Origin of the sequence: Halomonas sp. GT (assembly GCF_002082565.1) — a bacterium.
Lineage (GTDB): Bacteria > Pseudomonadota > Gammaproteobacteria > Pseudomonadales > Halomonadaceae > Vreelandella.
Window position 1 is genome coordinate 340,830 of record NZ_CP020562.1, and the last position, 115,343, is coordinate 456,172.

Here is a 115,343-nt window from a genome sequence, read left to right on the forward strand (position 1 = left end):
CCCGCAGGTGATGGCATAGCGCAATGAGGCTGGAATGGCCTCGATGATGGCTTCGCGAACGTTAAACAGCGCCAAAATAGCGAACAGTACTCCTGACCAGAATACGCAGCCTAGGGCAACTTCCCACGACAACCCTGCGCCAAGCACCAGGGTGTAGGTGAAAAGCGCATTCATGCCCATTCCAGGAGCAACTAAAATTGGGTTGCGGGCATACAAGCCCATGGCCAAGCTACTAAAGAAGCTGATGACCACGGTGGCGGAGAGTGCCGCAGAAAAGGGAATGCCAGCATCGGATAAGATGGCTGGGTTGACCACGATGATATACATCCCGGCTAGAAACGTCGCGATGCCTGCAAGCACTTCGGTCTTCACCGAGGAGCCGCGGCGGCTGACATTGAAGTAATTATCCAGGGTGCTCGTTGCTTGTACGGGAGGAGAGCCGGAATACGGCGTAGGGCTTTGTGGCATGACGATATTCTCTTTGTATTTGTTGGGTGAGCTATCGAAAAAAACGTATTTGACCATTCGGTCAACTCGGACAAGCGTAGACAAAAAGACATCAAGAAGGCAACCAAATATATTAATTGCGTATACAAAAAAATTTTGATCGACTGTCACTATCCTCATTTATCGACGGTATAAATGCCGTGACATACTGATTGCACAAGAAAACGTCGCGTATAATGTCATCGGTAGCTTTAGGACTAGCCTAAGGTCGATAAATCCTGTAACATTCCAAAAATTTTGGCCCAGTGGCTGCAAAAAGCAGCAAAATGTCTACAGTGAACGCAGGTTCTTATGCGTTGAATATGTGGATATAAAGAAAGCACCGCGCTTGTTGCACTGGCCTCAGGTTAGAGAAAATAGTCAGCTAGATGCTGCGCCATGGCCATTTGCCACGGAAGAGAACAACAAGCGGGATGAAACCGATTTTTTACTATCGGCTTCGTCCCGCTTTTTTACGACCCGACGTTTGCACGCAAACGCCGACAAACCGGATCGCCGAGCCTGCGCCCACAGGCTCCCACCAGCATGGGAGAACTTGTCTTGAATAACCCCGCATTGAGCAAACCCGCGATATTGGCCCTGGAAGATGGCAGTGTGTTTCATGGAATTGCCATTGGCGCGGATGGCGTCACAAGCGGTGAGGTGGTGTTCAATACAGCCATGACCGGCTACCAGGAAATCCTCACTGACCCTTCTTACACCCGCCAAATCGTCACGCTGACCTATCCTCATATCGGCAATACCGGCATTAATTCTGAAGATGTGGAATCTGCATCGATTGCCGCAGCGGGCTTGGTGATTCGTGATTTGCCCCTGCTAGCCAGCAGTTTCCGTTCAGAGCAAAGCCTTTCTGATTATCTGAAAAGCCAAAATGTGCTGGGCATTGCGGATATCGATACCCGCCGTTTAACGCGCATTCTGCGCAACAAAGGCGCGCAAAATGGCGCGATACTGGCGGGTGCAGAAGCAGAGGGCGATGATGCGGTAGAGCGGGCACTGGCGGCAGCAAAGGCATTTCCCGGGTTGAAGGGCATGGATCTGGCCAAAGAAGTCTCTTGCAAAGAGGCTTACGAATGGACACAAGGCGAGTGGACCCTGGGCGAGGGTTACGCTGATACGGTGAAAGATGAGCGTCCTTACCACGTGGTGGCGTATGACTTCGGTGTGAAATTTAACATCCTACGCATGCTGGCCGCGCGCGGCTGCCGGTTGACGATTGTGCCGGCACAAACGCCAGCTGCTGACGTGCTGGCAATGAGCCCGGATGGTGTCTTTTTGGCTAACGGCCCGGGTGACCCTGAGCCTTGTGATTACGCCATCAAAGCGATTCAGGACATATTGGAAACCAATACGCCTGTATTTGGTATTTGCCTTGGCCACCAGTTGCTGGCGCTGGCCTCGGGTGCCAAAACCATCAAAATGGGCCACGGCCATCACGGCGCCAACCATCCGGTGCAAGATTTAGACACTGGCATGGTAATGATTACCAGCCAAAACCACGGCTTTGCTGCCGATGAAGCGACCCTTCCAGCCAACGTACGTGCCACGCACCGTTCACTGTTCGATGGCACGCTTCAAGGAATCGAGCGAACTGACCGTCCGGCGTTTAGCTTCCAAGGTCACCCTGAAGCAAGCCCCGGCCCGCGTGATGTGGCACCGCTGTTTGATCGCTTTATTGCCATGATGCAGGCGCGTCGCTAACGCTGCCCTTGATCGCCGCCATGTAACGCCGTTTTTTTGTCGCTCATCGTCACCTATTTTGCGGGAACCGTTATGCCTAAGCGTACCGATATCAACAGCATTCTTATCATTGGCGCTGGCCCGATTGTCATCGGCCAGGCCTGCGAATTTGACTACTCTGGCGCCCAGGCGTGTAAAGCGCTGCGTGAAGAGGGGTTCCGGGTTATTTTGGTTAACTCCAACCCGGCAACCATCATGACTGACCCGGCCATGGCCGATGCAACCTACATCGAGCCGATTACTTGGCAAGCGGTTGAAAAAATTATTGAGGCCGAGCGCCCGGACGCGATCCTACCCACCATGGGTGGTCAAACAGCGCTCAACTGTGCACTTGACCTGGAAAAGCATGGCGTACTAGAAAAGTACAGCGTCGAGATGATTGGTGCCAACGCCGATGCGATTAACATGGCTGAAGACCGCGATCTGTTCGATCAAGCCATGAAGCGTATTGGTTTGGAGTGCCCGAAAGCGAAAGTGGCGCACACCATGGACGAGGCCTGGGAAATTCAGGCGGAGCTCGGTTTCCCGACCATTATTCGTCCTTCTTACACTATGGGCGGCTCCGGCGGCGGCGTGGCGTATAACAAAGAAGAGTTCGAAGAAATCTGTACTCGCGGTTTCGAGCTTTCCAACAACCACGAGCTATTGATTGATGAGTCGCTGCTGGGTTGGAAAGAGTACGAGATGGAAGTGGTGCGGGATAAGAATGATAACTGCATCATTGTCTGTGCGATTGAGAACTTCGATCCTATGGGCGTCCACACAGGTGACTCGATTACCGTCGCGCCAGCGCAAACGCTGACCGATAAAGAGTACCAGATCATGCGTGACGCCAGCCTCGCGGTACTGCGCGAGATCGGTGTGGAAACCGGCGGCTCCAACGTTCAGTTTGGTATGGACCCAAAAACAGGCCGCTTGGTGGTTATCGAGATGAACCCGCGGGTATCGCGCTCGTCGGCGTTGGCATCTAAGGCCACTGGTTTCCCGATTGCCAAAATCGCAGCGAAACTGGCGGTGGGTTACACCTTGGATGAGCTGCAAAACGATATTACCGGTGGTCGCACGCCTGCGTCGTTTGAGCCATCAATCGACTATGTCGTCACTAAGATTCCGCGCTTTACCTTCGAGAAATTTCCTCAGGCAAACGATCGCCTGACCACTCAGATGAAGTCGGTGGGCGAGGTGATGGCGATTGGCCGTACCTTCCAGGAGTCCTTGCAGAAAGCGCTGCGCGGCCTGGAAACCGGTAACGATGGCCTTGATCCGATCATCACCGATTTCACGCCAGACAACATGGCAATCATTCAGGGCGAGCTACAGGCCGCTGGTGCCGAGCGTATTTTTTACGTGGCTGACGCCATGCGCTCAGGAATGAGTGTTGATGAGGTATTTGCGCTCACCAATATCGATCCTTGGTTCCTGGTGCAGTTGGAAGATTTGGTGTTGACTGAAAATGCCGTCGCCAAGCGCGCCCTGGCCGATTTCTCTGCTCGCGAGCTGTACCAGCTTAAGCGCAAAGGCTTTGGTGACGCGCGTTTGGCCAAGCTGCTGGGCGTGTCTGAAAAAGAGTTCCGCAAAACGCGTCAGGCAGCGGGCATTCGCCCCGTTTATAAACGTGTCGACACCTGTGCTGCGGAATTTGCCTCTGACACCGCTTACATGTATTCCACCTATGAAGAGGAATGCGAAGCGGATGTCTCAGATCGCCAGAAAATTATGGTACTGGGTGGTGGCCCGAACCGTATCGGTCAAGGCATCGAGTTTGATTACTGCTGTGTTCATGCCGCCTTCGCCATGCGCGATGATGGTTATGAAACCATCATGGTCAACTGCAATCCGGAAACCGTTTCTACCGACTACGACACCTCTGACCGCCTCTATTTCGAGCCGGTGACGCTGGAAGATGTATTGGAAATTGCCGACAAAGAGAAGCCGGTAGGCGTGATTGTTCAGTTCGGTGGTCAAACGCCGTTGAAGCTTGCCCGTGAGCTAGAGGCGGCAGGCGTGCCGATTATCGGCACCACGCCGGATGCCATTGACCGCGCTGAAGACCGCGAGCGCTTCCAGGTGATGATCGACAAGCTAGGCTTGAAGCAGCCACCCAACGCCACCGCCCGCAGCTTTGAAGAGGCGTTTTCCAAGGCAGAAACTATTGGCTACCCGCTGGTGGTGCGTCCTAGCTATGTGCTGGGTGGTCGTGCGATGGAAATCGTTTATGACGCCTCCGAGCTTGAAAACTACATGACCAATGCGGTGAAGGTATCTAACGATTCCCCCGTCCTGCTTGATCACTTCTTGAGTGCAGCAATCGAGATTGATATCGACGCTGTATCGGACGGTCAGCAGGTGGTGATTGGCGGTATTATGCAGCACGTTGAGCAAGCAGGGGTTCACTCTGGTGATTCCGCTTGTGCCCTGCCGCCATACTCGTTGCCTGCCGATGTGCAGGATGAAATGCGCGAGCAGGTCAAGAAAATGGCCGTCGAGCTGGGTGTTAAAGGCCTGATGAACGTGCAGCTGGCGTGGCAGGATGGCGAGATCTATGTCATCGAGGTTAATCCCCGTGCGTCGCGTACTGTGCCGTTTGTATCTAAGTGCATCGGCACCTCGCTGGCGCAGATTGCGGCGCGCTGCATGGCGGGTAAAACACTGGCCGAGCAGGGCTTTGAGCGTGAAATTATCCCGCACTTCTATAGCGTGAAAGAGGCGGTCTTCCCGTTCAACAAGTTCCAGGGCGTTGACCCGATTCTGTCGCCCGAAATGAAGTCGACGGGTGAAGTGATGGGCTCTGGCGAGACCTTTGCTGAGGCGTTCTTTAAAGCGCAGTTGGGTGCTGGCGAAGCCATTCCAGCGTTGAGTGGCGACCGCAAAGCGTTCCTTTCGGTGCGTGAGCCTGACAAGCAGGGGATTATCGAAGTGGCACGTTCTCTGCTAACATTGGGCTTCACACTATGTGCAACACGCGGTACGGCGACGGCACTTGAAGCCGCTGGACTGGAAGTGGAGCACGTCAATAAAGTCTACGAAGGCCGTCCCCATATCGTCGATCTGCTGAAGAACGACGAAATCGCCTACATCGTGAACACGACTGAAGGTCGTCAGGCTATTAACGACTCTTCAATTATTCGCCGTACTGCTCTCGCGCGCAAGGTGCCCTATGCGACCACCTTGGCGGGCGCTAATGCTGTTTGCATGGCGCTTGAGTACGGCAGGGAGATTACGGTGCGGCGCCTTCAGGATCTGCATGCAGGAGCAAGTCAATGAACAAGGTCCCGATGACGGTAGCGGGAGAAAAAAGTCTTCGCGAAGAGCTTAATCACTTGAAGGGCGAAGCCCGCCCTCAAGTTATTGCTGCTATTGCTGAAGCGCGTGAACATGGCGATCTCAAAGAGAACGCGGAGTACCACGCCGCTCGTGAGCAGCAAGGATTTATTGAAGGCCGTATCCAGGAAATTGAAAGCAAGCTTTCAGGTGCGCAGGTAATTGACGTTACTAAGCTACCAAAAACCGGCAAGGTGATCTTTGGGGTTACCGTGTCTTTGCTGAACCTGGATAGCGACGCCAGCGTTACCTACCGCATTGTTGGTGAAGATGAGGCCAATATAAAAGAGGGGCGCATTTCTGTGACCTCGCCTATCGCCCGAGCGATGATTGGCAAAGAAGAAGGCGATGTGGTGGTGGTAAAAACACCTGGTGGCGATGTTGAGTACGAAATTGAGAGTGTTGAGCATCTCTGATTTATCGCTGTGATGCGGGGGCAGGCGTCTGTATAGCGCCTGCGGTCCAGGCACACTAAAAGGCCCGTGACGGTGACGTCGCGGGCCTTTTAGAGTCATGCATTCTTTAACAAGCCACGTACAGGTTAATGCCGTCCGTGGTGGTTTTCAAAACGCGTGATGTTGGAAAGCTTGGGGTTTACCTTTGGGTTGCGGCGATAAAGCAGCGCCATTTTGCCAATGGTTTGTACTAGCTCAGCGTTACTGTCGGCGACTAGCTCATTGAGCATTGCGACGCGGTCGTCCCGCTCTGTAATAGCGAGCTTCACTTTGATGAGCTCGTGATCGTTGAGCGCGCGGCTGAGTTCTGCGAGCAGATTTTCGGAGACGCCGTTCTCAGAAACGGTGACCACTGGATTAAGATGGTGGCCAATGCTACGAAATGCTTTCTTTTGTGCCTGTGACAAGCTCATGGTATCTTGCGGTATCCCGGTTAGCGCTTAACGCTCCATCTTACGGTGAAATGCCGTTAAGTGAAAGCAATCGCTTGAATGCGCCCATCTCTTATTCCAGTGTTAGATTCCCACATGCAGCAAAAGCCCCCAAGCCGTAAACACTCAGTAAGCAAGACCAGCAATAACTGGAAGAAAGAACATTTCGACGATCAGTATGTAAAGCAGCGCTGGCAAGATGGCTATCGCTCTCGTGCGAGCTATAAGCTGCTTGAGCTTGACGAAAAGGATAAACTGTTTCGTCCAGGCATGACGGTAATTGATCTTGGCGCTGCCCCAGGGGGGTGGAGTCAAATTGCCGCAGAAAAGGTGGGGCCTGATGGTGTCGTGATAGCGTCAGACATACTAGAGATGGATGCCCTAGCCGGTGTCGACTTTATCCAGGGCGATTTTACTGAAGAGAGCGTGCTTAACGCGATTCTTGAACGTTTAGGAAATCGCCAGGTAGACCTTGTGATGTCCGATATGGCCCCCAATATGAGTGGTATGGCGGCTATTGATCAGCCACAGGCAATGTACCTTGTCGAACTCGCTTTGGAACTTGCGCGAGAAACGCTACCGCCTGGTGGACGTTTTCTGGCTAAGGTATTTCAAGGCGAAGGATTTGATACCTATTTGAAAGAGCTCCGAAGTAGCTTTGATCGTGTTGTGACTCGCAAGCCGGATGCTTCGAGGGCGCGCTCGCGGGAAGTCTATTTTTTGGCGGAAGGATTTCGAGGCTAACGAGACGTGGCCCTTTACTAGCCAGTAAGTGCGAGCGTGTAGATACTGGCGCGTAATAGCAAAGATTTATCACCACGATTGCCAGACAGGCAGGCGTAAATTGTGTCACATTATGCACATTGGACGAGCGTGACACAGATGGCCCAAAGCGAAATGTGCTTTGGCAATGGTTGAACGTTAAGCTCTAGTGTAAGGTCTGAGTATTAGCGGTTAACTGACGGATTCTTGTAATGAGGGTAGCCCCTTGAACGATATGGCGAAGAACCTGATTCTGTGGTTGGTCATCGCGGCCGTTCTACTGACAGTGTTCAACAATTTCAGTACGGAAAGCGCACCGCAAACCACCAACTACTCTCAGTTTGTGCAGCAGGTGCAAAATCAGCAGGTACGTAGTGTCACGATTGATGGCTATACCATCACTGGTGAGCGTACGGACGGTTCTCAGTTCCAGACCATTCGCCCATCGGCGGAAGACCCTAAACTGATGGATGATCTGCTAAGTAACAATGTGACCGTTGTCGGTAAAGAGCCTGAGCAGCAAAGCATCTGGACGCGTTTGCTGATTGCGAGCTTCCCGATTTTGCTTATCCTGGCCATTTTTATGTTCTTCATGCGCCAGATGCAGGGTGGTGCTGGTGGCGGCAAAGGCGGCCCGATGAGCTTCGGCAAGTCGAAAGCTAAGCTGCTTTCCCAAGACCAGATTAAGACAACATTTGCCGATGTTGCAGGTTGCGATGAGGCGAAAGAAGAAGTTGAAGAGCTTGTAGACTTCTTACGTGACCCTACCAAATTCCAGCGTTTGGGTGGCACAATCCCTCGCGGTGTATTGATGGTAGGTCCGCCTGGAACGGGTAAAACGCTGCTGGCCAAGTCCATCGCGGGCGAAGCCAAAGTACCGTTTTTCTCTATTTCGGGTTCAGACTTTGTTGAAATGTTTGTGGGCGTTGGTGCTTCGCGCGTACGTGACATGTTTGAGCAAGCCAAGAAACAAGCGCCTTGTATCATTTTTATCGATGAAATCGATGCGGTTGGCCGTTCGCGCGGTGCTGGCATGGGCGGCGGCAATGATGAGCGTGAGCAGACGCTCAACCAGTTGTTGGTAGAGATGGATGGCTTCGAAGCTAATGAAGGTGTCATCGTCATCGCGGCCACTAACCGCCCTGATGTTCTTGATCCTGCGCTGCTGCGTCCAGGTCGTTTTGACCGTCAAGTAACGGTTGGGCTGCCGGATATTCGTGGTCGTGAACACATTCTGGGTGTCCATCTACGTAAAGTGCCGCTGGCTGATGATGTTAAGCCGCAGCTGATTGCACGCGGTACGCCGGGCTTTTCTGGTGCGGACCTTGCGAACTTGGTGAATGAGGCAGCGCTCTTTGCGGCCCGTCGTAACAAGCGCTTGGTTGCCATGGAAGAGTTGGAGCTTGCTAAAGATAAGATCATGATGGGCGCTGAGCGCAAGTCGATGGTCATGACCGATAAAGAGAAGCTCAACACGGCGTATCACGAATCTGGTCATGCCATTATTGGCTTGGTTGCGCCTGAGCATGATCCCGTTTACAAAGTGACGATCATCCCACGTGGCCGTGCGCTAGGTGTCACGATGTTCTTGCCAGAAGAAGATCGTTACAGCCTGTCTCGCCAGCAAATTCTCAGTCAGATTTGTTCGCTGTTTGGTGGGCGCATTGCCGAAGAGATGACGCTGGGCGCTAATGGTGTGACGACAGGTGCTTCAAACGATATCAAGCGTGCCACCGAGCTCGCCCATAACATGGTCGCTAAGTGGGGGCTTTCGAATGAAATGGGCCCGATCATGTACGACGAGGATGAGTCTCACCAGTTCCTTGGCGGCCCTGGTCAGGGTGGCGGTAAGTTAAAATCTGGCGAAACAACGTCTCGTCTCGATAAAGAAGTGCGCAAGATTATCGACGAGTGTTACGAGCAGGCTCGTCAGATTTTGGAAGATAATCGCGACAAGCTAGACGCGATGGCTGAAGCACTGATGAAGTACGAAACCATCGATGCGGATCAGCTAAAAGATATTATGGAGGGTCGCGATCCGCGTCCGCCGGAAGGCTGGAACGACGGTGATTCATCTGGCGGCGGTACACGTGTTAGCGACGACAAGCCCGAAGAAAAGGCTGGAGAAAAGGCTGACGGTTCATCTTCTGATGCGTCTGGCGATGATGGCGAAGAAGATGATGGCGAGCCACGCCGTCGTCCTTCTGACCCGCTAGGTGGGCCCGCAGGTCCTTAACGTTTGTGAGTGTTAGTGATGTTAGTAAAGGCGTCCCATAACGGGGCGCCTTTTTGTTATGCTGTGGAGTAATTGCAAACACGTTTTTTCTTTTAGCAGGCCGCAGCATGAAACCGATAGTTGACTCTTCATCGCCTTCACGGGCAGCGGATAGCGCATATCACCTGCGCTGTGGGCGCCATTCGCTAGATCTTTCGTTTCCACGGGTAATGGGTATTCTGAATGTTACGCCGGACTCCTTCTCTGATGGCGGTCAGCACGTTGGCCTAGATGGTGCGCTGCACCATGCTGAACAAATGTTGGCGGAAGGTGCCGCGATGATTGACGTGGGTGGGGAGTCGACAAGGCCGGGAGCTAGCCCTGTATCAGAGCAGGAAGAGCTAGACCGTGTTGCGCCTGTGGTTGAAGCGCTAGTGCACGAGCTAGATGCGCTGGTGTCAGTGGACACCAGTAGCCCTGCCGTTATGCGAGAAGTTAGCGCGCTTGGCGCTGGAATGATTAACGATGTGCGGGCGCTGGAGCGCGAGGGTGCGCTGGGCGCTGCAGCAAGCACTAGTCTGCCTGTGTGTTTAATGCATCGCCAGGGTGAGCCACAGGATATGCAGCAGTCGCCGTATTACGGTCAGCCAGTTGAGCGAGTAGTTGCCGACTATCTTGCTGAGCGGATAGCGGCGTGTGAAGCCGCTGGAATTCGTCGTAGCCGTCTATTGGTAGATCCTGGCTTTGGTTTTGGCAAAACCATTGAACATAACCTGCGCTTGCTGAAGTATATGGATGAGCTTCAGGCGCTGGAGTTGCCGTTGTTAGTGGGGATGTCGCGGAAAAGCATGATTGGTAAAGTGTTGGGGCGCCCGGTGGAAGAGCGCTTGGCCGGAGGTCTTGCGCTAGCAGCCATGGCGGTTGAGCGGGGCGCCAATATTTTACGCGTGCATGATGTAGGGCCCACGGTAGATGCCGTAAATATGGCGTGGGCGGTGCTTCAAGAAGGCTGCGAGTCGCCGCCAAATAAGGAGATGACTTCATGACGCGACGTTATTTTGGTACCGATGGCATTCGCGGCACGGTTGGGCAAGCGCCCATTACCGCCGATTTTATGCTCAAGCTGGGGTGGGCGGTGGGTCAAGTGCTGCGCCGTGAAAAAGGCCGTACTCGCGTATTAATTGGTAAAGATACGCGCATCTCTGGCTATATGTTTGAGTCAGCCTTGGAGGCGGGGCTATCTGCCGCAGGTGTCGATGTTTCGTTGCTGGGGCCAATGCCTACGCCGGGGATTGCTTATCTAACGCGTACCTTTCGCGCCGACGCTGGGATTGTGATTTCTGCTTCCCATAACCCATTTGATGATAACGGCATTAAGTTTTTCTCTGCCGAGGGCAAAAAGCTACCCGACGAGATTGAAGATCGTATTGAGACGATGCTTGAAGCACCTCTGACAACGGCGAGCGCGGCTCAGCTGGGTAAAGCGACGCGCATTGACGATGCTGCTGGGCGCTATATCGAGTTCTGCAAATCGACGTTACCTGATCGTCTCAGCTTGCATGGTTTAAAAGTTGTATTGGATTGTGCGCATGGGGCTACCTACCACATTGCGCCAAACGTATTTCGTGAGCTAGGTGCTGATGTTAGCGTGATCGGTTCTTCCCCTGATGGGTTGAATATTAATCATCAAGTGGGGTCTACCCATCCCGCAGCGCTGCGGGCAGCGGTGATACAGCAAGGGGCTGATCTAGGCATTGCCTTTGATGGAGATGGAGATCGAGTGCTGTTGGTAGATGCCGATGGCCGTGAGGTGGATGGCGACGATATTCTTTACCTGATCGCCCGAGATCGTCACGAGCGAGGGCTGCTTGAAGGCGGCGTGGTGGGAACTCTGATGAGCAACTTCGGGCTTGCTATGGCGCTGGAGCGGCTGGGAATTCCCTTTCAGCGCGCGAAAGTTGGCGATCGCTTTGTCATGGAAATGATGGCTGCCAACGGCTGGGAGTTGGGAGGCGAGTCATCAGGTCATATTGTATGTGGTCATGTTCAAACGACGGGCGATGGGGTGGTTTCAGCGTTGCAAGTACTGGCGTTGATGGTGCGAGAGCAAAAGCCGCTTCTGTCTCTCTTGAAGGGGTTAGAAAAGGTGCCTCAGTCGCTGGTTAACGTCAGGTTGCCTGCGGGTACCAACGCAAAAGATGTCATGACGGCAAAGCCGCTACTCGAAGCGGTTGCTGCCCTTGAAGATGAGTTGGGTGACCAGGGTCGAGTGCTGCTGCGGCCGTCGGGCACTGAGCCACTAATCCGAGTGATGGTGGAAGGGCGGGCCCACCTGGATGTTGACCGTCTAGCGCATAAGCTTGCCGATCAGGTCCAAGCGTTACTCAGCTAGTTTGGTAAACGTATTTGATAGGCGGGCATGCTCCTACGCCTCTAACTAACCTGTATAACAGCGGTTGTCTTGACAAGGCCGCTCCTATACCATTTCGCTCCACCTTGAGTGAGGATAATCGATGCGTACGCCATTAATTGCCGGTAACTGGAAAATGAACGGCTCCACGGCGTTGATTCAAGCGTTTGGAGACGCCTTTACCGCGTCCAAGCTGCCTAATGAAATCGACGTTGTAGTTATTCCGCCGTTTCCTTATTTGGAAGCAGCACGAAGTGCTTTCCAAAATACGCCGTTACAGTTAGGGGCGCAGACGCTCAATCCTCAGCACTCGGGTGCGCACACGGGTGAGATCAGTGGGCGTATGCTTAAAGAGTTTGATGTTGCCTATGTGCTGGTTGGTCACTCTGAGCGTCGCCAGCTATACAAAGAAGGTGATGAGCAGGTGTTTGACCGCTTGGTAGCTGCACTTGATGTTGGTATCACGCCGATTCTTTGTGTGGGTGAAACCCTAGAAGAGCGCGATTCTGGTAGCACGATGGATGTTGTGTTGCGGCAAGTGGGCTATGCAATGGCGCGTTTAGAGCCAGCACAACGGCTTAAGCTTGTTATTGCCTATGAGCCTGTATGGGCTATTGGGACAGGTCGTACCGCAACCCCGGAGCAGGCTCAGGAAGTAATGGCCGGTATTCGTACCTACCAGGCTGGGTTTGATAAAACGCTAGCCGAGCAGCTTAAGTTGCTTTACGGCGGCAGCATGAATGCAAGCAATGCGGCTGAGTTGCTCGCTCAGCCGGATATCGACGGCGGTTTAGTGGGCGGTGCTTCGCTCAAAACCGATGATTTCTACGCCATTTGTCAGTCAGCAGGATAATCCCATGCAAGTTGCAATTCTTATGGTTCACGTGGTGATTGCGATCGCCTTGGTTGTGCTCATCCTGCTTCAGCAGGGTAAAGGTGCCGAAGCGGGTGCCGCCTTTGGTGGCGGGGCATCGCAAACTGTGTTTGGTTCGCGGGGTAGCGGTAACTTTTTGTCTCGCGCAACGGGGCTTTTAGCCGCCGGCTTTTTTGTTACCTCAATGGCGTTGGCTTATTTTGCGACCCAGGCAGGGCAAGCGCCCGAGGCTGGTATTCCCGATTCTCGTCTAATTGAGCAGCAGCGCAACATCCCAACGCTTGACGATGGTCCTGCAAGTATGGATAATACCGCGCCAGTGCTAGAGGAAAGCAGCGAGTAACATATTGATACTGCTTTTTTTAGCCTCCCCTGTTGCCGAAGTGGTGGAATTGGTAGACACGCTATCTTGAGGGGGTAGTGACCGTATGGTCGTGCGGGTTCAAGTCCCGCCTTCGGCACCATCTGTTTTGCTGGTTCGCCAGCTTCCCAGAGTTTTTTGTCAGAGAAGCTTTATTCAATAAGCTTTTGTCAGAAAGTAGGGATTGGTACCTAAGACGAAAAATGCACTTGAAAAGAAAGGTTGACGAAAGTGGTTCAAGTGTCTATTATCGTCGACCTAGATTGATGCGGGGTGGAGCAGTCTGGTAGCTCGTCGGGCTCATAACCCGAAGGTCATCGGTTCAAATCCGGTCCCCGCTACCATTTACTAATAGCATGTTGATTGCCTAGAAATCTTGATGTTAGTTAATCTTGATGTTTGTTGGGCAGAGGCGAAGGCCTAGTCATGTTATTAGGTGGTATTACAGGTTTCTTTCGAAAAGCCCCTTCCTGTGAAGGGGCTTTTTGTTAGTAGCTTTTCGAGAGCCAAGAGTGTCTCCAGAGCGGATGTCTTCCGAATTGCCAGAGACACATTTCCGGGTAACGCCAATCAGCCACCTAGCTTTTCATTCAACTCCTGGCCAGGTGCCTGATGCAACGGCTATAGGAGCTTTGTCTGTGGCCACAAAACACGCTGCGCTTCACGCGCTGATCGAACCTGTCGTAGCCGCCATGGGTTTTGAGCTATGGGGCATCGACCATCTTTCCCAGGGCAAGCATTCGCGGCTGGTGATTTATATCGAACGCGAAAGCGGCGTCAGCGTGGAAGACTGCGCTGATATTAGCCGCCAAGTCAGTGCCGTTATGGATGTGGAAGATCCTATTCCTGGCGAATACCGCTTGGAAGTCTCGTCGCCTGGTATGGCACGTCCCTTATATACCCTGGATCAATTTATTCGTTATCAAGGCCACCACGTTGCGCTCAAATTGCGCGTGGCTTTTGATGGACGGCGTAAATACCAAGGCCTTCTCGCTGGTGTCGAAGGCGATGAGGTACTGCTACAGCTGGATGGCGAAGAGTACTGTTTTCCAATCGAAAGCATCGATTCTGCGCACGTCGTCCCGCAATTCGACGAATAAACGGGTGGCGGCTTCCGGCAGGCTGCCGGGATGATGCACAAAAGGACAGGTTTTCTGGCGAGGCAAACGCATGAGTAAAGAAATTTTAATGGTCGTGGACGCGATCTCTAACGAAAAAGGCGTCCCCCGCGATGTTATTTTTGAAGCGGTTGAAGCCGCGCTAGCTAGCGCGTCACGCAAGCGTTTTGATCAAGAAGAAGCCAATGTGCGCGTCCATATCGATCGCCGCACGGGCGACTACGATACGTTCCGCTACTGGACCGTTGTCGAAGATGACGAATTTGAAACACCTGATTATGAAATTAAAGAAACCATCGCTGAGCAGCGTGATCCGCCGCTTAAACTAGGTGATGTGGTTGAGAAAAAAATTGAAAATGCCGTGTTTGGCCGTATCGCTGCGCAAACGGCAAAGCAGGTTATCGTTCAAAAGGTGCGTGAAGCTGAACGCGCTGAAGTTGTTCGTCAGTACGCTGACCGCGAAGGCGAGTTGGTGGCAGGTATTGTCAAGAAAACCACGCGTGACGGGTTGATTATTGACCTGGGTGAAAATGCTGAGGCGTTTTTGCCGCGTAACGAAATGATTCACGGTGAGCGCTACCGCATGAATGAGCGGGTACGCGCATTGCTAGTAAAAGTTGATCCTGACGCGCGTGGTGCCCAGCTACAGCTGTCACGCACCTGTCCTGAGTTCATTATTGAGCTGTTTAAAATTGAAGTCCCGGAAATTGCGGAACAGCTGATTGAAATCAAAGGTGCGGCGCGCGACCCTGGCTCACGGGCCAAAATCGCCGTTAAAACTAACGACCGCCGCATCGATCCTGTTGGGGCGTGTGTTGGTATGCGCGGCTCTCGCGTACAGGCAGTGTCGTCAGAGCTGCAAAATGAGCGTGTCGATATTGTGCTGTGGGACGACAATCCGGCGCAGTTGGTGATAAATGCCATGGCACCTGCGGATGTGGCGTCTATCCTGGTGGACGAAGATGCTCACGCCATGGACGTTGCCGTTGCTCAAGATAATCTGGCTCAGGCCATTGGTCGTAGTGGCCAGAATGTGCGCTTAGCCTCTGAGCTAACAGGCTGGCGCATTAACGTGATGACCGAAGATGAAGCTGAGTCAAAGCGTGAGCAGGAAATTGATAGCTTGGTGGACTCCTTTGTTCAGCATTTAGAAGTGGATGAAGACGTTGCCCGCTTATTAGTAGAAGAAGGGTTTACCACCCTGGAAGAAGTTGCCTACGTGCCGCTTGAAGAGATGCTCGAAATCGAAGAGTTCGATGAAGATTTGGTGGAAGAGCTGCGTGCACGAGCGAAAGACGAGCTGCTGACGATGGCCATTGCCTCGGAGGAAGCGCTAGACGGTGCCCAACCAGCAGACGATCTGCTGGATATGGACGGCATGGAGCGCCACCTGGCCTTCATTCTGGCTAGCCGAGGCATCGTCACCATGGAAGATCTCGCCGAGCAGTCTGTCGACGATCTGGTCGATATCGAGGAGTTGGACGAAGCGCGCGCAGCGGCACTGATCATGACTGCCCGTGCGCCCTGGTTTGAAGACGATGGCGTATCGGATTCGAACACACAGTAAAAGGTCACGGGCTGAGGAGGGTCACTATGTCAGATATGACAGTTAAAGATTTTGCAGTAAAGGTGGGCCGTGATGTGCCCCGCCTATTGGAACAAATGAAAGAAGCTGGTTTAAAGCATGCGTCAGAAAGCGACGCTGTGTCGGAAGATGACAAGCAAACGCTGCTAAGCTTTTTGAAAAAAAGTCATGGCGGTGGTGACAGCGATGCTAGCAAAAACCGCATTACGCTGACGCGCAAGACACGTAGCCGTATTAAAACAGGCGAGCGCGGAAAAACGATTGAAGTGCAGGTGCGTAAGAAGAAGACGTACGTTAAGAGCGCTGAAGACGATAAGCCGAAGGCACCTGAGCCTAAGCACTCTGGCCCGCGTCAGCTGGTAGGTGATATGGCAGAAGCGGAAGCCGAGCGTAAAGCTCGCGATGTTCGCGAAGCTGAAGAGAAGGCGGCAGCGGCTAAAGCGAAAGCAGCAGAAGATGTCGCACGTAAAGCCGAGGAAGAAAAAGCCAAGGCAAAAGCGGCTGAAGTGCCCGAAATCGCTGTGCCTGAGCTTCAAATCGACGATACCCCAGCACCTGATGATTTGCCGCCTGCGCCGCCGAAAGAAGGTCGAACGGATCGTCGTACAGCGCCGCCCAAAAAGGCAGCGGCTAAGAAAAAAGGCCGTGATGATGAGGATGATCGTGGTGATCGCGAAGAGCGTAAGCGCGGTGGCGGCGGTAAGAAAGTAAAACGTGCCGAACGTCGCGGCGGTCGTCGTGGTGGTGCCAGCCAGAGTGGCAACGGCAAGCATGCTTTCCAAAAGCCGACTCAGCCGATCGTCCGTGAAGTCTCTATCCCTGAGTCAATCAGCGTTGCTGAGTTGGCCGACAAAATGTCGATCAAAGCCAATGAAGTGATCAAGGCTATGTTCAACATGGGCGCGGCAGTGACCATCAACCAAACGATTGACCAGGATACAGCGGCTATCGTTGTGGAAGAGATGGGACACAAGGTCAAGCTGGTGAAGGACGATGCGCTGGAAACGGAAATGCTCGAAGGCATCTCCTATGAAGGCGAAGAGATCACCCGTTCACCTGTGGTCACCGTTATGGGTCACGTTGACCACGGTAAAACATCGTTGTTGGATTATATCCGTCGCGCGAAAGTCGCCACTGGCGAAGCGGGTGGTATTACCCAGCACATCGGTGCTTACCACGTGGAAGACAACCACGGCGGCGTTACCTTCCTGGATACCCCTGGCCACGCGGCGTTTACCGCAATGCGTGCCCGTGGTGCTAAAGCGACCGACGTCGTTATCCTGGTTGTTGCTGCTGATGACGGCGTAATGCCCCAGACGATTGAAGCGATCGAACACTCCAAAGCTGCTGAAGTTCCCATGGTGGTGGCGGTGAACAAGATCGACAAGCAGGGCATCGATCTGGATCGCATTAAGAACGAGCTTTCGCAGCATGGCGTGATCTCCGAAGAGTGGGGCGGCGATACCCAGTTTGTGCATGTGTCTGCACATACGGGTGAAGGTATCGAAGAGCTGCTGGAAGCTATTCAGTTAGTTTCTGAAGTGCTTGAGCTGACGGCTGTGCCTTCTGCGCCAGGTAAAGGTGTTGTTGTTGAATCGCGTCTTGATAAAGGCCGCGGTCCGGTAGCCACCGTTCTGGTGCAGAACGGAACGCTGAAGAAAGGCGATATCGTCCTTGCGGGTCTGCATTATGGCCGCGTTCGTGCGCTTACCAATGAGCTGGGCAAGCAAGTGGATACCGCTGGCCCTGCTATGCCGGTCGAAATCCAAGGTTTGGATGGCACGCCGGATGCAGGTGATGACTTCATGGTCGTTGCCGATGAGAAGAAAGCCCGTGAAGTGGCTAACTTCCGTCAAGGCAAATACCGCGAAGTGCGCCTGGCACGTCAGCAGAAGGCCAAGCTGGAGAACATGTTCAGCCAGATGGGCCAAGACGAAGTGGCCAAGGTCAACATCGTTCTGAAAGCCGACGTTCAAGGTTCGCTGGAAGCTATCAAAGGCGCCCTGGAAGAACTCTCCACCGGTGAAGTTGAAGTTGCCGTGGTCTCCTCGGGTGTTGGCGGTATCACCGGTACTGATGCCAACTTGGCGCTTGCTTCTGAGGCTATCGTCGTCGGCTTCAACGTCCGTGCTGATGCCGCTGCTCGTGAAATCATCGAACGTGAAGGTCTGGATCTACGCTACTACAGCGTTATTTACCAGCTGATCGATGAGGTTAAGCAGGCGATGAGCGGTATGCTTGCTCCCGAGTGGAAAGAAGAGATCGTGGGTGTGGCCGAAGTACGCGATGTGTTCCGCGCACCGAAAATTGGTGCAGTGGCTGGCTGTATGGTTGTCGAAGGCACCGTATCGCGCAGCAAGCGTATCCGTGTACTGCGTGACAACGTTGTGATTTACGAAGGCGAGCTCGAGTCGCTGCGCCGCTTCAAAGATGACGTTCAAGAAGTGCGTAATGGCATGGAATGCGGCATCGGCGTGAAGAACTACAACGATGTTCAGGTCAACGATAAGATCGAAGTCTTTGACCAAGTGAAGGTCGAGCGCAGCCTGTAAGGCCGCGAGGAGCAATCATGCGCGAATTTAAGCGTACCGACCGAGTTGCTGACCAGCTCCAAAAGGAGCTGGCAGTACTGATCCAGCGCGAAGTGAAAGACCCGCGTTTGGGCATGATAACGGTGAGCGGCGCGACCGTTAGCCGTGATCTTGGCTACGCCGATATCTATGTCACCTTATTGGGTGAGCAAGATCCCGCGCGTATCAAAGAAAACCTGCAGGTGCTAAAGCGCGCTGGAGGCTTTCTAAGAAGCCAAATTGCCAAACGTATTAAGCTGCGTCACGTACCTGAACTGCGCTTTCATTACGATGAAAGCGTGGTGCGTGGCCAGCACCTCTCATCACTGATCGACGAAGCGGTTTCAACTGACCGCGCACGTCAACAGGATGATGAAGAGGGTAGCGACGATGGCAATGGTGAGGAGACGCGCTAATGGCACGTCGCCGTCGCGGATTGCCGGTTAATGGCGTATTGCTGCTGGATAAGCCTAAGGGCATTTCCAGCAACCATGCGCTGCAGCGTGTGCGTCGTCTGTTTGAGGCGCAAAAAGCCGGTCATACCGGCACGCTGGACCCTATGGCAACAGGCTTGTTACCTATTTGCCTTGGGGAGGCCACTAAGTTTTCCGCGCACCTGTTAGAAGCCGATAAGATGTATCGCACCCGTGTAGAACTGGGTGTGATCACAGATACCGGTGATGCTGAAGGTACGGTCATTGAGCGGCGAGAGATTCCCAGTTTAACGACTGAGGATGTCGAGTCAGTCCTAGCTCGCTTTCACGGCGAGATTGACCAAGTGCCGCCGATGTATTCAGCATTGAAGCATCAAGGCAAAAAGCTTTATGAGCTTGCCCGTGAGGGTAAGCACGTTGAGCGTGCAGCGCGGCGAGTAAGCGTGTATGATGCGCGGCTGCTTGCTTTCGAGGGCACGGCCTTTGAGATGGAAGTCAGCTGCAGCAAAGGCACGTATATTCGCACCTTGGCTGAAGATATTGGCCATGCGCTGGGCTGTGGAGCCCACATTAGCCAGTTGAGAAGGCTCAAAACAGGGCCCTTTACCGGCGATGCAATGTGGACACTGGAAGGTCTTGAGGCACTGGCAGACCAAGTCACCCGGGAGGCTGAACTAATGCCTGCGGATGTGCTGGTCGATCATTTGCCGTCGCTGACGGTGGATGAAACGGCTTACGGGCGCCTGGCACACGGTCAAACGGCTAGCTTAGCCATTGGTGTGCTTGAGCCTGGTACGCTGGCAAGACTTTATTACGCTGAGACGTTTATCGGCCTTGGCGTTGTAAAAGGGGCGCAGGAAGTAGCTCCCAAGCGACTGTTAAGTACCGTTGCTATCTCGTAAAGCGTTGCAAGGACGTAGCGATTTGCGCGAAAATTGTACGTGAAGATAGTTGCATGAGACTGCAAATATGCGTGGTCTCACCCATTCAATTTTAGGCATATTGCTTACTGGAGAGACAGATGGCATTAACCGCTGAGAAGAAGGCCGAGATCGTCAACGAATACGGCCGCGGCGATAACGATACCGGTTCCCCTGAAGTTCAGGTTGCACTGCTGAGCGCCAATATTAACGGCCTGCAGGACCACTTCAAAACCAACAAGCAGGATCACCACTCTCGTCGTGGTCTGATCCGCATGGTAAACCAGCGTCGTAAGCTGCTGGATTACTTAAAGCGTAAAGATTTTGAACGCTATCAGTCTCTGATTCAGCGTTTAGGTCTGCGTCGTTAATCGTTAACGGCAACGATCAAAAACGGGCAGCCCCTTGTGGGCTGCCCGTTTTTTTGTTTCTGGTAGCCGTATGGCGCCACAGCGCCTAGAATGGTGGCGAGTCAAAACGACCCAAGCGAAAAGACAAGTAGATATTAATGTTAAAGGAAGTCGCCGTGAATCCGGTAAAAAAAACGTTTCAATACGGTCGTAGCACCGTCACTCTAGAAACTGGGCGTATTGCTCGCCAAGCCACTGGCGCCGTTATGGTGACCATGGATGAAACCGTCGTATTGTGTACGGTTGTGGCCAAAAAAGAAGCGAACCCCAATCAACCTTTCTTCCCACTCTCGGTACACTACCAAGAGAAAACTTACGCAGTTGGCAAAATCCCCGGCGGCTTCTTTAAGCGCGAAGGGCGCCCTACTGAGAAAGAAACCCTCACCTCGCGTCTGATTGATCGTCCGATCCGTCCGCTATTTCCTAAAGGGTTTATGAACGAAGTGCAGGTTATCTGTACTGTTCTGTCGACTGATCGTAATCATGACCCCGATATCGCAGCCCTACTGGGCACCTCAGCAGCGCTGGGTATTGCTGGTGTGCCGTTCAACGGCCCGATTGGCGCGGCACGTGTGGGCTTTAATGAAGAGCAGGGCTACTTCCTAAACCCAACCGTTGAAGAGCTGACTACATCAGAGCTGGACATGGTTGTTGCCGGTACCGAAAACGCCGTACTGATGGTGGAGTCGGAAGCCCAGGAACTGCTTGAAGACGAAATGCTGGGTGCCGTGCTGTTTGGTCACCAGGAAATGCAGGTAGCCGTTAGCGCGATTAAAGAGCTGGTCGCTGAAGCTGGCAAACCGCGTTGGGATTGGCAGCCCGCTCAGGAAAATGTAGCACTGAAAACGGCCATGGCCGATGCCTTTGAAGCCAAAGTAGGTGATGCTTATCGCATTACTGACAAAATGGCTCGTCAAGATGCGCTGTCAGCGCTGAAAGATGAAGCGGTTGCACAGTTGGCCGCTGCTGAAGGCGAAGAAGTAGAAGGTAAGTTCAGCAAAGATGACGTGAAAGGTGCGTTTGCTGGCCTTGAAAAGCGCGTTGTACGCTCTCGTGTCGTAAAAGGCGAGCCCCGTATCGATGGACGCGACAATGCCACTGTACGTCCTCTAGCGATTGAGGTGGGTGTACTGCCTAAGACACACGGTTCGGCAGTATTTACCCGTGGTGAAACCCAGGCCATCGCCATTGCGACCTTGGGCACCCTGCGCGATTCGCAGCTGATCGAGTCTTTGGAAGGTGAGCGTAAAGACCGCTTTATGCTGCACTACAATTTCCCTCCTTACTGTGTTGGTGAAGCAGGCTTTATGGGCGGTCCGAAGCGCCGCGAAATCGGCCATGGCCGTTTAGCTCGCCGTGGCGTTCAAGCGATGTTGCCATCAGAAGACGTCTTCCCCTATACCATCCGTGTGGTATCGGAAATCACTGAATCTAACGGTTCTAGCTCCATGGCGTCAGTGTGCGGTTCCTCACTCGCGCTGATGGATGCTGGTGTGCCGTTAAAAGCACCGGTGGCAGGTATTGCTATGGGCTTGGTAAAAGATGAAGACGGCTATGCGGTATTGACCGACATCCTGGGTGACGAAGACCACCTGGGCGATATGGACTTCAAAGTTGCCGGTTCTGAAGAGGGCGTTACTGCTCTGCAGATGGACATTAAGATTGAGGGCATCAATGAAGAGATCATGGAGAAAGCGCTGCAGCAGGCTCATGATGCTCGCCTCAGTATCCTTGCTCAGATGAACGACGTGATCAGTCAAAGTCGTACCGATGTGTCGGAGAATGCTCCGTCTATGGCGACAATCAAAATTGATCCGGACAAGATTCGTGATGTGATCGGTAAAGGCGGCGCGACGATTCGTAAGATTTGCGAAGATACCGGCGCCTCTATTGATCTAGATGATGATGGCACCGTTCGCATCTACGCCGAAGATAAAGCTGCTGCCAAAAAAGCGATCGATACCGTGCTCGCAATTACCGCAGAAGCTGAAATTGGTAAGCTTTACAACGGTAAAGTGGTTCGCATTGCGGACTTTGGTGCTTTCGTTAACATCATGCCGGGTACCGACGGCTTGGTTCACATATCGCAAATTGTTGCCGAGCGCGTTAACAACGTGCGCGACTTCTTAAATGAAGGCGATGATGTGATTGTGAAAGTACTGGATATCGACAACCGCAATCGTGTGAAACTCTCAATTAAAGAGATCACCGAGGAAGAGAAAGCAGCATTTGCCGCTGCCGAGGCGGATGTCGCTAACTAAAGCGATGCAGACGTAACGACCGCCCCCGCAGCTTTTAGTTGCGGGGGCGGTGTCGTTTTATAGGAAGTATAAGAAAAGAGAAGAGAGCCATGGAGAAGGAGCAAGCGCCGCGTTGGTGGGCGGTGGTGGCCGTGATGATCGGCATTTTTTTATTGGTGACAGCTGAGCAATTACCTATAGGGCTATTGTCCCAGGTAGCGTCATCAATGGGTGTCACGCCAGGTATGGCGGGTCTTATGGTTACTGTACCGGGGGTGGTTGCCGCTTTCTCTGCGCCGCTGTTGCCGGTAGCGGTAGGCCGATTAGATAGACGCATCATGCTCACGTTGATGATGATTGTGATGGTGATTGGCAGCGCACTTTCAGCCGTGGCCAGCAATTTTGGGTTACTACTGGCAGCTCGTGTGTTGGTGGGCATTAGTATCGGCGGGTTTTGGGCCATAGCGGGAAGTATTGCCCCAAGGCTAGTGCCCAGCGATCAGGTTGCCAAGGCCATGACGATTATTTTCGGTGGTGTGGCCGCCGCGTCAGTATTGGGGGTGCCACTAGGCACGCTACTTGGGGATCTTAGCAACTGGCGGGTGGCGTTTGGAGCGCTAGGAGGGCTGAGTCTTTTAACCGCCATTGCACTATGGTGTTGGCTACCACCACTACCGCCAAGAGAGCCAGTAAGATTGCGTATGTTAGCGCAGCAGTTTAGCAACCGTGGTGTGCGAGTCGCGGTGTTAACCACTGGTTTTGTTGTTGTTGGGCACTTTGCTGCTTATACCTTTATTAGCCCCATCCTGCAGGAAATTAGCGGCGTAGCTCAGCGCCATGTTGGCAGTTTGCTGCTGCTATACGGGGCGGCCGGTATCCTGGGTAATATCGCGGCAGGTATCTTTGCTGGGCGTCACCCTTATCGGGCGGTATTGGCCATTCCTAGTCTTTTATTGTTAGTTGTGGCTATTTTCCCGCTACTGGGAGTTCAACCTACCAGCGGCGTACTGCTGCTAATGGTGTGGGGTGCTGTTTTTGGCAGCGTATCAGTCAGTATTCAAACCTGGATTATACGTACGGCACCTAATACCGAGGCTGCTACCGCACTGATGGCCTTTACCTTTAATATGTCAATTGGTTTAGGGGCCATGTTTGGTGGTCGTATCGTCGATGGCACTAGCCTACCGATTGCTATGTGGGCGGCATCAGTGCTGTTTTTGCTTGGGGCTTTACTGGTATGGCGAACGCCTTCGAGCATTGTAGGGGAGAAGCGTCGCTAGTCCTTAAAAAAGCCGTAAAATTAAGCTAACAAAAATGCCCCCGCTAAGTAGCGGGGGCATGACGTTTGAGCGCACTAAACGAGGGGCTTAGGGACGTTCAATCGCTAGTGCAACACCTTGACCACCGCCAATACATAGGGTGGCTAGGCCTTTCTTAGCATCACGCGCAATCATTTCATGCAGTAGGCTGACCAAGATGCGGCAGCCAGAGGCACCGATCGGGTGGCCGAGGGCAATCGCGCCGCCATTAACATTCACTTTGCTGACATCCCAGCCCAACTCTTTGTTGACTGAAAGCGCTTGAGCAGCGAATGCTTCGTTAGCTTCTACTAGGTCAAGGTCGTCCAGGCTCCAGCCAGCTTTTTCGAGGCAGCGGCGGGTGGCCGGGGCTGGGCCAATGCCCATGATTGCGGGGTCAACGCCAGCGTTAGAGTAAGCGGCAATACGCGCCAGTGGCTCTAAGCCAAGTTCTTTGGCTTTTTCTGCTGAGCAAAGCATCACCACTGCAGCACCATCGTTTAAGGATGAGGCGTTACCGGCGGTAACGGTGCCGTCTTTCTTGAACGCCGGACGCATACCACCTAGCTTCTCAGCGGTAACTTCCCGTGGGTTCTCATCAGTATCAAACACCACTGGATCGCCTTTGCGCTGCGGAATTTCCACAGGAACGATCTGGCCTTTGAATTTACCATCTCTGATGGCTTGTGCGGCTTTTTGCTGAGAGGCCGCTGCGAATTCGTCCATCGCTTCACGAGTGATACTGTATTTTTCCGCTAGGTTTTCCGCGGTAATACCCATGTGATAGTTGTTGAATGCATCCCACAGGCCATCGTGAACCATGGAATCAATTGCTTTCCAGTCGCCCATGCGCTGACCGTTACGCGAGTTAGGCAGGATGTGGGGGGACGCAGACATGTTTTCCTGTCCACCTGCCAGAATAACGCTGGCGTCACCGCAACGGATTGCCTGGGTAGCCAAGTGTAGGGCCTTTAGGCCTGAACCACATACCTTGTTGATCGTCATGGCGGGAACGGCATCAGGCAGGCCAGCTTTGATAGCTGCCTGGCGTGCAGGGTTTTGACCTACGCCAGCAGTCAGTACTTGGCCTAGCAACACTTCATCAATTTGCTCTGGGGCAACGCCGGTAGAGGCGAGAATGTCTTTAATAACCAATGCACCTAAGTCGCTAGCAGGAATGCCAGCGAGTGATCCACCAAAGCTTCCTACGGCGGTGCGGCGAGCGGCGACAATAACCACGTCTTGCATATGATGACTCCTTGGGTAAGTAACGCAACGTTCCGAGTGAGGACAGGGGCTTCAGGGGAAGCTGACTATCCATTGTTGTTAGCATGTTGTGTCAAACTTATCTATCAGCATAGGGGAAGGTTGTGCGTTGCGGCAATACGCTTTTTTAGGCAAATAAAAACGGGCCGATCAACGGCCCGTTAAATAGGTGCTTACAATAGCTGGTTACTCAACTGCTTGGCTTAGGCTAACTGCACAGGAATCGCATTGCTGGTGTGGCTAACGTGATTGCCTTCTTGCAGATAGACAAGCGCTGGCTGATGGTTTTCAAGCTCTGCTTCGGAGTAGTGGGCGTAACTACAAATAATGATCCGATGTCCCGGTGAAGCTAAATGCGCGGCTGCGCCATTGATGGAAATTAGCCTAGAGCCTTCTTCTCCACGAATCGCGTAGGTGGTGAAACGCTCGCCGTTTTCGACGTTATAAATTTGGATTTGCTCGTTTTCGCGAATACCGGCCATATCCAGCAATTCCCCGTCGATAGCACAGGAACCTTCATAATTGAGTACCGCGTGGGTAACGCGAGCCATATGCAGCTTGGCTTTAAGCATAATCGTGTGCATAGACACTCCTAAATAGCGAAACTAGCTTACGCGCTAGTGTCAGTGGCAGCGTTTGGGAGCTGCACGCTGATGTTGTCAATAAGTCGAGCTGGGCCTAGCTTAGCCGCTGCTAGTAGCACGGCACTGCGTGTCGAGCTGCTCACAGGAGCAAGCGTTGCGTCACGTAGCTCAAGGTAATCAGGCGTAAAGCCAGCATCATACAGTGCCGTTTTACCCTGTTGTAGTACCTCTTTGACGGAGGTGCCTTGCTCTAACGCATCGCGTAGCTCGCATAAGGTGCGGTATAGCATGGGGGCTTTTGCGCGCTCAGACGCACTTAAATAACCATTACGAGAGGAGAGCGCTAGGCCGTCATCGGCGCGCACAATCGGTACGCCGATAATCTTGATGGGCATGTGTAGATCACTCACCAGCTTACGAATGACCGCAAGTTGCTGGTAATCTTTTTCACCGAAGCAAGCCACATCCGGCTGCACCAGATTAAATAGCATGCTGACCACAGTAGAAACGCCATCAAAGTGCCCAGGGCGCGAGCCTCCGCACAATCCTTCGCCTACGTCGGGGACATGCACAAGGGTCTGGGCAGCCAGGCCATTGGGGTAAAGCGCGCTGACGGTGGGGGCGAAGAGAATATCGCAGCCAGCATCGGTCAACTGCGCTTGGTCTACCTCGAACGTCCGTGGGTAGGCGTCCAGGTCTTCCCCGGGACCGAACTGCATTGGGTTCACGAACAGGCTTGAAATGACGACGTCAGCGTGCTGACGAGCATTGGCCACAAGCGCCAAGTGGCCTTGATGCAAGTTGCCCATGGTGGGCACTAAGGCAATGCGCTGACCACGCTGGCGGTCTTCGCGGAGCGTGCTGCGTAATTCGTTGATATCTCGTAAAGTGCGCATAAAGGGGTCGTAGTCGTTCCAGTTGGCGCTTAAAAGCAATGTTCAGCGGCTGGGAAAGTACGGGTTTTAACCGCTTCATGGTAGTGTGCAAACGCGCTTTGAATGCTTTCAGCGTCAGCCATGAAATTCTTGACGAAGCGCGGTGTGCGGCCATGAGTAACGCCTAGCACGTCGTGCATGACTAGAATTTGGCCATCGGTATCAGGGCCTGCGCCGATGCCAATCACAGGGACGTCTAAGGCTTCAGTTACCGCTTTACCAAGACTGGCTGGTACACATTCCAGCAATATCACGGAAGCACCTGCCTCAACGAGCACTTTAGCATCATTGATAATTTGTTCGGCCTGGGCGGCTTCGCGGCCTTGCACTTTATAACCACCTAACTGATAGACCGTTTGCGGTGTTAGCCCGAGGTGGGCGCATACCGGAACGCCGCGGCGGGTCATCTCACGTATACCGTCGGCCATCCATGCTTCGCCTTCGACTTTTACCAGTTCAGCGCCAGCACGCATCAATGCGGCAGAATCTTCTAGCATGCGTTCGGTGGTGGCGTTACTCATAAATGGCAAATCCACCATCAACAGGCTATGGCCTTTACCACGCGCCGTGCAGCGTGTGTGGTAGCAAATATCTTCAATAGTCACGGGAAGCGTACTAGTGTGCCCTTGTAAGACCATGCCTAGGGAATCGCCGACTAGCAGAACATCAACGCCTGCAGCGCTGGCGGCATGGGCAAAAGAGGCATCGTAAGCGGTCAGGCAACTGAACGTTTCGCCGGCGCGCTTATACGCCTGCAGAGTGCTCAGGGTGACGGTTTTCATGGCGTGCTCTCGTAGTGTCTAAGTGGGCCGATGCAACGTGGGCAGCCGACCATTATTAACGTTGCATCCTTGCAAGCGTGAAGTGGCGTAACTGGCAATTGTTACCTGAATGGGGGCTTGGTGTCGAGATTTGTGTCAGACGGTAGCAGTTACGGTGACATTTGGATTGTTTAACCGTTGTATCCCGCTTTGCTCAAGGTGCTTTAGCCACTCAGCAAGCGGCTGCTGGTAAAGCACTATTGGCTCTGATTGAGTAGCAGACACCAGTTCTTCAAGAGGCGCTAATACAAAGGCGCGCTCATGCATATGGGGATGAGGAACCTGAAGCCTAGGGCGCGCGATCGTGTCTTGATCGTAAAGTAGTAAATCTAAATCCAGCGTGCGCGGCCCCCAGTGACGTAATCGCTGGCGACGGTGGCGTTGTTCTAGCCCTTGAAGCTGGTCCAGTAGTGCCAGCGGAGAAAACGTAGTTTCAAGGGCGGCCACGGCGTTAATAAAGTCGGGCTGGTCTTGTGGCCCTATTGGCCGTGTAGCGTATAAGGACGACTGAGCCACAAGCTGGCAAAGAGGCAGTTTGTCCAGTTCTCGTAAGGCTTGGCGAATATGGTTGACGGGGTCATCCAGATTGCTACCTAGGCCAATATAAGCAAGTGACATTGTGTTCTTACTGCTCTGTTTTACGTGGTTTGCGTCGTTTTTTACGTCGACGGTCCCCCTGGCTTGCCGGATCACTTCCTACTTTTTGCAGAAGCCGAAGTTGCTCGTGCTCATCACCTTGCTGGAAGGCATTCCACCAATCGCCTAAGCCACGCGGTATTTCACCTGCTTGTTCGCGCAACAGCAGCAAATCGTAGGCGGCTCGGAAGCGTGGATGTTCGCGGGTTTGAAATGCCCGTTTGCCACGGCGTAGAGGAAGGCGCGCCTGTAGCTCCCAAATATCGCGCATGGGCATGCCAAAACGTTTGGGAATCGAAATATGCTGTAACTGACGAGTCACGACCTGTTGGGCGGCAGTTTGCAGCGCCGGAATTGCGGGCATGCCTTCTCTCTCAAGCTCAGCTTGACGGTGTGCCACTGGCGCCCACAAAAAAGCGGCTAGCAGAAAGGCTGGCGTAACTGGCCGACCTTCCGCAATACGTTTGTCGGTATTAGTGAGCGCTTGTTCAATCAGATCTTCGGCCCAAGCAGCATCCGCCATGGCTTCTTCCGCTTCGGGGAACAGCATGCCAAACAAGTTGTAATGGCTCAGTAAGCGAAAAGTAATTAAGCCATGCCCCGACATGAATAGCTTGAGTACTTCATCAAACAAACGGGCGGGAGGAATTTGCAGTAGCAGCGGTGCCAGATCGTACATCGGCTCTTCAGTGGCTGGCTCAATGGTGAAATCAAGCTTGGCCGCAAAGCGCACCGCACGCAGCATGCGTACTGGGTCTTCCCGATAGCGGGTAACGGGGTCGCCAATCAGTCGCAGCGTTCGCGACTCAATATCACGCGCGCCATTAGCAAAATCATGAATCGTGAAGTCAGCGATATTGTAGTAAAGCGCATTCACGGTGAAGTCGCGGCGTAGGGCGTCTTCTTCGATGTTACCCCACACATTGTCTCGCAATAGTAGGCCATCGTCAGACTGCTGAGCGATATGATCGCCGTGCTCATCCTGAGGCTTGCCGCGGAACGTGGTGACTTCAATGACTTCACGGCCGAAGCGCACATGCACAATACGAAAGCGCCGACCAATCAGCCGTGAATTGCGAAACAGATCGCGCACCTGTTCCGGCGTTGCATTTGTGGCAACGTCGAAATCTTTCGGCATTTTGCCCAGCAATGCATCACGAATGCAGCCGCCGACCAGGTAGGCATCAAATCCAGCGCCATTTAGACGATAGAGCACCTTTAACGCGGCCTCGCTGATTTGCTGACGAGAAACAGGGTGCTCGGAGCGCGGAATAATACGTGGACTGAGCGCATCAGCGGCGCTCTCTGGGGAATCGAGCAGGGATTTCAAGTGCTCTCCCGGGCTATGTAATAAACGGGTAAATCCTTTAAACATGCGGCGATATCGACTCGCAGGGTATCGAAAACGGTATCGAGAAACGTAGCGAAAAAATAACCGCAAGGTTAGCGGTAAGTTGCTGAGTGTAGCCGACCCCTTAAGGCTTGCAAAGCATTCGAGCAGGGTTTGTAAAAGACAACCGCTCTAAACGCGGAAAGGGGAGGCTACAAGAGCCTCCCCTATAAAGCAGACAATCAGCGTCCATGCTGCTGTTTTTCTTCATGATGGCACATCGCCCTGAATACGCACCGCAGTCGGTAGGCGTGAGAACCAGTCTGATTCCGACCGCCTCGTATTCAAAACAATAATCCAACCGCGAACTTTTTTCTCCCGGCTTGTTGTTATTGGCTCCGGGGTGTACACACATGCTGCTGTTATTTTTGTTAGCAAGCAGATTCTTTGTGTACGTCGCGTCCTTTTTGGGCACTTGCTGACTGTTGTTATTGTTCGCTGCGCTTATTCTGCTTAGCGCTAGCAAGTCGTGAGACTCAAGCCTGTTGTTCTTGTTAGTACTATGATCTCTGCCTGGCCCTGTTATTTTTGTTTTGGCTCAGGTTGGGGCGGTGTCATGTTGTTTTTGTTGGCGACGACCGCGCTGCCCATTTTGTTCTTCTTGCCCAGTAATATTGCACTTGCTGTGCCACCCATTCTTTATTCTTTTATTTTCATAGGCTTGGGGTTTGTTGACTATGCCAGGGAACTAATCGCAACCTATAGTGTTACCCGTTTTTAATGGATTTTGGGTGTGTGTTGTGTGGGAAGGTAACAGTGACTGGCGGGAAGATTTTGGATATTTCTTATGAAAATCAATCTATTGGACGTTAGTCGTAGAGAGCGGGGTGTGAGAGGCTAATCATACGCACTGCCGCCGCCTAATTGGGGCGGCGTGCGGTTTTTTTACGTGGAATGCCTAAGCGCTGGCGCCGTTCCCATAAATTTTTACGGCTAATCCCCAGTTTTTGGGCTAACTCGGTTTCGCTCATTTGATCTTGGTGTTCCAGCACAAAATGCTGAAAATAATCCTCAAGGGAAAGATCGTCGTCATCCCCATTAGGCGTTGAAGATTCATTTGCTAATGCGGAGCCGTTACCTGCAGAAGAGTGAGGTCGGTTGGTAACAGGGCCCAGGCCTAAGTCGTCAGGGTGAATCAAATGCCCTTCGGCGAGAATCACACCTCTCTCCAGCGCATTTTCAAGCTCTCGTACATTACCTGGCCAGGGGTAGTCGCGTAGATCCTGGCGGGAGGCTCGTGACAAACGAAGCCCTTGTCGGTCATGACGTTTGCACGCTTTATCTAGCAGGATATCGGCTATCTTCAATACATCCTCTTCACGGTCGCGCAGCGGTGGTAGTTCGATCTGCATAACGTTGAGGCGATAGTAAAGATCTAGTCGAAATTCCCCGCTTTTTGACAGAGCACGCAAGTCCCTATGGGTGGCGGCGATAAGGCGCACGTCCACATGACGTGTTTCGACGGAGCCTATTTTGCGGATTTCACCTTCCTGGAGTACGCGTAACAGTCGCGCCTGGGCATCCAGTGGCAATTCGCCAATTTCATCCAGAAATAGTGTGCCTCCGTCGGCGGCTTCGACCAACCCCGTTCGAGCAGCGCTAGCGCCGGTAAACGCCCCTTTCTCATGCCCAAAAAGTTCTGACTCAATCAGCGTCTCAGGTATTGCCGCGCAGTTCACACAAATCAGTGGTGCTTTAGCACGCTTGCTTTGCTGGTGAATGGCTCGAGCGACGAGCTCTTTACCTGTACCGGATTCTCCTTGAATCAGCACGGTAACGTCTGCCGGGGCTGTTTTGCGAATGCGCGTGTAAACCTGCTGCATCGCCGTGCAATTGCCGATCATCGTTTGACGCCCACCTCCTTCATCAGTGATATCCGGAGGCGTGCCTTGCTGCATCGACTGCTTATGCAGGATGCGCTCGACGGTTTCTAAAAGCTCGGTATGATCAAATGGTTTAGCAACATAGTCCACAGCCCCTTGCTTAAGTGCATCGACTGCCGAGCGCATGCTGGCATAGCTGGTCATAATTAGCACTGGCGAGGGTGCTGCGGCCTCAATTAAGGCGGTGCCAGGATCACCTGGCAGACGCAGATCACTAATCACTAGATCAAATTCGCTAGGCGCCAGCTCTCGTGCTTCTTCTACGCTGCCCGCTTCGCTGACGGTGTAGCTGTGACGTTCGAGTAAACGCTTTAAAGCGCTGCGAATAATCGCTTCATCTTCAACAATCAGTATCCTGGGCATGAGGTAGGTGATCATCCTGTTGGTAAAGCGGTAGCCAAAGCGTAATGGCAGTGCCGCGAGGCTTTCCTGGAGGTGGTGACGCAACCTCTATTTTGCCTTGGTGCTCATTGATAATTTGGTAGGCCAACGAGAGCCCAAGCCCTGTTCCTTGGCCCGCAGGCTTGGTCGTGGTGAACGGCTCGAAAAGGCGATGCTTCACACTTGGGTCAATGCCGTGGCCATCATCGATGACCCGCCACCAAGCATGGCTTGCCTGTTTGCCTGCTTCAATATGAACCGTGCCCTGAGCATCGCAGGCATCTTTGGCATTGCTCAGTAAGTTGACCATGACCTGGGTTAATCGCTGAGCATCGCCACGCACCACGATGTCATCCGGACAGCCATTGGTAAAGCTTACATCCTCCCCCGAGCGCGCTAAATGGATCAAGTGTAGCGCGTCTTCGCTAATGGTAGAGAGCGAGGCGGGGGATGCCGGCAGTGGCAAGGTCTGTCGGCCACCGTGGGCAAAACCGACCAGCGAGTTAACAATCTTGGTGACTCGTTGGGTTAACTGTTGTATTTGGTCTGCGGTTTCCAGTAGCGCGGGGTCATCGGTATCGTAGCGCAAGTTTTGAGCCAGTGACGAAATGCCCGTGATGGGATTGCCTATTTCGTGTGCCACGCCCGCCGCAAGTTGACCTATGGATGCCAAACGCGCTGCGTGGACAAGTTCCTCTTCTAGCCACTTCATTTCAGTATGGTCTTCTACCAAAATCACGCTGCCGCCACGGCTGTCGTGCCCGCTTAACACCGCTTTATGAAGGGTGAGGAAGTAATCCTTGTCATGTAATGATACTGCTTGTTTATACAACGGCGTATGGCTCGCGTTGAGTACGCTACCTAGTAAATTAGGCCAGGGTGGGGGCAGACTATCTCGGCGTGAGCCAATTACGCTATCGCCGCTAATCCCAGAGAGTAATGAAAGCGCCTCATTCCACATTAACAGCTCATCATCGTCGCCCAGCACGCATAAGCCGACGGGCAAGTAGGCTAGCGTTTGCCTATGATGACGGCGTAAGCCATCCAGCTCGCGAGCCAACCCAGTGAGCCTAGAGCGGTAAGCTTCAAGGCGGCTTTCAACAAAATGAATATCGTCAGTGACCGGTGCATCGTCGTGGCGGTAGGGCAGGTAACGATCAACAATATCTCGTGCGACGGAAGGTCCCATTAAACCAGATAAATTAGCCTGGATTCGGTCGCGCAGGCGGCGCAGTGCATAGGGACGGCGCTCCTGAGGTGTCAGGTTTAGCGCTGTTAGTGCGCGGTCAACTTCACGGCTGGCCGCTTCATCTCCCAATGCTTGGGCAAGGTAAGTGGGGAAGTCTCCCGCCGTAGCTGCTTCCAGTGGTAGGCGTTTTGAGCGAATGACTGCATCTACGGAGCACGCTTCAGCTGCAGAGCGTTCGCCTTCTGAAATGCGGGTAAATAGCGACACAATGATTAGCAGTAAAATATTAACGGCTAAAGAAACAAGGGTAACGTTATACCAGATGGGCGCATCCGCAGACATCAGAGGGGTGAGGGGCAGCGAGAGCATGGGTAGCTCGAACAAAAGTGGCAACCATAAACCCCACAGCCAAATGATGATGCCGCTCATAAGCCCGGCGACCATGCCTTTTCGGTTCGCGCCGGGCCAGTATAGTAATGCCAGCATGCCGGGTAGGCACTGCGCCATGCCTACAAATGCAGCGAGCCCCAGGTTTGTCAGCGAATGGTAGCGTCCGACACTTTCTGCAAATAGCCAACCGCCCGCAATCACAGCGACGACCAAGCCGCGACGAAGCCATAGCAGCCAGCCGTATAAATCGCTGCGTGCCTCCGGAGGGCGAGCCACTAGCACCACGTGGTTTAGCACCATGCCTGAAAGAGCCAGTGCAATCATCATCATGGTGCCACTGGCGGCGGCAAGGCCGCCGATGAAGGCTAGCGCACCCACCCACCAATGTTCTGACATCAAGAAGGCGGCGTAGGCTGCAACAGGAACCGTCTCATTTGCCGATTGTGCTGCCCACCAGATTAAAGGCACTGGAAGTGCCATTAGCAGTAAAAAAAGCGGCAACGTCCAGCTGGCTTGGAGCAGGGTGTGGCGAGAAAGACTTTCTGCAAACGTAATCTGAAACAGGTGCGGCATCATGAATGCAGCGGCAAAAAATAGCAGTAGCAGCGTGCGCCATTGGGGGGCTTCAAGTTGTGGCGTTGCTGCTTGGACTGCGGCTCCAGGCCCTTCTAACCACTGCTGCAATCCGTGAGGCCCATCAAATACCCACCACAGTGCAATGGCACCTAGCCCAAGCATCGCCAGTAGTTTAATGATCGACTCAAAAGCAATCACGCTGAGTAGTGTGTCGTGACGATGTCGGTGGCTATGGCGTGCGCCAAACAACACTGCACAGCCTGCGATCACACCGCAAAACAGTAGGGTAGCCGCTGCACTATAGCGACTGCCGGTGAGCAAGTAGACCGCATCGCTTAAGGTTTGCACCTGGATGCCAAGCAGTGGCATCACGGCTAGTAAACTGATCAACGTTACCAGGGTTCCTGCCCAGCGAGATCGGTAGCGAAACGCAAATAGATCTGCGAGTGAAGAGAGCTGGTAAGTACGCGTAATGCGTTGTATAGGCACAAGCAGAACGGGCGCCAGCAGAAAAGCCCCGGCTGCACCGAGGTAATATGCCAGGTAGCCAAAGCCTGCTTTCGACGCAAGTTCCACACTGCCATAGATTGCCCACGCGCTGGCGTATACGCCCAGCGCCAGGGTGTACACAATAGGGTGGCGCGTAATGCGCACGGGTACCCAGCCACGCTCAACGGCCATGCCGCAGGCAAACAGTAAGGCAAGATACCCTAGGCCCAGCAGTACTACTCCTAAAAGCTCAACGCTCATCTAACTTCCTTTTTTGCTCAAGCCATAGCGTAAGCGCGATCAGACCGCCCCAAATAGCAAACGGGCGGTACCAGGCAACGCTTGGATCTCCCCAGCCGTCCATCAGTAACGGCGAAAGCAAATAGCCGCCAAACACCAAGAACAGCAGTATGCGATAAACGTACATATTAAGACTCTGATTGATAGCGGCGGTGAGCGGTAGCGGCAAGCTTTTCAACAGACCAATGTGCTATTGCCCAGTTTAGTTGCGTTTCGGGTGGTTCTTGAACCAATGCGTCAGGTGGGGCCTGATCGAGTAGTTGCAGTGCTTGAAACAGCTGTTGGCGAATGCCGTCAGCGTCTTCGGCTAATGCAGGGGCCAAGTTTTGCTTAGAAAGTTTTTGACCCTCTTGAGTAACTACGAGCGGTAAATGTAGATAGCGGGGAGTTGATAAGCCAAGCGCTTGCTGCAACTGGCCTTGCCAGGGCGTGTTATCCAGCAGGTCATAACCGCGCACAATATCGGTAATGCCTTGATCGGCATCATCCACTACAACGGCGAGCTGGTAGGCCCAAAGCTGATCTTTGCGCTTAAGCACAATATCGCCCAAAACGGCAGGGTCGAACTGTTGGAAACCAAAAAGCCGATCCTGCCAAGTAATAGGGCGCTTTGCCAGGTCGCTGCGCAGCCGCCAGGCAACCGGCTTTGTGGCATCACGAACGCTCTCGCGGCACCAGCCGGGATAGATTGAAAATGCCTGCCACTGCTTTCTCGAACAGCTACACGGGTAAGCCAAACCTTGGGCAGCCAGTTGATCGAGCGCCTGCCGATAAGCCTCATCACGGTGGCCTTGCCAGCGGATTTCTTCATCCCAATGAAGCCCAAAAGCGTCAAGCTGACGCAGAATTGTATCAGCAGCGCCTTCAGGACAGCGGGGCGGGTCGATATCTTCAATGCGCACCAGCCACTGCCCGTCAACAGCGCGGGCGTCTAAATAGCTGCCTAGGGCGGCCACTAGCGAGCCAAGATGCAGTGGCCCTGACGGTGTGGGAGCGAAACGTCCTCGGTAGTGCGTGGTATGGGTCATGACAGCCCGAATCAAGTGTTCAAATAGCGCCAGCGATTAACTACGATGATAAGTACAGCGATAAATACAAGATGACAAACAAAAACGGGCACCTCAAGGGTGCCCGTTGGACGCTTTAGCTTGTAACAAACTAGCAGCTTGTAGCGTATTCGCGCCGATGGTTAGCCACCGAGCTGTTTCTCTTTAAGCTCTGCCAGCGTTTTACAGTCCACGCATAGCGTTGCCGTGGGGCGGGCTTCAAGGCGGCGAATGCCGATTTCAACGCCGCAGGCTTCACAAAAGCCGTAGTCGTCTTCATCGATTTTTTCGATGGTTTCGTTGATCTTTTTCAGCAACTTGCGTTCGCGATCCCGAGTACGCAGCTCCAGGCTGAAGCCCTCTTCTTGAGTAGCGCGGTCAGCAGGGTCAGCGTAGTTATTAGCGTCTTCCTGCAGGTGGCGTACGGTACGATCCACCTCTTCCATGAGATCTTGTTTCCAGTCTAGAAGGAGCTGGCGGAAGTGCGCGAGCTGCTTCTCGTTCATATACTCTTCGCCCGGTGCTGGCTCATACGGGGTGAAGGACTTGGACGCTTCCGGTTTCTTTTCCGCTACTGGCATGGGAGTGCCCCTTACGTATGTGACTGCTGATCGACCATGAGCGTGTGTCACGATCTCACGCCAAAGGGATGCTTGTTTAGCTGAAAAATGCGCGCTATGCAAGCATAATAGCGCATTTTCGACCATGGTCTTGCCTCTTCAACGACCTGCATCATGATTTCTCTACCATTTAGTGAAGGAGCCGTTATGGCCTGGAATTCACGTGTAAATCACGTTGCACCTTTTCGCGTGATGCATCTATTGGAAATGGCCCAGGCTCGAGAGGCCGAAGGCCACGATGTAATTCACCTGGAGGTTGGTGAGCCTGATTTTTCGACGCCAGCACCGATTGTCGAGGCGGGCCAACAAGCGTTGGCCTCTGGGAAAACCCGCTATACACCCGCGGCAGGCCTAGCGTCGCTGCGGGAGGCGATTTCAAGACATTACGCCGAGCATTTTAATGCCCATGTTGATCCCGCACGTATTCTGGTAACTCCAGGGGCCTCTGGGGCGCTGCTGCTGGCTAGTCAATTACTGGTCGAAACAGGTGACCGCGTGTTGATGGCTGACCCTAACTATCCGTGCAATCGTCACTTTATGGCCCTAGCCGGCGCAGATGTTGATGCCATTCCCGTGGGGCGCCAAAGCGGTTGGCAGTTAACGGCGCCGCTGATTGAACAGCATTGGCAAGCTAAAACGTGTTTAGCCATGCTGGCCTCTCCGTCTAATCCGACGGGACACACGTTAGGCGCTGAGGCCTTAACCGCGGTATTTAACACCGTTAATGCGAAAGGCGGCGAGGTGATTGTTGATGAGATTTATCAAGGCCTAAATTATGACGATGCGCCGCTATCGGCGACATCACTGTCTGACCAAGCCTTTGTGGTGAACAGCTTCTCTAAGTATTTTGGTATGACGGGCTGGCGCTTGGGGTGGTTGGTGGCGCCTGAGCATGCTGTCGAGCCGCTTACTAGGCTGGCGCAAAACGTCTTCCTTGCCGCGCCTACGCCTTCCCAGCATGCGGCGTTGGCCGCCTTCACTCCAGAGTGTCGAGACATTTTGGAAGCGCGTAGATCGACGCTCAAGCAGCGACGCCAAGTGTTGTTGGATGGGCTAGCGCAGTTGGGGCTTGCGCCGGATCTGCCACCTCAAGGGGCTTTTTATCTGTGGTTGGATATTTCCCATTACAGCCGAGATAGCCAGGCATTCTGTGAGCGGTTGCTGGTCGAGGAGAACGTGGCAATCACTCCGGGCATTGATTTCGCGCTGGAGGGCGGCGAACACCATGTGCGCATCGCCTTTACTAACAGCGTTGAACGGTTGCAGGAGGCCGTAGAGCGCATTGGTCGTTTCGTGAGCCGGCTATGACGACCTATCCTGAGTTGGTGTCTGGGGTGTTGCTGCGTCGTTATAAACGCTTTTTAGCCGATGTACGGTTGGAGAGTGGCGAGGAAGTCGTTGCCCATTGCCCCAATACGGGCTCAATGAAGGCGGTGAATGTGCCCGGTTGTCGAGTGTGGCTGTCACGGAGTGATAATCCCAAGCGAAAGCTGGCTTGGACCTGGGAATGGATTGAGTTGCCACAGCCAGAGGGTGCCTTGGCGCTGGCTTCTGTTCACACTGGCCGCGCCAACCGCATCGTGGAAGAGGCAATTTTAGCCGGCGATATCGCGCCATTGGTGGGCTATCAAACGCTCAAGCGGGAAGTGAAGATTAGTGACGCAAGGCTCGATTTTCGGCTGAGTGATCCTGATAAGGGCGAGGCTTATATTGAAGTTAAGCAGGTCACCCTTAAAGAAGCCGATGGTCATGGTTATTTTCCTGACTCGGTCAGCGTGAGGGGAACCAAGCATTTGCATACATTAGCCGCGCTTGCCGAGCATGGAGAAAGGGCCGTGCTGCTTTTTTGTGTCGCCCATGAAGGTATTCACGATGTAGCCCCTGCGGCCCACATTGATCCCCTCTATGCGGGAGCGCTTGCCGCAGCAGTAGATGCTGGGGTTGAAGTGTTGGCTTACGGCATTACGCTAGATTGGCAGGCGGGAGCACCGGTAGCGGTGCGATTAGCACGACCGCTACCGGTGCGAATTTAACGCTCGATATAAAAACGCTGAATGAAGCTGATCCGCTCAGGGCTGGCATTGCGGTCGTAGCGAACGTCCAAGTTAAAACGCGTAGGCTCATCGTGTCGCAGGGCAAAGGTGGCTAAGTGATAAGTGGCATCACCATCGTGCACGGTACGAAAACTTAGCGATTCCTGGACGTCGGTGAGGCCTGTTACATGACCTTGTACGCTGGCGTTAACGGCGCGGGTGCTGCCATCCTCTTGGCGTTCGCGTACGCTCACATTGACCAGTCCGTGACCTGCGCTGCGCTGAATGCCGTGCGCTTGGGCCACTTCTGGAGTGAGAAAACTGGTGGCTACAGCACTGTAATGGATCTCGTAGTCGCCTATCCGTGTCAGTTGCTCAGCTGCCGCGTGGGCGGCGAAGAGCAGCGAGCAAAGCATCGTAGTAAGCAGGGTCGTTCTGCGTAACGCTCGATAAACCATGGCAGGTCTCCTCTTATGGGCCGATATGGCTAGTCAACGTAGAATAAATTAGCGACGGCGCACTCTAAAAATAGCGATTTCACCGAACAGGTTGGGCCACCATTTTGATGTCCAGTGCCCTTTGTGATCACCAACCCCTACCGCGCGATCTACAATCACCAGCCCTTTTTCACGACACAGATGCTCGAAGTCGTTAAAGGTAGAAAGGTGGATGTTGGGTGTGTCATACCAGGCATGGGGCAGAGATTTAGAGACCGGCATATAGCCACGTAGACCAAGATGAATTCGGTGACGCCAATAAGCAAAATTAGGAAAGGTGATAATGCCTTCCTCGGCGACGCGTAGCATTTCATCAAGCATTTTATCTGGGCGACGTAGCGCCTGAAGCGCCTGGGTCATTATGACTTGATCATAGCTGTTGTCGCAGAAGCTACTGAGGCCATCATCTAGGTTATGCTCAATAACATTCACGCCCCTGGCGACACACTGGGTAATGCCGTCGGGGTCGATCTCTAAGCCGTAGCCGGTAACATTTTTCTCCTGTGCTAAGCGCTCAAGCAGAGCACCATCACCGCAGGCTAAATCCAGCACGTGAGCCCCTTGGGGCACCCAGTCGTAAATCAGTTCAAGATCCGCACGCATTACAGGGTCTCCTCCTTGGCTGTTTCTTCGATATTCAGCTCTCGGGCTATGCGAGTCATAAATGCGCTGAACAGAGCGTGGTAACGCGGCTCGGGCAGTAAGAAAGCATCATGCCCGTGAGGAGAGTCGATATTGGCATAGCTAACCGATTTGCCGGCGCGGGTGAGCGCGTCGACGAGTTCTCGAGAGCGAGAAGGCGGGAAACGCCAGTCAGTCGTAAAACTAACAACCAGAAAAGGGCACTTTGCGGGTGCTAGTGCGCTGGCTAGGTCGCCTGCTTGAGTGGCTGCGGGGTCGAAGTAGTCAAGGGCCTTGGTCATTAACAGGTAGGTGTTAGCGTCAAAGGCGGTGGAAAAGGTATCGCCCTGATAGCGCAGATAAGACTCAACCTGGAACTCGACATCAAACCCAAAGTTTAAATCGTTGCTGCGCAGGTCGCGGCCAAATTTACTGCCCATTGCATCTTCGGAGAGGTAAGTAATGTGGCCCACCATGCGTGCCAGTTTCAAGCCGCGCTTGGGGACTGTATCGTGCTCGGCATACCAACCGCCGAAGAACTCAGGGTCAGAGCGAATCGCCTGACGAGCCACTTCGTTAAAGGCAATATTCTGGGCGGAAAGTCGCGGGGTGGCGGCAATCACTACCGCATTGGCGACACGCTCTGGGTAAGTCATTGTCCACTGAAGCACCTGCATACCACCCAGGCTACCGCCCACTGCAGCAGCCCAACGCTCAATGCCCAGTTGATCGGCTAGGCGCGCTTGGCTGGCTACCCAGTCACTGACGGTGACCATAGGGAAATCAGGCCCCCACTGGCGGCCAGTTTCAGGGTTGTGGCTAACAGGGCCTGTACTGCCATGGCAGCCGCCCAGATTATTGAGTGATACCACAAAAAAGCGGTTGGTATCGATAGATTTTCCGGGGCCAATGTGAGCATCCCACCAGCCAGGTTTGCGGTCTTCGTCACCGTGGTAGCCCGCCGCATGGTGGTGTCCCGATAACGCATGGCAGATCAACACAGCGTTGCTACGCTCAGCGTTTAGCGTGCCGTAGGTTTCGTAGATAAGCTCGTACTCAGGCAGCACCTTGCCACAAGCAAGCGGGAGCGGCGTATCAAATTTCGCTACATGAGGGGTGACTAGGCCAACGGAGTCCGCCGGCCGGTCAACGAAAGCGAGAGTGTCTGAATCAGGCATCGAAAGCGCTAGTCCTGCAAAAAATAAATCCTGCTAAAAAGAGGCTCTGGGGAATATTGCGCGGTTACAGCCCAACCAGTGCGCCAGAGATACCCGCAGCGCGGATCAAAGCCCCTACTACTAAGCCATCCACCAAATTAATTGCGATAAATACCACGATGGGTGATAAATCGATCATGCCCAGTGGCGGAATGACTTTCCGTACAGGGGCCATAATGGGCTCGACTAGCTGCATTACCAGCAAAGCACCTGGGTGGCTAGCATTCGGGGCGACCCAGCTCAGAATAATCATCACAATCATGGCAAAGAAGTAAATCTTTAATATGGCGTTAGCCAGTGCCGCAATGCCCGCAATCAGTAGTCCTGGTATAGGTGGCATGCCAACACCAATCACCATGAAAATGGCCACCATGCTAACCACTTTCAGCACAAAACCCGCGGCTAACGTGGCAAGGTCAAAGCGCCCCGCCACGGGGCCTAAGAAGCCCTGAAATAGCCCTACAACAGGCTGGGTAATTTTAACCACTGATTGGCTAAGCGGGTTGTAATAATCCGCCCGCGATGCCTGCAACAAAAAACGCAGCATCAGTAAGAATAAATAAATATTGATTAACGAGTTAACGAGCATTAACCCGGCACTGCCCACTTGACTACCCATTGCTGCCTCTCCGTTGCAAAGTTGCGTATTTAGTTGGCGCTAAGTTCCTTGGACATTGCTTCTGCGCGCTGGGCGCAGGCCTGCATGGCGTCGGCGATGGTAGCGCGTAGTTGCGCATCTTCCATGTGCTGAATAGCACGCTCTGTTGTGCCGCCTGGCGACATAACATTTTGTTTAAGCGTGGCCGGATCTTTGTCACTACGCTGGGCCATAGTCGCGGCGCCTAGCGCTGTTTGAATGGCCAAGCGTCGTGCCGTAGCGGCAGGCAAGCCAAGTTTGACAGCGGCTTCTTCCATCGCCTCAAACATTAAAAAGAAATAAGCCGGCGCACTGCCTGATACTGCAGTCACCGCATCAAGAAGGCTCTCTTCTTCAACCCACTCCACAATACCAACGGCTTCCATGAGTTGTGTTGCTAGCGTACGTTGCTCTTCGCTCACCGCGCTGTTGGCATATAAGCCGCTGGCACCGATACCGACCAATGAAGGGGTGTTGGGCATGCAACGAACTAACGCATTACTACCACCTAGCCATTGATCAATGGTGGCTGCATCCAGACCCGCCGCGATAGAAATAATCAGCGGTGATTGATGTTGTACGTTATCCCGCATCGCTTCGCATACGCTGCGCATAATCTGTGGTTTGACCGCGAGTACGACTACGTTGGCGTCTGCGACGGCGGCGTTGTTATCGGTGTTTGTATTAATTCCTAAGCGTGCTTTTAAAGGCGCTAGCTCGCTGTCATTAGGGGCGGTGGCAGTGATGTCGCTAGGAGACACACCACTATCGATGAGGCCGCCGATAATGGCGCTGGCCATATTGCCTGCGCCAATGAAGGTAATCTTGCTCGCCATGTGGGTATCCTTTTGGGTAAAAAGCTGCATCGGGCAGCATGGGGTGTCAGTGGTCTTTACGCTCTTCAAAAAGAAGTGCTACTGAGCAGCGTGCTGAGTGGTACGTGCGCCAAAAATCGCCGTTCCTAAACGTACCAGCGTTGCGCCCTCTAAAACAGCGGCTTCTAGATCGTCGCTCATCCCCATTGATAGCGTATCCAGGGGGGCATCGGGTAGCGCTGTCTGAAGGGTTTCCAGCAGTTGGCGCAAGGCCGCAAGCGGAACCCGTTGTTCTGCAAAGCTGTTAGCCGGTGCCGGAATCGCCATGAGTCCACGTAAACGCAGACGAGGCAGGGCGGCTACTTCTTTCGCCAGTGCCATCACCTCATCAGGCATTACGCCCGACTTAGAGGCCTCACGGCTAATATTGACCTGCAAACAAATATTAAGAGGTGGTAGGTGTTCCGGGCGTTGTTCGCTAAGCCGTTTGGCTATTTTTAAGCGGTCCACGCTGTGCATCCAGGCAAAATTCTCTGCCACTGCGCGGGTTTTGTTGGACTGTAGTGGACCAATAAAATGCCACACAATATCGTCTAAGTCGGCAAGTTCGGCTTGTTTTTCTAATGCCTCTTGCAAATAGTTTTCGCCGAATTCACGCTGCCCATGCTGCCAGGCTTGGCGAATCATGGAAGCGGGCTTAGTTTTACTAACGGCTAGCAGCGTTGCGCTATCGAGTGGCCGTTCAGCCTTTTTTAATGCGTTGCTCAGGCGTTCGCTGGCCTGGACGAGTGACTCGGGAAGCGCGATGTCTGTCATACTCAAGCACCTTACCGCTGCTGGGAAAAGAGAGATGGATATTACCGAACTGCTGGCATTCTCGGCAAAGCAGAATGCATCTGATCTGCACCTTTCTGCCGGGCTTCCACCTATGATACGTGTTGATGGCGATATTCGTCGGCTTAATGTACCGGCAATGGACAATAGTGAAGTTCGTCGCCTGATTTTTGACATTATGAATGAGCAGCAGCGTCGAGACTATGAGGCGCACTTAGAAGCTGATTTTTCATTCGAAGTATCTGGGGTGGCTCGTTTTCGTGTTAATGCATTCCATCAAGCGCGGGGGGCTGGCGCGGTGTTTCGTACGATTCCTAACGACGTGCTTTCAATGAGCACCTTGGGGATGGGCGACGTATTCGAGCGATTAGCAATGCTGCCAAGGGGGTTGGTGTTGGTGACCGGGCCAACCGGTTCGGGCAAAAGCACCACGTTGGCTGCAATGATCGATTACATTAATGATCATCGTTTTGAACATATTTTAACGATCGAAGACCCTGTTGAGTTTGTACATACCAGTAAGCGCTGTTTAATAAATCAGCGTGAAGTGCATCGAGATACGCGCAGTTTTACTGCCGCATTGCGCAGCGCATTACGTGAAGACCCTGATGTCATTTTGGTCGGCGAACTTCGAGATCTAGAAACCATTCGGCTGGCGCTCACGGCTGCTGAAACTGGCCACCTAGTGTTTGGCACGCTGCATACAACGTCCGCAGCGAAAACGATTGATCGTATTATCGATGTGTTTCCTGGGGAAGAGAAATCGATGGTTCGCTCAATGCTATCAGAGTCGCTGCAAGCAGTGGTCTCTCAAACATTATTGAAGCGCCAGGGGGGTGGGCGTGTTGCTGCTCATGAAGTATTGATTGCCACTGCCGCGGTCCGGAATTTAATACGTGAAGATAAGGTAGCTCAAATTTATTCAGCCATTCAGACCGGAGGCAATCTTGGCATGCAAACGTTAAATGCCTCGCTTGCGAAGCTTGTTAAAGAGGGCGTAGTGAGTATGGAAGATGCACAGGCACAAGCCAAAGGCACACTCTCGTTAAGCGATGACTAACAAGTGTGTGCTTGTGGACATTCAGACTCGGGTTAAGAGGCGTAAATGCCTCCTAGAACTCTCGGGCCACTGGCACCCGTGACGGAGGGTAAGTTGCCGGGCAGGTTGTGTAAACGTTGATGGGCAAGCCAAGCAAAAGCGCCTGCTTCTATCCAGTCTTCGGGCCAGCCTAGGTCTGCGGGAGACTTAAATGTCGCATTGGGTAAGTGTGACGCGAGTCTCGCCATTAAGTAGGCGTTGTGTGCACCGCCGCCACAAGCAATTAATGTCATGCTGTCGTGGGTCGTTGGCAATTGCTGAGCGCCCTGGGCAACGCTTATCGCGGTCAGTTCCGCTAGCGTAGTTTGCACATCGCAAGCAGCTTCGTGGTCCGTTAGCTTGTTTTCTAACCATGCCAAGTGAAATAGTTCGCGCCCGGTACTGCGCGGCGGTGGTTGATGAAAAAAAGGCTCGTTTAACAGACGTTTTAGTAGCGCTTGATCGATCTGTCCGCGAGAGGCCCATGAGCCATTTGGGTCAAAGCGTCCGTCGTGATGCTTTGAGAACCAAGCATCTAACAGCACATTAGCGGGCCCTGTATCAAAGCCCATTGCGGGGATGCTGGTATCGCTAGGTAGCCATGTAAGATTCGCAAAGCCCCCTAGGTTTAAAACAAGCTGCTCGCTTGCCTGGCGTCCAAACAGGGCTTGATGAAATGCTGGTGCTAGCGGTGCGGCTTGACCGCCTGCGGCTAAATCCCGTCGACGAAAGTCGGCGACCACGGTGCAGCCGGTTAATTCGGCCAACAGGCTGGGATTGTCCAGCTGTAGTGTATAGGCAGGCCCACCATTATGGCCGCCAGGAGCGTGTTCTATGGTTTGCCCGTGGCTACCGATAGCATGAATTTGCTCGGCGGTGACACGCTCTTGTGTCAGCAGTGCTTTCACGGCGTTTGCTTGTAGCTGGCAAAATGCGCTTTCGGCTTCTGCAAGATCCGCAAAGCTTATTTGCTCGGCATGACACAGGTTTAGCAGCAGGTTATGAAGTGATTGGGGCATTGGCGACGCATGAGTAGCAATGAGCTCAGGTGGCGAGTCCGGCGTTATAGCGACCAATGCAGCATCGATGCCGTCCAGGCTGGTGCCCGACATTAAGCCAACATAATACGACGGTAAGGTAGGGTGGGGCGATTTCATAAAGCGGCTCATCCAAAACGTAGTGAAGGCTCAACCAAGGCGATAGGGCATGGTAACATCGCCCGTTATTCAATATCTGACGCCTACAACGGCATATATTACATGGAGAGAGAGGCAATGAGTGAGGTGGATCAGGCGTTAGCGCTACTGTCGCGAGGCACGCATGAAATCCTGGTAGAGGATGAGCTGAAGAAAAAGCTGGCGTCTGGCCGTAAGCTGCGCATTAAAGCAGGGTTTGACCCGACAGCACCTGATTTGCACCTTGGGCATAGTGTGCTGTTAACAAAAATGCGCCAGTTCCAGGATCTCGGCCACACCGTTATTTTTCTGATCGGAGATTTCACGGGTCGTATCGGCGATCCCACTGGCAAAAACGTCACTCGTAAACCGCTCACCGAAGCCGATGTAAAAGCCAATGCCGAAACTTATAAAGAGCAGGTATTTAAAATCCTCGATCCCGAAAAGACTGAGGTGCGCTTTAACGCCGAATGGTTTGGTGAATTAAGCGCCGCTAAAATGATTGAGTTGGCAGCGCAAAGTACGGTCGCGCGGATGCTTGAGCGTGATGATTTTGAAAAGCGTTATAAAGCAAACCAATCTATCGCGATTCACGAGTTTCTCTACCCGCTCGTCCAGGGCTACGATTCAGTAGCGCTCGAGGCAGATGTTGAACTAGGGGGAACTGATCAGAAATTTAATCTATTGATGGGCCGGGAAATTCAGAAGCACTTTGGCCAAGAGCCCCAGGTGGTGATTACCATGCCGTTGCTTGAGGGGTTGGACGGCGTGCAGAAGATGTCCAAATCGTTAGGTAACTATGTTGGTGTCGATGAAGCGCCAGGCTCAATGTTCAATAAGCTCGTATCTATGCCCGATAGCTTAATGTGGCGTTACTTTGAGCTGCTCTCTTTGAAATCTAACGAAGAGATCAATGCGCTTAAGCAAAGCGTTGAGCAGGGAGCGAACCCTCGTGACGTGAAAATGGAGTTAGCTCGCGAGCTTATTGCCCGCTACCACGGCGATGAAGCTGCTGCTAATGCGCACAAGTCAGCGGGTAATCAGCTAGCGGAAGGTGAGTTGCCGGAAGACCTTCCTGAAGTAGAGGTGGATTTCGAAGGTAATGAGCAGGCGCCTATCGCGGCAGTGCTCAACCGCTCGGGTCTCACTAAGAACAGTGCTCAAGCCAAAGATATGTTGAAAAACGGTAGTGTGAAAGTAGATGGGGATGTTGTTGCCCAAGACACGATGCTGGCGACGGGTAGCGCCTACGTTATCCAGGCAGGTAAGAAACGTTATGCTCGTGTGACGCTTACCTAACGTTTTCGATAACTTTCTCAAAAAACCACTTGCCAAGACGGCAGCGAATCCGTAAAGTACGCATCCGCTGCCGGGGACGCACAGCGTTACCAGCGGTGATTGAAGGTGAAAACCTTCGGTTTGTCAGAGAGTTAGGGTAGTTATAAAGAAAGCATCGTTATCTCGCTTTCTTAACCCACTCGCTTCACTCGCTAAAAACAGTGATTGACAAACACTAGGAAATGCGTAGAATACGCCTTCCTCGCTGAGGCAAGCCAGTTCATCGGTTAGCCAGTCACTTCTTCGGAAGTTCAGCAGCGAAAACAGCTCTTTAACAATTTGATCAGGTAATTCATGTGGGCGCTTGCCGATGAGGGTGATAAATCACCAAATATCAAGGCAAGCGGTCATGACAATGTAAATTGAAATGAATTCGTTTGAACCTTGAGCCAAGTTTGATGCGCTTTTGTTGCCTTCGGGTGACGAGTAAGTATCACAATGATTTTAAACTGAAGAGTTTGATCATGGCTCAGATTGAACGCTGGCGGCAGGCCTAACACATGCAAGTCGAGCGGTAACAGATCTAGCTTGCTAGATGCTGACGAGCGGCGGACGGGTGAGTAATGCATAGGAATCTGCCCGGTAGTGGGGGATAACCTGGGGAAACCCAGGCTAATACCGCATACGTCCTACGGGAGAAAGGGGGCTCCGGCTCCCGCTATTGGATGAGCCTATGTCGGATTAGCTAGTTGGTGAGGTAAAGGCTCACCAAGGCAACGATCCGTAGCTGGTCTGAGAGGATGATCAGCCACATCGGGACTGAGACACGGCCCGAACTCCTACGGGAGGCAGCAGTGGGGAATATTGGACAATGGGGGCAACCCTGATCCAGCCATGCCGCGTGTGTGAAGAAGGCCTTCGGGTTGTAAAGCACTTTCAGCGAGGAAGAACGCCTAGTGGTTAATACCCATTAGGAAAGACATCACTCGCAGAAGAAGCACCGGCTAACTCCGTGCCAGCAGCCGCGGTAATACGGAGGGTGCAAGCGTTAATCGGAATTACTGGGCGTAAAGCGCGCGTAGGTGGCTTGATAAGCCGGTTGTGAAAGCCCCGGGCTCAACCTGGGAACGGCATCCGGAACTGTCAAGCTAGAGTGCAGGAGAGGAAGGTAGAATTCCCGGTGTAGCGGTGAAATGCGTAGAGATCGGGAGGAATACCAGTGGCGAAGGCGGCCTTCTGGACTGACACTGACACTGAGGTGCGAAAGCGTGGGTAGCAAACAGGATTAGATACCCTGGTAGTCCACGCCGTAAACGATGTCGACCAGCCGTTGGGTGCCTAGCGCACTTTGTGGCGAAGTTAACGCGATAAGTCGACCGCCTGGGGAGTACGGCCGCAAGGTTAAAACTCAAATGAATTGACGGGGGCCCGCACAAGCGGTGGAGCATGTGGTTTAATTCGATGCAACGCGAAGAACCTTACCTACTCTTGACATCCTGCGAACTTGTGAGAGATCACTTGGTGCCTTCGGGAACGCAGAGACAGGTGCTGCATGGCTGTCGTCAGCTCGTGTTGTGAAATGTTGGGTTAAGTCCCGTAACGAGCGCAACCCTTGTCCTTATTTGCCAGCGGGTAATGCCGGGAACTCTAAGGAGACTGCCGGTGACAAACCGGAGGAAGGTGGGGACGACGTCAAGTCATCATGGCCCTTACGAGTAGGGCTACACACGTGCTACAATGGCCGGTACAAAGGGTTGCGAGCTCGCGAGAGTCAGCTAATCCCGAAAAGCCGGTCTCAGTCCGGATCGGAGTCTGCAACTCGACTCCGTGAAGTCGGAATCGCTAGTAATCGTGAATCAGAATGTCACGGTGAATACGTTCCCGGGCCTTGTACACACCGCCCGTCACACCATGGGAGTGGACTGCACCAGAAGTGGTTAGCCTAACGCAAGAGGGCGATCACCACGGTGTGGTTCATGACTGGGGTGAAGTCGTAACAAGGTAGCCGTAGGGGAACCTGCGGCTGGATCACCTCCTTAAACGATGCATCATCCTCGCGGTAAGCGCTCACAATGAATTACCTGATCAGATAATAGAGCAAACGGTTTACGCACGATCCCCTCTTGGGTCTGTAGCTCAGTTGGTTAGAGCGCACCCCTGATAAGGGTGAGGTCGGCAGTTCAAGTCTGCCCAGACCCACCAAATTCCTGTGATACTGCATTAAAATGCTCCTCGTATAGCAGGCTATACGTCGTTGCATTTTGCCTTGTCTCACAGAAATTAATGGCAAGAGGTTAGGTCGGCAAAAAAATGGGGCCATAGCTCAGCTGGGAGAGCGCCTGCCTTGCACGCAGGAGGTCAGCGGTTCGATCCCGCTTGGCTCCACCATTATGTTGTACGTTACCCACCGTTTGTTGATGTTTTGTGACCACTGATAAGTCAAGCGCAGCGATTGCGTTGTCTTATCACTGTTCATCGAACAGTCGCTCTTTAACAATGTATATCATGCTGACATAAACGCTTCTTTGAAGTGTTTATACGTAATTGTTTTGTGATACGTCTCAAGCGTATCCGGCAATCGTTATCATTGCGAGACACCAGACTCCTTCGGGTTATAGGGTCAAGCAATGAAGCGCACACGGTGGATGCCTAGGCAGCCAGAGGCGATGAAAGACGTGGAAGCCTGCGATAAGGCTCGGCGAGGTGGCAAACAACCTGTGACCCGGGCATTTCTGAATGGGGAAACCCACTCATCATAAGATGAGTATCTTGCGCTGAATATATAGGCGTAAGAGGCGAACCAGGGGAACTGAAACATCTAAGTACCCTGAGGAAAAGAAATCAACCGAGATTCCCCTAGTAGCGGCGAGCGAACGGGGACCAGCCCTTAAGCATGTGACTGATTAGGCGAATGCGCTGGGAAGCGCGGCCATAGTGGGTGATAGCCCCGTAGTCGAAAATCTGATCATGTGAAATCGAGTAGGTCGGGGCACGAGAAACCTTGACTGAAGACGGGGGGACCATCCTCCAAGGCTAAATACTCCTGGCTGACCGATAGTGAACCAGTACCGTGAGGGAAAGGCGAAAAGAACCCCGGAGAGGGGAGTGAAATAGATCCTGAAACCGTGTGCGTACAAGCAGTAGGAGCAGACTTGTTCTGTGACTGCGTACCTTTTGTATAATGGGTCAGCGACTTATATTCAGTGGCGAGGTTAACCGTTTAGGGGAGCCGTAGGGAAACCGAGTCTTAACTGGGCGACACAGTCGCTGGATATAGACCCGAAACCGAGCGATCTATCCATGAGCAGGGTGAAGGTTGAGTAACATCAACTGGAGGCCCGAACCAGGATCTGTTGAAAAAGATTTGGATGACTTGTGGATCGGAGTGAAAGGCTAATCAAGCTCGGAGATAGCTGGTTCTCCTCGAAAGCTATTTAGGTAGCGCCTCACGTATCACCGCCGGGGGTAGAGCACTGTTTCGGCTAGGGGGTCATCCCGACTTACCAACCCGAGGCAAACTCCGAATACCGGTGAGTGCGAGCGTGGGAGACACACGGCGGGTGCTAACGTCCGTCGTGAAAAGGGAAACAACCCAGACCGTCAGCTAAGGTCCCGAAATCCTGGTTAAGTGGGAAACGATGTGGGAAGGCTCAGACAGCTAGGAGGTTGGCTTAGAAGCAGCCATCCTTTAAAGAAAGCGTAATAGCTCACTAGTCGAGTCGGCCTGCGCGGAAGATGTAACGGGGCTAAACCAGGTACCGAAGCTACGGGTTCACACTTAGGTGTGAGCGGTAGAGGAGCGTCGTGTAAGCCAATGAAGGTGAATTGAGAAGTTCGCTGGAGGTATCACGAGTGCGAATGCTGACATGAGTAACGATAAAGGGAGTGAAAAACTCCCTCGCCGGAAGACCAAGGGTTTCTGTTCGACGCTAATCGGAGCAGAGTGAGTCGGCCCCTAAGGCGAGGCCGAAAGGCGTAGTCGATGGGAAACGGGTTAATATTCCCGTACCGGACATGATTGCGATGGGGGGACGGAGAAGGCTAGGTGAGCCAGGCGTTGGTTGTCCTGGTGAAAGTGAGTAGGCTGGCATCTTAGGTAAATCCGGGATGCTTTAAGGCCGAGACACGAAACGAACTGACCACGGTCAGGAAGTCATTGATGCCACGCTTCCAGGAAAAGCCTCTAAGCTTCAGATCATGTGCGACCGTACCCCAAACCGACACAGGTGGTCAGGGTGAGAATCCCAAGGCGCTTGAGAGAACTCGGGTGAAGGAACTAGGCAAAATGGTGCCGTAACTTCGGGAGAAGGCACGCCGGCGTAGGGTGACGAGACTTGCTCTCAGAGCCCGAACCGGTCGAAGATACCAGGTGGCTGCAACTGTTTAGTAAAAACACAGCACTCTGCTAACGCGCAAGCGGACGTATAGGGTGTGACGCCTGCCCGGTGCCGGAAGGTTAAATGATGGTGTTAGCCGCAAGGCGAAGCTCTTGATTGAAGCCCCGGTAAACGGCGGCCGTAACTATAACGGTCCTAAGGTAGCGAAATTCCTTGTCGGGTAAGTTCCGACCTGCACGAATGGCGTAATGATGGCCACGCTGTCTCCACCCGAGACTCAGTGAAATTGAAATCGCCGTGAAGATGCGGTGTACCCGCGGCTAGACGGAAAGACCCCGTGAACCTTTACTATAGCTTCACACTGGACGCTGATGTTGCCTGTGTAGGATAGCTGGGAGGCTTTGAATCTCGGACGCCAGTTCGAGGGGAGCCAACCTTGAAATACCAGCCTGGCATCATTGGCGTTCTCACTCAGGTCCGTTATCCGGATCGAGGACAGTGTGTGGTGGGTAGTTTGACTGGGGCGGTCTCCTCCCAAAGAGTAACGGAGGAGCACGAAGGTACCCTCAGCACGGTCGGACATCGTGCAGTGAGTGCAAGAGCATAAGGGTGCTTGACTGCGAGACAGACACGTCGAGCAGGTGCGAAAGCAGGTTCTAGTGATCCGGTGGTTCTGTATGGAAGGGCCATCGCTCAACGGATAAAAGGTACTCCGGGGATAACAGGCTGATACCGCCCAAGAGTTCACATCGACGGCGGTGTTTGGCACCTCGATGTCGGCTCATCACATCCTGGGGCTGAAGTCGGTCCCAAGGGTATGGCTGTTCGCCATTTAAAGTGGTACGCGAGCTGGGTTTAGAACGTCGTGAGACAGTTCGGTCCCTATCTGCCGTGGGCGTTGGATGTTTGAGAAGGGCTGCTCCTAGTACGAGAGGACCGGAGTGGACGCACCTCTGGTGTTCCGGTTGTCACGCCAGTGGCATTGCCGGGTAGCTATGTGCGGACGGGATAACCGCTGAAAGCATCTAAGCGGGAAGCCCCCTTCAAGATGAGACATCCCTGAGGCCTAGAGCCTCCTGAAGGGCCCAGCGAGACCAGCTGGTTGATAGGCACGGTGTGGAAGCGCTGCAAGGCGTTGAGCTAACGTGTACTAATGGCCCGTGAGGCTTGACCCTATAACACCCAAGGGGTCTGGTCGCAGTGATAACGAGACGAGTGTGAAGACACTCAGAGAACCGGATACGCGAATCAAGCCCAACGTGATACACGAAGGGCTTGAGACGAAAGAGACGCCACAAAACATCAGTAACATGTTCAGCATGATATACATTAAAAGTTACGCCTGACGACCATAGCACGCGTGAACCACCTGATCCCATGCCGAACTCAGAAGTGAAACCGCTTAGCGCCGATGGTAGTGTGGGGTCTCCCCATGCGAGAGTAGGTCATCGTCAGGCACTTATACCGCAAAAAACCCAGCCTATCGGCTGGGTTTTTTGTTTGTGCGGAAGAAAATCAATTAGGGACGTTCCCAAGTCACCGCACCGTCATTCCCGAGTGGGGTTATCGGGAATCCACCTTGACCTTGGCCTGCAGTAGCCCGAAACCCCTGTTCAATATGGATTCCCGCTGGGAATGACGAGGGCGGCTCGAAGGGCTGGGGGGAGTCAGCGTCAGGCGCTTATTCGAAAAAAATTCTCCAGGGCTGTGAACTGATGCCTTGGGGAATTTTTTGCGTAGTGATTTTCTGTCACTTGCATGTTTTTTCCTTTAAACAGCTGTTTTAATAAATTTAATAACAAGAGGTTACTGTGTCGCGCTAGCATGAGTTGCATCTAGCGCCTACTATATTGTGGAACGTATCATGAAGCACCATCTCAGGAGGAGAGGCGATATGAGTACGCAGCTTATGAAGAAACTGGCAATAGCACTATTAATGGCATTAATGATGGGCGGTTTGGCCGCATGTGATAATCAAGGCCCAGCTGAAGAAGCGGGTGAAAGCATTGATGAGAGCATGGAAGACGCTGGTGAAAGCCTTGAAGAGATGGGCGAGAATATCGAAGAGTCTGCAGAGAACTAAGCGGACCCCATGTGTTGTTGATACAAAAAACAGCCGCTTAGAAGCGGCTGTTTTGCGTTTAAATGCAATAGCGCTATGCCCCTGGATTTTGCTCAATACCTTGTAAGTACCATGGTGCTTGGTCACGCATGGTGCGGGTTAGATGCCAGGTTTCATTAAATTCGGTTTGCTCTCCGTTCTCTTCTAGTAGTCCGTGGAATATTACAGAGGCCTCAGCATAGCCATCGTACTCGCTTATATCACCTAATTCTGCAAACAGCCTAATAACGTCAGTACGATTATTAGCAGGCTGCTCGGCGCGCTCTTTGCGTAACAGATTATAAAATTCTGGCGTTACATACTCTTGTATTTGGCTCAGATCATTATTGTCCCAGGCACGCTGCAGCGTCATGAAGTGTTCTTTAGCTCCGCTGAGGAAGCGCTCCTTATCGAACCATGCAGGCGTGCTCTGCAAGCCGCTAGCGAAGCTCCCGGGAGCCGCTGCGATATTGCTAAGCGTATGCTGGGTCTCCTGACGTTCACGCTGATAGCCTGCAGCAGTTGCCGAAGCGGGGCGCCGTTGTCGCATAACGGCTCGGAAGGCGAAGATTGCCAAGGCAACAATTCCAGCCATTAGCAGTATGTCCATAAGGCGCAGTTCATCAAAGGCGCCACCAAAGAAAAGCGCTGCTAGTAATCCCCCTGCCAGCAGGCCTCCCACCATACCACCCATACCACCACGACGAGCGGCAGTAGCTTGGCCTTGTTGCTGAGTGCTCTGAACCTGCTGTTGTGCCGGAGTGCTGGCGGGCCGATCCGCCGAACGTGAAACACTACCCATGCTGCTACCGCCGCCTAAGCGTCGTGCTTCGGCATATTCAACGGCGGCACTTATGCCCATGACGCTGACTAGGAACATGACAAGGAATTGTCGTAACATGTTGATTCTCCATGAGAGATGCAGAAGTTAAGGTTACACGCCTTGGGAGAGGCGTATAGAAAATAATCAGTGACAAGTTTACCGTGTAAGTGGGGAAACGGGTTAAGGTGTTGTTGTGTATAAAGACAAAAAGAGGGTGAAAACGTGCGCTTACATCAAGCTCAAAGTTTGTTACTAATTGTCGACTTTCAGGCGGGACTTTTGCCCGTGATTGATGGGGGCGAATCAGCGATTGAAGAGGCTGCTTGGTTGGCTGGTGTAGCCAAGGCGGTAAAAGTACCTGTTTGGTTAACTGAGCAGTATCCGGAGAGGCTAGGTGGTACTGCCCCTGAGTTGTTAAATGCACTAGGCGACCATCGCGTTTGGCAAAAGCATCATTTCAGCGCAATGGAAGAGGCAGCGTTTGCTGAAGCGCTTGCAGAACATGGGGCCAAACAAGTAATCATTTGCGGCACAGAAGCCCATATCTGCGTTTTGCAAAGTGCGCTTGGTTTGCTAGAAGCGGGGTATCAAGTGTTTTGGCTGAGCGAAGCGACGGCGAGCCGTCGCAGTGATGAGGCCCGCCTTGCTCGGGAGCGCGCTTGTGCTAACGGAGCGGTGGCGGTGACAGCAGACATGGTTGCCTATGAATGGCTATATCGCTGTGATTCGGCACTGTTCAAAGATGTCCACCAACGCTTTCTAAAGCCGCGCTCGCCGCGCGCTGTGACTTTTTTTTAATGAGTGCGTTCATGGACGAGCATTTTCGTTACGGGTGAACACTAACGTGTCTCCTTGAGAGGCCGCAGGATCAAACCGATACCCAGCCACGTCAAAAGCAGTGAGTTGCTCGGGGTCGTTGATTTGTTGTTGGATAATCCATGCGCTCATCAAGCCGCGGGCTTTTTTTGCATAAAAACTAATGATTTTGAAAGAGCCGTTTTTCTCGTCTTTGAAAACGGGGGTGATGATCCGAGCGCCTAGCTTCTTTGTATCGATCGCCTTGAAGTATTCGTTAGATGCAAGGTTGATCAGCACGTTTGAGCCACTTTCTTCAATGGCGCTATTAAGTGCTTGCGTTAACGTTGGTTTCCAATAGGCGTAAAGGTCCTTGCCAGCGTCATTGGGTAGTTTGGTGCCCATCTCAAGCCGGTAGGCCTGGATCAGGTCTAGTGGACGCAGCAAGCCGTATAGCCCTGATAGAATACGTAGATGTTGCTGGGCAAACAGGTTGTCGTCATCGCTAAAGGTGTTGGCTTCTAACCCTGTATAGACATCTCCTTGAAAGGCCTGTACCGCCGGTTTGGCGTTATCCAAGGTGAACGGCGGCTGCCAGTCGGCGAAGCGCGCAGCGTTTAGGCCCGCCAATTTATCGCTAATGCCCATTAGATCGCTGAGTTGTTGTGGTGAATAATCGCGCAGAATCTCAATTAATGGTTTACTTCGGTCGAGAAAGTCGGGCTGGGTGACCTTATCGGTTGTTGAGGGTGTTTCAAAGTCTAGCGTTTTGGCGGGGGAAATAACGCTCAGCATGGCGTGCTCCTTATGCCGTGACAGAAAAGAGGGGGAAGTAATTGATGCGATTATACCAAGCCTCGGCGATGGCCGAGGCTATCGGTTTGATAGTGAAAACGTGATTAGGGGCAGGGATTAGGCATCCGACGATGGATGTCGTCGATCGCAGTGAGTACTTCTTCATCCAGCTTAAGGCTCTCGCTGTCGAGGTTGCTTTCAAGCTGATCCATCGTGGTGGCGCCAATAATATTGCTGGTCAGGAAACGACGAGAGTTCACAAATGCCAGTGCCATTTGGGCGGGATCCAAGTCATGCTCTCTGGCCAGTTGAACGTACGCCTGTGTTGCAGCTTCTGCTTCTGGCGAGGTATAGCGTTTAAACCGCTCATAGAGCGTCAAGCGCCCTTTCGGTGGCTGCGCACCATCAAGATACTTACCTGACAGCACACCAAAGCCCAGCGGCGAGTAAGCGAGCAAGCCCACATCTTCACGGTGGGCGATCTCGGCGAGACCGACTTCAAACGTACGGTTAAGCAAGTTATAGGGATTTTGAATAGACGCGACCCTAGGCAGCCCCAACTGCTCTGATAACTGCAGCATACGCATGACTCCCCACGGCGTTTCATTAGAAAGGCCTATGGCGCGTATTTTTCCGGCATCAACGAGTTCTTTTAGTGCTGAGAGTGTTTCTTCTAGCGGTGTTGCGTCTTCTTGCTCTTCATGGGTATAACCCAGTTGACCAAAAAAGTTGGTTTTTCGGTCTGGCCAGTGCAATTGATAGAGATCGATATAGTCAGTGTTGAGCCGTGCAAGGCTGGTATCAACAGCCTGGTGCAGATGGTCACGCGTCATTCTTGGGCCACCACGAATATGGTCTAAGCCAGGGCCTGCGGCTTTGGTAGCTATAATAACATCGTCTCTGGCACTACGGGCTTTCAGCCAGCTGCCAATATAAGTCTCTGTAAGTCCTTGCGTTTCAGCCTTTGGTGGAACCGGATACATTTCAGCGGTGTCGATAAAATTAATGCCAAAAGCGACTGCGCGGTCGAGCTGCTCGTGAGCTTCTGCTTCACTATTTTGTTCGCCGAAGGTCATGGTGCCTAAACAAAGTCGGCTGACCTCCATCCCGGTTCTACCCAGTGGGCGCGTTTGCATTATCGTCTCCTCAATGAAGCGAAATTGCCTCAGGATATTCGGTGATGAACGCCGCTAATAACGGCGCGTGAGAGGCATGTTAGCGAGGCGCTACAAAAGCAGCAAATCAATAGGGTTGAGTAAGCGCAAAGGCAGGCGTATGCTTGCCAGCCCATCGACCAGCCTAGGGCTGGTTAATCGTATGGTTAGCGGTCAAATCGCAGGAACGATGGCTAGCCGAAGATCTCAACAGATAGGCAGGGTGGTTTGCCATGCCGCAGGCATCAACTTTGTTTACCCGGTTAGAGTTTCGCCTAGCCGAGCAGCTGTTTCATACTCGCTGGTTATTGCCGCGTTCGCCGCGCACACAACGTTTGACGATGCGCTTGCTTAAACGCTGTGCAGAAGCGGGGCATCCGGATGCACAGTCGATCTATGGCCACATGCTGTTTCATCGCAGCTTATCACCGCAGGATAAGGCACGTGGCGCGCGTTATGTGTTAGAAGCGGCTCAGGCTGGCGATATAAAATCACAGTATCAAGCAGCGCAAATTCATGAGCATGGGTGTGTCCAGTATCCGCGTCGCGAGGATTACGCGGTGACGTGGTATGCCCGAGCTGCCCAATCAGGCCATTATTTGGCCGCAGAGCGACTAGCGCGCGCCTATCGGCTAGGTGAGCTAGGCTTGGCAGTAGACGGTGAGCAGGCAACCTATTGGCAACGCTTGGCTGATCGTCAGTCAACGACGGAAATGGCGGCAGCCTAGAAGATAAGTCAGTGGTTTGGCCGCTGAGATCAGTGAATGAGGAAATCAGTGTCCGAGACGCTACCAACAGTGCTAGATATTGAAGCGTCAGGATTTGGGCGCGGCAGCTATCCTATTGAAGTTGGCATTGCTCGTGCCGACGGTAGCTGCTGCGCATTTCTCATTCAGCCGTTGGAAGAGTGGACGCATTGGGACTCCAAAGCTGAACTTTTACACGGAATTTCCCGAGATCGCTTAAAACGAGAAGGTTATCCTGTGCGCCAAGTGGCGCAGTGGTTAAACGACGAACTTCGTGAGATAGGCAAAGCCTATAGTGATAGTTGGGGATACGATAACACCTGGTTGTCGCTGCTGTTTCACCATGCGGGAATGCTGCCGCGCTTTCGTTTAGAAGCGTTACGTATCTTGCTCAGCGAAGAGCAGCAAGCACTGTGGAGTAACACAAAGGAAGCTGTCATCGCTGAACGTGGTATACACCGTCATCGCGCGGGCGAAGATGCTCGTCTGTTACAGCTCACTTATCAGCGTACCTTTATGCTAACTGAAGGCACTAAGCGCTGATGCTGGGAGCGTTCTTAGACGGTTCTTAAGTACTGGTTTTAAACGCTGCCCTTTCCATTATCTCTCTTTAACACTACCGGTTTACGCTGAGCCAAGCTGTGTTTCTAATGCAGTCAGTAGTTGGTTGGGCGTGGGCGCGTCCATCAACATATCGCGTGTTGTTTGGGCCAAAAAACCGTGGCTGACGGTACTATCCAAAAAGGTAAGCAGTGGAGCATAAAAGCCATCGGTGTCGAGTAGACCCATGGGTTTTTCGTGAAGCCCTAAATAGCCCCAGGTCCAGATTTCAAACAGCTCTTCAAAGGTGCCTATGCCGCCAGGAAGGGCAATAAAAGCGTCAGCATTGGCAGCCATAGTAGCTTTGCGTTCATGCATATTTGGCACGCGTATAAGCTCGGTTAAGCCAAAATGTGCCTGCTCGCGCTCAACAAGGTGGTCTGGCATCACGCCAATAACCTTGCCGCCTGCCTCTAGCGTTGCGTTGGCCAGCGCACCCATCAAGCCAATACGTGCACCGCCATAAACAAGCGTGTGTCCGCGGTTAGCAATGGCGGTGCCAAGTGCGTTGGCGGCTTGGCGAAAAGCAGGTGTATTCCCTTCACGCGAGCCTAAATATACACAAATTCGTGCCATGGTAAGCGTCCTTATGACAGATCAGCTGCTTATAAATGAGCGGTGAGTTATGGTGAGTTATCAAGCCGTGAATTGGCCGTTAGCTTAGGCAGCGCTGAACATTGTAGTGTTCATCCATCCATTGCCCGATCACGTTATTACCGCATAAATGGTGGGCATACTGAGTGTGCAGGCAGCGTACCTGTTGCCAATTACTAATGCCGCCCACGCCACGTTCGGTGAGAACATCGCTATAGCCAAGCCTAGCGACTTCATCGCGTTGGGCATCACTCATATGCGCCCAACGTGCTTTAACGTAATCGTGATGGCTTTGTTGGTAAGCATCCAGAAACTCAGGCTCTTCCTGAAGGCGTTGCTCCAGTGCCTTAATAACACCCACGGCTTCAATCCGTGAAATCTCAATTTTGAGCAGATCGGAGCATAGCCAGTAAAGTGTAGGAAACGGTTTGCCATCGACAATCGGTGCCATACGCAGCACAAGTGGAGTACCGTGGGCATCGGTAGCAGCAACGGCTTCAATACCGCGGGGAGCGCGCCCGAGCTGTTGAGTGATAATAGCTAGCTGGCGCTCATTGGGCGCTTGGTCGGTACGGATTACCATTGCGTTGATGTCTCACTTTCGGTCATCTTGAACAAACTTATTTGAGCGGCCAACGGCGCGGAAAAAACAACGATTGAGCTGTTCGGGCGTGGCGACATAGCGCCACTTCTCTTCGCAATATTCTGCGGCTCGCGCCATTAATACATCGTAAAGTCGATTGAACGGGGCATCATAATCGTAGGGGTCTGCGCCGAACAAGCGGATATGTGGGTAGTCAGCAAAGCGCTCCATAAAATAGCGCTCAAGGTCGGCTTCAACGGCGCGATGCTGCGCCGTATTATCTGGATCGATCCAAAGATTATAACGGATTGCCATGGGGATCTCCCTGCGCCCCGCCGAACGGAGGGGAGTGAGTTAAGCAGGCGTTGGCGCGCTGTGTAAGTGTGCGGATAGTGCATCGCGCAAATCACCTTCAATAGGTACCGCACGTTTTTCTTGATGATCGTATTGCACCAGGACGGTATGACCCACATTAGTCAGCGTACCATGTTGGCGCGCTTCTTGAGTCACCGTAAATGAGCTGGTACCTAAACGTGTCAAATAGGTACGTAATTCGATGTCGTGACCATAGAACAGTTCAGCGCGGTAATCGACTTCCATCCGCGCCATAATCAAACGCCACTGCTTGGGATTGAGGTCTGGCGTAAATAGCCTGAATAAGTCGTTACGAGCCAGCTCAAACCAAGCTGGCAGTCGGGTATTGTTAATATGGCCTAGCGCATCGGTGTCGTAAAAAGCCGGCTCAATCATACGGGTGAACATCAGGATATCCTTATTGTTTATTAGCAATTCAGGTTAACCAGAATTACCCCTAGCGAGCGCTTGGTCAAGTGGCGCGACGTTGATACCATGCGGAGAACTGCATCCAGCCAAGTAGCCACAGTGTGGCAGTTGCGAACCCCGCCAATGTTCCCCAGAAAAGCCCTAATGTGCTGTAAGTCAAAGAAACGCATAGCGTATAACTCAGCAACGAGCCAAGCCCCATGGGGTAGTGTTTGATCACGGTTGCCGCGGGCGCGAACCCATAGTTTAGATGCAGGATGAGCAGAAAAGGCAGCATGGTGACTGGAAAAGCCGCTAGCGTGCCCGCCCAGGCGGGTGGCAGCCAATGAGCGAGCCAGGTAATCACAAAAACGATGGCGGTGGCCAAGCATGCTCGCGCGGCAAGTGCAGGAAGCGAAAAGGCACGACTGGCGGGACTTTTTACATCAGGAATACTGCGGAATAACAGGCTGAATACAGCGATAGCACAGAGTGTCAGTAGCGTGCCGCTAAGCCGCGTAAAATTGAATTGGGCAAGTACGGTGCTAACCGCGAACCACGCAATAAAGCCGCCTGCTAAGCCGCCAGCGATGCCTTTGAATCCTGGCTGGCGACCTGCCACTAAATAGCCTGCAACTAACGCCATCGTTGCAGTGAAGCCTGCCAGTGTATGTACCGCGCTTTGAGTTGCAAACAGCGGGGAAATTTCTAAACCAATAAAAAACAGCGCTAACGCGGTTCCTAAAGGATAACCCGCCAGTAGTCCCGCCATACGAGGACTGGCACGCACCGCGATGGCACCAAGCCCGAGCACCATGCTAATCGAGAGGCCTAGTTTTGCCAGTTGCCAAGTGAGAGGAACCTCTATCATGCGGTGTTTTCCTTGCTGTTATTAAGTCGTTACTAGTGTTGCACGGCTATTTTATTGAGCAGCTTTAGTGTTTAAATCGTCTCAAGTGTTGCCAGCGTACGAGGCTTTCTAAACCGTGACGCGTTCAATTGACTCAAGCACCCATGCGCTTTCCCCGCCCCCAAAGCCTGAAGGTTGCGAACTGTGCCAGCGGTCAGCTTCGTTGACAAAACATCACTTGATACCGCGCTCCTTGCATAATAAGCCGCGCTATCAAAAACGTTACAGCCGTGAAGAGCGCCTAACCGCGATTGTTTGGCTTTGTCATCCTTGCCATAAGCATATTCATCGGCTGTACAGCGAGCGCGAGTTAGCAGATCGTTTTGCCAGCCTAGAAGCACTAATGAGTGATGATGACATTCGCGCGTTTGTCGATTGGCTAGCCACCAAGCCCGCTGGCTTTAAGCCAAAGTCGCCAGTGCGCAAACGCCGTTAGCAACACTCATCGTGGGCGAGATTTATCGCTAACTACACCAAACGAAGGCCTTGTTGGTCGCGCCAAGCGGCCTCTAAAGCATTTTCGAGTGGCACTTTTAAGTGGGGCGGCAATGCATCATGGGCGGCTTGTAGAGAATCAAATGACCGGTTGCGCAGCCAGCAGTAAGCCCAGGCGCAAGCCTCTGCATCACTTTGTGGGGTGGGGCGGGCGGGCATTTGGTTGAGTAAAAATACCGCAGTGCGAGGTGCCCAGAGCGGTATCTCGCCATGCTCCTCGTGGCTCCACTGTTCAAGTGTGGCGCCGCTTGGCGTCTCATCGGGGGTGCCTAGTTTTGCGACCCGAGCCGTTTCAGCCAAAATGAGTGCCAACTGGTCAGTATCGGCTTGGCCGAGTGAACGCCATTGCCGCAACAACGCCGATAGTCCCGCACGCATCTTGGTATAAAAGTCATCTTGCGGCATGCTCAATAGTTACTCCCGAGAACATAAGTGAGATTAATTATGGCGTTTGATTTTGCCACACCCGTCGAGCGACGCTCTCCAAAAGGGGATTATGCTTCGCAAAAATGGCATCGCTATGATGCAAGCGTACTGCCATTGTGGGTGGCAGATATGGATTTTTGCTCACCGCCAGCCGTGATTGAGGCGCTACGTGCTCGGGTTGAGCACGGTGTCTATGGCTATGGCGAAGTGCCCGATACGTTAACCGAAACCCTCTGCCAGTGGAGCGCCCAACATTACGATTGGGCTATTCAGCCCGATTGGCAACAGTGGTTGCCTGGCGTTGTGCCCGCGTTGCACTTTGCGGCGATGGCGCTAACCAAGCCCGGAGAAGGGGTTCTCACGATTGCCCCGATTTATCCACCTTTCCTGGCCGTTGCAGAACGTACAGGACGGCTGGCCCAGCAAGCGATGTTAGCTGAGCCTGCGTCCCCTGGCGAGCCTTGGCAGTTGGATATTGACGCGTTGGAAGCCGCGATAACACCGCAAACCCGTCTACTGCTTTGGTGCCATCCCCATAATCCAACAGGGCGTGTATGGAGTGACCAGGAGCTTACCCAGTTGGCCGCGGTCGTTGAACGGCATGATTTATGGGTTGTCTCTGATGAGTTGCACTGCGATCTGCTGCTAAACGAGGGAGCTCAACATCGCCCCTTGGCTGCCATGTTCCCGGAACTGGCTAAACGAACGATCACGCTGTGGGCGCCGTCAAAAACGTTCAATCTTGCGGGGCTTACCAGTGCCTGTGCCGTTATTCCTGATGCTGCGCTGCGTAAGCGCTTTGCTGAGGCCACAAAAGGCTTTTTGCCGGATGGCAATGTACTGGGGCTCGTTGCTGCTGAAGCGGCTTATCGCGACGGTGAACCTTGGCGTCAAGCGCTGTTAGCGGTACTGCGTGATCACCGCGCTACGCTGCAGGCACGGGTAGCGTTATGGCCGGGAGTGACCATGAGCGAGCCAGCGTCTACCTACTTGGCGTGGCTAGATATGCGCGGGGCAGGACTAGGCGCTTCGCCCGCCAAAGCATTACTGGAACGGGCGGGCGTGGCACTTTCTGATGGGGCTGCGTTTGGCTGCCCTGGGTTCGTGCGGCTTAATTTTGGTACTACCGCTTCGCAGCTGGAAGCGGCATTAGCGAGAATGGATAAGCTGCTGAAAGCCTGATCAGTACTGAATCAGTACAGCAGAGCAAATAGCTTGCGCCGATAGGTAACGGTTAGCGGATGGTCGGCACCCAGGGCGTCGAATACTTGTAATAAGGTTTTACGGGCCGCGTCGTCGTTATAGGCGCGGTCATCCTTCATCAAACCAAGTAGCCCCTCAAGGCCTGTTTCGTATTGGCCATCGGCAACATGGCGCAGTGCACGCTGGTACCGCGCTTCACTGTCGTTGCGATCACCCAGCGCGGCGACTTCTTCAACAGAAAGAGCCTGCTCACTAAATTCGATGCTAGCTCGAACGCCACGGGCAGGTGCCGCATCGCGCTCTTCGGGGGGCAAGTTGTCGAGTACGCTGCGGGCATCCTCTCCGCGTTTTTCAGCCACGAGTGCTCTTGCAAGGCCGACCTGGTAGGCGTAATGCTCTGGATACTGGCTAATCAAGGTTTGATAGATTTCTCGTGCGCCTGCTGCATCGCCCGCTGTTAACGCCTCTTCGGCTTGATCTTCTGGACTAGGCGGTGCATCACCTGGTGCTGGGAAGTAGCGGTTTAGCCACTCGCGCACTTCCTTCTCAGGTAATACGCCTTGGAAGCTATCGACCAAGCCACCTTGGCTAACGAGCTTAACATCGGGGGCTGAGCGCACGCCTAACTGGCTGGCGATTTCCGGATTGGCTTCAATGTCCAGCTTGCCAAGCAGGAAAGCCCCCGCGTATTCGACAACTAACTTTTCCAACACCGCTAGCAGAGCGTTGCCACTGGCGTTTGAAGGCGAATAACAGCCCAGTAGCACTGGCACCTGCATCGATGCTTCGAGCACTTGCTGAATATTGCCAGCGTTAAGCTCAATAATAACTTCTTCAGGTGTTACGGAAGGGCGAGCCGTGCCCGCTTCTTCGTTGCTGGTATTAGCGGGTTCCGTGGTCAACGGATTGCCGGTACGTGGGTCAATAATGGACATGGCTAAGCTCTGCATCGCTTGAAGTGGATTACGTCATGATATGCAGGCAATCAGGGAAGGATTCAAGGAAATAGTAGTAAATAAAGTACCCATCACAAAAAGTGCTCCTCATGAATCGAAATCTGGGGCACTTATCCGGCGTTTTAAGAGCGACCTCTACTGTTGCGTTTGCGACGTATCGCTTAGTTTGCAATATGGTTTTGTCGCTATTCGGCGTATTCGTGCCAAAATGCGACTCAAGAGTACTACCACCCCCGGCACGAGTGAGTGTTCACTGCAGTAATGGGAAACTAAGAAACGCCAGCGCCACCTATACTAATAAAAAGAAAAACTGATGATCTAAAGGTGACGGAGGGTAAAACGATGACATCAGACAAAGCAAAAGACCTGACAGCAAATCTCCATCGTGCGGGCGAACCGCAAACCCTGGGTTTTCTCCTGTTAGATAATTTCACCCTAATTTCTCTGGCTTCAGCCATTGACCCTTTACGGATGGCTAATCAGTTGGCTGGCCGTGAACTGTACCGCTGGTACACCCTGACCCAAGACGGTTTGCCAGTGCGTGCCAGTGATGGGTTGCAGGTAACGCCTGACGCCTCTATGCACACTCCCTTATCGCTAGAGTGGGTCGTTGTGTGCGGAGGGGTGGGGCCTCAGCATAGTGTTACTCGTGAGCATGTGCGTTGGCTTCAATCGCAGTCGCGTCAACTAAGACGTTTAGGTTCGGTATGTACAGGAAGCTGGGCGCTGGGCCAAGCGGGACTGCTTGATCACTATGAGACAAGCATCCATTGGGAGTGCTTGGCTTCCATGCAGGAAGCTTTCCCGAATGTCATTCTGACGACCTTTCTGTTTTCGATTGACCGTGATCGATTCACGGCGTCAGGCGGCACAGCGCCGCTCGATATGATGCTTAACCTGATTGCTCATGATCATGGACGTGAGCTGTCGGCAGGCATCTCCGAAATGTTTATCTATGAGCGTGTGCGTAACGAGCAGGATCAGCAGCGCGTTCCTCTTAAGCACGTGCTCGGTACTACCCAGCCTAAACTGTTGGAGATTGTCGCATTGATGGAATCCAACCTTGAGGAACCGATCGAGCTCGATGAACTCGCTCGTTATGTTAATGTTTCGCGTCGTCAGTTAGAGCGTCTGTTCCAACGTTATCTGCTTTGCTCGCCATCTCGTTATTATCTCAAGCTGCGCTTAGTGCGCGCTAGACAGTTGCTCAAGCAAACGCCTTTATCGATCATCGAAATTGCTTCCGTTTGTGGCTTTGTTTCTACGCCCCATTTTTCTAAGTGTTACCGTGAATACTTTGGCGTACCGCCAAGAAATGAGCGCCTCGGGGTACACGATCGGCAAGGAAATAATCACGCCAAGTCGCCGCCGCTGATCAAACGGTGGGGGGGCGAACCCAATACTAATGAGCCTTTCTCAAGCGCTCAGCAGGCACTAGCGTGTGCTCAGGGAGAGCCTACCTTTGCTAGCGTGACGCTGTTGGACTGATATCTCCTACGAGGCCGACGATGAGAACGTGCTATCCAGCGTCGGGTAGCACGTTTTTTTATATCGAAACTACGCTGCTGCAACTATCAAAAGATCCCAAGTAGCTGTCGTGTTCACGACACAATGACGTTTTTGGAATTTCCGTCGTCGTTTCCAAGAGCAGCCCAACTCAACGTCAGCGCTATGCTCGCTACATAAATCAATGTTGGAGCTTAGCTATGACACCCTCAGAACTGCACGATGACGCTATCGTCATCGATGGCTTGATTATCGCCAAATGGAATCGTGAGCTGCTTGAGGACATGCGTCGCGGTGGTTTGACAGCGGCTAACTGCACTGTTTCGGTGTGGGAAGGGTTTCAGGCCACGGTCGATAATATCGTCAAGTCGAACCAACTGATGGCCGAGTGTAGCGACCTGGTACGCCCGGTACGCACCACCGCTGATATTACTCGTGCGAAAGAAGAGGGCAAGACTGGGATCATTTTTGGTTTCCAGAATGCGCATGCCTTTGAGGATCAAATCGGCTACGTAGAAATCTTCAAACAGCTGGGCGTGGGTATTGTTCAGATGTGTTACAACACCCAGAATTTAGTGGGAACCGGCTGTTACGAGCGTGACGGCGGCTTGTCTGGCTTTGGCCGTGAGATTGTCGCTGAAATGAACCGTGTCGGCATTATGTGTGATCTCTCTCATGTCGGTGCCAAGACCTCTGAGGAAGTGATTCTCGAATCCAAAAAGCCGGTCTGTTATTCCCACTGCCTGCCTTCCGGTCTCAAAGAGCATCCGCGCAACAAATCCGATCAAGAACTCAAGTTCATTGCTGATCACGGCGGTTTCGTCGGTGTCACCATGTTCGCGCCTTTTCTCAAAAAGGGCATCGACTCCACCATCGAAGACTACTGCGAAGCGATCGAGTACGTCATGAATATCGTCGGTGAAGATGCTATCGGCATTGGCACTGATTTTACCCAAGGGCATGGACAAGAGTTCTTCGAGTGGCTGACTCACGACAAGGGCTACGCCCGTCGTTTGACAGACTTTGGCAAGATCATTAATCCCAAAGGCATTCGCACCATCGGAGAGTTCCCCAATCTCACCGAGGCGCTCCTTAATCGCGGCTTTAGTGAAACTCAGGTAAGGAAGGTCATGGGGGAGAACTGGGTGCGCGTCCTCAAGGATGTCTGGGGCGCCTAAACGCTTGCTCCATAAGATTGATAGGAGCGATGGGATAAGCCTGCTCCTTAGCCAAGAATAATGATGTAGAGGATGATACCCGTGACCAAACTGGCCCCCGCACTGCCTATCGAAGTCGATAGTGAAACCGGCGTCTGGACGACTGATGCGCTGCCGATGCTCTATGTTCCACGGCACTTTTTTATCAACAACCATGTGGCCGTTGAAGAGGCGCTAGGCGCTGAAAAGTACGCTGAAATCCTCTATCACGCTGGCTATAAGAGCGCCTGGCACTGGTGTGAGAAAGAGGCCGAGTGCCATGGTCTCGAAGGCGAGGCTGTCTTTGAGCATTATATGCTGCGCCTTTCCCAGCGTGGCTGGGGCCATTTCATCACCGAACAGATTGATCTTGATGCTGGCACGGCTCAAGTGCGGCTAGAACATAGCGCCTTCGTTTACCAACTTGGTAAGGTTGGGCGAAAGGTCGAGTACATGTTTACTGGCTGGTTTGCTGGGGCCATGGATCAAATTCTCGCTGCACGTGGTAGCTCGCTGCGCACCGTCGCTGAGCAGACGCAGAGTGCTGCCGAACCCGGCTGCGATGTAGGCGTCTTCGCTGTCAAACCGCTGCCCGATGCTGCCCACTAACCCTGGGTACGAGGAGAGATAACCATGGCATTTGACGCAATCTTTGAGCCAATCGAGATCGGCAAGCTGACTATCCGTAACCGTGTGGTCAGTACCGCCCATGCCGAGGTCCATGCCACTGACGGTGGTATGACGACTGAGCGCTACGTCAGGTATTACGAAGAAAAATCCAAGGGGGGGTGTGGCCTTTGTATCTGCGGTGGCTCATCAGTGGTATCCATTGATAGCCCTCAGGGGTGGTGGAGCTCAGTGAACCTTTCTACCGACCGCATCATTCCACACTTTCAGAATCTGGCGGACGCCGTGCACAAGCATGGCGGCAAGATCATGATCCAGATTACCCATATGGGACGCCGCTCACGCTGGGACGGCTTCGATTGGTCGACTCTGGTATCCCCCTCTGGTATCCGCGAGCCAGTACACCGCTCCACCTGCAAGACTATCGAGGTGGAAGAGATTTGGCGGATTATCGGTGACTTCGCTCAGGCCGCGCGGCGAGCGAAGGAGGGCGGGCTTGATGGCGTTGAGCTTTCTGCCGTGCACCAACATCTGATTGATCAGTTCTGGAGCCCTCGGGTCAATAAGCGCGAGGATGAGTGGGGCGGTAGTTTCGAAAATCGCATGCGCTTCGGCATGGAAGTACTCAAAGCGGTGCGCGCCGAAGTGGGCGATGACTTCGTGGTGGGTATGCGCATTTGTGGCGACGAATTCCACCCGGATGGTCTCTCGCATGAAGACATGAAGCAGATCGCCGCTTATTACGATGCCACTAAAATGGTCGACTTTTTCGGCGTTATCGGCTCTGGCTGCGACACTCACAACACGCTCGCCAACGTTATCCCCAATATGTCTTATCCACCGGAGCCTTTTCTACATCTGGCGGCGGGGATCAAGGAAGTGGTGAATGTACCGGTGATCCACGCCCAGAATATTAAAGATCCCAATCAGGCCCAGCGTATTCTCGAAGGGGGCTACGTGGACTTGGTGGGCATGACCCGGGCGCATATTGCTGACCCTCACCTGATTGCCAAGATCAAGATGGGGCAGATAGACCAGATTAAGCAGTGCGTGGGGGCTAACTACTGCATCGACCGCCAATACCAGGGCCTGGACGTACTGTGTATTCAAAACGCTGCCACCTCGCGGGAATACATGGGCCTGCCGCATATCATTGAAAAGACCGAGGGCGCTAAGCGCAAAGTCGTGGTGGTAGGTGGCGGCCCCGGCGGCATGGAGGCAGCTCGCGTTGCTGCTGAGCGTGGTCATGATGTCACCCTGTTTGAGGCGGCTGACGCCCTGGGTGGGCAGATCACTATCGCTGCTCAGGCTCCGCAGCGTGACCAAATCGCCGGTATCACTCGCTGGTACCAGCTGGAGTTGGCACGCCTAAAAGTCGACCTGCGATTAGGGGCTCGTGCCGATGAGGCAGCCTTGCTTGATCTGCGCCCCGATATCGTGGTGCTCGCCACCGGTGGCCAACCCTTCCTTAGCCAGCACCCGGAGTGGGGCTATTCGGAGAACGCCGAGGAGAGTCTGGTGGTCAGCACTTGGGATATTCTCTCAGGCAAGGTGGCACCCGGCAAAAACGTGCTGATTTATGATGCCATCTGCGAATTCTCTGGCGTCTCGGCGGCCGACTATCTGGCTGATAAGGGCGCCAAGGTAGAGATCGTCACCGACGATATCAAGCCCGGCGCGGCGGTGGGCGGCACCACCTTCCCCACTTACTACCGCAGCCTGTACGAGAAAGAAGTGATCATGTCCTCTGACTTGATGCTGCATAAGGTCTACCGCGAGGGCGACGGTCTCGTGGCAGTGCTCGAAAATGAGTACACCGGTGCCTTGGAAGAGCGCGTGGTTGATCAGGTGGTCGTCGAAAACGGCGTGCGTCCTGACGAGGCGCTTTATTACGCCCTCAAAGAGCAGTCCCGCAACAAAGGGCAGGTGGATCTGGAGGCGCTCTATGCCATCCAGCCTCAGCCCAGCCTGAGCGAAGAAGGGGACGGCTTTTTACTCTTCCGCCTGGGCGACTGCACGGCACCGCGTAATACCCATGCGGCCATCTACGACGCCCTGCGAATCTGCAAGGACTTCTGACGGCTAAAAGGAGGGGAGTACCATGCTCGAAACGCTCTTGCCGATACTGATTTTCACCGCTTTGGTTTTAGCGGTGATCGGTGCCGTACGCCGTATTCGCCTTTGGCGTCAGGGGCGGCCTTCGCGGGTTAATCTGCTCCAGGGGTTGATGGCCCTGCCGCGCCGCTATTTGGTGGATCTGCACCATGTCGTGGGGCGCGACAAAATGATCTCCAATACCCACGTAGCCACCGCCGGAGGCTTCGTGGCTGCCGCCGTGCTGATGATCCTGGTGCATGGTCTTGGTATCGCCAACCCATTGCTAGGCGGGTTGCTGTTACTGGCTAGCACCTCCATGTTCGTCGGTAGCCTCTTCGTAGCGCGTCGGCGGATTAACCCGCCTGCACGGCTCTCCAAGGGCCCCTGGATGCGGCTGCCAAAGAGCCTGATGGCGTTTTCGATAGGCGTCTTCCTGATCACACTGCCCACAGTAGGTTTGTTGCCCGAAGGGTTAGTAGAAGGCAGCGGTAGCTGGCTTCTGGCGATGGTGTTGGCGGGCGTCGTGGTTTGGGGCCTGGGCGAAATGTTCTTTGGCATGACCTGGGGCGGTCCAATGAAGCATGCCTTTGCTGGCGCCTTACATCTCGCCTTTCACCGTCGTGCTGAGCGCTTTGGTGGTGGCCGGTCAACCGGGCTCAAAGCACTGAACTTTGAGGATAAAGCGGCACCTTTGGGCGTGGAAAAGCCTGCCGACTTTACCTGGAACCAGCTGCTGGGCTTCGATGCCTGCGTGCAGTGCGGCCGCTGCGAGGCGGTGTGCCCTGCGTTTGCTGCTGGCCAACCGCTCAATCCTAAAAAACTGATTCAGGATATGGTGGTGGGGTTTGCCGGTGGTAGCGATGCTGGCTATGCCGGTTCTCCTTATCCTGGTAAGCCAGTGGGTGAGCACCAAGGCGCTCCCCATGCGCCTATCGTGGCGCCTGTTGTCATGAAAGAGGGAAAGGCGTTGGTTGACGCTGAGACTCTCTGGTCGTGCACGACCTGCCGTGCCTGTGTCGAGGAGTGCCCAATGATGATTGAGCACGTGGATGCGATTGTCGATATGCGCCGCCACCTGACCTTGGAGCGGGGCAAGACACCCAATAAAGGTGCCGAGGTACTCGACAATCTGATTGCCACTGACAACCCCGGCGGTTTCGACCCAGGCTCACGGCTCAACTGGGCGGCGGATCTTAACCTACCGCTAATGGCCGACCTAAAGCAGGTTGATGTGCTGTTGTGGTTGGGGGATGGCGCCTTTGATATGCGTAACCAGCGAACCCTACGTGCCCTGGTTAAAGTACTGCGTTCTGCCGAAGTAGACTTCGCCGTGTTAGGTGCTGAAGAGCGCGACAGCGGTGATGTGGCAAGACGATTGGGCGATGAAGCGACGTTCCAGTCCCTGGCTAAGCGCAATATTGCCACCCTGGCCAAGTATCGCTTCCAGCAGATTGTCACCTGTGATCCGCATAGTTTTCATGTGCTGGGCAATGAGTATGGCGAGTTGGGAGGAAGCGATTTCAATGCCAACTACGAGGTGCGCCACCACAGTACCTTTATTGCTGAATTGTATGATGCAGGACGGCTGACCTTTGCTCCCTGGAAAGGTGGCAGCGTTACTTATCACGACCCATGCTACTTGGGACGCTATAACGGTGAATACGAAGCCCCTCGGCGAGTTCTAAAAGCGCTGGGCATCCAAGTTGCCGAGATGGAGCGCTCAGGGTTTCGTTCGCGCTGCTGCGGTGGCGGCGGCGGGGCACCAATCACTGATATTCCTGGTGAGCGACGAATTCCCGATATGCGCATGAATGACGTTAAAGAGAGCGGTGCCGAGCTGGTAGCAGTGGGCTGCCCACAGTGTACTGCCATGCTGGAAGGCGTGGTGGATGCTAGCGCTGAAGTGCGCGATATTGCTGAACTGGTAGCCGATGCCCTGTTAGAACGTCCTGCTGATGATGTGTCTGGCGTATCCCGGCGAACCGCTACAGCGACGACTGCTGAAGAGGTGATCGTATGAGTGAAATTATTCGCCGCGACCCACGTCGTGAGTGGATCGCCCGAAACCGTCTGCACCCCGACAACGCCGCGGTGCTGGCCGCTCTTGGTGTAAACAGGGGCGGCGGAGCGGTCAGCGAATGGGTGGGGCCCAACGGCGTGGTGCGTAAGAATCCTCGCGCTATTGGCTTTATCGGCCCCAATGGCGTTAAACGAATTGATCGTAGCGGCCTCCAGCAAGGAGGGCATTCCAGCGCGGCAACCGCCGTGGCTAGCGATAGCCGCCGTACAGTGACTATTGATCAGCCCGCTTTTCTAGTGGCCGTGGTACCTGACCTGATCGGTGGACGCCTTTCTAGCCATGATAAGGATCTGCTGGGACTAGCCAGACGCGTGGCGGATGCCGACGCCGAACAGCCAGGCGCCGTGGTGGCGATCCTGTTTGGTGAGCATAAAGGCGAGGGAGGCGGCGAGCTTAAGAAGCAAGCGCTGGGCGAAGCTGGGATTGATCGCGTCGTACATCTTGATGATGAGCTTTACGCTGGGTTTGCTCCCGAGGCACGGCTGGCGGTGTTAAGTGCCGTCGAACGTGAGATGACGCCGCGTTTCTGGCTGTTGCCGGACTCCCCTCTAGGCGGAGCTGATCTGGGGCGGCGGCTTGCCTTACGCCTGGGTGAACGCGCTGCTACAGGGGTGTGGCAGATTGAAGCTGACGATGAGGCACCTCTGGGCTGGCAGTGCACTGCCCGTGGCGCCGCTGGAAGTTTGGATATCCAGCGCCCTCTGCCACGGGTTGCCCTGGCGTTGGCCGAGTGCGCCGAACCGGTGGATGAGACGCGTCATGTGGCCGAACACCTGACCTTGGCAGCGTCCATTCCCACCACTCTATCGCGCATTGAAGACCTGGGACAGGTGGCTGTAGACCCCGCTGGCGTGGCGTTAGCCGAGGCTGAGTTCATCCTCTCTGGTGGCAATGGCGTTAAACAGTGGGACGCCTTCCATCATGCTGCGAGAGTGCTGGGCGCTACCGAAGGGGCTTCGCGTGTCGCGGTAGATGACGGCTTTATGGCCCGCGATCGTCAGGTGGGCGCGACCGGCACTTGGGTGACCGCCCGAGTCTATATGGCGGTGGGTATTTCAGGCGCTATTCAGCACCTACAGGGCATTCAGCGCTGTGACAAGGTGGTAGCGATCAATCTCGATCCGGGGTGCGACATCATCAAGCGCGCTGATTTGGCGGTGATTGGCGACAGTACGCAAATTCTTGCTGCGTTAGTAGCCATGGTAGAACAGCAGCGAGGAGGGCAATGCGATGCGGCCTGAACAACAGCAAAAACAACAGCAACAGAGAATCGACGTGTCGGTGCTGGTTTCTATCGGCCGTCACCCTATAACCGGCCGTTCGAGGCGCGCCGAGCAGGATGCACGGGGGCTGGAGCTTGCGCTGTCCATGGAAGCCGAACTGCCGGGCACCCGGATTAGCGTACTGCATGCTGGTTCACAGGATGTTGACAGCGAGGTAGCCCTGCGTAGTTACTTGGGTATGGCTACAGGCGTTGGTATGGGGCTTGAGTCTATGACCTTGCTGGAGCAGCCTGATGGCAGCGATGCCATTCTACCGCTGGTGGAACATTTAGCCGCTACCTCGCCCCAGCTAGTGATCACCGGCGCCCGGGCAGAGCGCGGAGAAGGTTCTGGGCTTTTGCCCTATGCGCTGGCAGAACATCTCGGTTGGCCGTTAGTGAATAGCTTGGCGTCCATAGAGAAGGTGGAAAATGGCGTGGTAACGCTTCTTCAGGCGCTGCCGCGGGGGCAGCGTCGCCGTCTCAAGGTGCGCCTGCCTGCTATCATCAGCGTGGATGAAGCAGCGCCGGCGGCGCGCCAGAGCGCCTTTGGCCCGGCTCGTCGAGCTACCTTCTCGGTGTCATCCACTACCTCAGAAGCCGATAGTGAGCTGGCCCAGTGGCACTTGAGCCCCGCACGCAAACGGCCTAAGCGTCTGAAGATCATCAAAGCCGCCTCAGCTAGAGATCGTTTCAAAGCGGCGGCTTCCAAAGCCGAGGGCAAGGGCGGGCAAGTGCTCACCGACGTCACCCCCGAGCAGGGCGCCGAGGCGATCTACAAGCTACTCAAGGAAGAGGACGTGCTGCGCTGAAGCCTTTTGATCAAGGCATGTTAGTAATCTTAAAGCCCGCCCTTTATTGGCGGGTTTCTTGTTATCTATTTTTTATCACTGAGTCTTTATGTTCGAAGTCTTTATGTTCTCTGTCGTTATCTTCTTCTATGACGTTATGAGCTATTTGCCAGCAAAGCCAGGATAAATCCGCAGGCGCTGCCTTTCTCGGTGTAATCCCATCCAGGCGTGTAGCACTAGCACCGTAATGACGATGATCCCGCCCAGTAGCGTTGATGCCGTCGGCGTCTCGCCTAGTAGCCACCAAACCCATAGTGTTCCCAATGCAGTTTCCACCAGATAAAACAGTGCCACCTCGGTAGACGGCAAGTAACGGGTGGCGCTATTGATCAGCACCGTGGCTAGGGGCATCTGCACTAGCCCCATCAGTGCCAGTACGCCATAACGCTCGGCATCAAGCGCCAGCGGCGAAGCCATGGGCAGAGCAATTGCTGCTGAGAGCAGGCCACCACCAGCAATCACCGTCATGGGGTCAATGGCTGGATAGCGGCGTAGCAGGGTCAGGTTGCCGCCGATGGCCGCCGCGGCCGTTAAGGCATACAGGTTGCCCACCAGCATTCCCATGGCTCCCTCGCCCAAGAACACCAACCCCATACCCAACATGCAGACGGCAATGGCTAGCAACGTTCTTAGCGGCACCTTTTCATGTAGGAAAACTCGTGAAAACAGTGCGGCAAACAGTGGCGCTGTGCTCAGTATTACTACCACGTTGGCCACATTGGCGTTCATCACGGCTAGCACGAAGAGGCTCGACATTAGACCCAGCAGCAGCGCTGAGGCGAGTGACGAAAACGGATGGCTTCTCAGCGTCCCTAATCGACTACCCACACAGCACAGGACTCCCAGTACGCAGAACATCAAAAAACCACGCCAGAATACGATGGTCCAGCCATCGGTATTGGCTAGGCGGATCAGCAGACCGTCGAAACTGAGAAACACCACACCCAGTATCACCATGGCCAGACCGCGCTGGTAAGAATTTGACTGCATTGTCGTTGTTCCTGGTCGGTAAAGGAGGGCAACCGCCTGCTGGTTGGGCGGGCGGTTGCGGGGGAGATTACTTGGCGGTTTTGGGTATCGCGTTAAGCTGTCGCCACTCCTTATTAAGGCCTACGTAAAGGCTGACGCACATTATTAACAGTACCAGTGTGAAGGGCAGTCCTGTGGCTACCGCGCCTGCCTGAAGCGCACTGAGTGCGGTGCTACCGCCGCCATACAACAGCACACCCGCAATGACACCTTCAAGTGCGGCCCAGAAAACACGCTGGCCCTTAGGGGCATCGGTTTTGCCTCCGGCCGTGATGTTATCGATTACCAACGAGCCGGAGTCTGATGAAGTGATGAAGAAAACCAACACCAGAATAATGGCTAGTGTTGACGTTATGCTGGTGAGAGGCAACTGTTCCAGCATATGGAACATGGCAAGTGAAACATCACCAATGCCGTTGGCCAATTCGCCTACGCCGTTAGTTGCCTGAAAAAGCGCTGTGCCGCCGAAGGCGCTCATCCAAACCAGCGTGACTAGCGTTGGCACCAGCAGTACGGCAATTAGAAACTCCCGAACGGTGCGACCACGCGATACGCGAGCGATAAACATGCCGACAAACGGAGACCAGGAGATCCACCACGCCCAGTAAAAGATGGTCCAGCCGTGATACCAGGTGTCATCCTCGCGGCCAATCCAGTTCGACAGCGGCAAAAGGTGGCTTACATAGTCTAGCGTTGTGGTGCCAATCCCTGTCAATATCATCAGGGTAGGGCCTGCTATCACAATAAATAGAAGCAGTATCGCCGCGATGATCATATTAATGTTTGAGAATAGCTTTACGCCCCCGTCGATACCCCGCCATACCGAGAATAGTGCAATCACCGTGACCACTAGGATAATCGCCAGCTGAGTACCAATAGTGTTGGGGATGCCAAACAGATAGGCGAGCCCACCTGCTGCTTGGGTAGCGCCAAAGCCAAGCGAGGTGGCGAGGCCGAAAATGGTGGCGAGTACGGCAAGAATATCGATGATATGACCTGCCCAGCCGCGGGTATGCTCACCTAGAAGTGGATAAAAGGCGGAGCGAAGCGTGAGTGGCAAGCCCTTATTATAGGCAAAGAACGCCAGCGAGAGTGCGACGACTGCGTAGATTGCCCAGGGGTGCAGCCCCCAATGGAACATGGTTGCGCCCATGGCGGCACTGGCGCCTTCCGGGGTACCTGCTGGGGCATTTAGGGGCGTACCGTACCAGTTGGTGTAGTAGGCCACCGGCTCAGCAACGCTCCAGAACATCAGGCCGATACCCATGCCCGCCGCAAATAGCATGGCGAACCAGGAGGTGCGCGAGTACTCCGGCTTGGCATCGCTGCCGCCCAAACGAATTCGCCCGAGTGGCAAGCAGATCAGTACGAGGCAGAACACCACAAAGGTATTGCCTGCAATCATAAACAGCCAGTCAAAGTGTTCAATTGACCAGTTCTTGGCAAGCCCAAGATGCGAATTAGCGGCATCCGGGTAAATAAGAGCGTAAAGAATGAATAGCAGAATGGCGAGAGCGGAGAGTGGGAATACGGGGTTATGAAAATCTAACCCCATTATCTGAGTATTGTCCTGTCCGGGCGACAGGACAGGATCGTCATTGTTCTTCATTAGGTGTCCTTGGTAGCTATTGTTAGATGTCGGCTATGCGCCCGCATTGCCGACACAGCGAATTGTTGGGCCTGTTTCAGGGGAAGAGTGTCGTGAAAGCGACCTCTAGCTATTCGTCCTGACTAGGATGTCTTGAATAGATATGTGAGTGCCTTTGTGGGGTAAGTCCTTAGGCACGGAGGGGATAGGGTGGGAAAGCACAATCCACCATCAAGCGCACAACAATAAACAACAGGAGCTAGCCATGAATGCAGCCAACCGCGGAGTGGTCTATAAAGGGCCGGGTGAAGTCGCCGTCGAATCTATTGCCTATCCTGAGCTCGCCATCGGTAATCGAAAGTGTGAGCACGGCGTAATTCTTAAAGTCGTCACCACCAACATCTGTGGCAGCGACCAGCATATGGTGCGCGGCCGCACTACTGCGCCATCCGGTTTGGTGCTGGGTCACGAAATCACCGGCTTGGTGGTCGAGTGTGGCCGCGACGTCGAATTTATCCAGCCCGGCGATCTAGTCTCTGTGCCGTTTAATATTGCCTGCGGTCGCTGCCGTAACTGTAAAGAAGGCCGTACCGGCATCTGCCTTAACGTGAACCCCTCTCGTCCGGGGGCTGCTTATGGCTATGTCGATATGGGTGGCTGGGTGGGTGGCCAGACCGAATATGTCATGGTTCCCTACGCGGACTTCAATCTGCTGAAGTTCCCGGACACCGATCAAGCGATGGAGAAAATCAAAGATTTAACCCTGCTTTCTGATATCTTCCCCACCGGCTTCCACGGTTGCGTTACTGCTGGTGTTGGCCCCGGCAGTACTGTCTATATTGCGGGTGCTGGCCCTGTGGGTCTGGCGGCGGCAGTTTCTGCTCAGTTGCTTGGCGCGGCTTGTGTGATTGTCGGCGATATGGTCGAAGACCGTTTAGCCCAAGCGAGAAGCTTTGGCTGCGAGACCATTGACCTGACCCAGGACGGCGATATGGCCGATAAGATTGAGGTGATTCTCGGCGAGCGTGAAGTCGATGCCTTTGTCGACTGCGTTGGTTTCGAAGCCCACGCCTGCGGCTGCAACCATGGTAAAGAAGCACCTGCAACTGTGCTTAACTCGGCGATGTCGCTGACTCGCGCGGGCGGCCAAATCGGTATTCCTGGCCTGTATGTGACCGAAGACCCAGGTGCCGCTGATGATGCCGCCAAGCAAGGTGCTTTGAGCATGCGCTTTGGCCTCGGCTGGGCCAAATCCCACAGTTTTCATACCGGACAGTGCCCGGTAATGAAGTACCACCGCCCGCTGATGCAGGCTATTCTGTTCGGTAAAGTTAAGATCGCCGATGCGGTAAATGTACAGATGATCACTCTGGATCAGGCGCCCCAAGGATATGCCGACTTCGATGGCGGAGCCGCCAAGAAATTTGTCATTGATCCCCACGGCAGTGTGCCTGCATGAGGCGGAAGCACCTGCCCGCCCGCAGGGGATACGAGATAGATAGTTCGAGATAGATAGTTCGAGATAGATAGCTCGAAACAGATAGTCAGAAATAGGTAGTTAGAAATAGATAGATCGAAAATAGATAATTCAGGATAGATAGTAAGACCCTAGACGGCACCCCGCGGGGTGCCGTCTTCGTTCATTCGGTATACCGCCGATCAAGATAATAATGAGTGACCCATGACCGTCCAGACCGTGACCCCCAAGCGCCGCTTTCGCGGCAAGCCCCGCGGCCGTGAACTCGATCCCATCCGTCTTGAGGGATTGCGTGAACTGCTGGGCGATGAACGCAACGATGCCGCATTGCGTCGACGCGATTTATTAATCGAACACCTGCATGCTCTTCAGGATGCCCGAGGGCATTTATTGTTGGCAGACCTGCGTGCCCTGGCGGCTTATATGAACCTGCCTATGGCAGCGATCTATGAGACAGCAACCTTTTATGCTCACTTCGACGTCATCCATGACGATCAGGACGTACCCCCAGCGTTGACCATCCGCGTTTGTGACTCTCTGGCTTGCCAGTTAGCTGGCGCTGAGGCGCTTAAAGCGCAGTTGGAAGCAAACGCCGATATCGAGCAGGTGCGGGTGTTGCGCGCGCCATGCATGGGGCGCTGCGACACAGCACCCGTAGTGGAGGTAGGCCATCACCACTTAGGTCGAGCCGATGCGGCTCAAGTTCAGGCAGCCATCGATGGCGATAACACTCACCCTGAACCTATTGACTGGCAACGACTTGATAATTATCGCAGCGAGGGTGGTTTTGCATTGCTCCAGGCTTGCCGCAGCGGGGAAGTGACGGTTGAAGCATTGATGGAAGCGATGCAGCAGGCCAACCTCCGCGGTTTAGGGGGCGCGGGTTTTCCTACGTTTAAGAAATGGCACTTTGTGCGTCAGGAGGCTGGCCCCCGCTACTGTGCCATCAATGCTGATGAGGGCGAACCCGGTACCTTTAAGGACCGTTATTATCTGGAGCGTTCGCCGCACCAGTTTCTTGAAGGTGCCTTGGTCAGTGCTTGGGCGGTAGACGCTGAGGCGCTGTATATCTACCTACGTGATGAGTATCCAGCGTTACATGTCGTGCTGCGCGAGGCGATTGGCGAGCTTGAGGCCGCTGGCCTAGTGGCGCCGGGATATATCGTGCTGCGCCGCGGAGCGGGGGCTTACATCTGTGGCGAAGAGTCGGCGATGATTGAGTCCCTGGAAGGCAAGCCAGGCAAGCCCCGCCATCGTCCTCCGTTTGTGGCTCAGAAAGGGCTCTTTGACCGCCCAACGCTGGTCAATAACGTCGAGACCGTCTACTGGATTCCGATGATTTGGCAGCGTGGCGCGGAGGCCTTCTCCAGTCAGGGCCGCCATGGCCGCGTGGGGCTGCGCAGTTTCTCGGTTTCGGGGCGAGTTAAGCAGCCTGGCGTTTATCTGGCGCCTGCTGGCATCACGTTAAGCGAGTTAATTGACGAGTATTGTGGCGGCATGGCGGAAGGTCACCGCTTGGCGGCTTATCTACCTGGTGGCGCCTCTGGTGGCATTCTGCCCGCCACTAAAGCCAATATTCCTCTCGACTTCGATACCCTCCAGGAGCACGGCTGTTTTATTGGCTCAGCCGCGGTGATCGTGCTTTCCGATCAGGACAATATGCGTGGGATTGCTATCAACCTACTGGCTTTCTTTGCCGATGAGTCCTGTGGTCAATGCACGCCGTGCCGGGTGGGAACAGAAAAAATGCTGACGCTGCTTGAGCGTAATGAATGGGACGCTGGGCTTATGACGCAGCTTTCCCAAGTGATGATAGATGCCTCTATTTGCGGGCTGGGTCAGGCGGCACCTAACCCAGTATTAGGCTTGCTCAAGGATTTTCGCAGTGAACTGGCTGCCCAGAGCGTTATTGTCAAGGGATAAGGGAGATCAGCATGAGTGAACAGAGCTTAAACCAAAGCTTTACCCTGACCCTGGATGGCGTTGACGTCAGCGCTTACCCCGGTGAAACCCTCTGGCAAGTCGCCAAGCGTGCAGGCGAGACTATTCCGCATCTGTGTTTCAAGGATGCCAGCGGCTATCGCGCCGACGGCAACTGCCGTGCTTGTATGGTGGAAATCGAGGGCGAGCGCACCTTGGCCGCAAGCTGTCTGCGTCAGGCGGCTCCCGGTATGGTGGTTAATAGTGCCAGCTCTGAACGTGCACACACGGCCCGCAAGATGGTCATGGAAATGCTGCTGGTCGACCAGCCTGAGCGGGAAGAGAGCCCCGACAGCTCAAGCCATTTCTGGGCCATGGCCGACCAGTTGGCCATTGATGCTACGGCGGTGCGCCGTAAGTTGCCCAAGCGCGAAGAGCGTGAGACAGCTACCGTGCACCATGTGGCGCCTAGGGCGGGTAGCCTGGAGCAAGACAGCAGTCACTCTGCCATGCGCGTTAACCTTGATGCCTGTATTGAGTGCAATCTGTGTGTGCGTGCCTGTCGCGACGTGCAGGTTAACGATGTTATCGGACTGGCTCACCGTGGGGCGGCGTCTAAGATCGTATTTGATTTCGACGACCCTATGGGGGACAGCACCTGTGTTGCTTGCGGCGAGTGTGTTCAAGCCTGCCCCACCGGTGCTTTAATGCCTGCCACCCTAGTGGATGAGCAAGGTCACGGAGACTCTGCTGTGGCTGACCGTAAGGTTGACTCAGTATGTCCCTACTGCGGGGTTGGCTGTCAGCTTACCTACCATATCAAAGACGATAAGATCCTTTATGTGGAGGGCCGCGACGGTCCTTCAAACGAGAACCGACTATGTGTTAAAGGTCGCTTCGGCTATGACTATCCGCGCAATCCATCCCGGCTTGTTACTCCGCTGATCCGTCGCGAGGGTGTCGCAAAGGGAATCGATCCAGACTTCGACCCCGCCAACCCCTTGACGCATTTCCGCGAGGCAAGCTGGGATGAAGCCCTGGAGTTTGCCGCCAGTGGGCTTGTGAACCTAAAAGTGAATCATGGCCCTGACGCCTTGGCTGGTTTTGGCAGCGCCAAGTGCTCCAACGAAGAGGCGTGGCTTTTCCAGAAGCTAGTGCGTACCGGCTTTGGCTCCAACCATGTGGATCACTGTACGCGCTTGTGTCACGCCAGTTCGGTGGCCGCGCTCATGGAGTGTATCGGCTCCGGTTCGGTAACCGCTTCCTTTATGCAGGCCAGTCAGGCCGATGTAGTGATTCTTACCGGCTGTAATCCCGCGGTAAACCATCCGGTGGCGGCCACCTTCTTTAAACAGGCCGCCAAGCGCGGTACCAAGATAGTGATTCTTGACCCCCGTGGTCAGGCGTTGGATGCCTACGCCCATCTCAGTGTGCGCTTTTCACTGGGTACGGATGTGGCGCTGTTTAATGCCATGCTCAATGTGATCATCAGCGAAGAGCTCTATGACACGGCCTATATCGCCGAGCATACCGAGGGCTTTGAGGCACTGAAGACACATACGGTGGACATGACCCCCGAAGCGATGAGCGGTTTGTGCGGTGTTGAGCCAGAGACCATTCGCGAAGTGGCCAGGCTCTATGCCAACGCCGAGCGGGCAATGATTTTCTGGGGCATGGGCATTTCCCAGCACACCCATGGGACCGACAATGCCCGCTGTTTGATCTCGCTGGCGCTGGCTTGCGGCCAGACCGGTCGCCCTGGGACTGGCTTGCATCCTCTGCGGGGGCAGAACAACGTTCAAGGGGCATCTGATGCCGGCCTGATTCCCATGGTGATGCCAGACTACCAGCCGGTCAGCGATGCTCAGGTACGCAGTGCTTTCGAAGAGCTGTGGAATACCAAACTGGATCCCACACCGGGTCTCACCGTGGTGGAAATTATGGATGCTATCGCTGCGGGCACCATTCGCGGCATGTATATCCAGGGTGAAAACCCAGCGATGTCCGACCCGGATCTGGCCCATGCCCGGGCCGCGTTAGCCAAGCTGGAGCATTTGGTGGTACAGGATCTTTTTCTCACTGAAACCGCTCAATTCGCCGACGTTATCTTGCCTGCCTCTGCTTGGCCTGAGAAGGACGGCACCGTCACCAACACCAATCGGCAAGTGCAGATGGGGCGTGCGGCCTTGCCACTGCCGGGCCAGGCCAAGCCGGACTGGTGGATTATCCAGGAAATGGCCAAACGCTTCGGCCTCGACTGGAATTACCAGCATCCGCAGGACGTTTTCGCCGAGATGAAGCAAGGTATGGCCTCTCTCGACCATATTTCCTGGGAGCGTTTGGAGCGCGAGCAGTCGGTGACCTACCCTTGCCCAGCGGAGGACGCACCGGGGCAAGACGTAGTCTTCAGCGAGGTCTTCCCTACGGCCAGTGGCCGGGCGAAGTTCGCACCTACGCGTCCGCTGCCACCGGATGAGCCGGTAGATAACGACTATCCGACGGTGCTGACCACTGGCCGTCAGTTAGAGCACTGGCATACCGGATCCATGACCCGTCGCGCCAAAGTGCTCGATGACCTGGAGCCGGAAGCCGTGGCAAGCTTGGCGCCCGCTGAGCTGGTAAGGCTTGGTATGGCACCGGGTGATGATCTGACGATTGCTACTCGCCGAGGCGCCATTACTCTTAAAGCGAGGGTTGACCCAGGAATGCCAGAAGGGATGGTGTTTGTACCTTTCTGTTATGGGGAAGCCGCGGCAAATTTACTCACCAATCCGGCGCTGGATCCGTATGGGAAGATACCAGAGTTCAAGTACGCCGCCTGCCGGCTGAGCCGCTCGAATGTGGCCTGACCGATAGCGCTGTTCACGCCCATGGAGGAATCCTCCATGGGCGTTGCTATGCCTCAACGCCCCTCCCGTAGTTGACGTTACTATGTCTATGATAGGTTGATATTCAACGCTAATTGTCCCCGCGAAAATTGTAATGCGCTACACGCTCGCCTTATTGTCGTTAACAAGTATTACGAAAAAAATATAAATCAATAGGGGGCCTGGGGATGTGTGGAGGCGTGTGTTGAATCGTGCACTTACCTTGGCGCAATGGGACTATTACCGGGGAATGTGCATGAATGAGACCCTTGCAGATGCTGGGGGCACGACGAAGGCAACGGCGGAAGCGCCGTCGAGTTTTGCCCGCTTCGTCAATGTCCAAAAGAGCTATGACGGTGTTGAACTGGTCGTCAAGGACTTCAATCTTGATATCCGCAAGGGCGAATTCGTCACCCTGCTGGGCCCTTCAGGCTCTGGAAAAACCACCTGTCTGATGATGATGGCAGGCTTCGAAACCCCCACCCACGGTGAGATTTTGCTGAACGACGAGCCAATTAGTGGCTTGCCGCCGCATAAGCGTGGCATTGGCATGGTCTTCCAGAACTATGCGTTATTCCCGCACATGACGGTGGCCGAGAATCTTGCTTTTCCGCTTGAGGTTCGTCATCTCAGCAAGGCGGAGATCAAGGAGAAAGTGGCTAAAGCACTGGCCATGGTACGCCTGGAAGAGTTTGGTGATCGCCGCCCGGCGCAGCTCTCTGGCGGTCAGCAGCAACGGGTGGCATTGGCCCGCGCGCTGGTCTTTGAGCCTGATCTGGTGCTGATGGACGAACCTCTGGGCGCGCTGGACAAGAATCTTCGCGAAGAGATGCAGTACGAGATCAAGCGCATTCACGCCCGTCTTGGGGTAACCATGATTTACGTCACCCACGACCAGACCGAAGCACTGACCATGTCTGACCGCATTGCAGTCTTCAACGATGGCATTGTGCAGCAGTTAGCCTCTCCGGACGAACTCTACGAACGGCCGGAAAATGCCTTTGTGGCGTATTTCATCGGCGAGAACAACCGGTTGGTGGGTGACGTTATCGAGCACCTCGGTAGTGACTGTAAGGTGCGCCTGGATAGCGGCGACATGGTGATTGCCAAAACGGTAGCGGCGGGCGACGTAGGCTCGCGTACGACGCTATCACTGAGACCCGAGCGGGTCAGCATCCTGCCGGATGATGCCGACGGCGCGCAGTTCGACAACCAGTTCACTGCCACGGTGCAGGAGGTTATCTACCTTGGTGACCATCTACGCACGCGGGTGTCGGTGTGCGGTAACGAGGACTTTATTTTGAAAACGCCCAATGCCCAAGGGTGTGGGGTGATGCGCCCCGGCCAGCAAATTCAGGTTGGTTGGTCGAGTGCCGATTGCCGCGCGCTGGATGCATGAGCCGGACGGCAGTCAAGTGCGCCGTTTCTCGGTATCCGATGGTGCCGGCGGCGATGACAACAGCAAACGGAGAATCTCTATGAAAATCAGCAATCGCGTTGTTAAGACAAGTATCGCTGCCGTGGGGATGTCGGCACTTGCCGTGGCGGTTAGCGCCCATGCTCAGCAGACGCTGAATATTGTTTCCTGGGGTGGTGCTTACAGCATGAGCCAGCACGAGGCTTACGATAAGCCGTGGATAGAGAAGACTGGTGACAAGATCGTCAATATCGATCGCAGCGGTAACGCTTTGGCCGGACTGCGTGCTCAATCCCAGGCTGGCAACGTGACCTGGGACTTGGTCGACATGCTGCCCGCCGATGCCATGATCGCTTGTGATGAAGGGCTTATCGAGCCTCTCGACCACGATGAATTGCTGGCCGACGCCCCGGATGGCACGCCGCCAAGTGAGGACTTCGTCGAGGGGGCCTTAGGTGACTGCTTTGTGGCATCCATCGTCTATTCCAATATCGTCGCCTTCAATAGCGAGATGTTCCCAGAGGACGCCCAGCCCAGCACCATCGAGGATGTCTTCGACCTGGAAAACTATCCCGGCAAGCGGGCTTTGCTGCGCAAGCCGATTAACAATATGGAATGGGCCTTGATCGCCGATGGTGTCGAGCGTGATGAGGTCTACGCCATGCTTGAGACCGAAGAAGGCGTGCAGCGTGCCTTCGACAAGTTGGATACCATCAAGGATGAAGTCATCTGGTGGGAAGAGGGTGCCCAGCCGCCTCAACTGTTGGCCGATCAGGAAGTCGCCTTTGCCTCCGCCTACAATGGCCGGATCTTCAACGCCATGGTCACTGAAGACCAACCCTTCGAGATCATTTGGGATGCGCAGGTGTTCGAACTGGATGGCTGGGTTGTACCCACCGGCAAGCTCGACAAGGTGAAGGATTATCTCCATTTCGCCACTGATACCCAGCGACTCGCCGATCAGGCTCAATACATTTCCTATGGGCCGGCACGTCTTTCTTCCTCTGAGCTAGTTTCCACCCATGCCGAAACCGGTATCGATATGACGCCGCACATGCCAACTCACGAGCCGAACTTCGCAACGGCGCTACAAAAAGACGATCTGTTTTGGGCTGACTACAACGATGAGCTGACCCAGCGCTTCAACGCCTGGTTATCCCAGTAAGGCGCTGCCGCCGTCCGCCAACAGTCGGGCGGCGGCATGCCGATAGCCGATCGTTGCTGATCGCTTCTTTCGCCTGACGGAGAGATCTACGTGACCCAACCGCCTGCAGCTCCTCTGACAACGGCCGATGGCGTGCCGCTCAAGGTTAGCCTGCGCCGCACCGTGCGACGCTCGAAAATCAAGGCGCTGTTGCTGGTTGCGCCACTACTGGCATTCTTGTTTATCGCCTTTTTGATGCCCTTGTTCGAAATGCTGTGGCGCAGTGTCGATAACCCTGAAGTATCTACCCATCTATCACGGACCGTGTCAGCACTGGAAGGCTGGAATGGGGAGTCATTACCCGATGAAGCCGCCTTTGCCGCCTTGGCTGAGGACCTCCGCGTAGGCCAGCAGGAACGCAACCTAGGGCTGTTGTCCAGCCGACTGAATTATGAAAAGTCGGGCATGCGTTCGACCATTAGCCGCACGGCGCGCCGCGTCGGTACCTTGGAGCCGCCCTATCGCGAGTCACTCATCGAGGTGAATGATACCTGGGGAGAACTCGATACCTGGAAGCTGATCCAGCGCGAGGCGTCGCCCTACACCATTTCGTATTATCTGGCGGCAATCGACCGTCAATTGAGCCCGGACGGCGAGATCGCCAAAGTGCCGGAACATATGCAGATACACGCCACCTTGTTTTGGCGAACGCTATGGATGAGCGCTGTCATCACGGGCCTGACGCTAGTGCTCGGTTTTCCGGTGGCCTTTCTGCTGGCGAATCTGCCGACGCGTCACTCCAACCTGCTCATGATTTTGGTATTGCTGCCGTTCTGGACCTCGCTGCTGGTGCGCACCACCACCTGGATTGCCATCCTGCAATCACAGGGGGTGCTCAATGACGTGATGGTGGCCCTCGGCGTGATCGCCGATGAGGCTAGGTGGCAGATGATCCACAACAAGATGGGCACGATCATCGCCATGACGCATATTCTGCTGCCTTTCATGATTCTACCGCTTTACTCGGTGATGAAGACCATTCCACCCAGCTATATGCGAGCCGCCCGCTCGTTGGGGGGTAAGCCGTTTCTCAGTTTCCGTCGGGTCTATTTTCCGCTGACGATCCCAGGCATCGCCGCTGGTGGCATCTTGGTATTCATACTGTCGATTGGCTACTACATCACACCGGCGTTGGTGGGTGGGCAGTCGGGTCGCTTCATCACTAATTACATCGCCTACCACATGCAGACATCGCTCAACTGGGGACTGGCGGCTGCGATTGCCTCCATCCTACTGTTCGTGGTGATTATCTGTTATTTGGTATTCAATCGTCTGATCGGTGTCGACAAGGTCAAGCTGGGGTAAACCATGGCCATTCCTTCCTACGCCACCCGTGGCGAGCGCATCTGGCATTACATCTTTCTGGCTATCTGCGGCCTCGTGTTCCTATTTTTGATCGGACCGCTATTGGTGATCATACCGTTGTCATTCAATGCGCAGCCCTACTTCACCTTCAGCAAGGAAATGCTGACCTTCGACCCAGCCGGTTACTCATTGCGCTGGTATCAAGACTTCTTCACTTCCAGTGCATGGCTCAACGCTATCAAGAACAGCTTTATCATCGGTATCGCCTCCACGCTGCTGGCCACAGTGCTAGGGACGGTGGCCGCGCTGGGATTGTCGAGTCGGCACATGCCAGCGCGTGGCGCGATCATGGCGCTGTTAATCTCGCCGATGATCGTGCCGTTGATCATCTCTGCGGCGGCGATGTTCTTCTTCTTCTCCAAGGTCAATCTCGCCCAGACCTACGTGGGCGTAATCCTGGCCCATACGGCGCTTGGCATTCCCTTCGTGGTCATCACCGTGACCGCTACGCTATCGAGCTTCGATACCACACTGATCCGCGCGGCGCATAGTCTTGGGGCTAATCCGACACGGACCTTCTTTAAGGTGGTGCTACCACTGGTAACACCGGGGGTGGTATCAGGAGCGTTGTTTGCTTTCATTACGTCCTTCGACGAGGTGGTGGTGGTGCTGTTCATTGCCGGGCCCGAGCAACGTACCATGCCGATTCAGATGTGGTCGGGCATTCGCGAGCAGATCAGCCCAACGATCCTCGCTGTGGCGACCCTGCTGGTACTGCTCTCGATGCTGCTGCTTACCACGCTTGAGCTGCTACGCCGTCGCAGTGAGCGTCTGCGGGGGCTCTCTCCCGACTAAGCCCAAGCAGCGTTTTTATCGCGCCGGTTTGATGCGAAAACTAAAGGTCTTTGACCAACCTAAGCGCATCGTAGATGGCCGCGTGAGTATTGCGGGACTCGACGGCATCACCGATACGGAACAGTTGGAAGTTGCCATCCGGATTGCGCGTTATGCACTGGGGGGCGCCCACGATTAGGTCATCGTAATTCACCTCGCCGCGGTTGCTGGAGTGCGGCTTTAGCTCAAAATAGAGTTCGGCCATCGGTGTAATGCCGTAGTTGACCACCACTTGGTCGATGCGTCGTTCATGATCCATGTCCTGCTGACCGTGAACAACATAATCGCTGGTGATTTCAGCGAGCAGTTGGTTGCCGTCGCGCTGCACAGATTTCAACCGGTAAGTCGGTGTGAATATGACGTTGGCGCGCTGTAGGGAACGCATGTAGGGCACCAGGTTCATGGCCATGATCTCCGCGGAGAAGGTGCGGTCCGGCGTCATAATCTCAAGCTCTGCTCCCGTGGCGGCGATGATCTCTGCCGCCTGCAGAGCGGAATGGTCGCCTGCATCGTCGAACAGTAATACCCGCTTGCCCGGCGGCACGTGCCCGGAAAGAATGTCCCAGGTGTTGATCACTAAGTCGTGGCCGACGTTGGGTTGGTCTTCCAGGGGATAGCCGCCGGTGGCCACGATCACCACGTCAGGTTTTTCGGCGAGCACGTCCTCGGCCTCGGCCCAGACGTTGTAGCGGATCTCGACACCGAGTGCCTGGCAGCGTGCCAAGCGCCAATCGATGATGCCTAGCATCTCGCGACGTCGCTCACTCTGCGCCGTGAGACGTATCTGCCCTCCAGCATCGCTGGCGGCTTCTAATACCACCACCGAATGGCCACGCTCGCCGGCAACACGAGCGGCTTCTAATCCTGCTGGACCTGCGCCGATAATGACGACTCGTCGTTGCTGTGCTGCCTTAGGAATGGTGTGGGGCATGCTGGTTTCACGCCCGGTGGCAGCGTTATGGATGCAGTAGGCGGCACCGCCTTGATAGATGCGGTCAAGGCAGTAGTTGGCGCCAACGCAGGGACGGATCTCTTCCTCTCGCCCCTCTACGATCTTGCGCACGATGTGCGGGTCGGCCATGTGGGCGCGGGTCATGCCGATTATGTCGACCTTGCCGGAGGCGATGGCATAACGGGCAGTGGCGACATCCTGGATCTTGGCGCCATGAAAGGTAGGGAAATCGGTCTCACGACGTATTTCTCCGGCAAAATCCAGGTGCGGGGCGCTGGGCATGCCTTGTATGGGAATCACGTCGGTGAGCCCCGCGTCGGTGTCGATGTGGCCGCGAATCACGTTGAGGAAGTCGACCAGGCCGCTACTCTTTAAGCGTCGTGAGATCTCCAGCCCATCACTGGATGTCAGTCCACCCAATAGCATTTCGTCGCCGGTATAGCGAACGCCGACGATGAACGCCTCGCCAACTCGCTGTCGAATGGCGCGTAGCACGTCAAAGGTGAAACGCAGTCGGTTATCGAGATCCCCACCATAAGGTTCCTCTAAGGTATTGGTCAGTGGCGACCAAAACTGATCCATCAGGTGGCCGTAGGCCTGCAGCTCGATGCCATCGAGACCGGCAGCGTGCATGCGTTCGGCAGCATCGGCGTAGTCACGGATCAAACGTTCGATATCCCAATCCTCTACCTGCTTGGGAAAGGCGCGGTGGGACGCCTCGCGGCGATGCGAAGGCGACACCGCTGGCAACCAGTCACCCTTGTCCCAACGGGTACGTCGGCCCAAATGAGTCAGTTGAATCATCACCGCGGTACCGTGCTCGTGGCAGGCATCGGTCAGCTCACGCATCCAAGGTACGACTTCATCCTTATAGGCGAGAATATTGTTGAACACCGGCGGGCTGTCTTTTGCTACCGCCGCGGATCCAGCCGTCATGGTCAGGCCAAGACCCGCCTTGGCCCGCTCGACGTGGTAGGCACGGTAGAGTGCTTTGGGCATCCCATCCTCAGGATAAGCGGGCTCATGAGCTGTCATCATAAGTCTGTTTTTTAGAGTCAGGTGTTTGAGCTGGAAGGGCTGCAACAGCGGATCGTTAGCCATGGATAGCACTCTATTTTGTTGTGTATTTAACAAAGTTAGGTGCCGATGTTCATGCCTGTCAATTTAATGTTCATTGGTGTACGTTGGTGGGGCGGTAACTGACATAAACCCGTCGCTTATCGCATCGGCCTGCTACTCTTCTACATACCCATGGCGGGCATGGAAGCGTTGCAGTTCCCTTGCATCAGGAGATTGGCCGGTGAATATTTCGACATAGGCGGGGATGCGCTGCATACGCACTTTGATCGGTTCCTGCGTCTTCATCGAGATATAGCCGATCTGGGTTAGGTAGATCGTGCGGCCACGAACGTTGGCCGCCAGTGAATCATAACCATAGCGCTGGAACATGCGTGTCAGGGCTTCGATACGTGTGGCATCGGCAGCCTCGATTTCACTCACCACCGGCGCCGACTGTAGTGCCCAGCTGCGCATGGCGAATTCTAGCGGGGAGTCGAATAAGTTAGGATCTAACCAGCAGTCGAAGACATTAAGCATCGCCTCGACGATATTCTCGGCATAAGCTTCAGTCTGATGCACCAGTCCCTGGGTGTTCTTTTCACGCCAGCGTGCGATCAGTGCTTCCAGCAGTGACTCACGGTCCTTAAAGAACCAGTAGAAACTGGTCCGAGAAAGCTTTAGGCGCTTGGCCAGGGGCAGAATGCGCACGCTATCGATGCCCGATTCCAGTAGCGTCTCAAACGCTGCATCAAGCCAGACGTCTTGGGAGCCCTTGGTGGCGGACGTATTGGGGGAGGGCATGGGGCTAACCTTTAGAAATGTTGCGATATAGTGTACACATGTGTCTTTTATGTGTACATGTGGTTAGCGCTCTCGGCTGAGTCCTGGTGAAGGTGACGATCAATGGCTCTATACGCGCAGCTAAACAAGTCTGGCCCGCATAAGCGGGCCAGATAGATGGGGAATCACTCTGAAAAACGTCAGCCTTGCGCTAGCTGTAGCGTGGGAGCCTCGTGGCCTAGATTCTCAAGCATACGGGCAGCGTACCAATTGACAAAGTCGATAACACCAAACTCATAGGTTTCAGAATAAGGCCCAGGCTGATAAGCCTTTGAGTTGATGCCGCGCTGGTTCTCTTCAGCGAGCTGGCGATCCTGGTCGTTGGTGGCATCCCATACTCGGCGAAGCTGTTCGGGGTCGTAGTCGACGCCTTCCACGGCATCCTTGTGTACAAGCCACTTGGTCGTTACCACGGTTTGCTGCGGACCGATTGGCAACACGCGAAATACCACTGCGTGATCGCCCATGAAATGGTTCCATGAGTTGGGCAGGTGAAGGATACGCAGTGAGCCCATGTCGGGGCTTGATAAACGCCCCATCAGTTTCTTGCTGCCGGGCTTACCATCCATTGTCATGGAGACAATGCCATCCAGCAGTGGCGTACGCGTCAGGCGGTTGCGTTTACCAAACCGCTTTAACTGGTAGGGCACCTGTTCGGCATCCCAATCTGCTTGTTTACGTGCCACTAGCGCTTTATAAGCGGGTGTTGCGCGGGGGTCGTCGGTATCATCAAACTCCTGCAACGAATTAAGCAGTTCAGGGTGCGCGCCGTTACAGTGGTAGCACTCGCGGTTGTTTTCGATGACCAGCTTCCAGTTGGCTTGCTCGACAATGCTGGATTCGGTGGCAACCTTGACGTTGTCCATCTGGTACGGCTCGAGATAATGCTCAAGCGTTGTCAGAAAATCGTCAATTGCAGGTGGTTCATCGCTCAGGTTGATAAAGATGAAGCCGCCAGCTGTTTGGACGTTGACTGGCTTGAGGCCAAACTGGTTGAGGTCGAAGTCAGTGCCCATGTCGCTACCGGCAAACAGCAAGCGGCCATCAAGCTCGTAAGTCCACTGATGATACGGGCAGACGAGTTTTGCTACCTTGCCCTTATCTTTTACGCACAGACGCGAACCGCGATGGCGGCACACATTATGAAACGCATGAATAACGCCTTCACTACCGCGCACAATAACGATGGGGTTGTCGCCAATATCCAAGGTGATGAAGTTACCCTTGGTGGGGATCTCGCATGTCATACCTGCGAACAACCACTCTTTTTCGAAAATCTCCTGCATATCAAGAGCAAACAGGCGGGCATCGTTATAAAACGGTTGCGGAAGTGAAAAGGTGCGTGCCCTTTCCTGCAGCATTTGGGCCGTTGACTCACGAGCCGCAGCCAGTGGGTCGTCCATCATATTAGAAACACTTTTTTCCATACCAGTATCCTCGTAAACCTCCGCTTTCCCCTCAAGGGCTGCGTGGCGGCCGTTAGTCAAGATTGCTTATCTTGTTGTTCTGTTGCGTAACCTGGCGTTGTAGTCGAATGGGGCCTGATGACAGTGTCTGATTGTGTTGCAGGCACATCCTTGTCAATTATCTGCCCGCGACATCAGGTGGCGTAGCGGCGACTAAAGAAGAGGTTTCTAAGCAATAAAAAGTGGCACGAGGTAAGTGCGCGTCGTTGTCAGGTAAGTCAGTTAATAAGAGCGTCCCCAAAATGCACATCAACGGTGCTGGGCTGTATAGCGAATACGGTTCGGTGATGTATAGCGATGAAGGCTGGTCAGGCAGAGGCGATAATGACAACTAATTTCTTTAACCCGGTCACGACCCAAACCTGGACTAACGGCCGCCATCAGGTACGTTGCGTTAAGGTGATCCAAGAAACCCAAGATGTACGCACGTTCTGTTTTATGGCTGAGCAGCCTGTACTGTTTTTCTTCAAGCCTGGTCAGTTTGTGACCCTTGAGCTTGAGATCGATAATCAGCCAATCATGCGCTCCTATACAATTTCAAGCTCACCTTCTATTCCTTACAGCTTTTCGATCACTGTTAAGCAGGTGCCGGGAGGTAAGGTGTCCAATTGGCTGCATGCCAATTTAAAGGTGGGCGATGAGCTGGTGGTGCATGGGCCGGTCGGTAACTTTAACTCGATCGACTTTCCCGCCGAGAAAGTGTTGTTCCTCTCTGGCGGTGTTGGCATTACCCCCTTAATGTCCATGACACGTTGGCTTTTTGATACTAACGCCGCTGTTGATGTCGAATTTATACATAGTGCTCGAGCTCCTCGCGATGTCATTTATCATCGTGAATTGGTGCATATGTTTTCGCGTATCCCCGAATTCAAACTGCATATTATCTGTGAGAGTAAAGAAGATATTGGAGAGGCGTGGGCTGGTTATCGGGGTTATCTCACCGAGCCGTTATTCGAATTAATGGTGCCGGACTTTATGGAGAGGGAGATCTTCTGTTGCGGCCCAACTCCCTATATGAACGCCATCAAGCGTATTTTGCAGCACCATAACTTTGATATGAGCCATTATCACGAAGAGTCGTTTGGCGCCACGCCTATCGACGTTCGTGATGATGTGCGTGAGCTGGCCGAGCAAGCAGAAGTCGATGCTGAAAATATTGATAGCAATGACTTGCACAGCATTGAGTTTGCATCAACCGGCAAAAGTGTGCGCATTCAGCCTAGCGAAACGGTGCATGCAGCCGCGGCGAAGTTGGGTCTGCATATCCCCAAAGCATGTGGTATGGGGATATGCGGTACTTGCCGCGTAGAGCTCAAGTCGGGAGAGGTGGATATGGAGCATAACGGGGGCATTACGGATGAGGATGTCGCAGAGGGCTACATTCTATCTTGTTGTAGTCGTCCTAAAGGGGATCTCGTCGTTGATTTTTAGCACAGTCATTTTTTAATACTTCAGTAAAGCGCCCTTTATGGCTTTTGCCGTTTAGGGCGCTTTTTTATGAGTCATCATCAAGGGGCTATTTGCGAAGCCTGGCTAATTGATGTCGATGTCGCAAATACATCGAGTGGTGACGTCAACAAGTATCTTGGGCTAGGAAACCAACGATAGTATCGCGGTAAGAAAACGTTGATAGAAACTCTGGTTAATAGAAACTCTGTTTGATAGAGACTCTGGTTAATAAAGACCCCGGTTGATAGGAACCTTGGTTTATCAGCGTTAAAGAGAATGCCCAGCACTTAATAAAAAAGTCACTCATCAGGAGGCGATAATGCTTCAAAATAATTTTTCCCCAAAAGCACGTTTGGCCAGTTACGACAGTTTGCTTGCAGAAGCAATTGCTGAAGAAACAGTACGCCAAGAAGCGCATATTGAGCTGATCGCCTCCGAAAATTACACCAGTCAACTTGTCATGGAAGCGCAAGGCACTCAGCTGACCAACAAGTATGCGGAAGGCTATCCAGGCCGTCGCTACTACGGCGGCTGTGAGTTCGTCGACAAGGTTGAAGCCTTAGCCATTGAGCGCGCTTGCAACTTATTTAGTGCCAATTATGCCAATGTGCAGCCGCATTCCGGTGCCCAGGCAAATGCCGCTGTGTTTATGGCGCTGGTTAAACCTGGCGATACGATTCTAGGTATGAGCCTTGCCCACGGCGGCCATTTAACCCACGGCGCCGCTCCTAACTTCTCGGGCAAACATTACAACGCTGTTCAGTACGGCCTCACGCCGGAAACCGGTGAGATCGATTACGAAGAAGTTGAGCGTTTGGCCCGTGAGCATCAGCCGAAAATGATCATTGCCGGTTTCTCTGCCTACTCTCGCGTGGTGGATTGGCGTCGTTTCCGCACTATCGCTGATGAAGTGGGTGCTTACTTAATGGTCGACATGGCCCACGTTGCAGGTTTGGTGGCAGCTAACCTTTATCCGAGCCCGCTGCCTCATGCCCACGTCGTCACCACGACTACCCACAAAACGCTGCGTGGCCCCCGCGGTGGCCTGATTCTGTCTGCGGATGGCGACGAGGCGCTCTACAAAAAGCTTAATGGTGCGGTCTTCCCAGGCCAGCAAGGTGGCCCATTGATGCATGTCATCGCAGCGAAAGCGGTGGCGTTCAAGGAAGCCATGAGCCAGGAGTTTGTGCGTTACCAGCAGCAGGTGATTGACAACGCCCAAGCCATGGCCAGCGTATTCATGGAGCGCGGCTATGATGTCGTGTCGGGTGGTACCGATGATCATCTTTTCTTGGTCTCGCTTATCCAGCAGGGCGTCACGGGTAAGGATGCGGATGCCGCATTGGGCCGTGCGCATATCACCGTTAATAAGAATACGGTGCCCAACGACCCCCAGAGCCCATTCGTGACATCGGGTCTACGTATTGGTACCCCCGCGGTTACCACGCGTGGCTTCAATGCCCAAGAGTGTGGCGAACTAGCTGGCTGGATTTGCGACATCCTAGACGTATTAGCTGCTGGGAGTGATACCGCTGCCATCGAGGCCGAGGTGCTGGCTAAAGTGAGTGACGTGTGTGCCCGGCACCCTGTCTATGCTGAAGCTGTCGCTGAAGCCGTCGAATCTATTGCTTGAATCGGCTTGCCGGCAAGGCCCGGCGCGGCTGAACTAAGGAGACCATTATGCAACGCTATTCCGGCTTCGGCCTGGTCAAGCACGCGCTGAGCCACCATGAAAACTGGGAGCGTCAATGGCGCAATCCCACGCCTAAGAAGCAGTACGATGTGATCATCGTCGGTGGTGGTGGCCACGGTTTGGCCACGGCTTACTACTTGGCCAAAGAGTTCGGTGTCAAGAATGTCGCGGTGATCGAGAAGGGCTGGTTGGGCGGTGGTAATACCGCCCGTAATACGACCATCGTGCGTTCGAACTACTTATGGGACGAGTCGGCTGCCCTTTACGAACATGCCATGAAGCTGTGGGAAGGGCTTTCTCAAGACCTTAACTACAACGTCATGTTCTCCCAGCGAGGGGTGCTCAACCTGGGACATACCCTGCAAGATATGCGCGATATCCAGCGCCGGGTTAATGCGAATCGCCTAAACGGCATTGACGGCGAAGTGCTGGACACCAAGGGTGTGCAGGCACTGGTGCCAATCATGGACTGCTCCAAGAACGCTCGCTACCCAGTGATGGGCGCTTCCTGGCAGCCGCGTGCTGGGGTAGCGCGGCATGATGCTGTGGCCTGGGGCTATGCGCGCGGTGCTGATGCTCACGGGGTGGACATTCTCCAGCAGACCGAAGTTACCGGCTTCAAAATCCGTGACGGTAGGATCTACGGTGTGCACACCAACCGTGGCGATATCGAGGCCAAGACAGTGGGCTGTGTGACCGCCGGTAATTCTGGCGTGTTGGCCAACATGGGCGGCTTTCAGTTGCCCCTGGAGTCCCACCCGCTACAAGCCCTGGTCTCCGAGCCGATCAAACCGATTCTCGATACCGTGGTGATGTCTAATCACGTGCATGGCTATATCAGTCAGTCTGATAAAGGCGACCTAGTCATCGGTGCTGGCATTGACGGCTATAACGGCTATGGCCAGCGCGGTAGTTATCCTACCGTGGAACACACCCTTCAGGCGATCGTCGAGATGTTCCCGATCTTCTCTCGGGTGCGTATGAACCGTCAGTGGGGCGGTATTGTCGATACCTGTCCGGATGCCTGTCCGATTATCTCTAAAACACCGGTGAAGGGGTTGTTCTTCAACTGTGGTTGGGGCACGGGTGGCTTCAAGGCTACCCCAGGATCGGGTCACGTGTTCGCCGCCAGCTTGGCTAAGGGTGAGATGCACCCCATCGCTGAGCCGTTCTCCATGTTCCGCTTCCATAGCGGTGCGCTGATTGATGAGCACGGCGCTGCCGGCGTGGCCCACTAGGGTAAATACGAGAGGAGTATCCGTCATGTTTTATATCTACTGCCCCTACTGCGGCGAGCACCGTGAGGAAGAGGAGTTTCACCCCAAAGGCCAAGCGCATATTGAGCGTCCCAAAGAGCCCGAGGCGTGTAGTGATGAAGAGTGGGGTAACTATCTTTTCTTCCGCAACAATCCCAGAGGTGTGCATCACGAAATGTGGGTGCATGCGGTGGGTTGCCGTAAGTTCTTCAACGTGACGCGCCACACGGTGAGCTACGAAATTCTCGAGACCTACAAAATAGGCGAGCAGCCGACGATTACCGCCGACAGCCAAAGGCAGCCTCGCGAGGCGGCAGCGGTAAGCCATCAAGAAGGAGTGCGGGCATGAGCCAGTCCAAGCAACAAGTGTTCCGCCTAAAGACAGGCGGCCGAATCGATCGCTCTCGCACGTTGAGCTTTACCTTTAACGGTCAGCGTTACCAAGGGCACTCTGGAGATACCCTGGCTTCGGCGCTGCTGGCTAACGGTGTGGATATCGTTAACCGCAGCTTTAAGTATTCCCGCCCCAGAGGCATCGTCGCCGCAGGCGCTGAAGAGCCCAATGCCATTGTTCAATTAGGCAGTACCGAAGCGGCACAGGTGCCCAATGTTCGTGCTACCCAGCAAGCGTTGTTTGATGGATTAGCCGCCTGTAGCACCAACGGTTGGCCTAATGTACAGCGCGACTTGATGGGCTTGATAGGCAAGTTAGGTGGGCAATTTATGCCACCGGGCTTCTACTACAAGACGTTTATGGCACCGGCGTCGATGTGGCTGACCTACGAAAAGTACATTCGTAAGGCGGCAGGCCTGGGCCGCAGCCCTATGGAAGCCGATCCAGATAGCTATGACCACCTTCATCAACACTGCGATGTGCTGGTCGTTGGCGCTGGCGCGGCTGGCTTGTCTGCAGCATTGGCTGCTGCCCGTGGCGGTGCGCGGGTGATCGTTGCGGATGAGCAAGAAGAGATGGGCGGCTCACTGTTGGGTAGCCGCGAAACGCTGGATGGCAAGTCGGCAGACCAGTGGGTTGCTCGAGTGCTTGAAGAGCTAGCCGGATGTGAGAATGTCACACTGCTGCCACGCACCACGGCTAACGGCTATCACGATCACAATTTTGTGACACTGCACGAGCGGCGTACTGAGCATCTGGGCGAAACGGCGCCTGTCGTCAATGGCCGCCGACCGGTACGTTCCCGTATGCATCGAGTTCGCGCTGGTCAGGTGATCCTAGCCACAGGCGCTCACGAGCGACCATTGGTGTATGCGGGAAATGACGTTCCAGGCAACCTATTGGCAAGCGCTGTTTCTACCTACATTCGACGCTATGGTGTCGTGCCAGGTCGCCAACTGGTGCTCTCCACCAGCAACGACGATGGCTATCGCGCCGCCTTAGACTGGAAGGAAGCAGGCTGCGAGGTGGTGGCGGTTGTTGATGCCCGCGAAGCGCCTGCAGGGGATTGGGTCGATGCCGCCCGCGCCCAAGGTATCAAGATCATCACCGGCAGTGCCGTTATCGAGGCGAAAGGCAGCAACCGAGTCACTGCCGCTCGGGTGGCCAAGATCGATATTGGTGCTTACCGAGTCAGTGGCCCAGTCCAGGAATTGGCCTGCGACACTATTGCTAGCTCAGGTGGCTATAGTCCGGTCATCCACTTGGCTTCCCATACCGGCGCGCGGCCTACTTGGCGTGACGATATCCTCGGCTTTGTGCCAGGGCTAGTGAAGGGCGTTCATGCCTGCGGTGGCGCTAATGGCACCTATGCGTTGGAAGACGTACTTGCCGAGGGTGTTGAGGCTGGCATTAAAGCAGCAGCAGCTACAGGCCACGCGGCTCAGCCGGTTAACCTGCCTAGCGTTGAACGCCTCCAGCAGGGGCCTGCGGTGGCACTTTTCCAGGTTCCCCATGAGAAGCCCACGCTGCGCGGGCCTAAGCAATTCGTCGATCTGCAGAATGACGTCACCGCAGCGGGCATCGAACTGGCTACCCGGGAAGGCTTTGAGTCTATCGAGCATATTAAGCGCTATACCGCGATGGGTTTCGGAACGGATCAGGGCAAGCTGGGCAATATTAATGGTATGGCCATTGCAGCTCGCTGCCTGAATCGCTCCATTCCTGAGGTGGGCACCACGGTATTTCGGCCAAATTATACGCCGGTGACCTTTGGCGCTATCGTCGGTCGTCACTGCCGTGATCTGTTCGATCCCGAGCGCTACACCGCTCTTCATCAGTGGCACGTTGAGCGCGGCGCCGAGTTTGAGGATGTCGGTCAGTGGAAGCGTCCCTGGTACTACCCACAGAAGGTGAATGGCAAGACCGAGACCATGCACGAAGCGGTAGCCCGGGAATGTTTAGCGGTGCGCGAGAAAGTGGGTATTCTCGATGCTTCTACGCTTGGCAAGATTGACATTCAAGGGCCGGATGCGCGTGAATTCCTGGCGCGTATCTATACCAACAAGTGGGAGAAGCTGGCGGTTGGTAAGTGCCGCTACGGCTTGATGTGTAAAGATGATGGCATGGTCACCGATGACGGTGTGACCAGCTGTCTTGCTGAAAATCACTTTTTGATGACCACCACCACCGGTGGCGCAGCAGCGATATTGGAATGGTTGGAGTTATGGCATCAGACCGAGTGGCCAGAACTGGATGTCTACTTCTCTTCAGTGACTGACCACTGGGCCACCATGACGATCACTGGCCCCGAAGCGCGCAAGCTGCTGGCTGAGATGACGGATATCGATCTCGACCGCGATAGCTTTAAGTTTATGGAGTGGCGTGCGGGGAAAGTGGCCGGGGTGCCTGCGCGTGTCTATCGAATCTCTTTTACCGGTGAGTTGACCTTTGAGATTAACGTTCAAGCCAACTACGCCATGCACGTGTGGCAGACACTGTTCAAGCATGGCGAGAAGTATGGCTTAACGCCCTATGGCACAGAGACCATGCACGTCCTGCGCGCTGAAAAAGGCTTTATTATCGTTGGCCAGGAAACCGACGGCTCGGTGACGCCGGAAGACCTGGGCATGCAGTGGTGCGTAGGTTACGACAAGCCTTTCTCATGGATTGGTAAGCGAGCCCTGACACGAACGGATACCAAGCGCGAAAACCGCAAGCAGCTAGTGGGTCTCAAACCGAAGGATCCAACGGTGGTGCTGGAGGAGGGAGCCCAGATTGTGTTTGATCCTAAGCATGCGATCCCGATGCCCATGGTGGGGCATGTGACCTCAAGCTACTACAGCCCAATTCTGGACTCTGGATTTGCTTTAGCGGTGGTGAAAGGCGGCCTCAAGAAAATGGGCGAAACCGTCTATCTGCCCATGGCAGACGGCCAAGTTCACGAAGCCGAAATCGTCAGCACCATTTTTTATGATCCCAAGGGAGAGCGCCAAAATGTCTAATGCGGCCACTTTCGATACCCGTACCGATACCGCTATCCCGGTAGAGTCTCCGTTAGCCTTTAGCTACCGTCATAGCGGCGCTCCTCGTGCTGGTAGTTCAAGTCGGGTTCAGCTACGCGAGCGGGCAATGCTTGGGCATCTGATCTTACGAGGCGGTGCCATCGTTCTCGACGAAGCGGTGCGCGACGTGCTGGGGATTAGCTTGCCTGGTAAGCCCCAGGCGCTGGTGCAGGATGCCAGCGGCGAACGTTCTATTCAGTGGCTTTCCCCTGACGAGTGGCTGGTAATTGTGCCTGGCGGTGAGGAGTTCCCGCTAGAGACGCAGTTGCGGGAGCGTTTGGGGGATTCCCATTACGCCATCAGCGATGTCAGCGGTGGGCAGACGGTGTTAGAGATTACCGGAGAGGCGGCCCGCGAGCTGTTGATGAAAGCGGTGATCTACGACGTTCATCCCCGCCATTTTCCCGTGGGCAAAGGCGTTACTACCGTTTTCGCCAAGGCCACGACCATCCTTCGTCGGCCCAGTGAGGAGCGTTGGGAGTTAGTCGTGCGGCGCAGTTTTGCCGACTACTGCTACCGCTGGCTACTGGATGCAGCAGCAGAGTATGGCGTGAACGTAGAACAATAAGCAGGCAGGCCGAAACGCTGTTTCGGCCGCTATCTTCTGCCGCTAACAGAGATACATGCATTATGAGCCGAATGAGTGATACCTGGATACTTGCCGCCCAATGCCAAAGCCTTTTGGGAACGGTGGACGTCGTCACGCGCTTTTTAAAAGAGCAGCAGTGCTATATCACTGAACTTAACTCTTTCGATGATCGGCTTGGTGGGCGCTTTTTTATTCGCGCTGAGTTTCGACCAGAGCGAGATGAGTTCCATGAAGAGCGCTTTCACGCTGATTTTGCAGCGCGAGCAAGCGAATTCGACATGCAGTTTGAGCTGACGCCTCCCGGAAAGCGAACGGGAACTGTGATCCTCGTATCGAAAGCTGATCACTGCTTAAATGATCTTCTCTATCGTTATCGCACTGGGCAACTGCCCATTGATATTAAGGCAGTGATTTCAAACCACCCTGACTTGGAGTCGTTGGCGACATGGCACGGCTTGCCATATCACTACCTACCCATCAGCCCTGAGACTAAGTTGGAGCAAGAAGCGCAGGTGCGCAAAATCATTGCGGATACTGACGCTGAGCTGGTGGTACTGGCAAGGTATATGCAGGTACTTTCCCCCTCAATGTGTGAACTATTAGCCGGACGAGCCATCAACATTCATCACTCTCTCCTACCCGGTTTTAAAGGCGCTAAGCCTTATCATCAGGCGTACGAAAAAGGGGTCAAGCTGGTGGGTGCAACGGCGCATTATATTAATAATGACCTTGATGAAGGGCCAATTATTGCTCAAGGGGTCGAGCCCGTCGACCATGCTCATTACCCTGAGGATCTGGTTGCTAAAGGGCGTGATATTGAGTGTCTCACCCTGGCTAGGGCGATTAGCTACCACTTAGAACGTCGTGTGTTCTTTTATTCAGGCCGCACGGTGGTTTTTGGTAACTAATGTTTTTTAACTGATTCTGCTGTTAATAAACGCAAATAGTTTGAGTGCGTTTTTATAGTTGGGTTGCTGTCGCTGCTAAGCTTTTGCCAGAGCGATATGTAACCCCTTGTTATGCGTGAAAAGTTATGCGTGAGAAGTCGTGATTAAAAGTATTATTTATAAATATAAAAATATCTTCAATAAAAGATAGATTGGTTTTGTTTGTTATCACATAAATAACTTATTGAAATTTTCAGGCGTCGCCTGATTTTCCCCTGTTTATACGTCAAGAGGTGCTCCAATGCCTATCAGTGTTTTCGACCTTTTTAAGATTGGAGTAGGCCCCTCCAGTTCCCATACCGTCGGGCCCATGCAGGCCGCTTTTAAGTATGTTACATCACTACGCGAAGCCGACCTTCTTGATGAAGTGGCCCATCTAGACGTTCATCTTTATGGCTCACTTTCAGCGACGGGTGTAGGGCACGCAACGGATCACGCGATTATTATGGGGCTGATGGGCGAGCGCCCAGACACGATTGACCCTTTGATTATTGGGCCATCTATTGCGTCGCTTAAAGAGAGTCAGTTATTAGAACTTGGACGCCAAAAAACAATCATTTTTGATTGGAATCGCGATATTTATTTCCATGAAGAGAGTCTGCCTCACCATCCTAATGCCATGCGGCTTGCCGCTTTTACATCTCAAGGCCAATTACTGCATGAAAATATCTACTACTCGGTAGGGGGCGGTTTTGTTGTTGAACAAGCCCAGGTGGATTTGCCATTAGAGGATTTGGACGGGGCAACAATTCCCTACAACTTCGATACTGCCGAAGAACTGCTGGCATTATGTAAAAAAGAGCAGCTGAGTATCAGCCGCCTGATGCTAGAAAATGAGAAAGTGTGGCGGACGGAAGACGAGGTTAGAAATGAGCTATGGCGAATCTGGCAAGTCATGTGTGAATGCATCGACAATGGATTAACCCATGAAGGGATATTGCCGGGTGGGTTAAACGTAAAACGTAGAGCTAAGCTGCTTCACCAGCGGCTTTTAGCGGCTGAACAGAATGATTGCCTAATCGCATCGACGTTTTCAGCAATGGAGTGGGTGAATATTTTTGCCCTCGCGGTTAATGAAGAGAATGCCGCAGGAGGGCGGATGGTCACGGCGCCCACCAACGGTGCTGCGGGCATTATTCCTGCCGTCTTGCACTATTACATGAAATTTCAGCCCAACGCCTGCGAGAAAAACGTCGTGGATTTTCTACTAGCGGCAGGCGCCATTGGCATTCTCTGTAAGAAGAATGCCTCAATATCAGGGGCGGAAGTGGGCTGCCAAGGGGAAGTTGGGTCGGCATGTGCAATGGCGGCAGCTGGCTTAGCTGATGTCATGGGAGGAACGCCCGAACAAGTAGAGCATGCGGCAGAAATCGGCTTGGAACACAATTTAGGATTAACCTGCGACCCAGTGGGAGGGCTGGTTCAGATCCCCTGTATTGAACGCAACGCCATTGCCACCGTAAAAGCCATTAATGCAGCGCAAATGGCGTTGCACGGTGATGGCACTCACTTTATATCGTTGGATAAGGTCATTCGTACTATGCGCGATACGGGGAGAGATATGCTTGATAAATATAAGGAAACATCTAAAGGGGGATTGGCCGTTAATGCTATTGAATGTTAATCGCTATTGTATCCGGCAGGCCAGTTAAACCATCAGTCGTTTGGGGGCGTTGTTTTAACGCCACTGAATGCTTAAAAGTGAACTGCTTCGTTTAGGCACAACGAAGGCTGTTAGCGATGTTGTCTTGCATTGTTACGTCAAGGCTAGCTAACAGCCTCCTACTTCTGGCTAGTGACAAAGCGCCGCAGGTAGTTCTGCATCTTTCCAGCTATATTAAGTCCATAGAGTTATTTCTTTAGAGGATTTTGTTATGTCTGGAGTTGCAAGCTATTTTGCTGAGCTTCCATACCGTAATTCTGCCCTTGCCGCCTTGATGGCACTGAGCATGAGTGTCATCACCATCGCTCAGGCTGAAGATACGCCCTCTTATCGAGAAACGCAGTTGGGCTTGTATGTGACCGCTCGCGAAGCCTATGACCTGCTACAGCAAGAAGACGATGCATTGTTGATTGATGTGCGTGATCCCGTCGAAATTAAATTCACCGGTTTTGCAGAACCCACTGATATCCATGTGCCATGGGTACTAACGGACACGACTCAGTTCGATGCTGATAGCAAAACATGGCCAACGGTTCGTAACGCCAATTTTGCCGAACAAATCCGTGCCGCGCTCGAAGCGCATCAAGCAAATGACGATACTCCGATCATCGTAATGTGCCGCTCTGGAGCAACCCGCAGCGCACCCGCTGCAGATCTGATCGCAGAGATGGGATTTTCGCAGGTGTATTCGGTTAGCGATGGCTTTGAAGGGGGCACGCTTGCTGAAGGTGACTCAAAAGGTGTGAGGGCGCGTGATGGGTGGCGTAATTCGGGATTGCCCTGGAGTTATGACGTTAATCCTGACACCGCTTGGTATGAGTCGAAGTAGCGCAGAAAAGCATTTAAAGCAACGAATCGCACAGATTGATAAGGAGATAACGATGCATAAAACATTAGTAATGGCCGGTGTGTTGGCCTTAGTACCGATGGTGGCTAGCGCAGATAATCACGATGCAGAAAGCGATAAAGCGTTAATGATTCTGACCAGCGACGCAGTACAGACGCAATCAATGGCAATGATATTAGGCAATGCGATGCGTCAGCAGGGCACGGATCTACATATCTTGCTGTGTGATGCCGCGGGTGATCTTGCGGTAGATGGCTATGAAAGTGAAGCCGCGGTCAATACTCCGCCTAGTAACCCAGCAGGTCAGGTCAAACCTGAAGGTATGTTGAAAATGTTGATGGGTGAGGGCGTCAGTGTCGATGTGTGTGCCATCTACTTACCTAACACCGATTACACCCAAGAAGATCTACTTGATGGCGTTGGTGTTGCGGCGCCAGGACCAATGGCAGAGATGATGCGCGACCCGGCCATTGCGGTATTCAGTTTCTAAAACGTTAGTGCCATGCTGGCAGTATCAAGCCGCTACTTTTTAGTAGCGGCTTTTTATACTCAGTAGAATGGCTGGATGAGAATTGTCGCCCCACTAACGAAATGCCATCGCGGTTAAGACGAAGCCGTTAATAGTGATATTACAGGATGATGTTACGTTCGATGAGTCCTCTATAATATGGGTTGCTGATCGGTCAAGGCTAACAATGCGCTCGCATTTACTGGACATAACATTGTGACGGATAGCATCCCAATGGGGAGGAGGCGCCTTCCCCCCTGCCCAGGCGATGAGTGCCGACGGCACATCTGCTCCTGCTGCTGCAGAAAAAGGATATCCGCCACCGAAGCGCGGGTTGAGCTCTAGTAAATAGGGCTTCCCAGCGTCTAGAAATACATCGCAGTCAAGGTTGCCGACATGCTTCAATGTTTCTCCTAAGCAGCGTCCGAGGGCGACAAGTTCGGGGCGGCTCTCTGTCACTGCTTGATCTGTCTCACCGGAACGCATGCCTAGTTTGCGCTTGACGAAGGTCGCCTGATATCTGCCTTGTAAGTCATTGACCACATCAATGCCATACTCTTGGCCTTTCAGAGCACTTTGGATAAGTAACCCATCTTTTTTGTCAGCATATTGTTGAAGTGAATGGCGGGGTAAGCGCCGAAGACCCTGATGCCAGGCCCATCTTAATTCGTCTATGTCATAGACGCATTCAACCCCTAGCGATGCTGAGCCCCAGCGTGGTTTTACAAATAGGGGAAAGCATAATTCACCTTGCTCAATAGCCTTAAAGGCGGTGTCAAAATGTAAGTAGCTGGTAGGAGTGGCAATGCCAAGTTCTCTGGCGAAATCTGCAGTGGCCAGCTTGTCAGCAGCCAGCGCGATAATCTCTGGCGATGACACAGCCACTTGGGTGCCTATACGCATAAAGCACTGTTTAGCTCTAGCAAGTATAGAAAGCTCATTGTCATTAAGAGCAATAAGCAATCCAACTTTATGCTCTTTGCAGAGTGTCAGTAGGCTAGAGATATAGTTGGGTGACTCTACGCGAGGGACAAGAAACGCCGCATCTGCTTCCATCATCGCCGGGGCATTCTCGTTGCTATCGGCTGCAAATACACGGCCACTGCCAGACAACGCATCACGGAAATAGTGAAGCAGGTAGTTTCGACGACCAGCACAGGTGAAGAGAATATTCATTGTTTCACTCCTTATGCAGCGAAAAATGGTGAGAGTGATGCGGCTTCGAGCTGGCTGGCTTTTTCGAAAGCTCAATACGCTTTTTTTACACACTTATAAAGGGATCAGGACTGAGAGAGCCTGCTGAGTGAGCCTCACCAGGGTGCACCTCATTGTGGCGTGTGCAATAGCTGCCAAGCATGCTGGAGAAATCGTCGGCTCGTTTGAGCATGCGCCCCTGGCAATTGAGCACGGCTGGAGCTGGCGTAATAAAGGGAGGGGTATAATTTAATGAGTAAGCACCGCGATTTTCGAATACGATGTAATCGCCTACCTCTAGATGACCTTTGAAGTCCTCACCAATAACGTCGTGCTCCATACAGGTATGGCCCACAAGGCGATAAGTATTTTTTTTGCTGTTATGGTTAGTGCTCGCAGTTACCGCATACAGCATCGGCTGACTATCTGAATGAGTTGGGTTAGTGCTGTTAATGCTGGTATCGATAAGTGCTTGATGAATATCGTGCCGTTTTCTTATCTCTATGACCTCGGCCACCAGGCAGTGTGTGTCGGCTACCATTGAGATACCAGGCTCTACAATGAGCTGCATAGTGGGGCTTGGTGCATAACGCTTGAAAGCTAACCCAATCGCATCGGCAAAATCTGCAGTGCTTGGCACCTCAAACGGGAACTGCGATTTCAGTTGATCTGGCATGGCACCAAGCAGGCCGCCACCGATGTTCAGAGTTTCGATGGTATATTCAGGTGCTAAATGTGAGGCCAGTTCACCAAGTAAGCGAATACGCTCTGTATGCGCCGTTACACCGCGCGCCCGATCACTTACATGGCAGTGCAGCCCCACTACCTTTAGATTTGGTATGAGCTTCAACCGGTTCAGAGCACTCTCAAGCTCTCCTGATTCGACCTGAAACCCGAAACGGCTAGCGGGCAGCGAGGCAAAATTGACCCTTAGCCCAATAACCACTTCATTGAATTCACTTGCAAGCCGCTCTAATAACGCAATTTCACGGAAAGAGTCGACATTGATCGTTGAGCCGCTATGCAAGGCTTTGCGTAAATCATCTTCGAGTTTAATAGGACCATTGAATATCAATTGAGTCGCGGGCAAATGACGGAGAGCAATGTTGAACTCGAAACGGGATACGACCTCTGCCATGCCGCCCATCTCGTTGATCAGCTCGCAGATACGTGGCATATAATTGGCCTTGAGTGCGTAGGCCACTTGGGTATTGGAATGATAATGTCGAAGCCGTTCACGAAGCTGTGAATAATTTTCGATGAAGCGGTTCTCGTCAAATAAATAAAATGTTCCACCTGCCAGGTGTGAGAGGTTGTGTAATGTCTGATGATTGAGAACCATGTGCATGAATGTTACCCCTGGTTGGCGTTATACAGCCGTTGTTCCAGCGGCCTGTACCATTCATCAAGACTGACAGGCACCCTGGCGTTATAACCCAGCACCTGTCGCGTTAATGGCGAAAGTGTCGCACCGTATTCGTCACCTAACATCCGGGCGTAGTCCATGTGCGGCTTTACCCAGGCTCGGCTATAACCAACCGTCAAAGCGACACGTGCTCTGTCGCCAGAAATTAAGGCACCTTGATGCCAAAGCAGTGAATTAAAGAGCAGAACAGAGCCTGCGGGAGCCACAATTCTTTCATGGTGCTTCTCAAATTCTTCTTGGTCAGGTTGTTGGTCACTTGTATGAGAACCTGACAGAACTAGGGTGCCATTATCTTTTGTAAAGTCGTCACACATCACCAGCATGTTTAACTTGAGTGGATAACCAGGGATGAAGGTTCTAACGTCTCGGTGCAGCTTGTGGACATAGGTTTTCAGCGCGGGGAAACCGCCTATCGGCGTCAATGAGTGGCAGATATACGGCTGCTCATCGAAATAGTGCGAGATGTAAGGATGAAAAAGATGCATATCGATGTAACGGTCAATGCTGTCATTCGCACCTAGGCAATGGTGGGCGGTACCATCACCATGAGCATTAACGCCATTTCTAACCTGCATGTTTTGGCAAATATCTATCCACTTTAAACAGTCACTGCGTAACTCGTGTATGAAATGCTCATCAAGCACAGATGGGAAGACGACCCAGCCCTTTTCCCTGATGAGGAGCCCGAACTCGTCAACGCTAATTCTTTCTTGCATGGTTTATGTCTCCATCACTTTAGAGCGTGGTAATTCCGAGCCGCTTTCAGAGCAAATCGGTAGCTCCATTAGCAACATATGTTCTCTGCGAGCGCAGGAGCGAAAGCCTTGGCGGTAGTAAAAGCGAAGGGCGTCAGCATTATTCTTGTGTACCCATAGCTTCAAGCGAGAACAGTTATATTGACGTGACTGCGCAGTAACACCGTTAATTAGAGAAGCAGCCAAGCCACTGCCACGAACTTCCGGAGCTAAGATGAATAAAGTGATAAAAGCATCTGGGGTGGCAGGGTCTTTGCAATAATAAGCCACGAACCCCAGGCATTTATCTAACGTGTGAAGGCATAAAAAATCAGCGTTTACCAAAATTTTGTCGATATATTCCTCGACATTATCTACGTGGAGCAACCGCCCAGCCTGTCGGTGCTGTTCTTCCCAAATAAGCGATCGAATCCCATCTTGCCAATTCGTTAGGTTGCGCATAATGTCCCCCCACACACGTTGCTCATCGCCTATAAGAAAGAGACTTAGGCAATGTTGAGCATCGCATAACATCTTTTGGTAACGTTTCGTTACATTTAATAAAGAATATTCATTGATGCAGGATACTTTTACCACCTGTATTTTCTGGTCTTAGTAAAGTTAGAAATGTCATACTCTTTTCAGCTATTCCATGGAGAATCCCAGGATGTAGGGCTCTGGGACAGCTAGGTGATGGATCTTCGGTGGGGCTTTTAATGACGGGGAAATAGAATAGAAGTGACGTTAGCGGGTGGTATAAGTTGCCTGAAAGCAAAAAAAGAGTTTTTTGGCAGGGAGTAGCCAATATGCCGCAGGAAGTTAGCCGGCAAACAAGCACAAAAAAAGGCAGATCAGTTAATAACTGATCTGCCTTTCAAAATATTGGTAGCGGGGACCGGATTTGAACCGATGACCTTCGGGTTATGAGCCCGACGAGCTACCAGACTGCTCCACCCCGCATCAACGTGTGGCGTATTCTACGCATTTTTAGTGCGAAGTCAACCCCCTGCATAAAACGCTTATATTGCTAGTCGCGACCTTCATCGTGCTGCAACATTGGAAGAGTAAAGCTATGCTTCCAATAGGGATAACAAAAAGCTTACTGTCAGTATGTCGTCCAACTATTAATACGACATGCTGTAAATGCTGAGGCGCTTCGGCGCTTATTTAGAATGGCTTGCGACATCATGATAATGCTTAGCGTCCAAGCCATTTGTCATATCAGGGAGGTAGTCAATGGCCAATCAAGCCCCCGTCGCCTGGGTAACTGGTGGAACTGGTGGAATCGGAACGTCAATTTGTCATTCATTGGCGGATGCGGGTTATTTGGTAGTCGCGGGATATCATAATCCTGAGAAAGCCAAAGCCTGGCTGGAAACTCAGCAAGCCGCTGGTTATGACAACATCGCATTATCGGGTGTTGATCTTTCCGACCACAATGCCTGCCTAGAAGGTGCTCGCGAAATCCAAGAAAAATATGGGCCTATTAGCGTGTTAGTTAACTGCGCTGGCATCACTCGCGATGGCACCATGAAGAAAATGTCCTATGAGCAGTGGTATCAAGTGATCGATACCAACCTTAATAGCGTCTTCAACACGTGCCGCAGCGTTATTGAAATGATGCTGGAGCAGGGCTACGGTCGCATCATCAATATTTCTTCTATCAACGGTCGTAAAGGCCAGTTTGGTCAAGTGAACTATGCGGCTGCTAAAGCAGGTATGCATGGGTTGACCATGTCGCTGGCACAAGAAACGGCAACAAAAGGCATTACGGTAAATACTGTGTCGCCTGGCTACATTGCCACCGATATGATCATGAAAATTCCTGAGCAGGTGCGTGAAGCCATTCGCGAAACCATTCCAGTGAAGCGTTACGGTACACCGGAGGAGATCGGTCGTTTGGTAACGTTCCTGGCAGATAAAGAGTCAGGCTTTATTACTGGTGCCAATATTGATATTAACGGCGGGCAGTTTATGGGCTAAACGCCCAACGCGATAAACTGCTTTATTCAATGACGGTATACAGTAAAGCGTAAACGGGAGGCTATTCGCCTCCCGTTGCTAGTGGTGGGGTGTGAGAAGTACTTGTGTAACGTACTTATATAAAGGGCTTAAGGGTGAGGCACTCGCGCTAGGCGACTAAAAAGGTTGTCAAACTCTTCTGCTTCCTTATGCCATAGTTGGCTAGGCATGGGGCCAAGTGCCATGAGCGCTGCTAATATGCCGATAATTTCATCTGGTCGGCTACGCTCGTTATTGATCCCTTCATTTAGCCGTTCTACTTGAATTGCCAACCGGAGAGGTTCATCACGCTGCTTGACGCTACCTAACGCTAACAAAGACAAATGCACTCTTAGACGAGCCAGCCCATCTTCTAGCTCAGCAAGTTTTTCGGCTGAGAGGGGAGCAGAGGTGGTCAGCCGCGCATGATTGCGTTGCTGATGCGCCTCCATAAAAATAGCAGGTAGCCCATCACTCAATATTTCATTCGCATCAAGTGCTTGCGGCTCTTCGCCTGCTAATGCTTGTTGGTCTGCGGCGATATGCGCATTCACCAGCGGTAAGGCGCTGTGCCATTGTTGCACTGTATGAGCAATTTCCAGGCGGCTTAAGCGCTCGCGTTTAGCTCTTACAATGCCGCTAAGGCGTTTCTGCATGCCGTCACTTCGCCGATTACGCGGCAGAGGCTCTAATTGGCTAATGCTTTCTAAATAAGACGCAAGGGTGACGGACTCTTTGGCTTGTGTCGGTTGCCAGCTATCCATTTCGTCAATCAATGTTTGCAGTTGATCGAGTGTTTGTTGCTGGCGTGTCGCCTGCTCATGCTTGTGAGCGTCACGCTGAGCAAAAAGCTGATCGCAGGTATGGCGGAAGGCTTTCCATAGGGCTTGTTCTTCGCCTTTTGGGGCGCGGCCCAGCGAGCGCCACTGCTGCTGTAGCTGCTTTGTACGTGCGATACGGGTAGCTAAGGGTGACTCGTGGTCATCCTGTAAGCTTTTTGCTTGTTCGATAAGCATGCGCTTTTGGTTAGCGATCCGTTCTGCGCGCTGGTCTATGAGCGCTTGAAGGCGATGACGGATAGCTCCAAAACGACGGCCAACGGTTTCTGACTGATCCCGAGGAACCGGAGAGTAGTGGCGCCACTGGTGGCGGGCTTTATCTCGGATCTCGCGCAATACATCGGGGTCGGCATCCTCTGCTGGCTGATCAAGTAACGTTTCAAGTTGTTCGCAGAGTGCTTCACGGCCTTTTAGGTTGGCGTCACGCTCTTGATTGAGCTGTTCTCGCCAGGGAGCCAAACGCTCGTGAATGCGATCAGAAGCTGCACGAAAGCGAGCCGACTGTTCGCGATTAGCAGCGGCATCGCCGAGCGATTTCCACTCTTTTACCAGCTGGCGATGATGGCGATCTAGCGCAACGTCTGCCATGTGTTGATCGTCAGCCAGCGCTTCGATGCTAGCGCAGAGTTGCTCGCGTTTAGGGCCAGCCACAAAGCCGCGCCAATCGCGTAGTTCTGCTAATCGTGCGCCAAGCTGTTTCACGCGTGCTTTTAGTGGCTTGGCTTCTTCCCCCGCCAGTTCGTCGACAGAGGGCTTGAGGCGTTGAAAGAGGCGGCTGGCACTTTTAAAGGCACCACGCTCTAACAAGTGCTCAAAGTTATCCACGTCGGCGCTAAGCGCATTAAGTGACGCGGTAGGGGTGGGTTTGGTAGAAACGTCAGCTTCTTTTAGCGCCTGTGCGTGTTTAAGTAGCTCAGGAGGCGTTATGTGCTTAGGCCAAGCGCACTGCTTAACGTACCTGGCAATGGCCACGTTATCTTGGTTGGCAATGGCCGTTTCTATACCTGCACTGATGGCTTGCCAGCGCTGCCATGCTTCCATGCATGCTTCATAGCGTTTAAGTGCTTGGCTATAGCGTTGTTGAGTGCTCTCACCAGGCGGGTGTTGGTCTGACAGGGATTGCCAGCGCTGACCTAGTAGTTGGCGCTGTGCCCGGAGGCTATCGATATCCTGAACTGTTAGCTGCTCTGCATGTGAAAGGCCTTCTAACGTTTCCTCAAGGCCTTCAAGCAGTTGATCGCGAGTTCGTTCAATCTCTTCGCGATGAGCAATGCTCTGCTGACGCGCTTGTTCTTGCGTTTCATGATGATGCAGTGTTTTCCGGCAGCTAAGCGCTGCCTGATGAAAACGCTGCTCTTGCGTTACGCTGGGCGGGTGGGAGAGGCTTTGCCACTCACGTTCCAAGTGACGGAAACGACCACCATACAGCGGCTCCCAGGGAGCCCTGGCGTGCTGTTCTAACTGTTTGAGTAAATGCTCACGCTGGGCTTGCTGGTCCGCTAGCCACTCAGCATCATTGCGCAGTTGGGTGAGCTTTTCTCGCGCCAGACGAATAACCTGACGATCACGGCGCGCTTCTTTTAATAGTTTTTTGAGGCTCTCTTCACTTTCAATTCGTTGAGCCGCTTGATGGCGCACCGCTGCCACACCGTTATGGCAGGCTTGCTGAACGAGGTCGTTTTCATCGGTTAGTTGCTCTAGCGCAGAGAGCCGCAGGTTAAGATTGTCGCCCTGAAGCGCAATGGCGTTGAGCAGCCGAGGCTCAGATAGTTCTGCCACGATAGCCTGCCGTTTTTGCAGGTCGGTATGGCCCTGTGCGCCACATAAGCGCTGGCAAGCCGCATTAAACCAAGCCTCGTCTTGACGATGCTCTGGAAGCGCATTGACAAGCCCTGCTAAGTCATCAAGGGCCAGTAGAGCAGCAAGCTGGATGTTACTTTCGTTATCTTGTGCTAATTGCTTTAGCGCTTGTTGCTGTTCTGGTTGTTGAGGGTCAAGCTGGTCGAGTGCCTTAAGACGCACCTCGGGATCAGGGTGCTGCCACCGAGGAGCGAACAGGCGTCTTAACAGTCCGTGCATGGATCATCCTGCAGAGAGGTGCGTAGCGTGAAAAAAAATCAACTACCGATGACAGATAGTTGCAGTCATCGGCGCTGTCGCTTAGCTTTGCTGTAGGCGCTGTGATGATTAATACTTCTTCACAACACCCAGCGCGAGATTGCGCTACCTTTATCTTACCTGAACATGACATGGAGTTCGGCCATGAGCCTCAACGCCAATAGTGCCGACATTGCCTTCACCTTTAAAGGTGGCATGCTGCCAATGACCGTCATGGAATTGAGCAGTGCTGACCCTGAACATATACGAAGTCAGCTAGCTGGCAAGTTGTCGCAATCCCCCGCGTTCTTTCAGCATACACCGGTTGTGCTGAGCGTGGAAAAACTCGATGAACCTCACTTGGCGCTTGAGCGCATTTGCGCGGTATGTCGCGATCATAAATTACTACCGGTAGCCGTGCGTGGCGGCGCTGAACCAGTACGTCAATCCGCCTGGGCATTAGGGCTAGGTTGGTTTGCCCCTGTTGAAGAAGGGCGGTCGAAGCTATTAGAGAGCGTTGGCGCTACCGCTACCTCGGATGACGCCATAGAAGAGGCAGAATCTGCTGATCAGGAAGTGGTTGCGGTAGCAACACGCTTATTTCGCGGTACGGTGCGCTCTGGCCAGCAGGTGAGTGCATCAGAAGGCGATCTAGTAGTGATTGGGGCAGTCAATGCGGGCGCTGAAGTCCTGGCAGCTGGTAGTATCCACGTCTATGGTGCGCTTCGCGGACGTGCCTTGGCGGGTATTCATGGCAATACCCAGGCGGGTATTTACTGTCGAGAGTTAGAGGCAGAGCTTCTTTCTGTGGCAGGTAATTACAAACGGTTAGAAGATATCGATTCACAGCTGCTTGGCCGCGCCACAGAGGTGCATTTCGCTAAAGAGCAGCTGGAGATTAAGCCGCTGGGTTAATTCAAACGCATGAGCGTGTGTTGGTGCTTAATGCCTAGCGACGTCGCAAGCGCTATACGTTACAGTGTGTCATGTTGTTGACATTGATGTTCCCGTTATGTGCAGTGCGACCCTTTAAACGTGCTCGCGATGAACGACTTCAAGAAGGAAGTAACTCTTGGCCAAAATTATTGTAGTGACCTCCGGTAAAGGGGGGGTTGGTAAGACCACTAGCGCTGCCGCTATTTCAACAGGACTTGCCCTGCGCGGTAAAAAAACAGTCGTCATTGATTTCGATGTTGGTCTACGTAACCTCGACTTGATCATGGGCTGTGAGCGCCGCGTTGTTTATGACTTGGTAAACGTTATCCAAGGAGAAGCAGGGCTTAATCAGGCGCTGATTCGCGATAAACGCGTTGAAAACTTATTTATTCTTCCAGCCTCTCAAACGCGTGATAAAGATGCACTTACGCAGGAAGGCGTAGAGCGAATACTCGAGCAGCTCAAACAAGATTTTGATTTTATCTTGTGTGACTCCCCCGCAGGTATTGAGAGGGGGGCTCAACTTGCCATGTACTTCGCTGACGAGGCGATTGTTGTCACGAATCCTGAAGTTTCCTCAGTGCGTGACTCTGACCGCATTTTGGGGCTACTTGGTTCCAAGACGCGTCGCGCTGAACAAAGCCTGGATCCCGTTAAAGAGCATTTGCTGATTACGCGCTATAACCCTTCTCGCGTAACGTCTGGGGATATGCTGACCCTGGATGACATTCGTGAAATCTTGTCTATTGATCTGCTTGGCTTAATCCCTGAATCCGAAGCGGTATTGCGTGCATCGAACCAGGGTGTTCCCGTTACTCACGATGCGGCGAGTGATGCAGGTCAGGCGTATTCAGATACTGTATCGCGCCTGTTAGGTGAAGATATGCCTCTGCGCTTTCATGAAGTACAGCGTAAGGGATTGTTGAACCGTATGTTCGGGGGTGGTCGGCGATGAAATTGCTGGAGTTCTTGAAGCGTGAGCGCAAGAAATCCGCCTCGGTGGCTAAGGAGCGTTTGCAAATTATCGTGGCGCATCAGCGCGGCCAGCGCGGTCAGCCAGATTATATGCCGTTGCTCGAGCGCGAACTGTTGGAAGTCATTCGTCGTTATGTACAGGTCGATGATGATGCCATTCAAATTTCGCTTGATAGCGAAGACAATTGCTCAGTGTTGGAGCTAAACGTTACGCTGCCGAAAAGCTGACGTCTCCACACTCACACTGAAGCAGCATGGCCATTCGTTAAGCATGGCTATTCGCTAAGAGGGGCGGCGAGAGGCGTTGCGGTTATGCTAGGCTTGGGCTTTTGTACCCACCTCGGCAAGTGGATTGTTAGCTTGTGAGTGGGAAGCTACGCTCAAGGAGATTTCATCAATGGCGCCACCTAATGCTGCCCCTGTCAGTTTTCTCTGGCATGACTATGAGACATTTGGTGCTGATCCGCGTCGTGATCGGCCCGCTCAGTTTGCCGCATTACGCACTGACGCCGAGCTTAACGAAATCGGTGAGCCGATAGAGCTTTACTGCAAACCTGCCGATGACTACCTGCCGCACCCAGCTGCTTGCTTGATTACGGGCATTACACCGCAAAAAGCGCAGCGGAAAGGCTTGCCTGAGGGGGAGTTTGCCCGCCAAGTTCAAGGCTTTATGAGTGAGCCAGGTACCTGCGTGGTGGGCTATAACAGCCTTCGCTTTGATGATGAAATCTCCCGCCACTTGTTTTATCGCAACCTGCTTGACCCCTATTCCCGTGAATGGCAAAACGGCAATTCTCGTTGGGACTTGATTGATGTTGTGCGCGCGTTTTACGCCTTGCGCCCCGACGGTATTGAGTGGCCGCAACGAGAAGATGGTGCGCCTAGCTTCAAACTTGAACACTTAACGGCTGCCAATGGCATTACCCATGAAGGCGCTCATGATGCAGTGGCTGATGTGCGTGCCACCATTGCGCTGGCTCGGTTGTTAAAAGCCCGAAACCCAAAATTATTCGACTATTTATTGGGCATGCGTGGCAAGCGTGCAGTGGCTAAGCAGTTAGATTTGCCCAGCGCTAAACCGCTTTTGCATATCTCTCGTCGTTACCCTGCCAGCCGTGGCTGTAGTGCATTAGTCATGCCACTGGCTGAGCATCCGACGAATCCTAATGGCGTTATTGTCTACGATTTAAGCGTTGATCCTAGTGATCTGCTGGCCATGAGCGCTGAGCAAATCCGAGAGCGTGTCTTCGTCAGTCAGCAGGATCTTTCTGAGGGAGAAGTGCGTATACCGCTGAAAGTGATCCATATTAATCGCTGCCCGGTCATCTTTCCGGCGACGGCATTAAAAGATGTGGTTGGCCCGCGTAAAGGCGAATATGGCACGATTGTTGAGCGGTTAACGATTGATATTGATGCCTGTCGCGGCCATTGGAAAACGTTGCGAGAGGCTAGCGGCGTGTCGCAAAAAGTAGCCG

At 53.5% G+C, this 115,343-nt stretch carries 96 protein-coding genes, 5 tRNA genes and 3 rRNA genes (2 of these 104 cut by a window edge); 63 read left to right on the forward strand and 41 right to left on the reverse strand.

Annotated features, from left to right (window positions below; translation table 11 throughout):
• On the reverse strand, nucleotides 1-468 hold the 5' portion of the coding sequence (locus B6A39_RS01645; RefSeq protein WP_083000706.1) for an NCS2 family permease. The gene continues 891 nt to the left of window position 1, outside the view; only the first 468 of its 1,359 coding nucleotides appear in the window; its start codon is at nucleotides 466-468; the stop codon falls past the left edge of the window.
• A 594-nt stretch (nucleotides 469-1,062) separates the two neighbouring features.
• Here B6A39_RS01645 and carA point away from each other — a divergent pair.
• The 3 genes from carA to greA all read left to right on the forward strand — a co-directional run bounded on the left by carA (nucleotide 1,063) and on the right by greA (nucleotide 5,984).
• Nucleotides 1,063-2,208, forward strand: a complete 1,146-nt coding sequence (gene carA, locus B6A39_RS01650; protein WP_198036774.1) for a glutamine-hydrolyzing carbamoyl-phosphate synthase small subunit — start codon at nucleotides 1,063-1,065, stop codon at nucleotides 2,206-2,208.
• A gap of 72 nt (nucleotides 2,209-2,280) precedes the next feature.
• Nucleotides 2,281-5,511 carry a carbamoyl-phosphate synthase large subunit gene (gene carB, locus B6A39_RS01655; protein ID WP_083000708.1) on the forward strand — a complete coding sequence of 1,077 codons (3,231 nt, stop codon included), beginning with the start codon at nucleotides 2,281-2,283 and terminating at the stop codon, nucleotides 5,509-5,511.
• On the forward strand, nucleotides 5,508-5,984 hold the full coding sequence (gene greA, locus B6A39_RS01660; protein WP_009723748.1) for a transcription elongation factor GreA: 477 nt from the start codon (nucleotides 5,508-5,510) through the stop codon (nucleotides 5,982-5,984). Before carB ends, greA begins: the two co-directional genes overlap by 4 nt.
• Before the next feature lie 125 nt (nucleotides 5,985-6,109).
• Here the strand turns inward: greA and yhbY are convergent, their stop codons facing one another.
• Nucleotides 6,110-6,436, reverse strand: coding sequence for a ribosome assembly RNA-binding protein YhbY (yhbY, locus tag B6A39_RS01665; RefSeq protein WP_038480694.1), 327 nt, complete (start codon nucleotides 6,434-6,436; stop codon nucleotides 6,110-6,112).
• A 114-nt stretch (nucleotides 6,437-6,550) separates the two neighbouring features.
• On the opposite strand from yhbY, the gene rlmE reads away from it, so the two are divergent.
• The 16 genes from rlmE to B6A39_RS01745 all read left to right on the forward strand — a co-directional run bounded on the left by rlmE (nucleotide 6,551) and on the right by B6A39_RS01745 (nucleotide 23,633).
• The gene (gene rlmE, locus B6A39_RS01670; protein WP_083000710.1) at nucleotides 6,551-7,198 is read left to right on the forward strand and encodes a 23S rRNA (uridine(2552)-2'-O)-methyltransferase RlmE; all 648 of its coding nucleotides are present in this window, start codon (nucleotides 6,551-6,553) and stop codon (nucleotides 7,196-7,198) included.
• A gap of 244 nt (nucleotides 7,199-7,442) precedes the next feature.
• Nucleotides 7,443-9,452 (forward strand): ATP-dependent zinc metalloprotease FtsH, encoded by a 2,010-nt coding sequence (gene ftsH / locus B6A39_RS01675; RefSeq protein ID WP_083000712.1) that lies wholly within the window; start codon nucleotides 7,443-7,445, stop codon nucleotides 9,450-9,452.
• 107 nt (nucleotides 9,453-9,559) lie between these two features.
• Entirely contained in the window at nucleotides 9,560-10,477 is a 918-nt protein-coding gene (gene folP / locus B6A39_RS01680; protein ID WP_083000714.1) for a dihydropteroate synthase, read from the forward strand.
• Nucleotides 10,474-11,823 (forward strand): phosphoglucosamine mutase, encoded by a 1,350-nt coding sequence (gene glmM / locus B6A39_RS01685; protein WP_083000716.1) that lies wholly within the window; start codon nucleotides 10,474-10,476, stop codon nucleotides 11,821-11,823. The genes folP and glmM overlap by 4 nt, the downstream gene beginning before the upstream one ends.
• A gap of 121 nt (nucleotides 11,824-11,944) precedes the next feature.
• Entirely contained in the window at nucleotides 11,945-12,694 is a 750-nt protein-coding gene (gene tpiA / locus B6A39_RS01690) for a triose-phosphate isomerase (RefSeq protein WP_083000719.1), read from the forward strand.
• Nucleotides 12,695-12,698: 4 nt separating this feature from the next.
• A complete protein-coding gene (gene secG, locus B6A39_RS01695) occupies nucleotides 12,699-13,058 on the forward strand; it encodes a preprotein translocase subunit SecG (RefSeq protein ID WP_009723741.1) in 360 nt (119 codons plus the stop codon).
• Nucleotides 13,059-13,092: 34 nt separating this feature from the next.
• Nucleotides 13,093-13,179, forward strand: a tRNA-Leu gene (locus tag B6A39_RS01700).
• Between the two features lie 164 nt (nucleotides 13,180-13,343).
• Nucleotides 13,344-13,420: transfer RNA gene (locus tag B6A39_RS01705), tRNA-Met, on the forward strand.
• A 294-nt stretch (nucleotides 13,421-13,714) separates the two neighbouring features.
• Nucleotides 13,715-14,176 (forward strand): ribosome maturation factor RimP, encoded by a 462-nt coding sequence (gene rimP, locus B6A39_RS01710; RefSeq protein ID WP_030074116.1) that lies wholly within the window; start codon nucleotides 13,715-13,717, stop codon nucleotides 14,174-14,176.
• A 70-nt stretch (nucleotides 14,177-14,246) separates the two neighbouring features.
• On the forward strand, nucleotides 14,247-15,761 hold the full coding sequence (gene nusA, locus B6A39_RS01715; RefSeq protein ID WP_030074115.1) for a transcription termination factor NusA: 1,515 nt from the start codon (nucleotides 14,247-14,249) through the stop codon (nucleotides 15,759-15,761).
• Between the two features lie 26 nt (nucleotides 15,762-15,787).
• Complete coding sequence (gene infB / locus B6A39_RS01720) at nucleotides 15,788-18,331, forward strand: translation initiation factor IF-2 (RefSeq protein ID WP_083000722.1); 2,544 nt, start codon at nucleotides 15,788-15,790, stop codon at nucleotides 18,329-18,331.
• 17 nt (nucleotides 18,332-18,348) lie between these two features.
• Nucleotides 18,349-18,765, forward strand: coding sequence for a 30S ribosome-binding factor RbfA (gene rbfA, locus B6A39_RS01725; RefSeq protein WP_083000724.1), 417 nt, complete (start codon nucleotides 18,349-18,351; stop codon nucleotides 18,763-18,765).
• Complete coding sequence (gene truB, locus B6A39_RS01730) at nucleotides 18,765-19,685, forward strand: tRNA pseudouridine(55) synthase TruB (RefSeq protein ID WP_083000727.1); 921 nt, start codon at nucleotides 18,765-18,767, stop codon at nucleotides 19,683-19,685. The genes rbfA and truB overlap by 1 nt, the downstream gene beginning before the upstream one ends.
• Nucleotides 19,686-19,804: 119 nt before the next feature.
• Nucleotides 19,805-20,074 carry a 30S ribosomal protein S15 gene (gene rpsO / locus B6A39_RS01735; RefSeq protein WP_009723734.1) on the forward strand — a complete coding sequence of 90 codons (270 nt, stop codon included), beginning with the start codon at nucleotides 19,805-19,807 and terminating at the stop codon, nucleotides 20,072-20,074.
• Between the two features lie 137 nt (nucleotides 20,075-20,211).
• A complete protein-coding gene (pnp, locus tag B6A39_RS01740) occupies nucleotides 20,212-22,374 on the forward strand; it encodes a polyribonucleotide nucleotidyltransferase (protein WP_083000730.1) in 2,163 nt (720 codons plus the stop codon).
• An 89-nt stretch (nucleotides 22,375-22,463) separates the two neighbouring features.
• A complete protein-coding gene (locus B6A39_RS01745) occupies nucleotides 22,464-23,633 on the forward strand; it encodes an MFS transporter (protein WP_083000733.1) in 1,170 nt (389 codons plus the stop codon).
• 87 nt (nucleotides 23,634-23,720) lie between these two features.
• On the opposite strand, the gene B6A39_RS01750 is transcribed toward B6A39_RS01745, so the two are convergent.
• The 11 genes from B6A39_RS01750 to dksA all read right to left on the reverse strand — a co-directional run bounded on the left by B6A39_RS01750 (nucleotide 23,721) and on the right by dksA (nucleotide 36,118).
• Complete coding sequence (locus B6A39_RS01750) at nucleotides 23,721-24,899, reverse strand: acetyl-CoA C-acetyltransferase (protein ID WP_030074109.1); 1,179 nt, start codon at nucleotides 24,897-24,899, stop codon at nucleotides 23,721-23,723.
• 221 nt (nucleotides 24,900-25,120) lie between these two features.
• Nucleotides 25,121-25,501 carry an aspartate 1-decarboxylase gene (panD, locus tag B6A39_RS01755; protein ID WP_009723730.1) on the reverse strand — a complete coding sequence of 127 codons (381 nt, stop codon included), beginning with the start codon at nucleotides 25,499-25,501 and terminating at the stop codon, nucleotides 25,121-25,123.
• Nucleotides 25,502-25,527: 26 nt separating this feature from the next.
• Entirely contained in the window at nucleotides 25,528-26,397 is an 870-nt protein-coding gene (gene panC, locus B6A39_RS01760) for a pantoate--beta-alanine ligase (protein WP_083000735.1), read from the reverse strand.
• A 29-nt stretch (nucleotides 26,398-26,426) separates the two neighbouring features.
• Nucleotides 26,427-27,218, reverse strand: a complete 792-nt coding sequence (panB, locus tag B6A39_RS01765; RefSeq protein WP_083000738.1) for a 3-methyl-2-oxobutanoate hydroxymethyltransferase — start codon at nucleotides 27,216-27,218, stop codon at nucleotides 26,427-26,429.
• A 135-nt stretch (nucleotides 27,219-27,353) separates the two neighbouring features.
• The gene (gene folK, locus B6A39_RS01770) at nucleotides 27,354-27,875 is read right to left on the reverse strand and encodes a 2-amino-4-hydroxy-6-hydroxymethyldihydropteridine diphosphokinase (RefSeq protein ID WP_083000740.1); all 522 of its coding nucleotides are present in this window, start codon (nucleotides 27,873-27,875) and stop codon (nucleotides 27,354-27,356) included.
• A 7-nt stretch (nucleotides 27,876-27,882) separates the two neighbouring features.
• Nucleotides 27,883-29,268: a polynucleotide adenylyltransferase PcnB gene (gene pcnB / locus B6A39_RS01775; RefSeq protein ID WP_009723726.1), complete on the reverse strand. Its 1,386-nt coding sequence runs from the start codon at nucleotides 29,266-29,268 to the stop codon at nucleotides 27,883-27,885.
• A gap of 875 nt (nucleotides 29,269-30,143) precedes the next feature.
• Nucleotides 30,144-31,529, reverse strand: coding sequence for a sigma-54-dependent transcriptional regulator (locus B6A39_RS01780; RefSeq protein WP_083000743.1), 1,386 nt, complete (start codon nucleotides 31,527-31,529; stop codon nucleotides 30,144-30,146).
• A complete protein-coding gene (locus B6A39_RS01785) occupies nucleotides 31,507-34,452 on the reverse strand; it encodes an ATP-binding protein (protein ID WP_083000745.1) in 2,946 nt (981 codons plus the stop codon). Before B6A39_RS01785 ends, B6A39_RS01780 begins: the two co-directional genes overlap by 23 nt.
• Nucleotides 34,442-34,618, reverse strand: a complete 177-nt coding sequence (locus B6A39_RS18950; RefSeq protein ID WP_009723722.1) for a hypothetical protein — start codon at nucleotides 34,616-34,618, stop codon at nucleotides 34,442-34,444. The genes B6A39_RS01785 and B6A39_RS18950 overlap by 11 nt, the downstream gene beginning before the upstream one ends.
• A 1-nt stretch (nucleotide 34,619) precedes the next feature.
• The gene (gluQRS, locus tag B6A39_RS01790; protein ID WP_083000748.1) at nucleotides 34,620-35,519 is read right to left on the reverse strand and encodes a tRNA glutamyl-Q(34) synthetase GluQRS; all 900 of its coding nucleotides are present in this window, start codon (nucleotides 35,517-35,519) and stop codon (nucleotides 34,620-34,622) included.
• Between the two features lie 161 nt (nucleotides 35,520-35,680).
• Entirely contained in the window at nucleotides 35,681-36,118 is a 438-nt protein-coding gene (gene dksA / locus B6A39_RS01795; protein WP_009723720.1) for an RNA polymerase-binding protein DksA, read from the reverse strand.
• Nucleotides 36,119-36,304: 186 nt separating this feature from the next.
• Here dksA and B6A39_RS01800 point away from each other — a divergent pair, with 186 nt between their 5' ends.
• Nucleotides 36,305-37,465 carry an aminotransferase class I/II-fold pyridoxal phosphate-dependent enzyme gene (locus tag B6A39_RS01800; RefSeq protein ID WP_083000751.1) on the forward strand — a complete coding sequence of 387 codons (1,161 nt, stop codon included), beginning with the start codon at nucleotides 36,305-36,307 and terminating at the stop codon, nucleotides 37,463-37,465.
• On the forward strand, nucleotides 37,462-38,190 hold the full coding sequence (gene sfsA / locus B6A39_RS01805) for a DNA/RNA nuclease SfsA (RefSeq protein WP_083000754.1): 729 nt from the start codon (nucleotides 37,462-37,464) through the stop codon (nucleotides 38,188-38,190). Before B6A39_RS01800 ends, sfsA begins: the two co-directional genes overlap by 4 nt.
• Here sfsA and B6A39_RS01810 read toward each other — a convergent pair.
• The 6 genes from B6A39_RS01810 to B6A39_RS01835 all read right to left on the reverse strand — a co-directional run bounded on the left by B6A39_RS01810 (nucleotide 38,187) and on the right by B6A39_RS01835 (nucleotide 42,793).
• Nucleotides 38,187-38,648 (reverse strand): DUF4426 domain-containing protein, encoded by a 462-nt coding sequence (locus B6A39_RS01810; protein ID WP_083000757.1) that lies wholly within the window; start codon nucleotides 38,646-38,648, stop codon nucleotides 38,187-38,189. The two genes, sfsA and B6A39_RS01810, sit on opposite strands and share 4 nt — an antisense overlap.
• 48 nt (nucleotides 38,649-38,696) lie before the next feature.
• Nucleotides 38,697-39,290 (reverse strand): methionine biosynthesis protein MetW, encoded by a 594-nt coding sequence (metW, locus tag B6A39_RS01815; protein WP_083000759.1) that lies wholly within the window; start codon nucleotides 39,288-39,290, stop codon nucleotides 38,697-38,699.
• The gene (gene metX, locus B6A39_RS01820; RefSeq protein WP_083000761.1) at nucleotides 39,290-40,486 is read right to left on the reverse strand and encodes a homoserine O-succinyltransferase MetX; all 1,197 of its coding nucleotides are present in this window, start codon (nucleotides 40,484-40,486) and stop codon (nucleotides 39,290-39,292) included. Before metX ends, metW begins: the two co-directional genes overlap by 1 nt.
• Before the next feature lie 64 nt (nucleotides 40,487-40,550).
• Nucleotides 40,551-41,144, reverse strand: a complete 594-nt coding sequence (locus B6A39_RS01825) for a YggT family protein (protein ID WP_009723714.1) — start codon at nucleotides 41,142-41,144, stop codon at nucleotides 40,551-40,553.
• Between the two features lie 29 nt (nucleotides 41,145-41,173).
• A complete protein-coding gene (gene proC, locus B6A39_RS01830; protein ID WP_083000764.1) occupies nucleotides 41,174-41,998 on the reverse strand; it encodes a pyrroline-5-carboxylate reductase in 825 nt (274 codons plus the stop codon).
• A 78-nt stretch (nucleotides 41,999-42,076) separates the two neighbouring features.
• Nucleotides 42,077-42,793 (reverse strand): YggS family pyridoxal phosphate-dependent enzyme, encoded by a 717-nt coding sequence (locus B6A39_RS01835; RefSeq protein ID WP_083000766.1) that lies wholly within the window; start codon nucleotides 42,791-42,793, stop codon nucleotides 42,077-42,079.
• A gap of 34 nt (nucleotides 42,794-42,827) precedes the next feature.
• Here B6A39_RS01835 and B6A39_RS01840 point away from each other — a divergent pair, with 34 nt between their 5' ends.
• Nucleotides 42,828-43,871, forward strand: coding sequence for a type IV pilus twitching motility protein PilT (locus B6A39_RS01840; protein WP_083000769.1), 1,044 nt, complete (start codon nucleotides 42,828-42,830; stop codon nucleotides 43,869-43,871).
• A 32-nt stretch (nucleotides 43,872-43,903) separates the two neighbouring features.
• Here the strand turns inward: B6A39_RS01840 and B6A39_RS01845 are convergent, their stop codons facing one another.
• Nucleotides 43,904-45,046 (reverse strand): anhydro-N-acetylmuramic acid kinase, encoded by a 1,143-nt coding sequence (locus tag B6A39_RS01845; RefSeq protein ID WP_083000771.1) that lies wholly within the window; start codon nucleotides 45,044-45,046, stop codon nucleotides 43,904-43,906.
• Between the two features lie 117 nt (nucleotides 45,047-45,163).
• Here B6A39_RS01845 and tyrS point away from each other — a divergent pair, with 117 nt between their 5' ends.
• The 7 genes from tyrS to B6A39_RS01880 all read left to right on the forward strand — a co-directional run bounded on the left by tyrS (nucleotide 45,164) and on the right by B6A39_RS01880 (nucleotide 52,762).
• Complete coding sequence (tyrS, locus tag B6A39_RS01850; RefSeq protein WP_083000774.1) at nucleotides 45,164-46,363, forward strand: tyrosine--tRNA ligase; 1,200 nt, start codon at nucleotides 45,164-45,166, stop codon at nucleotides 46,361-46,363.
• A gap of 485 nt (nucleotides 46,364-46,848) precedes the next feature.
• Nucleotides 46,849-48,381, forward strand: a 16S ribosomal RNA gene (locus B6A39_RS01855).
• Nucleotides 48,382-48,467: 86 nt separating this feature from the next.
• A tRNA-Ile gene (locus B6A39_RS01860) sits at nucleotides 48,468-48,544 on the forward strand.
• Between the two features lie 110 nt (nucleotides 48,545-48,654).
• Nucleotides 48,655-48,730 (forward strand) — tRNA-Ala (locus B6A39_RS01865).
• 230 nt (nucleotides 48,731-48,960) lie between these two features.
• A 23S ribosomal RNA gene (locus tag B6A39_RS01870) occupies nucleotides 48,961-51,854 on the forward strand.
• Between the two features lie 166 nt (nucleotides 51,855-52,020).
• A 5S ribosomal RNA gene (gene rrf, locus B6A39_RS01875) occupies nucleotides 52,021-52,136 on the forward strand.
• Together the 16S, 23S and 5S rRNA genes with 2 tRNA genes alongside form the textbook arrangement of a ribosomal RNA operon.
• 437 nt (nucleotides 52,137-52,573) lie before the next feature.
• Nucleotides 52,574-52,762: a hypothetical protein gene (locus tag B6A39_RS01880; protein WP_083000776.1), complete on the forward strand. Its 189-nt coding sequence runs from the start codon at nucleotides 52,574-52,576 to the stop codon at nucleotides 52,760-52,762.
• Between the two features lie 73 nt (nucleotides 52,763-52,835).
• Here B6A39_RS01880 and B6A39_RS01885 read toward each other — a convergent pair whose 3' ends face one another.
• Nucleotides 52,836-53,681, reverse strand: a complete 846-nt coding sequence (locus tag B6A39_RS01885; protein WP_083000778.1) for a Tim44 domain-containing protein — start codon at nucleotides 53,679-53,681, stop codon at nucleotides 52,836-52,838.
• Between the two features lie 144 nt (nucleotides 53,682-53,825).
• Between B6A39_RS01885 and B6A39_RS01890 the strand changes: the two genes are divergently transcribed.
• Complete coding sequence (locus B6A39_RS01890) at nucleotides 53,826-54,401, forward strand: isochorismatase family protein (RefSeq protein WP_083000780.1); 576 nt, start codon at nucleotides 53,826-53,828, stop codon at nucleotides 54,399-54,401.
• A 9-nt stretch (nucleotides 54,402-54,410) separates the two neighbouring features.
• Here the strand turns inward: B6A39_RS01890 and yaaA are convergent, their stop codons facing one another.
• Nucleotides 54,411-55,193 carry a peroxide stress protein YaaA gene (gene yaaA / locus B6A39_RS01895; protein ID WP_083000782.1) on the reverse strand — a complete coding sequence of 261 codons (783 nt, stop codon included), beginning with the start codon at nucleotides 55,191-55,193 and terminating at the stop codon, nucleotides 54,411-54,413.
• Nucleotides 55,194-55,297: 104 nt separating this feature from the next.
• On the reverse strand, nucleotides 55,298-56,329 hold the full coding sequence (locus tag B6A39_RS01900; protein ID WP_083000784.1) for an NADP(H)-dependent aldo-keto reductase: 1,032 nt from the start codon (nucleotides 56,327-56,329) through the stop codon (nucleotides 55,298-55,300).
• A gap of 251 nt (nucleotides 56,330-56,580) precedes the next feature.
• On the opposite strand from B6A39_RS01900, the gene B6A39_RS01905 reads away from it, so the two are divergent.
• Together B6A39_RS01905 and B6A39_RS01910 are read left to right on the forward strand one after the other, a co-directional pair.
• Nucleotides 56,581-57,075 carry a tetratricopeptide repeat protein gene (locus tag B6A39_RS01905; protein WP_083000787.1) on the forward strand — a complete coding sequence of 165 codons (495 nt, stop codon included), beginning with the start codon at nucleotides 56,581-56,583 and terminating at the stop codon, nucleotides 57,073-57,075.
• 48 nt (nucleotides 57,076-57,123) lie between these two features.
• On the forward strand, nucleotides 57,124-57,636 hold the full coding sequence (locus tag B6A39_RS01910) for a hypothetical protein (protein WP_083000790.1): 513 nt from the start codon (nucleotides 57,124-57,126) through the stop codon (nucleotides 57,634-57,636).
• Between the two features lie 81 nt (nucleotides 57,637-57,717).
• Here B6A39_RS01910 and B6A39_RS01915 read toward each other — a convergent pair whose 3' ends face one another.
• From B6A39_RS01915 to B6A39_RS01935, 5 genes are all read right to left on the reverse strand, one after another.
• Nucleotides 57,718-58,269 (reverse strand): TIGR00730 family Rossman fold protein, encoded by a 552-nt coding sequence (locus B6A39_RS01915; RefSeq protein WP_083000792.1) that lies wholly within the window; start codon nucleotides 58,267-58,269, stop codon nucleotides 57,718-57,720.
• A gap of 79 nt (nucleotides 58,270-58,348) precedes the next feature.
• Nucleotides 58,349-58,870, reverse strand: a complete 522-nt coding sequence (locus B6A39_RS01920; RefSeq protein ID WP_083000794.1) for a DUF501 domain-containing protein — start codon at nucleotides 58,868-58,870, stop codon at nucleotides 58,349-58,351.
• A 12-nt stretch (nucleotides 58,871-58,882) separates the two neighbouring features.
• Nucleotides 58,883-59,185, reverse strand: a complete 303-nt coding sequence (locus B6A39_RS01925; RefSeq protein WP_009724018.1) for a hypothetical protein — start codon at nucleotides 59,183-59,185, stop codon at nucleotides 58,883-58,885.
• Between the two features lie 39 nt (nucleotides 59,186-59,224).
• Nucleotides 59,225-59,632, reverse strand: coding sequence for an acyl-CoA thioesterase (locus B6A39_RS01930; protein WP_009724019.1), 408 nt, complete (start codon nucleotides 59,630-59,632; stop codon nucleotides 59,225-59,227).
• A 64-nt stretch (nucleotides 59,633-59,696) separates the two neighbouring features.
• Nucleotides 59,697-60,503, reverse strand: coding sequence for a hypothetical protein (locus B6A39_RS01935; RefSeq protein WP_083000796.1), 807 nt, complete (start codon nucleotides 60,501-60,503; stop codon nucleotides 59,697-59,699).
• Between the two features lie 115 nt (nucleotides 60,504-60,618).
• Between B6A39_RS01935 and B6A39_RS01940 the strand changes: the two genes are divergently transcribed.
• Entirely contained in the window at nucleotides 60,619-60,978 is a 360-nt protein-coding gene (locus tag B6A39_RS01940) for a hypothetical protein (protein WP_083000799.1), read from the forward strand.
• A gap of 32 nt (nucleotides 60,979-61,010) precedes the next feature.
• On the opposite strand, the gene B6A39_RS01945 is transcribed toward B6A39_RS01940, so the two are convergent.
• Nucleotides 61,011-61,442, reverse strand: coding sequence for a hypothetical protein (locus B6A39_RS01945; RefSeq protein WP_083000801.1), 432 nt, complete (start codon nucleotides 61,440-61,442; stop codon nucleotides 61,011-61,013).
• Nucleotides 61,443-61,481: 39 nt separating this feature from the next.
• Between B6A39_RS01945 and B6A39_RS01950 the strand changes: the two genes are divergently transcribed.
• Entirely contained in the window at nucleotides 61,482-62,645 is a 1,164-nt protein-coding gene (locus B6A39_RS01950) for a MalY/PatB family protein (RefSeq protein ID WP_083000804.1), read from the forward strand.
• Between the two features lie 11 nt (nucleotides 62,646-62,656).
• On the opposite strand, the gene B6A39_RS01955 is transcribed toward B6A39_RS01950, so the two are convergent.
• Entirely contained in the window at nucleotides 62,657-63,601 is a 945-nt protein-coding gene (locus tag B6A39_RS01955; protein ID WP_083000807.1) for a co-chaperone YbbN, read from the reverse strand.
• 363 nt (nucleotides 63,602-63,964) lie between these two features.
• On the opposite strand from B6A39_RS01955, the gene B6A39_RS01960 reads away from it, so the two are divergent.
• The 7 genes from B6A39_RS01960 to etfB all read left to right on the forward strand — a co-directional run bounded on the left by B6A39_RS01960 (nucleotide 63,965) and on the right by etfB (nucleotide 73,201).
• Nucleotides 63,965-65,110 (forward strand): GlxA family transcriptional regulator, encoded by a 1,146-nt coding sequence (locus tag B6A39_RS01960; RefSeq protein ID WP_083000809.1) that lies wholly within the window; start codon nucleotides 63,965-63,967, stop codon nucleotides 65,108-65,110.
• A gap of 218 nt (nucleotides 65,111-65,328) precedes the next feature.
• Nucleotides 65,329-66,306 (forward strand): dipeptidase, encoded by a 978-nt coding sequence (locus B6A39_RS01965; protein WP_083000811.1) that lies wholly within the window; start codon nucleotides 65,329-65,331, stop codon nucleotides 66,304-66,306.
• 81 nt (nucleotides 66,307-66,387) lie between these two features.
• Nucleotides 66,388-66,933, forward strand: coding sequence for a 4-vinyl reductase (locus B6A39_RS01970; protein ID WP_083007828.1), 546 nt, complete (start codon nucleotides 66,388-66,390; stop codon nucleotides 66,931-66,933).
• Nucleotides 66,934-66,957: 24 nt separating this feature from the next.
• The gene (gene dgcA, locus B6A39_RS01975; protein WP_083000814.1) at nucleotides 66,958-69,030 is read left to right on the forward strand and encodes a dimethylglycine demethylation protein DgcA; all 2,073 of its coding nucleotides are present in this window, start codon (nucleotides 66,958-66,960) and stop codon (nucleotides 69,028-69,030) included.
• 22 nt (nucleotides 69,031-69,052) lie between these two features.
• Entirely contained in the window at nucleotides 69,053-71,068 is a 2,016-nt protein-coding gene (locus B6A39_RS01980) for a (Fe-S)-binding protein (protein WP_083000816.1), read from the forward strand.
• Nucleotides 71,065-72,369: an electron transfer flavoprotein subunit alpha gene (gene etfA / locus B6A39_RS01985; protein ID WP_083000819.1), complete on the forward strand. Its 1,305-nt coding sequence runs from the start codon at nucleotides 71,065-71,067 to the stop codon at nucleotides 72,367-72,369. Before B6A39_RS01980 ends, etfA begins: the two co-directional genes overlap by 4 nt.
• Nucleotides 72,359-73,201, forward strand: coding sequence for an electron transfer flavoprotein subunit beta (gene etfB / locus B6A39_RS01990; RefSeq protein ID WP_083000821.1), 843 nt, complete (start codon nucleotides 72,359-72,361; stop codon nucleotides 73,199-73,201). Before etfA ends, etfB begins: the two co-directional genes overlap by 11 nt.
• Nucleotides 73,202-73,342: 141 nt before the next feature.
• Here the strand turns inward: etfB and B6A39_RS01995 are convergent, their stop codons facing one another.
• Both B6A39_RS01995 and B6A39_RS02000 read right to left on the reverse strand, forming a co-directional pair.
• Nucleotides 73,343-74,230 carry a DMT family transporter gene (locus B6A39_RS01995; RefSeq protein ID WP_083000824.1) on the reverse strand — a complete coding sequence of 296 codons (888 nt, stop codon included), beginning with the start codon at nucleotides 74,228-74,230 and terminating at the stop codon, nucleotides 73,343-73,345.
• 67 nt (nucleotides 74,231-74,297) lie between these two features.
• Complete coding sequence (locus tag B6A39_RS02000; protein ID WP_083000826.1) at nucleotides 74,298-75,878, reverse strand: BCCT family transporter; 1,581 nt, start codon at nucleotides 75,876-75,878, stop codon at nucleotides 74,298-74,300.
• A 244-nt stretch (nucleotides 75,879-76,122) separates the two neighbouring features.
• Between B6A39_RS02000 and fdhA the strand changes: the two genes are divergently transcribed.
• The 7 genes from fdhA (at nucleotide 76,123) to B6A39_RS02035 (ending at nucleotide 86,902) form a co-directional block, all read left to right on the forward strand.
• Complete coding sequence (fdhA, locus tag B6A39_RS02005) at nucleotides 76,123-77,316, forward strand: formaldehyde dehydrogenase, glutathione-independent (RefSeq protein WP_009724036.1); 1,194 nt, start codon at nucleotides 76,123-76,125, stop codon at nucleotides 77,314-77,316.
• Nucleotides 77,317-77,538: 222 nt separating this feature from the next.
• Nucleotides 77,539-79,257 carry an NADH-ubiquinone oxidoreductase-F iron-sulfur binding region domain-containing protein gene (locus B6A39_RS02010; protein WP_083000829.1) on the forward strand — a complete coding sequence of 573 codons (1,719 nt, stop codon included), beginning with the start codon at nucleotides 77,539-77,541 and terminating at the stop codon, nucleotides 79,255-79,257.
• Between the two features lie 11 nt (nucleotides 79,258-79,268).
• Nucleotides 79,269-82,103 (forward strand): formate dehydrogenase subunit alpha, encoded by a 2,835-nt coding sequence (gene fdhF, locus B6A39_RS02015; protein WP_083000831.1) that lies wholly within the window; start codon nucleotides 79,269-79,271, stop codon nucleotides 82,101-82,103.
• A gap of 274 nt (nucleotides 82,104-82,377) precedes the next feature.
• A complete protein-coding gene (locus tag B6A39_RS02020) occupies nucleotides 82,378-83,520 on the forward strand; it encodes an ABC transporter ATP-binding protein (protein WP_083000834.1) in 1,143 nt (380 codons plus the stop codon).
• Entirely contained in the window at nucleotides 83,492-84,703 is a 1,212-nt protein-coding gene (locus B6A39_RS02025) for an extracellular solute-binding protein (RefSeq protein ID WP_232318742.1), read from the forward strand. The genes B6A39_RS02020 and B6A39_RS02025 overlap by 29 nt, the downstream gene beginning before the upstream one ends.
• Nucleotides 84,704-84,793: 90 nt before the next feature.
• On the forward strand, nucleotides 84,794-86,047 hold the full coding sequence (locus B6A39_RS02030; protein WP_232318743.1) for an ABC transporter permease: 1,254 nt from the start codon (nucleotides 84,794-84,796) through the stop codon (nucleotides 86,045-86,047).
• A 3-nt stretch (nucleotides 86,048-86,050) separates the two neighbouring features.
• Nucleotides 86,051-86,902 (forward strand): ABC transporter permease, encoded by an 852-nt coding sequence (locus B6A39_RS02035; RefSeq protein ID WP_083000838.1) that lies wholly within the window; start codon nucleotides 86,051-86,053, stop codon nucleotides 86,900-86,902.
• A 40-nt stretch (nucleotides 86,903-86,942) separates the two neighbouring features.
• Here the strand turns inward: B6A39_RS02035 and B6A39_RS02040 are convergent, their stop codons facing one another.
• The 3 genes from B6A39_RS02040 to B6A39_RS02050 form a co-directional block, all read right to left on the reverse strand.
• Complete coding sequence (locus tag B6A39_RS02040; RefSeq protein ID WP_083000840.1) at nucleotides 86,943-88,994, reverse strand: NADH:flavin oxidoreductase; 2,052 nt, start codon at nucleotides 88,992-88,994, stop codon at nucleotides 86,943-86,945.
• A 132-nt stretch (nucleotides 88,995-89,126) separates the two neighbouring features.
• Nucleotides 89,127-89,753, reverse strand: coding sequence for a TetR/AcrR family transcriptional regulator (locus tag B6A39_RS02045; protein WP_083000843.1), 627 nt, complete (start codon nucleotides 89,751-89,753; stop codon nucleotides 89,127-89,129).
• 179 nt (nucleotides 89,754-89,932) lie between these two features.
• Entirely contained in the window at nucleotides 89,933-91,219 is a 1,287-nt protein-coding gene (locus B6A39_RS02050) for an aromatic ring-hydroxylating oxygenase subunit alpha (RefSeq protein WP_083000844.1), read from the reverse strand.
• A gap of 363 nt (nucleotides 91,220-91,582) precedes the next feature.
• Here B6A39_RS02050 and B6A39_RS02055 point away from each other — a divergent pair, with 363 nt between their 5' ends.
• The 10 genes from B6A39_RS02055 to B6A39_RS02100 all read left to right on the forward strand — a co-directional run bounded on the left by B6A39_RS02055 (nucleotide 91,583) and on the right by B6A39_RS02100 (nucleotide 103,648).
• Nucleotides 91,583-92,689, forward strand: coding sequence for a hybrid-cluster NAD(P)-dependent oxidoreductase (locus B6A39_RS02055; RefSeq protein ID WP_083000846.1), 1,107 nt, complete (start codon nucleotides 91,583-91,585; stop codon nucleotides 92,687-92,689).
• 337 nt (nucleotides 92,690-93,026) lie between these two features.
• Nucleotides 93,027-94,340 (forward strand): serine hydroxymethyltransferase, encoded by a 1,314-nt coding sequence (glyA, locus tag B6A39_RS02060; RefSeq protein WP_083000849.1) that lies wholly within the window; start codon nucleotides 93,027-93,029, stop codon nucleotides 94,338-94,340.
• Nucleotides 94,341-94,387: 47 nt separating this feature from the next.
• On the forward strand, nucleotides 94,388-95,638 hold the full coding sequence (locus B6A39_RS02065) for a sarcosine oxidase subunit beta family protein (RefSeq protein WP_083000851.1): 1,251 nt from the start codon (nucleotides 94,388-94,390) through the stop codon (nucleotides 95,636-95,638).
• A 25-nt stretch (nucleotides 95,639-95,663) separates the two neighbouring features.
• The gene (locus B6A39_RS02070) at nucleotides 95,664-96,005 is read left to right on the forward strand and encodes a sarcosine oxidase subunit delta (RefSeq protein ID WP_009724044.1); all 342 of its coding nucleotides are present in this window, start codon (nucleotides 95,664-95,666) and stop codon (nucleotides 96,003-96,005) included.
• The gene (locus B6A39_RS02075) at nucleotides 96,002-99,052 is read left to right on the forward strand and encodes a sarcosine oxidase subunit alpha family protein (RefSeq protein ID WP_083000853.1); all 3,051 of its coding nucleotides are present in this window, start codon (nucleotides 96,002-96,004) and stop codon (nucleotides 99,050-99,052) included. The genes B6A39_RS02070 and B6A39_RS02075 overlap by 4 nt, the downstream gene beginning before the upstream one ends.
• The gene (locus B6A39_RS02080) at nucleotides 99,045-99,680 is read left to right on the forward strand and encodes a sarcosine oxidase subunit gamma (protein ID WP_083000855.1); all 636 of its coding nucleotides are present in this window, start codon (nucleotides 99,045-99,047) and stop codon (nucleotides 99,678-99,680) included. The genes B6A39_RS02075 and B6A39_RS02080 overlap by 8 nt, the downstream gene beginning before the upstream one ends.
• Before the next feature lie 62 nt (nucleotides 99,681-99,742).
• Nucleotides 99,743-100,609: a formyltetrahydrofolate deformylase gene (gene purU / locus B6A39_RS02085; protein ID WP_039869422.1), complete on the forward strand. Its 867-nt coding sequence runs from the start codon at nucleotides 99,743-99,745 to the stop codon at nucleotides 100,607-100,609.
• A 280-nt stretch (nucleotides 100,610-100,889) separates the two neighbouring features.
• Nucleotides 100,890-102,272, forward strand: a complete 1,383-nt coding sequence (locus tag B6A39_RS02090) for an L-serine ammonia-lyase (RefSeq protein ID WP_083000857.1) — start codon at nucleotides 100,890-100,892, stop codon at nucleotides 102,270-102,272.
• A gap of 250 nt (nucleotides 102,273-102,522) precedes the next feature.
• Entirely contained in the window at nucleotides 102,523-103,140 is a 618-nt protein-coding gene (locus B6A39_RS02095; RefSeq protein ID WP_083000859.1) for a rhodanese-like domain-containing protein, read from the forward strand.
• A 52-nt stretch (nucleotides 103,141-103,192) separates the two neighbouring features.
• Nucleotides 103,193-103,648, forward strand: coding sequence for a hypothetical protein (locus B6A39_RS02100; RefSeq protein ID WP_083000862.1), 456 nt, complete (start codon nucleotides 103,193-103,195; stop codon nucleotides 103,646-103,648).
• Nucleotides 103,649-103,741: 93 nt separating this feature from the next.
• Here B6A39_RS02100 and B6A39_RS02105 read toward each other — a convergent pair whose 3' ends face one another.
• The 5 genes from B6A39_RS02105 to B6A39_RS02125 form a co-directional block, all read right to left on the reverse strand.
• Nucleotides 103,742-104,842: an ATP-grasp domain-containing protein gene (locus B6A39_RS02105; RefSeq protein WP_083000864.1), complete on the reverse strand. Its 1,101-nt coding sequence runs from the start codon at nucleotides 104,840-104,842 to the stop codon at nucleotides 103,742-103,744.
• Nucleotides 104,843-104,927: 85 nt separating this feature from the next.
• Nucleotides 104,928-106,208, reverse strand: a complete 1,281-nt coding sequence (locus B6A39_RS02110; protein ID WP_083000865.1) for an alanine racemase — start codon at nucleotides 106,206-106,208, stop codon at nucleotides 104,928-104,930.
• Nucleotides 106,209-106,213: 5 nt separating this feature from the next.
• Nucleotides 106,214-107,002: a phytanoyl-CoA dioxygenase family protein gene (locus B6A39_RS02115; protein ID WP_083000867.1), complete on the reverse strand. Its 789-nt coding sequence runs from the start codon at nucleotides 107,000-107,002 to the stop codon at nucleotides 106,214-106,216.
• A 3-nt stretch (nucleotides 107,003-107,005) separates the two neighbouring features.
• A complete protein-coding gene (locus B6A39_RS02120) occupies nucleotides 107,006-107,617 on the reverse strand; it encodes a GNAT family N-acetyltransferase (protein WP_156886188.1) in 612 nt (203 codons plus the stop codon).
• Between the two features lie 286 nt (nucleotides 107,618-107,903).
• A tRNA-Met gene (locus B6A39_RS02125) sits at nucleotides 107,904-107,980 on the reverse strand.
• 276 nt (nucleotides 107,981-108,256) lie between these two features.
• On the opposite strand from B6A39_RS02125, the gene phbB reads away from it, so the two are divergent.
• Nucleotides 108,257-109,003: an acetoacetyl-CoA reductase gene (gene phbB, locus B6A39_RS02130; protein ID WP_083000871.1), complete on the forward strand. Its 747-nt coding sequence runs from the start codon at nucleotides 108,257-108,259 to the stop codon at nucleotides 109,001-109,003.
• Between the two features lie 128 nt (nucleotides 109,004-109,131).
• On the opposite strand, the gene B6A39_RS02135 is transcribed toward phbB, so the two are convergent.
• The gene (locus B6A39_RS02135; protein ID WP_083000873.1) at nucleotides 109,132-111,939 is read right to left on the reverse strand and encodes a DUF349 domain-containing protein; all 2,808 of its coding nucleotides are present in this window, start codon (nucleotides 111,937-111,939) and stop codon (nucleotides 109,132-109,134) included.
• Between the two features lie 183 nt (nucleotides 111,940-112,122).
• Here B6A39_RS02135 and minC point away from each other — a divergent pair, with 183 nt between their 5' ends.
• The 4 genes from minC to sbcB form a co-directional block, all read left to right on the forward strand.
• Entirely contained in the window at nucleotides 112,123-112,872 is a 750-nt protein-coding gene (minC, locus tag B6A39_RS02140) for a septum site-determining protein MinC (RefSeq protein WP_083000875.1), read from the forward strand.
• 157 nt (nucleotides 112,873-113,029) lie between these two features.
• Nucleotides 113,030-113,848 carry a septum site-determining protein MinD gene (gene minD / locus B6A39_RS02145; protein ID WP_009724070.1) on the forward strand — a complete coding sequence of 273 codons (819 nt, stop codon included), beginning with the start codon at nucleotides 113,030-113,032 and terminating at the stop codon, nucleotides 113,846-113,848.
• Nucleotides 113,845-114,096 (forward strand): cell division topological specificity factor MinE, encoded by a 252-nt coding sequence (gene minE / locus B6A39_RS02150; RefSeq protein ID WP_009724071.1) that lies wholly within the window; start codon nucleotides 113,845-113,847, stop codon nucleotides 114,094-114,096. The genes minD and minE overlap by 4 nt, the downstream gene beginning before the upstream one ends.
• A 169-nt stretch (nucleotides 114,097-114,265) precedes the next feature.
• Nucleotides 114,266-115,343, forward strand: partial view of an exodeoxyribonuclease I gene (gene sbcB, locus B6A39_RS02155; RefSeq protein WP_083000878.1) — the 5' portion only. It continues 416 nt past the right edge of the window; 1,078 of the gene's 1,494 nt are visible here — the first part of the coding sequence; it begins with the start codon at nucleotides 114,266-114,268; its stop codon lies beyond the right edge, outside the window.

Coding starts and splice junctions, on each gene's coding strand:
- B6A39_RS02115 (WP_083000867.1), bottom strand. CDS start 107,002: ATGCAAGAAAGAATTAGCGTTGACGAGTTCGGGCTCCTCATCAGGGAA.
- B6A39_RS01955 (WP_083000807.1), bottom strand. CDS start 63,601: ATGTCCATTATTGACCCACGTACCGGCAATCCGTTGACCACGGAACCC.
- glmM (WP_083000716.1), top strand. CDS start 10,474: ATGACGCGACGTTATTTTGGTACCGATGGCATTCGCGGCACGGTTGGG.
- rlmE (WP_083000710.1), top strand. CDS start 6,551: ATGCAGCAAAAGCCCCCAAGCCGTAAACACTCAGTAAGCAAGACCAGC.
- B6A39_RS02105 (WP_083000864.1), bottom strand. CDS start 104,842: ATGAATATTCTCTTCACCTGTGCTGGTCGTCGAAACTACCTGCTTCAC.
- B6A39_RS01800 (WP_083000751.1), top strand. CDS start 36,305: ATGGCCTGGAATTCACGTGTAAATCACGTTGCACCTTTTCGCGTGATG.
- truB (WP_083000727.1), top strand. CDS start 18,765: ATGGCACGTCGCCGTCGCGGATTGCCGGTTAATGGCGTATTGCTGCTG.
- B6A39_RS01925 (WP_009724018.1), bottom strand. CDS start 59,185: ATGGCAATCCGTTATAATCTTTGGATCGATCCAGATAATACGGCGCAG.
- metX (WP_083000761.1), bottom strand. CDS start 40,486: ATGCCTGATTCAGACACTCTCGCTTTCGTTGACCGGCCGGCGGACTCC.
- B6A39_RS01980 (WP_083000816.1), top strand. CDS start 69,053: ATGCTCGAAACGCTCTTGCCGATACTGATTTTCACCGCTTTGGTTTTA.
- tyrS (WP_083000774.1), top strand. CDS start 45,164: ATGAGTGAGGTGGATCAGGCGTTAGCGCTACTGTCGCGAGGCACGCAT.
- nusA (WP_030074115.1), top strand. CDS start 14,247: ATGAGTAAAGAAATTTTAATGGTCGTGGACGCGATCTCTAACGAAAAA.
- etfB (WP_083000821.1), top strand. CDS start 72,359: ATGCGGCCTGAACAACAGCAAAAACAACAGCAACAGAGAATCGACGTG.
- B6A39_RS02045 (WP_083000843.1), bottom strand. CDS start 89,753: ATGCCCTCCCCCAATACGTCCGCCACCAAGGGCTCCCAAGACGTCTGG.
- B6A39_RS02135 (WP_083000873.1), bottom strand. CDS start 111,939: ATGCACGGACTGTTAAGACGCCTGTTCGCTCCTCGGTGGCAGCACCCT.
- panB (WP_083000738.1), bottom strand. CDS start 27,218: ATGAAAACCGTCACCCTGAGCACTCTGCAGGCGTATAAGCGCGCCGGC.
- B6A39_RS02080 (WP_083000855.1), top strand. CDS start 99,045: ATGTCTAATGCGGCCACTTTCGATACCCGTACCGATACCGCTATCCCG.
- dgcA (WP_083000814.1), top strand. CDS start 66,958: ATGGCATTTGACGCAATCTTTGAGCCAATCGAGATCGGCAAGCTGACT.
- B6A39_RS02095 (WP_083000859.1), top strand. CDS start 102,523: ATGTCTGGAGTTGCAAGCTATTTTGCTGAGCTTCCATACCGTAATTCT.
- B6A39_RS01825 (WP_009723714.1), bottom strand. CDS start 41,144: ATGGGTAGTCAAGTGGGCAGTGCCGGGTTAATGCTCGTTAACTCGTTA.
- B6A39_RS18950 (WP_009723722.1), bottom strand. CDS start 34,618: ATGTACGTTTATCGCATACTGCTGTTCTTGGTGTTTGGCGGCTATTTG.
- B6A39_RS02000 (WP_083000826.1), bottom strand. CDS start 75,878: ATGAAGAACAATGACGATCCTGTCCTGTCGCCCGGACAGGACAATACT.
- B6A39_RS01945 (WP_083000801.1), bottom strand. CDS start 61,442: ATGCCGCAAGATGACTTTTATACCAAGATGCGTGCGGGACTATCGGCG.
- B6A39_RS02090 (WP_083000857.1), top strand. CDS start 100,890: ATGCCTATCAGTGTTTTCGACCTTTTTAAGATTGGAGTAGGCCCCTCC.
- B6A39_RS01745 (WP_083000733.1), top strand. CDS start 22,464: ATGGAGAAGGAGCAAGCGCCGCGTTGGTGGGCGGTGGTGGCCGTGATG.
- folK (WP_083000740.1), bottom strand. CDS start 27,875: ATGTCACTTGCTTATATTGGCCTAGGTAGCAATCTGGATGACCCCGTC.
- B6A39_RS01785 (WP_083000745.1), bottom strand. CDS start 34,452: ATGAGCGTTGAGCTTTTAGGAGTAGTACTGCTGGGCCTAGGGTATCTT.
- proC (WP_083000764.1), bottom strand. CDS start 41,998: ATGGCGAGCAAGATTACCTTCATTGGCGCAGGCAATATGGCCAGCGCC.
- pnp (WP_083000730.1), top strand. CDS start 20,212: ATGTTAAAGGAAGTCGCCGTGAATCCGGTAAAAAAAACGTTTCAATAC.
- sfsA (WP_083000754.1), top strand. CDS start 37,462: ATGACGACCTATCCTGAGTTGGTGTCTGGGGTGTTGCTGCGTCGTTAT.
- B6A39_RS02040 (WP_083000840.1), bottom strand. CDS start 88,994: ATGGCTAACGATCCGCTGTTGCAGCCCTTCCAGCTCAAACACCTGACT.
- minC (WP_083000875.1), top strand. CDS start 112,123: ATGAGCCTCAACGCCAATAGTGCCGACATTGCCTTCACCTTTAAAGGT.
- B6A39_RS02055 (WP_083000846.1), top strand. CDS start 91,583: ATGACAACTAATTTCTTTAACCCGGTCACGACCCAAACCTGGACTAAC.
- B6A39_RS01950 (WP_083000804.1), top strand. CDS start 61,482: ATGGCGTTTGATTTTGCCACACCCGTCGAGCGACGCTCTCCAAAAGGG.
- minE (WP_009724071.1), top strand. CDS start 113,845: ATGAAATTGCTGGAGTTCTTGAAGCGTGAGCGCAAGAAATCCGCCTCG.
- tpiA (WP_083000719.1), top strand. CDS start 11,945: ATGCGTACGCCATTAATTGCCGGTAACTGGAAAATGAACGGCTCCACG.
- B6A39_RS02110 (WP_083000865.1), bottom strand. CDS start 106,208: ATGCACATGGTTCTCAATCATCAGACATTACACAACCTCTCACACCTG.
- B6A39_RS02010 (WP_083000829.1), top strand. CDS start 77,539: ATGACCGTCCAGACCGTGACCCCCAAGCGCCGCTTTCGCGGCAAGCCC.
- B6A39_RS02075 (WP_083000853.1), top strand. CDS start 96,002: ATGAGCCAGTCCAAGCAACAAGTGTTCCGCCTAAAGACAGGCGGCCGA.
- greA (WP_009723748.1), top strand. CDS start 5,508: ATGAACAAGGTCCCGATGACGGTAGCGGGAGAAAAAAGTCTTCGCGAA.
- B6A39_RS01960 (WP_083000809.1), top strand. CDS start 63,965: ATGACATCAGACAAAGCAAAAGACCTGACAGCAAATCTCCATCGTGCG.
- carB (WP_083000708.1), top strand. CDS start 2,281: ATGCCTAAGCGTACCGATATCAACAGCATTCTTATCATTGGCGCTGGC.
- phbB (WP_083000871.1), top strand. CDS start 108,257: ATGGCCAATCAAGCCCCCGTCGCCTGGGTAACTGGTGGAACTGGTGGA.
- B6A39_RS01935 (WP_083000796.1), bottom strand. CDS start 60,503: ATGATAGAGGTTCCTCTCACTTGGCAACTGGCAAAACTAGGCCTCTCG.
- fdhA (WP_009724036.1), top strand. CDS start 76,123: ATGAATGCAGCCAACCGCGGAGTGGTCTATAAAGGGCCGGGTGAAGTC.
- pcnB (WP_009723726.1), bottom strand. CDS start 29,268: ATGTTTAAAGGATTTACCCGTTTATTACATAGCCCGGGAGAGCACTTG.
- etfA (WP_083000819.1), top strand. CDS start 71,065: ATGAGTGAAATTATTCGCCGCGACCCACGTCGTGAGTGGATCGCCCGA.
- B6A39_RS02050 (WP_083000844.1), bottom strand. CDS start 91,219: ATGGAAAAAAGTGTTTCTAATATGATGGACGACCCACTGGCTGCGGCT.
- gluQRS (WP_083000748.1), bottom strand. CDS start 35,519: ATGACCCATACCACGCACTACCGAGGACGTTTCGCTCCCACACCGTCA.
- rbfA (WP_083000724.1), top strand. CDS start 18,349: ATGCGCGAATTTAAGCGTACCGACCGAGTTGCTGACCAGCTCCAAAAG.
- yaaA (WP_083000782.1), bottom strand. CDS start 55,193: ATGCTGAGCGTTATTTCCCCCGCCAAAACGCTAGACTTTGAAACACCC.
- B6A39_RS01920 (WP_083000794.1), bottom strand. CDS start 58,870: ATGGTAATCCGTACCGACCAAGCGCCCAATGAGCGCCAGCTAGCTATT.
- B6A39_RS01885 (WP_083000778.1), bottom strand. CDS start 53,681: ATGTTACGACAATTCCTTGTCATGTTCCTAGTCAGCGTCATGGGCATA.
- B6A39_RS01900 (WP_083000784.1), bottom strand. CDS start 56,329: ATGCAAACGCGCCCACTGGGTAGAACCGGGATGGAGGTCAGCCGACTT.
- B6A39_RS01915 (WP_083000792.1), bottom strand. CDS start 58,269: ATGGCACGAATTTGTGTATATTTAGGCTCGCGTGAAGGGAATACACCT.
- glyA (WP_083000849.1), top strand. CDS start 93,027: ATGCTTCAAAATAATTTTTCCCCAAAAGCACGTTTGGCCAGTTACGAC.
- infB (WP_083000722.1), top strand. CDS start 15,788: ATGTCAGATATGACAGTTAAAGATTTTGCAGTAAAGGTGGGCCGTGAT.
- B6A39_RS01880 (WP_083000776.1), top strand. CDS start 52,574: ATGAGTACGCAGCTTATGAAGAAACTGGCAATAGCACTATTAATGGCA.
- B6A39_RS02065 (WP_083000851.1), top strand. CDS start 94,388: ATGCAACGCTATTCCGGCTTCGGCCTGGTCAAGCACGCGCTGAGCCAC.
- secG (WP_009723741.1), top strand. CDS start 12,699: ATGCAAGTTGCAATTCTTATGGTTCACGTGGTGATTGCGATCGCCTTG.
- B6A39_RS01845 (WP_083000771.1), bottom strand. CDS start 45,046: ATGAAATCGCCCCACCCTACCTTACCGTCGTATTATGTTGGCTTAATG.
- B6A39_RS01750 (WP_030074109.1), bottom strand. CDS start 24,899: ATGCAAGACGTGGTTATTGTCGCCGCTCGCCGCACCGCCGTAGGAAGC.
- B6A39_RS02070 (WP_009724044.1), top strand. CDS start 95,664: ATGTTTTATATCTACTGCCCCTACTGCGGCGAGCACCGTGAGGAAGAG.
- dksA (WP_009723720.1), bottom strand. CDS start 36,118: ATGCCAGTAGCGGAAAAGAAACCGGAAGCGTCCAAGTCCTTCACCCCG.
- B6A39_RS01930 (WP_009724019.1), bottom strand. CDS start 59,632: ATGTTCACCCGTATGATTGAGCCGGCTTTTTACGACACCGATGCGCTA.
- panC (WP_083000735.1), bottom strand. CDS start 26,397: ATGCGCACTTTACGAGATATCAACGAATTACGCAGCACGCTCCGCGAA.
- B6A39_RS02020 (WP_083000834.1), top strand. CDS start 82,378: ATGAATGAGACCCTTGCAGATGCTGGGGGCACGACGAAGGCAACGGCG.
- B6A39_RS02100 (WP_083000862.1), top strand. CDS start 103,193: ATGCATAAAACATTAGTAATGGCCGGTGTGTTGGCCTTAGTACCGATG.
- yhbY (WP_038480694.1), bottom strand. CDS start 6,436: ATGAGCTTGTCACAGGCACAAAAGAAAGCATTTCGTAGCATTGGCCAC.
- B6A39_RS02035 (WP_083000838.1), top strand. CDS start 86,051: ATGGCCATTCCTTCCTACGCCACCCGTGGCGAGCGCATCTGGCATTAC.
- folP (WP_083000714.1), top strand. CDS start 9,560: ATGAAACCGATAGTTGACTCTTCATCGCCTTCACGGGCAGCGGATAGC.
- B6A39_RS01840 (WP_083000769.1), top strand. CDS start 42,828: ATGGATATTACCGAACTGCTGGCATTCTCGGCAAAGCAGAATGCATCT.
- panD (WP_009723730.1), bottom strand. CDS start 25,501: ATGCACACGATTATGCTTAAAGCCAAGCTGCATATGGCTCGCGTTACC.
- B6A39_RS01835 (WP_083000766.1), bottom strand. CDS start 42,793: ATGACAGACATCGCGCTTCCCGAGTCACTCGTCCAGGCCAGCGAACGC.
- rpsO (WP_009723734.1), top strand. CDS start 19,805: ATGGCATTAACCGCTGAGAAGAAGGCCGAGATCGTCAACGAATACGGC.
- fdhF (WP_083000831.1), top strand. CDS start 79,269: ATGAGTGAACAGAGCTTAAACCAAAGCTTTACCCTGACCCTGGATGGC.
- B6A39_RS01780 (WP_083000743.1), bottom strand. CDS start 31,529: ATGCCCAGGATACTGATTGTTGAAGATGAAGCGATTATTCGCAGCGCT.
- metW (WP_083000759.1), bottom strand. CDS start 39,290: ATGCGTGCGGATCTTGAACTGATTTACGACTGGGTGCCCCAAGGGGCT.
- B6A39_RS01965 (WP_083000811.1), top strand. CDS start 65,329: ATGACACCCTCAGAACTGCACGATGACGCTATCGTCATCGATGGCTTG.
- B6A39_RS01905 (WP_083000787.1), top strand. CDS start 56,581: ATGCCGCAGGCATCAACTTTGTTTACCCGGTTAGAGTTTCGCCTAGCC.
- B6A39_RS01810 (WP_083000757.1), bottom strand. CDS start 38,648: ATGGTTTATCGAGCGTTACGCAGAACGACCCTGCTTACTACGATGCTT.
- B6A39_RS01995 (WP_083000824.1), bottom strand. CDS start 74,230: ATGCAGTCAAATTCTTACCAGCGCGGTCTGGCCATGGTGATACTGGGT.
- purU (WP_039869422.1), top strand. CDS start 99,743: ATGAGCCGAATGAGTGATACCTGGATACTTGCCGCCCAATGCCAAAGC.